At 62.8% G+C, this 111,447-nt stretch carries 115 protein-coding genes, 1 tRNA gene and 1 other RNA gene (2 of these 117 running past the window's edge); 63 read left to right on the plus strand and 54 right to left on the minus strand.

The genetic code is table 11. The annotated features are described in order from the left end of the window. Positions 1–1,883: the 5' portion of a prohead protease/major capsid protein fusion protein gene (locus AC07VS_RS06505; RefSeq protein ID WP_494750505.1), read on the minus strand. It extends 274 nt beyond the left edge of the window; only the first 1,883 of its 2,157 coding nucleotides appear in the window; its start codon is at positions 1,881–1,883; its stop codon lies beyond the left edge, outside the window. A gap of 77 nt (positions 1,884–1,960) precedes the next feature. Between AC07VS_RS06505 and AC07VS_RS06510 the strand changes: the two genes are divergently transcribed. Next, on the plus strand, positions 1,961–4,447 hold the full coding sequence (locus AC07VS_RS06510) for a hypothetical protein (RefSeq protein ID WP_494750506.1): 2,487 nt from the start codon (positions 1,961–1,963) through the stop codon (positions 4,445–4,447). A 248-nt stretch (positions 4,448–4,695) separates the two neighbouring features. Here the strand turns inward: AC07VS_RS06510 and AC07VS_RS06515 are convergent, their stop codons facing one another. The 9 genes from AC07VS_RS06515 to AC07VS_RS06555 all read right to left on the minus strand — a co-directional run bounded on the left by AC07VS_RS06515 (position 4,696) and on the right by AC07VS_RS06555 (position 12,058). After that, positions 4,696–6,165, minus strand: coding sequence for a phage portal protein (locus AC07VS_RS06515; RefSeq protein WP_494750507.1), 1,470 nt, complete (start codon positions 6,163–6,165; stop codon positions 4,696–4,698). Between the two features lie 6 nt (positions 6,166–6,171). After that, positions 6,172–6,393 carry a phage head-tail joining protein gene (locus AC07VS_RS06520; RefSeq protein ID WP_019578282.1) on the minus strand — a complete coding sequence of 74 codons (222 nt, stop codon included), beginning with the start codon at positions 6,391–6,393 and terminating at the stop codon, positions 6,172–6,174. Between the two features lie 96 nt (positions 6,394–6,489). After that, positions 6,490–6,804 carry a Mor transcription activator family protein gene (locus AC07VS_RS06525; RefSeq protein ID WP_492346471.1) on the minus strand — a complete coding sequence of 105 codons (315 nt, stop codon included), beginning with the start codon at positions 6,802–6,804 and terminating at the stop codon, positions 6,490–6,492. A gap of 55 nt (positions 6,805–6,859) precedes the next feature. Beyond that, on the minus strand, positions 6,860–7,612 hold the full coding sequence (locus AC07VS_RS06530) for a hypothetical protein (RefSeq protein WP_494750508.1): 753 nt from the start codon (positions 7,610–7,612) through the stop codon (positions 6,860–6,862). A gap of 4 nt (positions 7,613–7,616) precedes the next feature. Next, the gene (locus AC07VS_RS06535) at positions 7,617–9,686 is read right to left on the minus strand and encodes a phage terminase large subunit family protein (RefSeq protein ID WP_494750509.1); all 2,070 of its coding nucleotides are present in this window, start codon (positions 9,684–9,686) and stop codon (positions 7,617–7,619) included. After that, entirely contained in the window at positions 9,683–10,234 is a 552-nt protein-coding gene (locus AC07VS_RS06540) for a hypothetical protein (RefSeq protein WP_494750510.1), read from the minus strand. Before AC07VS_RS06540 ends, AC07VS_RS06535 begins: the two co-directional genes overlap by 4 nt. Continuing rightward, on the minus strand, positions 10,231–10,578 hold the full coding sequence (locus AC07VS_RS06545; protein WP_494750511.1) for a hypothetical protein: 348 nt from the start codon (positions 10,576–10,578) through the stop codon (positions 10,231–10,233). The genes AC07VS_RS06540 and AC07VS_RS06545 overlap by 4 nt, the downstream gene beginning before the upstream one ends. Continuing rightward, positions 10,575–11,576 carry a helix-turn-helix domain-containing protein gene (locus tag AC07VS_RS06550; RefSeq protein ID WP_494750512.1) on the minus strand — a complete coding sequence of 334 codons (1,002 nt, stop codon included), beginning with the start codon at positions 11,574–11,576 and terminating at the stop codon, positions 10,575–10,577. The genes AC07VS_RS06545 and AC07VS_RS06550 overlap by 4 nt, the downstream gene beginning before the upstream one ends. Positions 11,577–11,581: 5 nt before the next feature. After that, complete coding sequence (locus AC07VS_RS06555; RefSeq protein ID WP_494750513.1) at positions 11,582–12,058, minus strand: phage regulatory CII family protein; 477 nt, start codon at positions 12,056–12,058, stop codon at positions 11,582–11,584. Between the two features lie 62 nt (positions 12,059–12,120). Between AC07VS_RS06555 and AC07VS_RS06560 the strand changes: the two genes are divergently transcribed. The 10 genes from AC07VS_RS06560 to AC07VS_RS06605 all read left to right on the plus strand — a co-directional run bounded on the left by AC07VS_RS06560 (position 12,121) and on the right by AC07VS_RS06605 (position 16,819). Beyond that, complete coding sequence (locus tag AC07VS_RS06560; RefSeq protein ID WP_494750514.1) at positions 12,121–12,501, plus strand: hypothetical protein; 381 nt, start codon at positions 12,121–12,123, stop codon at positions 12,499–12,501. 368 nt (positions 12,502–12,869) lie between these two features. Continuing rightward, complete coding sequence (locus AC07VS_RS06565; protein ID WP_494750515.1) at positions 12,870–13,334, plus strand: hypothetical protein; 465 nt, start codon at positions 12,870–12,872, stop codon at positions 13,332–13,334. Between the two features lie 482 nt (positions 13,335–13,816). Beyond that, positions 13,817–14,020 (plus strand): hypothetical protein, encoded by a 204-nt coding sequence (locus tag AC07VS_RS06570; RefSeq protein WP_494750516.1) that lies wholly within the window; start codon positions 13,817–13,819, stop codon positions 14,018–14,020. Further along, the gene (locus AC07VS_RS06575; RefSeq protein WP_494750517.1) at positions 14,017–14,301 is read left to right on the plus strand and encodes a hypothetical protein; all 285 of its coding nucleotides are present in this window, start codon (positions 14,017–14,019) and stop codon (positions 14,299–14,301) included. Before AC07VS_RS06570 ends, AC07VS_RS06575 begins: the two co-directional genes overlap by 4 nt. Continuing rightward, entirely contained in the window at positions 14,298–14,522 is a 225-nt protein-coding gene (locus tag AC07VS_RS06580) for a hypothetical protein (RefSeq protein WP_494750518.1), read from the plus strand. The genes AC07VS_RS06575 and AC07VS_RS06580 overlap by 4 nt, the downstream gene beginning before the upstream one ends. A gap of 16 nt (positions 14,523–14,538) precedes the next feature. Continuing rightward, positions 14,539–14,919, plus strand: a complete 381-nt coding sequence (locus AC07VS_RS06585) for a hypothetical protein (protein WP_494750519.1) — start codon at positions 14,539–14,541, stop codon at positions 14,917–14,919. A gap of 103 nt (positions 14,920–15,022) precedes the next feature. Continuing rightward, the gene (locus AC07VS_RS06590; protein ID WP_494750520.1) at positions 15,023–15,328 is read left to right on the plus strand and encodes a DUF6378 domain-containing protein; all 306 of its coding nucleotides are present in this window, start codon (positions 15,023–15,025) and stop codon (positions 15,326–15,328) included. 3 nt (positions 15,329–15,331) lie between these two features. Beyond that, on the plus strand, positions 15,332–15,931 hold the full coding sequence (locus AC07VS_RS06595) for a hypothetical protein (RefSeq protein ID WP_494750521.1): 600 nt from the start codon (positions 15,332–15,334) through the stop codon (positions 15,929–15,931). Between the two features lie 2 nt (positions 15,932–15,933). Next, positions 15,934–16,401: a hypothetical protein gene (locus tag AC07VS_RS06600; RefSeq protein ID WP_494750522.1), complete on the plus strand. Its 468-nt coding sequence runs from the start codon at positions 15,934–15,936 to the stop codon at positions 16,399–16,401. A gap of 121 nt (positions 16,402–16,522) precedes the next feature. Continuing rightward, on the plus strand, positions 16,523–16,819 hold the full coding sequence (locus tag AC07VS_RS06605) for a pyocin activator PrtN family protein (RefSeq protein WP_494750523.1): 297 nt from the start codon (positions 16,523–16,525) through the stop codon (positions 16,817–16,819). A 180-nt stretch (positions 16,820–16,999) separates the two neighbouring features. On the opposite strand, the gene AC07VS_RS06610 is transcribed toward AC07VS_RS06605, so the two are convergent. The 4 genes from AC07VS_RS06610 to AC07VS_RS06625 all read right to left on the minus strand — a co-directional run bounded on the left by AC07VS_RS06610 (position 17,000) and on the right by AC07VS_RS06625 (position 20,297). Continuing rightward, positions 17,000–17,542 carry a hypothetical protein gene (locus tag AC07VS_RS06610; RefSeq protein ID WP_494750524.1) on the minus strand — a complete coding sequence of 181 codons (543 nt, stop codon included), beginning with the start codon at positions 17,540–17,542 and terminating at the stop codon, positions 17,000–17,002. Between the two features lie 122 nt (positions 17,543–17,664). After that, the gene (locus tag AC07VS_RS06615; protein ID WP_494750525.1) at positions 17,665–18,306 is read right to left on the minus strand and encodes a hypothetical protein; all 642 of its coding nucleotides are present in this window, start codon (positions 18,304–18,306) and stop codon (positions 17,665–17,667) included. Positions 18,307–18,380: 74 nt separating this feature from the next. Continuing rightward, positions 18,381–19,055: a DUF4145 domain-containing protein gene (locus AC07VS_RS06620; RefSeq protein WP_494750526.1), complete on the minus strand. Its 675-nt coding sequence runs from the start codon at positions 19,053–19,055 to the stop codon at positions 18,381–18,383. 449 nt (positions 19,056–19,504) lie between these two features. Further along, positions 19,505–20,297, minus strand: a protein-coding gene (locus AC07VS_RS06625) for an IS5 family transposase (protein ID WP_494750527.1) whose coding sequence is annotated in 2 segments (ribosomal slippage) — positions 19,505–20,039 and positions 20,038–20,297 — 795 coding nt in all. Because the reading frame shifts where the segments join, the coding sequence is not laid out codon by codon here. Between the two features lie 734 nt (positions 20,298–21,031). On the opposite strand from AC07VS_RS06625, the gene AC07VS_RS06630 reads away from it, so the two are divergent. Together AC07VS_RS06630 and AC07VS_RS06635 are read left to right on the plus strand one after the other, a co-directional pair. After that, positions 21,032–22,012, plus strand: coding sequence for a reverse transcriptase domain-containing protein (locus AC07VS_RS06630; protein WP_494750528.1), 981 nt, complete (start codon positions 21,032–21,034; stop codon positions 22,010–22,012). Continuing rightward, a complete protein-coding gene (locus tag AC07VS_RS06635; RefSeq protein WP_494750529.1) occupies positions 22,009–23,598 on the plus strand; it encodes an AAA family ATPase in 1,590 nt (529 codons plus the stop codon). Before AC07VS_RS06630 ends, AC07VS_RS06635 begins: the two co-directional genes overlap by 4 nt. A gap of 474 nt (positions 23,599–24,072) precedes the next feature. Here the strand turns inward: AC07VS_RS06635 and AC07VS_RS06640 are convergent, their stop codons facing one another. The 3 genes from AC07VS_RS06640 to AC07VS_RS06650 all read right to left on the minus strand — a co-directional run bounded on the left by AC07VS_RS06640 (position 24,073) and on the right by AC07VS_RS06650 (position 25,562). Then, positions 24,073–24,378 (minus strand): addiction module antidote protein, encoded by a 306-nt coding sequence (locus tag AC07VS_RS06640; RefSeq protein ID WP_494750530.1) that lies wholly within the window; start codon positions 24,376–24,378, stop codon positions 24,073–24,075. Between the two features lie 6 nt (positions 24,379–24,384). Continuing rightward, on the minus strand, positions 24,385–24,708 hold the full coding sequence (locus AC07VS_RS06645) for a type II toxin-antitoxin system RelE/ParE family toxin (protein WP_494750624.1): 324 nt from the start codon (positions 24,706–24,708) through the stop codon (positions 24,385–24,387). A gap of 86 nt (positions 24,709–24,794) precedes the next feature. Then, positions 24,795–25,562, minus strand: coding sequence for an IclR family transcriptional regulator domain-containing protein (locus AC07VS_RS06650; RefSeq protein WP_494750531.1), 768 nt, complete (start codon positions 25,560–25,562; stop codon positions 24,795–24,797). Positions 25,563–25,740: 178 nt separating this feature from the next. Here AC07VS_RS06650 and pobA point away from each other — a divergent pair, with 178 nt between their 5' ends. The 3 genes from pobA (at position 25,741) to AC07VS_RS06665 (ending at position 29,075) form a co-directional block, all read left to right on the plus strand. Further along, on the plus strand, positions 25,741–26,925 hold the full coding sequence (gene pobA, locus AC07VS_RS06655) for a 4-hydroxybenzoate 3-monooxygenase (RefSeq protein ID WP_494750532.1): 1,185 nt from the start codon (positions 25,741–25,743) through the stop codon (positions 26,923–26,925). A gap of 80 nt (positions 26,926–27,005) precedes the next feature. Next, on the plus strand, positions 27,006–28,160 hold the full coding sequence (locus AC07VS_RS06660; protein ID WP_494657382.1) for an ABC transporter substrate-binding protein: 1,155 nt from the start codon (positions 27,006–27,008) through the stop codon (positions 28,158–28,160). Positions 28,161–28,187: 27 nt separating this feature from the next. Continuing rightward, on the plus strand, positions 28,188–29,075 hold the full coding sequence (locus AC07VS_RS06665; protein ID WP_494750533.1) for a CoA transferase: 888 nt from the start codon (positions 28,188–28,190) through the stop codon (positions 29,073–29,075). A 14-nt stretch (positions 29,076–29,089) separates the two neighbouring features. Here AC07VS_RS06665 and AC07VS_RS06670 read toward each other — a convergent pair whose 3' ends face one another. From AC07VS_RS06670 to AC07VS_RS06695, 6 genes are all read right to left on the minus strand, one after another. Then, positions 29,090–30,358: a class I SAM-dependent methyltransferase gene (locus AC07VS_RS06670; RefSeq protein WP_494657380.1), complete on the minus strand. Its 1,269-nt coding sequence runs from the start codon at positions 30,356–30,358 to the stop codon at positions 29,090–29,092. 240 nt (positions 30,359–30,598) lie between these two features. After that, a complete protein-coding gene (locus AC07VS_RS06675; protein ID WP_494750534.1) occupies positions 30,599–31,633 on the minus strand; it encodes a TraB/GumN family protein in 1,035 nt (344 codons plus the stop codon). A 74-nt stretch (positions 31,634–31,707) separates the two neighbouring features. Beyond that, the gene (locus AC07VS_RS06680; RefSeq protein ID WP_494657378.1) at positions 31,708–32,967 is read right to left on the minus strand and encodes an MFS transporter; all 1,260 of its coding nucleotides are present in this window, start codon (positions 32,965–32,967) and stop codon (positions 31,708–31,710) included. Between the two features lie 199 nt (positions 32,968–33,166). Next, complete coding sequence (locus tag AC07VS_RS06685; protein WP_494750535.1) at positions 33,167–35,596, minus strand: YgiQ family radical SAM protein; 2,430 nt, start codon at positions 35,594–35,596, stop codon at positions 33,167–33,169. Positions 35,597–35,673: 77 nt separating this feature from the next. After that, positions 35,674–36,117, minus strand: a complete 444-nt coding sequence (locus AC07VS_RS06690) for a nuclear transport factor 2 family protein (RefSeq protein WP_494750536.1) — start codon at positions 36,115–36,117, stop codon at positions 35,674–35,676. A gap of 161 nt (positions 36,118–36,278) precedes the next feature. Beyond that, positions 36,279–38,201 carry a B12-binding domain-containing radical SAM protein gene (locus AC07VS_RS06695; protein WP_494750537.1) on the minus strand — a complete coding sequence of 641 codons (1,923 nt, stop codon included), beginning with the start codon at positions 38,199–38,201 and terminating at the stop codon, positions 36,279–36,281. Between the two features lie 206 nt (positions 38,202–38,407). On the opposite strand from AC07VS_RS06695, the gene AC07VS_RS06700 reads away from it, so the two are divergent. Then, positions 38,408–39,079 carry an ABC transporter ATP-binding protein gene (locus tag AC07VS_RS06700; protein ID WP_492346434.1) on the plus strand — a complete coding sequence of 224 codons (672 nt, stop codon included), beginning with the start codon at positions 38,408–38,410 and terminating at the stop codon, positions 39,077–39,079. Here AC07VS_RS06700 and AC07VS_RS06705 read toward each other — a convergent pair. The 4 genes from AC07VS_RS06705 to AC07VS_RS06720 form a co-directional block, all read right to left on the minus strand. Further along, positions 39,066–39,191 (minus strand): DUF3149 domain-containing protein, encoded by a 126-nt coding sequence (locus tag AC07VS_RS06705; RefSeq protein ID WP_492346433.1) that lies wholly within the window; start codon positions 39,189–39,191, stop codon positions 39,066–39,068. The genes AC07VS_RS06700 and AC07VS_RS06705 overlap by 14 nt on opposite strands. Before the next feature lie 69 nt (positions 39,192–39,260). After that, positions 39,261–39,638, minus strand: coding sequence for an XRE family transcriptional regulator (locus AC07VS_RS06710; protein WP_492346432.1), 378 nt, complete (start codon positions 39,636–39,638; stop codon positions 39,261–39,263). Then, complete coding sequence (locus AC07VS_RS06715) at positions 39,619–40,002, minus strand: type II toxin-antitoxin system RelE/ParE family toxin (RefSeq protein WP_494750538.1); 384 nt, start codon at positions 40,000–40,002, stop codon at positions 39,619–39,621. Before AC07VS_RS06715 ends, AC07VS_RS06710 begins: the two co-directional genes overlap by 20 nt. Before the next feature lie 157 nt (positions 40,003–40,159). Next, positions 40,160–41,323 (minus strand): acyl-CoA dehydrogenase family protein, encoded by a 1,164-nt coding sequence (locus tag AC07VS_RS06720; RefSeq protein WP_494657368.1) that lies wholly within the window; start codon positions 41,321–41,323, stop codon positions 40,160–40,162. Between the two features lie 175 nt (positions 41,324–41,498). Here AC07VS_RS06720 and AC07VS_RS06725 point away from each other — a divergent pair, with 175 nt between their 5' ends. From AC07VS_RS06725 to AC07VS_RS06745, 5 genes are all read left to right on the plus strand, one after another. Continuing rightward, the gene (locus AC07VS_RS06725; protein WP_492346429.1) at positions 41,499–41,732 is read left to right on the plus strand and encodes a hypothetical protein; all 234 of its coding nucleotides are present in this window, start codon (positions 41,499–41,501) and stop codon (positions 41,730–41,732) included. 173 nt (positions 41,733–41,905) lie between these two features. Beyond that, positions 41,906–43,111 (plus strand): acetyl-CoA C-acetyltransferase, encoded by a 1,206-nt coding sequence (locus tag AC07VS_RS06730; protein ID WP_492346428.1) that lies wholly within the window; start codon positions 41,906–41,908, stop codon positions 43,109–43,111. A 55-nt stretch (positions 43,112–43,166) separates the two neighbouring features. After that, positions 43,167–45,308 (plus strand): 3-hydroxyacyl-CoA dehydrogenase NAD-binding domain-containing protein, encoded by a 2,142-nt coding sequence (locus AC07VS_RS06735; protein ID WP_494750539.1) that lies wholly within the window; start codon positions 43,167–43,169, stop codon positions 45,306–45,308. Between the two features lie 65 nt (positions 45,309–45,373). Beyond that, positions 45,374–45,970 carry a chromate transporter gene (locus AC07VS_RS06740; RefSeq protein WP_494657364.1) on the plus strand — a complete coding sequence of 199 codons (597 nt, stop codon included), beginning with the start codon at positions 45,374–45,376 and terminating at the stop codon, positions 45,968–45,970. Next, entirely contained in the window at positions 45,967–46,563 is a 597-nt protein-coding gene (locus AC07VS_RS06745) for a chromate transporter (protein ID WP_494750540.1), read from the plus strand. The genes AC07VS_RS06740 and AC07VS_RS06745 overlap by 4 nt, the downstream gene beginning before the upstream one ends. A gap of 70 nt (positions 46,564–46,633) precedes the next feature. Here the strand turns inward: AC07VS_RS06745 and AC07VS_RS06750 are convergent, their stop codons facing one another. After that, positions 46,634–47,410, minus strand: a complete 777-nt coding sequence (locus AC07VS_RS06750) for a LuxR C-terminal-related transcriptional regulator (protein WP_492346424.1) — start codon at positions 47,408–47,410, stop codon at positions 46,634–46,636. Between the two features lie 74 nt (positions 47,411–47,484). On the opposite strand from AC07VS_RS06750, the gene AC07VS_RS06755 reads away from it, so the two are divergent. Continuing rightward, positions 47,485–47,952, plus strand: a complete 468-nt coding sequence (locus AC07VS_RS06755; protein WP_492346423.1) for a DUF3237 domain-containing protein — start codon at positions 47,485–47,487, stop codon at positions 47,950–47,952. 57 nt (positions 47,953–48,009) lie between these two features. Next, on the plus strand, positions 48,010–49,026 hold the full coding sequence (locus AC07VS_RS06760) for a Bug family tripartite tricarboxylate transporter substrate binding protein (protein WP_492346422.1): 1,017 nt from the start codon (positions 48,010–48,012) through the stop codon (positions 49,024–49,026). Between the two features lie 59 nt (positions 49,027–49,085). Here the strand turns inward: AC07VS_RS06760 and AC07VS_RS06765 are convergent, their stop codons facing one another. Continuing rightward, positions 49,086–49,337 carry a DUF2442 domain-containing protein gene (locus AC07VS_RS06765; RefSeq protein ID WP_494750541.1) on the minus strand — a complete coding sequence of 84 codons (252 nt, stop codon included), beginning with the start codon at positions 49,335–49,337 and terminating at the stop codon, positions 49,086–49,088. Further along, positions 49,309–49,473, minus strand: a complete 165-nt coding sequence (locus tag AC07VS_RS06770; protein ID WP_494750542.1) for a DUF4160 domain-containing protein — start codon at positions 49,471–49,473, stop codon at positions 49,309–49,311. The genes AC07VS_RS06765 and AC07VS_RS06770 overlap by 29 nt, the downstream gene beginning before the upstream one ends. 239 nt (positions 49,474–49,712) lie before the next feature. Between AC07VS_RS06770 and AC07VS_RS06775 the strand changes: the two genes are divergently transcribed. Together AC07VS_RS06775 and AC07VS_RS06780 are read left to right on the plus strand one after the other, a co-directional pair. Continuing rightward, entirely contained in the window at positions 49,713–50,711 is a 999-nt protein-coding gene (locus tag AC07VS_RS06775) for a Bug family tripartite tricarboxylate transporter substrate binding protein (protein WP_494750543.1), read from the plus strand. Positions 50,712–50,729: 18 nt separating this feature from the next. Then, positions 50,730–51,527, plus strand: a complete 798-nt coding sequence (locus AC07VS_RS06780) for a substrate-binding domain-containing protein (protein ID WP_494750544.1) — start codon at positions 50,730–50,732, stop codon at positions 51,525–51,527. A gap of 40 nt (positions 51,528–51,567) precedes the next feature. Here the strand turns inward: AC07VS_RS06780 and AC07VS_RS06785 are convergent, their stop codons facing one another. From AC07VS_RS06785 to AC07VS_RS06795, 3 genes are read right to left on the minus strand one after another with little or no spacing between them, the layout of a single operon-like run. Then, entirely contained in the window at positions 51,568–52,359 is a 792-nt protein-coding gene (locus AC07VS_RS06785; protein WP_494750545.1) for an SIR2 family NAD-dependent protein deacylase, read from the minus strand. Next, a complete protein-coding gene (gene rlmB / locus AC07VS_RS06790) occupies positions 52,359–53,093 on the minus strand; it encodes a 23S rRNA (guanosine(2251)-2'-O)-methyltransferase RlmB (RefSeq protein ID WP_494657359.1) in 735 nt (244 codons plus the stop codon). The genes AC07VS_RS06785 and rlmB overlap by 1 nt, the downstream gene beginning before the upstream one ends. Positions 53,094–53,122: 29 nt before the next feature. Continuing rightward, a complete protein-coding gene (locus AC07VS_RS06795; protein WP_494750546.1) occupies positions 53,123–53,815 on the minus strand; it encodes an ABC transporter ATP-binding protein in 693 nt (230 codons plus the stop codon). A 123-nt stretch (positions 53,816–53,938) separates the two neighbouring features. On the opposite strand from AC07VS_RS06795, the gene AC07VS_RS06800 reads away from it, so the two are divergent. Further along, the gene (locus tag AC07VS_RS06800) at positions 53,939–54,517 is read left to right on the plus strand and encodes an arylesterase (protein WP_494750547.1); all 579 of its coding nucleotides are present in this window, start codon (positions 53,939–53,941) and stop codon (positions 54,515–54,517) included. Between the two features lie 19 nt (positions 54,518–54,536). On the opposite strand, the gene AC07VS_RS06805 is transcribed toward AC07VS_RS06800, so the two are convergent. The 3 genes from AC07VS_RS06805 to AC07VS_RS06815 form a co-directional block, all read right to left on the minus strand. Then, complete coding sequence (locus AC07VS_RS06805) at positions 54,537–54,725, minus strand: hypothetical protein (RefSeq protein ID WP_492346413.1); 189 nt, start codon at positions 54,723–54,725, stop codon at positions 54,537–54,539. Positions 54,726–54,778: 53 nt separating this feature from the next. Continuing rightward, positions 54,779–55,651, minus strand: coding sequence for a DUF2189 domain-containing protein (locus AC07VS_RS06810; protein ID WP_494750548.1), 873 nt, complete (start codon positions 55,649–55,651; stop codon positions 54,779–54,781). 107 nt (positions 55,652–55,758) lie between these two features. Then, positions 55,759–56,988, minus strand: coding sequence for a PLP-dependent transferase (locus AC07VS_RS06815; protein WP_494750549.1), 1,230 nt, complete (start codon positions 56,986–56,988; stop codon positions 55,759–55,761). A gap of 87 nt (positions 56,989–57,075) precedes the next feature. On the opposite strand from AC07VS_RS06815, the gene AC07VS_RS06820 reads away from it, so the two are divergent. The 3 genes from AC07VS_RS06820 to AC07VS_RS06830 are packed head-to-tail and all read left to right on the plus strand — an operon-like array spanning position 57,076 to position 60,446. Beyond that, positions 57,076–58,773, plus strand: coding sequence for a SulP family inorganic anion transporter (locus AC07VS_RS06820; RefSeq protein ID WP_494750550.1), 1,698 nt, complete (start codon positions 57,076–57,078; stop codon positions 58,771–58,773). After that, a complete protein-coding gene (locus AC07VS_RS06825; protein ID WP_494657354.1) occupies positions 58,766–59,632 on the plus strand; it encodes a GGDEF domain-containing protein in 867 nt (288 codons plus the stop codon). Before AC07VS_RS06820 ends, AC07VS_RS06825 begins: the two co-directional genes overlap by 8 nt. Before the next feature lie 4 nt (positions 59,633–59,636). Continuing rightward, positions 59,637–60,446, plus strand: coding sequence for a MinD/ParA family protein (locus AC07VS_RS06830; protein ID WP_492346408.1), 810 nt, complete (start codon positions 59,637–59,639; stop codon positions 60,444–60,446). Positions 60,447–60,525: 79 nt separating this feature from the next. Here the strand turns inward: AC07VS_RS06830 and icd are convergent, their stop codons facing one another. Beyond that, positions 60,526–61,791, minus strand: coding sequence for an NADP-dependent isocitrate dehydrogenase (gene icd, locus AC07VS_RS06835; RefSeq protein ID WP_494750551.1), 1,266 nt, complete (start codon positions 61,789–61,791; stop codon positions 60,526–60,528). Between the two features lie 283 nt (positions 61,792–62,074). Between icd and AC07VS_RS06840 the strand changes: the two genes are divergently transcribed. Then, positions 62,075–62,542, plus strand: coding sequence for a DUF192 domain-containing protein (locus AC07VS_RS06840; protein ID WP_494657353.1), 468 nt, complete (start codon positions 62,075–62,077; stop codon positions 62,540–62,542). Between the two features lie 114 nt (positions 62,543–62,656). Here the strand turns inward: AC07VS_RS06840 and AC07VS_RS06845 are convergent, their stop codons facing one another. Then, the gene (locus AC07VS_RS06845; RefSeq protein ID WP_492346405.1) at positions 62,657–63,238 is read right to left on the minus strand and encodes a Fe-Mn family superoxide dismutase; all 582 of its coding nucleotides are present in this window, start codon (positions 63,236–63,238) and stop codon (positions 62,657–62,659) included. Between the two features lie 623 nt (positions 63,239–63,861). Between AC07VS_RS06845 and AC07VS_RS06850 the strand changes: the two genes are divergently transcribed. The 6 genes from AC07VS_RS06850 (at position 63,862) to adk (ending at position 67,774) form a co-directional block, all read left to right on the plus strand. Continuing rightward, positions 63,862–64,497: a MotA/TolQ/ExbB proton channel family protein gene (locus tag AC07VS_RS06850; protein WP_492346404.1), complete on the plus strand. Its 636-nt coding sequence runs from the start codon at positions 63,862–63,864 to the stop codon at positions 64,495–64,497. Positions 64,498–64,503: 6 nt separating this feature from the next. After that, a complete protein-coding gene (locus AC07VS_RS06855) occupies positions 64,504–64,926 on the plus strand; it encodes an ExbD/TolR family protein (protein ID WP_492346403.1) in 423 nt (140 codons plus the stop codon). Positions 64,927–64,948: 22 nt separating this feature from the next. After that, positions 64,949–66,007 (plus strand): tetraacyldisaccharide 4'-kinase, encoded by a 1,059-nt coding sequence (gene lpxK / locus AC07VS_RS06860; protein ID WP_494750552.1) that lies wholly within the window; start codon positions 64,949–64,951, stop codon positions 66,005–66,007. Further along, positions 65,988–66,170: a Trm112 family protein gene (locus AC07VS_RS06865; protein ID WP_492346401.1), complete on the plus strand. Its 183-nt coding sequence runs from the start codon at positions 65,988–65,990 to the stop codon at positions 66,168–66,170. Before lpxK ends, AC07VS_RS06865 begins: the two co-directional genes overlap by 20 nt. Beyond that, positions 66,167–66,940 (plus strand): 3-deoxy-manno-octulosonate cytidylyltransferase, encoded by a 774-nt coding sequence (gene kdsB, locus AC07VS_RS06870; RefSeq protein ID WP_494750553.1) that lies wholly within the window; start codon positions 66,167–66,169, stop codon positions 66,938–66,940. The genes AC07VS_RS06865 and kdsB overlap by 4 nt, the downstream gene beginning before the upstream one ends. A 177-nt stretch (positions 66,941–67,117) precedes the next feature. Further along, positions 67,118–67,774 carry an adenylate kinase gene (gene adk / locus AC07VS_RS06875; RefSeq protein ID WP_492346399.1) on the plus strand — a complete coding sequence of 219 codons (657 nt, stop codon included), beginning with the start codon at positions 67,118–67,120 and terminating at the stop codon, positions 67,772–67,774. Positions 67,775–67,863: 89 nt separating this feature from the next. Here the strand turns inward: adk and AC07VS_RS06880 are convergent, their stop codons facing one another. Beyond that, complete coding sequence (locus AC07VS_RS06880) at positions 67,864–68,829, minus strand: asparaginase (RefSeq protein ID WP_494750554.1); 966 nt, start codon at positions 68,827–68,829, stop codon at positions 67,864–67,866. A gap of 64 nt (positions 68,830–68,893) precedes the next feature. Here AC07VS_RS06880 and lexA point away from each other — a divergent pair, with 64 nt between their 5' ends. From lexA to AC07VS_RS06895, 3 genes are all read left to right on the plus strand, one after another. Then, a complete protein-coding gene (gene lexA, locus AC07VS_RS06885) occupies positions 68,894–69,565 on the plus strand; it encodes a transcriptional repressor LexA (RefSeq protein ID WP_494750555.1) in 672 nt (223 codons plus the stop codon). Between the two features lie 119 nt (positions 69,566–69,684). Continuing rightward, positions 69,685–70,125, plus strand: coding sequence for a hypothetical protein (locus AC07VS_RS06890; protein ID WP_494750556.1), 441 nt, complete (start codon positions 69,685–69,687; stop codon positions 70,123–70,125). A 222-nt stretch (positions 70,126–70,347) separates the two neighbouring features. Further along, positions 70,348–71,355, plus strand: a complete 1,008-nt coding sequence (locus AC07VS_RS06895) for a D-2-hydroxyacid dehydrogenase family protein (protein WP_492346395.1) — start codon at positions 70,348–70,350, stop codon at positions 71,353–71,355. Between the two features lie 86 nt (positions 71,356–71,441). Here AC07VS_RS06895 and AC07VS_RS06900 read toward each other — a convergent pair whose 3' ends face one another. After that, on the minus strand, positions 71,442–73,763 hold the full coding sequence (locus tag AC07VS_RS06900; RefSeq protein WP_494750557.1) for a type IV pilus assembly protein FimV: 2,322 nt from the start codon (positions 73,761–73,763) through the stop codon (positions 71,442–71,444). 70 nt (positions 73,764–73,833) lie between these two features. Here AC07VS_RS06900 and AC07VS_RS06905 point away from each other — a divergent pair, with 70 nt between their 5' ends. The 5 genes from AC07VS_RS06905 (at position 73,834) to AC07VS_RS06925 (ending at position 79,767) form a co-directional block, all read left to right on the plus strand. Then, on the plus strand, positions 73,834–75,354 hold the full coding sequence (locus AC07VS_RS06905; RefSeq protein ID WP_494750558.1) for a 3-hydroxyacyl-CoA dehydrogenase: 1,521 nt from the start codon (positions 73,834–73,836) through the stop codon (positions 75,352–75,354). A gap of 29 nt (positions 75,355–75,383) precedes the next feature. Continuing rightward, positions 75,384–76,160: an oxepin-CoA hydrolase, alternative type gene (locus AC07VS_RS06910; protein ID WP_494750559.1), complete on the plus strand. Its 777-nt coding sequence runs from the start codon at positions 75,384–75,386 to the stop codon at positions 76,158–76,160. Positions 76,161–76,540: 380 nt separating this feature from the next. Next, on the plus strand, positions 76,541–77,260 hold the full coding sequence (locus AC07VS_RS06915) for a Crp/Fnr family transcriptional regulator (protein WP_027478639.1): 720 nt from the start codon (positions 76,541–76,543) through the stop codon (positions 77,258–77,260). Positions 77,261–77,305: 45 nt separating this feature from the next. Next, complete coding sequence (locus tag AC07VS_RS06920) at positions 77,306–78,397, plus strand: phosphotransferase family protein (protein ID WP_494657281.1); 1,092 nt, start codon at positions 77,306–77,308, stop codon at positions 78,395–78,397. A gap of 95 nt (positions 78,398–78,492) precedes the next feature. Next, entirely contained in the window at positions 78,493–79,767 is a 1,275-nt protein-coding gene (locus AC07VS_RS06925) for an acyl-CoA dehydrogenase family protein (protein WP_492346390.1), read from the plus strand. Here AC07VS_RS06925 and AC07VS_RS06930 read toward each other — a convergent pair. After that, complete coding sequence (locus AC07VS_RS06930) at positions 79,751–80,413, minus strand: hypothetical protein (RefSeq protein WP_494750560.1); 663 nt, start codon at positions 80,411–80,413, stop codon at positions 79,751–79,753. The two genes, AC07VS_RS06925 and AC07VS_RS06930, sit on opposite strands and share 17 nt — an antisense overlap. Positions 80,414–80,788: 375 nt before the next feature. On the opposite strand from AC07VS_RS06930, the gene AC07VS_RS06935 reads away from it, so the two are divergent. The 7 genes from AC07VS_RS06935 (at position 80,789) to mobA (ending at position 87,580) form a co-directional block, all read left to right on the plus strand. Then, complete coding sequence (locus AC07VS_RS06935) at positions 80,789–81,931, plus strand: GGDEF domain-containing protein (RefSeq protein WP_494750561.1); 1,143 nt, start codon at positions 80,789–80,791, stop codon at positions 81,929–81,931. Between the two features lie 471 nt (positions 81,932–82,402). Continuing rightward, positions 82,403–82,479 (plus strand) — tRNA-Arg (locus tag AC07VS_RS06940). 149 nt (positions 82,480–82,628) lie between these two features. Further along, positions 82,629–82,820, plus strand: coding sequence for a hypothetical protein (locus AC07VS_RS06945; protein ID WP_494657453.1), 192 nt, complete (start codon positions 82,629–82,631; stop codon positions 82,818–82,820). A gap of 464 nt (positions 82,821–83,284) precedes the next feature. After that, complete coding sequence (locus AC07VS_RS06950; protein ID WP_494750562.1) at positions 83,285–84,718, plus strand: aldehyde dehydrogenase family protein; 1,434 nt, start codon at positions 83,285–83,287, stop codon at positions 84,716–84,718. Between the two features lie 101 nt (positions 84,719–84,819). After that, complete coding sequence (locus AC07VS_RS06955) at positions 84,820–85,581, plus strand: SDR family oxidoreductase (protein WP_494750563.1); 762 nt, start codon at positions 84,820–84,822, stop codon at positions 85,579–85,581. Between the two features lie 130 nt (positions 85,582–85,711). Continuing rightward, on the plus strand, positions 85,712–86,890 hold the full coding sequence (moaA, locus tag AC07VS_RS06960) for a GTP 3',8-cyclase MoaA (protein WP_494750564.1): 1,179 nt from the start codon (positions 85,712–85,714) through the stop codon (positions 86,888–86,890). A 12-nt stretch (positions 86,891–86,902) separates the two neighbouring features. Further along, a complete protein-coding gene (gene mobA / locus AC07VS_RS06965) occupies positions 86,903–87,580 on the plus strand; it encodes a molybdenum cofactor guanylyltransferase MobA (RefSeq protein WP_494750565.1) in 678 nt (225 codons plus the stop codon). Between the two features lie 17 nt (positions 87,581–87,597). Here mobA and AC07VS_RS06970 read toward each other — a convergent pair whose 3' ends face one another. The 3 genes from AC07VS_RS06970 to AC07VS_RS06980 form a co-directional block, all read right to left on the minus strand. Beyond that, positions 87,598–88,701, minus strand: coding sequence for a serine hydrolase domain-containing protein (locus tag AC07VS_RS06970; protein ID WP_492346382.1), 1,104 nt, complete (start codon positions 88,699–88,701; stop codon positions 87,598–87,600). 137 nt (positions 88,702–88,838) lie between these two features. Beyond that, positions 88,839–89,288: a ribonuclease HI gene (gene rnhA, locus AC07VS_RS06975; protein ID WP_027478648.1), complete on the minus strand. Its 450-nt coding sequence runs from the start codon at positions 89,286–89,288 to the stop codon at positions 88,839–88,841. 3 nt (positions 89,289–89,291) lie between these two features. Beyond that, positions 89,292–90,104 carry a class I SAM-dependent methyltransferase gene (locus tag AC07VS_RS06980; protein WP_494750566.1) on the minus strand — a complete coding sequence of 271 codons (813 nt, stop codon included), beginning with the start codon at positions 90,102–90,104 and terminating at the stop codon, positions 89,292–89,294. Positions 90,105–90,250: 146 nt separating this feature from the next. On the opposite strand from AC07VS_RS06980, the gene gloB reads away from it, so the two are divergent. Both gloB and AC07VS_RS06990 read left to right on the plus strand, forming a co-directional pair. After that, entirely contained in the window at positions 90,251–91,045 is a 795-nt protein-coding gene (gene gloB, locus AC07VS_RS06985; RefSeq protein WP_494750567.1) for a hydroxyacylglutathione hydrolase, read from the plus strand. Beyond that, on the plus strand, positions 91,042–92,643 hold the full coding sequence (locus tag AC07VS_RS06990; RefSeq protein WP_494657458.1) for a transglycosylase SLT domain-containing protein: 1,602 nt from the start codon (positions 91,042–91,044) through the stop codon (positions 92,641–92,643). The genes gloB and AC07VS_RS06990 overlap by 4 nt, the downstream gene beginning before the upstream one ends. A gap of 72 nt (positions 92,644–92,715) precedes the next feature. Here the strand turns inward: AC07VS_RS06990 and AC07VS_RS06995 are convergent, their stop codons facing one another. From AC07VS_RS06995 to dnaX, 5 genes are all read right to left on the minus strand, one after another. Further along, a complete protein-coding gene (locus AC07VS_RS06995; RefSeq protein WP_494657459.1) occupies positions 92,716–93,765 on the minus strand; it encodes an ABC transporter substrate-binding protein in 1,050 nt (349 codons plus the stop codon). A gap of 161 nt (positions 93,766–93,926) precedes the next feature. Then, positions 93,927–94,349: an MAPEG family protein gene (locus AC07VS_RS07000; protein WP_019573283.1), complete on the minus strand. Its 423-nt coding sequence runs from the start codon at positions 94,347–94,349 to the stop codon at positions 93,927–93,929. Between the two features lie 152 nt (positions 94,350–94,501). Further along, positions 94,502–95,095, minus strand: a complete 594-nt coding sequence (gene recR / locus AC07VS_RS07005; RefSeq protein ID WP_492346376.1) for a recombination mediator RecR — start codon at positions 95,093–95,095, stop codon at positions 94,502–94,504. A 46-nt stretch (positions 95,096–95,141) separates the two neighbouring features. After that, complete coding sequence (locus tag AC07VS_RS07010) at positions 95,142–95,474, minus strand: YbaB/EbfC family nucleoid-associated protein (RefSeq protein ID WP_027478655.1); 333 nt, start codon at positions 95,472–95,474, stop codon at positions 95,142–95,144. A 76-nt stretch (positions 95,475–95,550) separates the two neighbouring features. Further along, the gene (gene dnaX / locus AC07VS_RS07015) at positions 95,551–97,770 is read right to left on the minus strand and encodes a DNA polymerase III subunit gamma/tau (RefSeq protein ID WP_494750568.1); all 2,220 of its coding nucleotides are present in this window, start codon (positions 97,768–97,770) and stop codon (positions 95,551–95,553) included. A 140-nt stretch (positions 97,771–97,910) separates the two neighbouring features. Between dnaX and AC07VS_RS07020 the strand changes: the two genes are divergently transcribed. Continuing rightward, positions 97,911–98,441: a cytochrome b gene (locus tag AC07VS_RS07020; protein WP_492346374.1), complete on the plus strand. Its 531-nt coding sequence runs from the start codon at positions 97,911–97,913 to the stop codon at positions 98,439–98,441. A 58-nt stretch (positions 98,442–98,499) separates the two neighbouring features. Further along, an RNA gene (gene ffs / locus AC07VS_RS07025) (signal recognition particle sRNA small type) lies at positions 98,500–98,596 on the plus strand. 236 nt (positions 98,597–98,832) lie between these two features. Here the strand turns inward: ffs and AC07VS_RS07030 are convergent. The 4 genes from AC07VS_RS07030 to AC07VS_RS07045 all read right to left on the minus strand — a co-directional run bounded on the left by AC07VS_RS07030 (position 98,833) and on the right by AC07VS_RS07045 (position 103,389). Next, a complete protein-coding gene (locus AC07VS_RS07030; protein ID WP_494657462.1) occupies positions 98,833–100,095 on the minus strand; it encodes a choice-of-anchor U domain-containing protein in 1,263 nt (420 codons plus the stop codon). 24 nt (positions 100,096–100,119) lie between these two features. Then, the gene (locus AC07VS_RS07035; protein ID WP_494657463.1) at positions 100,120–100,959 is read right to left on the minus strand and encodes a hypothetical protein; all 840 of its coding nucleotides are present in this window, start codon (positions 100,957–100,959) and stop codon (positions 100,120–100,122) included. 244 nt (positions 100,960–101,203) lie between these two features. Next, the gene (locus AC07VS_RS07040) at positions 101,204–102,349 is read right to left on the minus strand and encodes an ATP-grasp domain-containing protein (RefSeq protein ID WP_494657464.1); all 1,146 of its coding nucleotides are present in this window, start codon (positions 102,347–102,349) and stop codon (positions 101,204–101,206) included. Between the two features lie 50 nt (positions 102,350–102,399). Then, complete coding sequence (locus tag AC07VS_RS07045; RefSeq protein ID WP_494657465.1) at positions 102,400–103,389, minus strand: potassium channel family protein; 990 nt, start codon at positions 103,387–103,389, stop codon at positions 102,400–102,402. A gap of 199 nt (positions 103,390–103,588) precedes the next feature. On the opposite strand from AC07VS_RS07045, the gene AC07VS_RS07050 reads away from it, so the two are divergent. Together AC07VS_RS07050 and AC07VS_RS07055 are read left to right on the plus strand one after the other, a co-directional pair. After that, on the plus strand, positions 103,589–104,770 hold the full coding sequence (locus AC07VS_RS07050) for a GGDEF domain-containing protein (protein ID WP_494750569.1): 1,182 nt from the start codon (positions 103,589–103,591) through the stop codon (positions 104,768–104,770). A 73-nt stretch (positions 104,771–104,843) separates the two neighbouring features. After that, positions 104,844–105,104, plus strand: a complete 261-nt coding sequence (locus AC07VS_RS07055; RefSeq protein WP_492346368.1) for a hypothetical protein — start codon at positions 104,844–104,846, stop codon at positions 105,102–105,104. Between the two features lie 33 nt (positions 105,105–105,137). Here AC07VS_RS07055 and AC07VS_RS07060 read toward each other — a convergent pair whose 3' ends face one another. Further along, on the minus strand, positions 105,138–106,517 hold the full coding sequence (locus AC07VS_RS07060; protein ID WP_494750570.1) for a TIGR03862 family flavoprotein: 1,380 nt from the start codon (positions 106,515–106,517) through the stop codon (positions 105,138–105,140). Between the two features lie 245 nt (positions 106,518–106,762). Here AC07VS_RS07060 and trxA point away from each other — a divergent pair, with 245 nt between their 5' ends. The 5 genes from trxA to AC07VS_RS07085 all read left to right on the plus strand — a co-directional run. Further along, the gene (gene trxA, locus AC07VS_RS07065) at positions 106,763–107,095 is read left to right on the plus strand and encodes a thioredoxin TrxA (RefSeq protein WP_492346366.1); all 333 of its coding nucleotides are present in this window, start codon (positions 106,763–106,765) and stop codon (positions 107,093–107,095) included. Positions 107,096–107,332: 237 nt separating this feature from the next. Continuing rightward, entirely contained in the window at positions 107,333–108,595 is a 1,263-nt protein-coding gene (gene rho, locus AC07VS_RS07070) for a transcription termination factor Rho (protein WP_019573269.1), read from the plus strand. A gap of 273 nt (positions 108,596–108,868) precedes the next feature. Beyond that, positions 108,869–109,654 carry a class II aldolase/adducin family protein gene (locus tag AC07VS_RS07075; RefSeq protein ID WP_494750571.1) on the plus strand — a complete coding sequence of 262 codons (786 nt, stop codon included), beginning with the start codon at positions 108,869–108,871 and terminating at the stop codon, positions 109,652–109,654. A 60-nt stretch (positions 109,655–109,714) separates the two neighbouring features. Further along, positions 109,715–111,280 (plus strand): ABC transporter substrate-binding protein, encoded by a 1,566-nt coding sequence (locus tag AC07VS_RS07080; RefSeq protein ID WP_494750572.1) that lies wholly within the window; start codon positions 109,715–109,717, stop codon positions 111,278–111,280. Between the two features lie 50 nt (positions 111,281–111,330). Continuing rightward, on the plus strand, positions 111,331–111,447 hold the 5' end (the start) of the coding sequence (locus AC07VS_RS07085) for an ABC transporter permease (protein ID WP_492346363.1). The gene runs 858 nt beyond the window's last position; the window shows 117 of its 975 coding nt (coding positions 1–117); its start codon is at positions 111,331–111,333; its stop codon lies off the right edge, out of view.

Below are 111,447 nucleotides of genomic sequence, written 5' to 3' on the forward strand. Positions count from 1 at the left end.
TGGCGGGCTGGCACGTAGTTGCTGCTGGTGAGCTGGTAAGCGGTCTGCTCCAGGCTGGCGGGCACGATGAGGTAGCTCGGGGCGATACCCAGTTCTTCACCGGCCAGGCCCTTTTGCAGGCGCATCGCGGTGCGGCCGGCCGACAGGGCCGTGAACTGGAGAGCTGAACCCGCACCGGTGCCCAGGTTGCCGTGGTCTGCGTGGAAGAGCGTGGTGCCGTCAGACAGCGCTGCGTTCGCCGTGAGCTGGGCGTAGACCAGGCGGTTTTCCAGACGTCGGGCAGCAAAGCCGAAGGCGCTCACCAGGCGGTCAAAGGCCCGCAGGTCGTCGTTGATGATGGCCTGGCGCGACAAGGACACGATGCGGCCATAGGTCAGCACCTGGTAGGACTCGGCACCGTCCTTCATCGAGCCGTACTTGAATTCGCCGTGCTCATTGGTGCGCAGCAGATCGGGAGCGGCCGACAGCGCCGTGATCGTGATGTTCTTGAAGTCCGGGGCGTTGGGTGCGCGGCGGGCCCACAAGGCATAGGTGCCCGGGTTCTCGTCATAGGCGCTGCGCAGGCGCTTGTTGGCCACATTGGCAAACAGCGAGGGAAAGTCGCTGGTGGTGTTCATGCCACCAGCTCGGAAGTGCAGCATGCGGGTGGCGAGCGTCAGACGGTCCATGCCGCGGGTGCTGACGCCGTGGCCCTCCAGAAAGTCGCGGCCCAGTTCCAGGAGGCTCATGCCCCGGTACTGGCGGCCGTTGTCGTCCAACTGGGTTTGCGCGGCGACCCGGTGCAGGACGGCCTGCTCGATGCCGGCCATGCGGGTTTGCATCTCATCGCGCACGGTCTGGATCTGGCCGCCTTGGGTGTTGCGGTGGCCACCGCTGGCCGCATCGCGGCGGGCCAGCTCATCGAGCACCGAGCTGCGGGCCTGCTCCACCGAGTTGCCCGAGCGGATCAGGCCGGCGGCCAGGTGGGCCACGCCGTGGCGGGCGCAGAGGTCGGTGATGTCAGCAGCGGCAGAAGCTGCGGCAATGGCTGCTTGAGCGGCGGCATCAGCCTGGCTGCGCTGGGCCGAAGTGCCAGCTTCGGGGGCTGCTGACGACGACGAAGAAGAAGCGGGGGCCGTGGCGGTGCTGCCGCCGGCTTCAGTGCTCTGAGGCATGGAGGAATCCTTTCGGGTTTGGGTTTCGGCGGAGAGGCCCACCGTGGGCAGGGAATGGGCGCGGGTCTCGATGAACTCGCAGGGGAAGGTGCGAAGCTGGAAGGCCTGGTCAGCGGGGGCAGCGCCGTCTGCACCAGGGGCAGAAGCGGTGCCCGCGCCGGAGCGGATCTGGCTGTCCATGTCGGCGGGGATGGGCACCAGGGAGACCTCGTAGGGTTCCCAATCGACCACGCGGTAACGCCACAGTTCGCCCTCGTTGGCTGGGGCCACCATCTCGATGCGGTGGCGCACATAGCCCACCGAGACATTGCGGATGATTCCGTCGGCCACGTCTTGCACGTAACCGGCAACCGACTCGCGGCGCGAGAAGGTGGCGCTGCAGGTGCCTTGGCCGTTTTGAATCAGGGGGTTCTCGACCACGCCGAGCTGGGCCTCGAGGCTCCACTGGCTGTGGGTGTTCAGAAGCGGCGCACCGCGGCGCAGGCGATCCAGGCGGATGGCGCCCTCTTCCACCACCAGTTCTTCGACATAGGCCCGGTCGCGGTACCAGTCAAAGCACTTCACGCCCGCACCGGTGGTGAAGACGATCTGCGCGGTGGCGAGGGGGGAAGATTCAGAGGCGGAGCTGTCCGCCTGGGAGCGCTGGAAGCCGCGCAGTTCCATCTGGCGGCCAGCAAGTGGCAAGGCCTCGCGGCGGGTCTGGATCTCAGGGGTTGGGGTCTCGGACATGCACTGATCGTGCTGTCCGAGTTGTTCCATTTCCAGGAAAAGTGGGACGACTTTTCAAATGCGTTCGACCATCGTCAATGAGTCAGATCAAGGCGTATCACCATCGAATGGCTATCGCTGTTAAAAAAAACAACAAGTACATCAGGTTAAACTTTGTAAATGGGAGGCAGGACGGACCGCTCAAAAGAGCTGCTTGCCTACAGCCGAAAACGCCCGGCGATGTGGCGGAGATTCTTTCTTTTATGAAAAAAGCGCTTTGGGTTGTAGCGATTGCTGCAACGCTCCTATCCGTAGCTTGTGGTGGCGGTGGCAGCGGCAGTAGTACAGGCACAGGTTCAGGTTCAGGTACGGGTACGGGCAATGGCGGAAGTCCCCCCACTCAATATTTTTCAATCAGTGGAACAGCGAGTGGGATACCTGTAGGGTCACAGGTAATACTAACAAACAACCTAACTGACACCTTAAAAATAACGACAAACGGAACCTTCTCTTTCGCATCTACCCTAGCTTCTGGAACAAGATATTCCGTCAATATCAGCAACAGCGTTAGTGGCTATCTTTGCGCTATTGAAAGCGGCAATGGAGTAGCCAGTGCGAATGTGAACAACATCACACTAAAATGCAATACCACCGGGAGTGTGGCCACACTAGCAGGCAGTGGATTCTTGGATGGAGCCAGTAACGATGCAACGTTTAATTTTCCAACAGCATTAACTCAAGATGGAGTCGGCAATTTATACATTGCCGACACTCAATTCAATCGAATCCGCAAAATCAATACGCAAGGCGTTGTTAGTACCATTGCTGGATCAGGTAGCGCCTCATATATCGATGGCCAGGGAAGCGCAGCTTCATTCAATAAGCCATCCGGCATAGCCATCGATTCAAATGGCAACCTTTACGTCACAGATTTCAACAACTCAGTTATCAGAAAGATTACCCCTACCGGGACAGTAAGCACATTTGCCGGCTCAGGTACAAATGCGTATGCCGACGGATCGGGTCGTTCTGCCTCCTTTTCAGGACCAGTAGGCATAGCCATTGATACAGGTGGTAATCTATATGTCACCGACTCCTACAACGATCGAATAAGAAAAATTACATCGTCTGGAGTCGTCACGACATTAGCGGGATCAGGATCATTTGGAAACACAGATGGGCAAGGCACCTCTGCGAGATTCAACAATTTATCCGGCATTGCCGTAGATCAATCCGGAAACGTCTATGTTAGTGACACGAACAACAACTCGATTAGAAAGATATCAAGTACTGGCCTAGTAACCACGCTGGCGGGCTTTGGTGCTCCCGGATACACAGACGGGCAAGGCACGCAGGCATTCTTTAGTAGCCCCAACGGTATCAGTGTCGATGGTGCAGGCAATGTATATGTCGCTGACACCTATAACAACAGAATACGAGAAATTAGCCCATCTGGTTATGTTAGCACCATCATCGGTAATGGAACATATGGCGCAACAGATGGCCAAGGGGTCACATCTTCGCTCAATGCACCTTTTGGGGTTTCCTCCGACTACTTTGGCAATTTGTTCATAGCAGACTCAGCCAATCATTCAATAAGAAAAGCAACTGCTGGCCGGTCGGTGACAAAATATGCAGGTACCTGGCTACCCCAGGACTACAATGATCAAGGATTGGCAGCGACTTTCCTCAACCCGGTTGGTCTTTCCGTAGATCAATCGGGAAACTGCTACGTTGTGGAAAACACTAATCGTATTCGGATAATTTCAACCGATGGAATTGTTAAAACTTATGCTGGAACTGGCACCTCTGGAAAGTTAGATGGACCGGCATCAACAGCCACCTTTTCAATACCCTACGGATCAGCCATTGACAACCAAGGTAGTCTGTATATCGCAGACACTGGCAACCATTTAATTAGAAAAATCAGTAGCAGTGGAAATGTGACCACCATTGCCGGAAACGGCACTGCGGGCTATTCTGACGGCCAAGGAACAGCAGCATCATTTAGCTACCCAACTGCTGTATCCATTGATACCAATAATAATCTCTATGTCACAGATATGGGAAACAACCGAATCCGGAAAATATCTAACTCCGGCTTGGTGAGTACATTCGCAGGATCTGGAAATGCATTTTTCGCTGACGGCCAAGGAACTGCTGCAGCCTTTAATAGCCCATTTTCCATCGCAATAGATAGCTCGGGATTTCTCTATGTTGCGGACATGCTCAATCAAAAAATCAGAAAAATATCTCCATCCGGCTTGACGACAACCCTTGCTGGTTCGGGGGTAAGGGCATTCACAGATGGACAGGGCAAATCAGCGGCCTTCGACTCCCCGCAATCCATAACAGTTGATACCGCTGGCAACATATACGTCGCAGACACTGGCAACAGTGCCATTCGCTTCATTACACCCGACGGAAATGTAACCACCCTTGCAGGCTCGGGAACGCAAGGATATGCAGACGATGTTGGCAGAAAGTCTGCATTCTTCTATCCACAAGGGATTATCGCAAGCCCATCCGGGAAAATATATGTCTCCGACTCGCTGAATAACGTAATCAGAACAATCTCCCCATAAGCAAGAAAATAAAAGAATATTAATTAATATTGACTTTAGCTTCGCAAATACAAAATATAACCAAAACAGGATCCGGCAATTCAATCAACGCGCAAGCTATTGAATAGCCGGATCTTCACAAATCAACCCTCAACCATTTCAAATTCGGAAAAATTCATGATCGCAAGACATTGATAATATAAATTCATGCACACCCAACATTCATTAAAATTCGCAACTCATTTTCGTCAGACAGTCAAGTCTCTGGACTATTCGTGAGATTTCGCTTGCAGCGGCCCTAACGTCCTCCCTTTCTGCAACATCATCAGAAAGTCCAGCGTCCCATCCCGCTGCAGCCTCTCAAAGTCGGCCTTGTACTCAGTGAAGAACAGCTCCGGCTCCATACCCCTGCGGCGCAAGCTTTCGCTGATGGTGCACAGCCCGCCCGCAATGGCATCGAGCTCGGCCGCCACGTCCTGCACCGGGTTGACGTAGTCCCACTTCGGGGTCGCCCAGTCGCAGGCGTAGTCCGGACTCTTCAGGATGCTGGCCAGCACCGCCGCATCAATGAAGGCTCGCCAGATGGGTTCGCACAGGCCCGGGATCAGGGTGAGCCATTGGAGTTGCTCAGCGTTGCGCCGGTATTCCAAGATGGCCACCCGGGCGCTGCTGAAGTTCACCTCGCGCACGTCCCCGGTGAGCATTTCGTAGGTGATGCCCATGCCGGCCGCGATCAGGTGCAACTGCAGCTTCACGTAGTCCACATAGCCCGGCACCGCATTGGGCTGGACGGTCGTGATGTTCAGGCCCGAGGGCACCTGGATGATGGAGCCGCTGCTCAAGGTGCCCAGGTCGCCTGATTCCGATCTCTGGTCTGGGGTGCGCTGGTCTTCTGGGCCCAGGGGCCCCATGGAGTTCACATCGCCGCTGGCGATCACCGACAAGCGCGATTCCAGGTTCTTGCGTTGGGCTTCGGCGTCTTCGTAGAGCTGCAGGTCGCGCACCCGGCTGATGACGGGTGCCAGGCGCGTGAAGCCTCGGCCCTGCCCCGGCCGCTCGGGGTTGAAGAGGTGGATGATGCGTTCGGCCGGCACCGGGCTGCTGCTGGTCCTGGCCATGCGCGGGCCCAGGACTTCACCCGGGTGCTGGTCAAACAGCCAATACGCCACCCGCTTGCCCAAGGGGTCGTACTCGATGCCGTTGATGATGGTGTTGGCACCATGGCTGCCGACCTTGGCGCTGTCGAGCCAGTCGATCTCCAAGAGCTGGAGCTGCAGGGGCACCGGCAAGCCATCGCTGGGCCGGCGGGCCCGCAGGCGCACCAGGACTTCGCCGTCCTGCTCCATGGCCCGGTAGGCTGCCGCCTGCAGGCCGCCCAGGTTGCGCACGCCATCGGCGTCGGCGACCTTGGACCATTCCTGCCAGAGGGCGGTGATGCGCTTGGCGTCCTTGCCCAGGCTGCGCGGGTTGATGCCGGTGCCAATCACGTTGGCGACCATCGAGCCCAGGCCCCGCGCGACGTAGGGCGTGTTCTTGACCAAGGACCGAGCACGCACGCGCAGGGTGGCAGCATCCGCCCGGTGGTCGGTATCAGCACTGGCACCGGCCCGGCGGGGTCGCCAGCCGTCGCGGGTGCTGGCCCCTTCGTAGGCCCGCTGCAGCAGCTCACGGGCCTGGTGGCGGCGCAGGCCGGCCTGGGGGTTGAAGGCGCCGATCAGGCGGTCAAGGATGTTGGCCATGGTTCATCACTCCCGCGAGGTGGAGAAGCCGACACGCCAGGCTCCGGGGTTGCGGGGCGAGCTGGCCCGGGTCAGGAGGCTGGCGATGTGCTCGCGGGCAGACTTGAGCTCGCCGATGCTGCGGTAGCGCACCTTGCGCAGGCCGTTGGGGCCGTGGATCTCCACTTCCAGCTCGCCGGTGGCGATGGCGGTGTCGATGTTGTCCAGGTCGGTTTGGGTGTAAGCCATAGGGGGATAGTGGTCGGGGTTCAGGGAGTTGCCCGGCCAACTTATCCAAGCTGCTGTTCCATTTCCAGGAAAGATGGAACAACATTTGACGGACGACTATCTGTTGCCTGGCTGCTTGAGAATTCGGTAGACCGTCGTTCGCCCAATGTTGAGTTGCCGGGCCACTTCACTGGCATTGCGCCCGTTGAACAGCCGCAGCACGTCCTGGGCACGCTTGTCGCGCTCAACACGGGGCAGCGCCGGGATGTAGCACTCGATGCCTGCAAACTCCGACCGGACTTCGGCTTTGAGGCGGTCGATGTTGCACATGGCCCGGGAGGCTTCGGGCAATTCAGATTCGAGGTAGGCAAAGATCCGGTCCACCAGGTCAAGTTCGGTGATGGGCTCGGGCGTGGTCTTGGGTGGGGTCATTGCTGAAGTGATTCGGCAGGAGATGAGGCGAAAGAAGAGAGGAAGGCGGTTCGGCTTACCTCGCCGTGGCCAAGGCCTGCGCATACGCCTGGCGGTAGTTGTTCAACAGATGCGCATCCGCAATCCGCTGCCCCACCGTTTCAAACGCCAGCCGCTTGCGGTAATTGGCCGCCGTCACGTAGATCAGCACCGGCGTGACCTGCCGCCCCATGAACTCGCGCTGGTACACACCCGGGCGCAGCCCCTTGGCCCCGGGCATCACCACAAAGAAGCGGCCGCCGGCCCGGCGCTGGGCGGCGATCTTGCTGCGGGCGTCGGTGGACATGTTGCGCGTGAAGCCTGCGGTGAGCGTGACCCGCAACTGGCTCAGGATCTGGATGATCTGGCCCGAGCTCATGTTGCCGAAGGCGTCCAGCCTTGCCCCAGCGCCGGGCACCGCGTACCAGCCCTTGGGCATCTGGCCGGTGATCTGCAGGGCCCGTTCAAAGCGTTTGAGGGTGCGTTGCCCACCCACGATGTGGGGCAGCATGTAGCGAGTGGCCGGGGTGCCGGCATTGGATGTGGCCCGCTCGTCCTTGAGCCAGACCGTGGCCTCCAGGTTCTGAGTTGTGGCCGCCCGGATGAAGAGGCTGTTCAAGGTGTAGGGCGTGGGCCGGTCGATGGTGCGCTGGATCTCGGAGCGCAGACCATCGCGCACCTGGGTGGCCGTGGTGTTGAGGGCTGTCTTCAGGGCAAAGCGGGTTTGCTTGGCCAGCTCGCCCACCAGCCGGGCGGGGTCGGGGAAGTTGATTTGGGTTGTGATTTTCATGAAGTCACCAGGCACGGGTGAAGGCGGGGGCCGAGGATCGGCGGCGGGCGTAGCCGCGGTCTTGGGTTTCTTCGCTGCGGGCCGAGTTGGGCTCCGGGGTTACCGAGACGGCCGGGGCAGGAGCCTTGGCCACGTTCTGTGGCAACGGCGCACTGAACAGATCCGCATTCACCGGCTGCACCGCCGCCTCGATCTGCTGCCACTTGCGGTCGCTGTGGTGGTGCAGGCCGATGCTCATGGCCGAGTGCAGGGCGTAGTTGCGGCAGTCCAGCACCTCGTTGCGCGGGCGGCGCTTGACCCAGCGGTAGGTGTCGCGCCCGTTGAGCTTGGCCAGGATGCGCTGCTCGGACGTGAGCTGCTCGAACCATTCGCGCGGCAGGTCCTGGCTGAAGTGCACATAGCCCGGGCCCGGGGTGGGGATGGCGAGCTGGCCCAGCAGCAGGTCTTTGGCGGTGTCCACGCCCACGTTCCACAGCTTCACGCCCTGGGGCCATTTCTGGCCATTCCAGTTGATGTCCTGGATGCTGGCCGGGCCCAGCACCGGCACGCCCTCTTCCCCTCGGCCTTTGACGGCCCTCAAGCAAGGGAGCTGGTGCTGGTTCTTGCGCACCCAGTTGTAAACGGCCTGGGTCTGGTCGCTGGAGTCAATCGAGATGCCCGACAGGCCCAGGCTGCCCGCGTGGTAGGCCTGGGGGTAGCGGCGCTGCAGGTAGGTGGTGACCTGTTGCCAGTCCTCTTCGCTGGCGGGGTTGCCCTCGATGATGTGGTGATCCACGGGCCAGGACTCCAAGCCCCGGGCCCAGGCCCAGATGGCAATCTCCCAGCGGTTGCGCTGCACGTCCACACCTGCAGTGAGCACCAGGCCGCCCACGGGCACCTGGCACAGGGGGAAGGCTTCGGCCCGGGCCTGCAGGGCGTGTTCATCGCTGCGCTCGCCCTTGACCTCCCAGGTTTCACCGAGGGTTTCGTTGACGAAGAGCTGCATGGGGCCGGGGTCGCCCTTTTCCAGGGCTGACACGGCTTCTTCAAACTCTTTGACGATGCTGGCCCAGCTTCGCTGCGGGCTGTAGGCGGCCCAGACCTGCACGCCCAGGGTTTTGGGGGGCCGGGTGGGCAGGCCCTGGCTGTCGCGCCAGATGCGGTCCGGGCCGTAGCGCTTGGCGGTCTTGCTGCAGACCCAAGTGCCGGCCATGGGCTGGCCACCGGGCAGGTAGTCGGCCTGGGTGATGGGCTCGCGGCAGTGCGGGCAGATGTGACGCACGGTGTCAGGCTGGCCGCGCTGCCACTTGAAGCCGTGGGGCCGGTCCTTGCCGCCCCACATCAGGGGGTGCTCGGCGTCGCAATGCGGGCACGCAATGTGGAAGCGCACATAGCCTTCGGAGTTGTCGCATGCGCGTTCAACGTGGCACAGGCCCTTCACCCCCGGGGTGGAGCCGCCGACGAACTTGGGGTAGGCCGCGCCTTCGAGCCTCCCCTTGGCCAGGCCGCCCGGGTCGCCGGACTTCTCGATCAACTGGTCGAAGGCGCTCCACTCGTCCAGGATGGCCACGGCCACCGTGATGCGGCGGTAGGCCCGCTTGGCTTTGCCACCCAAGAGGTGCAGCACGCTGTCGCGGAAGGGTTTGAACTTGATGGTGTCTTCGTTGGCCTTGCCCTGCTTGCGGGCCTTGCGCACGGCCTCCACCGCATCGAGCACGGGGTCGATCTCGCTTTTGACGTAAGAGTCGCGGTCATCGTCGGTGGGCTGCCACAGAGCCTGCTTGCGCCTGCGGTGGGCGATGTTGTAGGCGACGAAGGCCGTGATCATCTTGGTGTAGCCCACCCGCTTGGATTTCATCACCGCCAGGTCTTCGATGCGGTCATCGCTCATGAAGTCCAGGATGCCGGTCTGGAAGGACCAGCCGACCCAGCCACCCTTTTGGTGGGAGCTTTCGCCGGCGAGCTTGAAGTGCTCGGAGGCCCATTCGCTCAGGCGCTGGGGCACTTCGGCTCGGAGGCTGTCCAGGCCCAGGCGGACCGAGCGCACGATGGCCTGGGCGGTTTCGGTGTGCAGGGTGACGGTGGCCGTGTTCAAAACGGGAGTCCTTCGGTGTCGGTGTTGAAGTCATCGTCAGCATCGGCCTGGGCCATGGCTTCGACCTGCTCGGTGACCAGGCGGGCGGTAGACCGAATCCACTCGTTGCGGGCCGAGGCCAGGACCTGCATCACGGCTGCCTTGGCTTCTTCGGGCAGGTCGGGGCAGGCCTTTTGCAGGGTGCCTTCGAGCTGGTCGAAGCGATCGACCACGGCGCTGCTGGCCATGCCGAGCACATCGGCCAGCAGGCCCACGGGGGCGTACTCGCCGCGGGCGACGGCGTTCTTCAAAGCCTGGGCGATGCGCTGCTCGCGGGCGAGGGCCGCGCGTTCTTGCACCAGGTCGAGGCCGCCGGTCTCCGAGGAGGCGCGGCCGGCGGCCATGTCGCGCAGGCGTTCGCAGTAGGCGATGAGCCAGGCGTGGGCCGTGTCGCCGCGCACCATCACGCTGTCGGCCATGAGCTGGCTCACGCGGGCTTCGCTCAGGCCCACCATCTCGGCGAACTCGGCTTGCGAGATGGGCTGATCCAGGAGGGGAATGAGCTTCACTTAACCCCCTTAGGACACTCACGCAACAGCCCGAGCGGGCGGTGCGAATTACCCGCGTTGACCCCTCGCCGGGAGGACCCGCAGGCCCGGGGGGTGGGGGCCCTGCCCTGCTCCACCGGGTCGACCTGATCGACCTGACCACCAGCCTGGCCATCGAGCCTGCCGGCCGTGGCGACGTAGCGCACGCCGCTGCGGTGGCGCAGTTCCTGGACAGCGTTGGAGTCCAAGGTGTTGCGCAGTGCCCCGCCGGCAGCGCTCGCGGGCCAGCCGGTGATAGCGACGATCTCGCGCAGGGTCAGCGGGCCCAGGCGCAGAAGTTGGATGAGGATGTAGGTGCGGGTCATGCGGACTGCCTTTGCGACCAAGGGCCTGCGCCTGCTGCGGCAAACACCCGTTCGCGGTAGCGGCGGTTGTGCTCGAGCAGCTCGTCGTCGGTGTAGGCATTGCCGAGCTCGGCCATGGAGTACGGCAGGCCCAGGCGCTGCCCCATGGCCCGCACGCCGTCTTTGCTCTCCCACCACTGGTCCTGCAGCCCCAGTTGGGCTTGGGGCGAGGGCTCGTCCCGCCAGCGCCGGCCAGCCAGCCACTTGGACGGCATGGGGATGAAGCGACCGCCCTCGCGCATCCAGGCCGGGCCACCCTGCTGGGCACGGATGGCGGCCAGCATGCAGGCCTGCAGCTCAGCATCAGGGGCCAGGCGGTTCCACTCCCGGCGGGCTGCGTCTTCGTTGGCCCGCTTGGGGTAGGCCTGCCAGAAGGCTTCGAAGCCGGGAGCGTTGGGGATTGCGGACTGTGGACCGCGGGTTTGGCTTTGGGATGAATGCAACGACCCGCACGCGCCCCCCGCTGCGGCGGGGGTATCGGGGGTGTCATGGATGTTGGGGGTTAGGGGGTTATTTGATTCATGACGGTTCTTGACGGTTAGTGTCCGCGTGGCGGACCGGTTGAGTCCGCCACGCGGACTGGTTGGGTCCGCCTGGCGTACCGGTTTGCGTGGCGGACCGGTACGCGTGGCGTACTGGTTGAGCACCCGTTTGGGGGGGGGTGCAACTGGCTGGGCGACCTCGGAATCAGCGCCCTCTTCCACGTACAAGTCGGGCTCGACCCAGTACACGGTCTTGCGCCCGTTGGAGCGGTCCGCTCGCAGGATGCAGCGCTCCTCGAGCCAAGAGATGGCCTCGATCACAGCGGTGCGGCCAAAGCAGGTGCGCTCGCACAGGCGCTCGATCGACGGCCAGCAGTAGCCCTCATCGTTGGCCATGTCGGCCAGCGAGATGAGCACGGCCTTGGCCGGGGGGCGCATCCTGATGGGCCAGCAAAGCGCCATGATCACGGTACTCATGGTGCTCAGTCCCCCAGGCGTGGCGCCCGCATGCTCTCGGGCTTGCCGTGGTCGTAGGCGGCCCGCAGATAGGTCACGATCTCCTGCCCGATGGCCACGTGGGCCAGCCAGCGCTTCTCGAGCTCCTGCAGGTCGTTGTAGTTGGGCCGGGCCTTGGAGGCGGCGGCCGCCTCGATCTCCAGCACCCGGGCAAAGCTGGCCCCGAGCTGGCTGAGCAGGTACATCGGGTCAGCGCCGCTGAGCTGATGGTTCATGGCGATGACCGTGCAGCCCAGCGCCTCCGCGAAGGCGTTCAGGATGGCCTTGCTGCCGGTGACCTGGGAGATCTTCACGGCATCGCGAAGGCCCAACTTGGCCGCACCCGCCTCCAGGATCTCGCTGGCCAGGCTGGAGGGGTTCTTCTCCATCAGCAGGGCCACCACCTTGGTGCTGCCCGGGTAACCGCGCACGGCCGCCTCCGCCGCTGCGACGACATCAGTCATTTTGAAAATCCCCTTTGAAATTTGAAATACGGCCAGCGCGGCTGGACCAGAAACTGGAGGGCATGAACACAGACCCAACCCAAAGCCAGAAAGGCACACCGATGGACATGAACCCAAGCGACTTGGAAGCCGCCATGCATGACGCACTGGTCAAGGTGGCCGGGCCCATGCTGGAAGAACAGACCGAGATGCGGGCGCAACTGAGGGCGCAGCGGCTTTTGTTGACGCTGCTGTACGCGGATCGGTTTCGCGATGACCGTGCCGGCTTTGACCAACTGATGTGCACCCTGCTGCGCCTAGTGCCCAAAGCCCTGAGCGACCTGCCAGGCGCGTCGGAGACCCCCGAAGCAGCAAGAGCCCAGGGCCGTGTTACAGAAATATTTGAGGCATTTCGACTCGCAGTAAACGGTCGAATTGCGACGATTCGTCCCGAATCCATATGACGCAATCGCCGTCAGCCCGATGGATCTGGCACACCGCAGACAACCTGCCCCTCAGCGACAACGTCGGCAGCCAAGTCGGGCCATATATCGACCCAATCACTGCGGAGGTCTTGTCGTCGCACCAACCCGCCCGTGGCCACCTCAATGGCGAGACAGTTGCGTGGTGACGGGCGCCGCCTTTTGTACCCATGCCGCCATTGGCGAATTTGGGCATTGGACTTCGCTCCGATACGTTCGCGTAAGTCTGAAACGGACAACGCATCAGGCCTAAGGAAATATTCGTGGAGATTCATACCCCCGGATTAGATAGCATTTGCTACTCACAATCAAGTAGCCAATGCTTTCGTAGCGATTGCTATCGTTCTCCCATGAACTTGGAAGCAGAAGCCAACTACCGCAAAGAGCGCCTACGGGCGCTTTCTGTGCGCCTGGGTGGCCTTGCCTCTCTCGGCAGATTCCTGGGCTACAAGGACGGCGCCTACATTGGCCAGATGCTCCGTGGCGATCGCCCCATCACCGAAAAGCTCATTGCTGAAATCGAAGCCAAGCCTGGCCTAAAAGGCTGGTTCACAGCCGCAAAAGGTGCAGACCTCGAGCCCGCCCAAAACGTGGCGAAGCTGGCAGATTCAAGCGCCCAGCAAGCCCGGGAGCCTTCGGAGAGCGTTGCTGAACACGTTGTGCAAATTGGGAATGCGCTGCTCCAAGTCGACGAGGTCCGTCGGAACGCAATAGCGGAGCTTCTAGCCGGGGTCGCCAGACAGCCAAATCAAGCCAGAAGCATCGCCAGCCACATCACTGCACTACTGCACTCGTCGGGAAAAATTGCCGCTTAGCAGCAGGCAGCGCCCGCATCTACCTTTTCCCACGCAAGCACAACCACCGCTCGCGCTGAACAGGCGAACGGAATTCAAACCCGGGCGATCACGCCTCGGGAATTCGCGGGAGCTCCTGTATGCACACGGGAGAGATTGAAATTGATGCACAAGCGCATTGCTGGTGCGTCGACGACAAGCTTTAACTCAAATTTGCACCTGGCCTTCAGGGTTGCTGGCTTGTGCTCGTCATCCTGCGGATGACATTTCTGACCTCTCGCTACCGAGAGTGATGAAACCGCCGATTCGGCGAAAACATGGCGAGTTCGACTGATTGTCAACGCTCTGCAAAGTTCAATCTGATTGAAGAACTTGCGCTTGAGGGCCGAAGGAACAGCCCGGCAGCTATGGTCTGATCGGAAAGAATTCCTCAAAAAATAGCATTTGCTATTGCATTGATGGGTAGCGTTTGCTACATTTCGCTCAAGAAATGGAGCTAGCAAATGCACATCACTCTTCTGCGCAGCTACCGCGCAACCCTGATCCCCAAGGACCTGGACCGTTCCGAGGTTCATGGCCATGCCGCCGATGGCAAGCTGCCGACCATCCAGCTCAAGGCCGCCAGCGCTGACCGCGCCCAGGCAGCAGCCCACCACACCACGGGCTTGGCAGTGCTGTGCGTGGACCGGGTCGGGGGTGGCGAATGAACACCGCCGCTCTGCCCTCTCGCGAGCCGGTGGCGGGGGCCATCGTCTTGCGCCCTGGTTTGACGTTCCGGTGGGGTACTTACAACGCTGGATCTGAGCTCGGCCACACCGCCCAGGGCTACTGGTATCGGATGCGCGAGCAGCACTCTTCTGGCTGGCCGCTGGCGGCCTTGCGCCATTTCCTGAAGCTGTCGATGTGGGATGAGCACGGCCGGCTTTGGCAATGCGTGACGGCCGCCGTGATCGATGACTTCGGCGACCTGGTGGAGGTGACGCCATGAGCCGCACCACGTTGATCAATGGCTTGTGCATTCTGGTGATGGCTCTGGTGCTGGGCACCGCCCATCTGTGGGGCCCCAGCGATCTGGAAGCCATGGAGGCCGTGGCCGATGAGCGCCGTGCTGCCCCCGTCGAGGTGGCCGAGCTCAAGCGGGCCGAGGCGGTATCCCGTGCCGCCATGGGGAGCATGCCTTCCCGCCTGCCTCCCCGTTTTTCTCACTGACCGAGCGAGGCCCGCCATGCCCACCCTCGTCACTTCGACCATGTTTGTTGCCAAGCAGCGACCTGTGATCGCCCCTGCTGCGGACGGCACGTTTCAGCTCACGCTGCGGCTGCTGGATCGCCTGGGTTCTGAGTCGCGCCAGGTGGAAAGCTGGCTGGTGCGCTGGTCTGGGCGCGAGGCTGCTGCCTGGTGGCACCGGCATGGCGCCTTGGTGGTGGCCGGCCAACCTGTGGACGTGGTGCTGTCGCGGCCCCGGGTCTTCTACACCGGCCGGGGCGACTTTCGCACGGCCGAGCTGCACGCCACCGCCAAGCGGCTGGCCCTGGCACCACGCCGCAAGGCGCTGCCCTCTTCCACCACCCATTCCCAACCCCCTGCAGCCCTGATCGCTGCGTAAACCCTTCGGAGGTTTTCCCATGTCTGTTTCAACACAGAAGAGACTCGCTCGCCCTTTGAAAGCCGTTTTGCCTGTTTCGCAGGCAGTTTTGCTGCAAAAGTCGATGGCGCTGGCCTCGGCTGACAGCTTTTTGCGCACCGCTGCGGCCACGATCCAGGACCGTGGTGTGCAGCGCGATACCAGCGCGGAAGGCGCCCAGCAGGAGCGCAGCATGGCCGCCACCGTGGCGGCCTTCAATGCCCTGGAGGGCGCTGCCCTGACCGAGCGCCAGGGCTGGGCCTTCATGCAGGTGCTGAAGCTGGCCCGCTCTGCTGCTTCGGCCCGCAATGGCCAGTTCAACCCGGACGACTTCGTGGATGGCGCGGCCTATGCTGCCCTGGCCGGTGAATCGGCTATGCCGAAGGATTGAGCCATGGCAGCCGATACCTGGATGATCACGGCCCGCGGGGCCGAGCACCACCTGGCCGGTGTGGGCATGGCGGTGAACCGGTTTGAGATTCAGACCATTGCTCACGCACTGGCGCAGATCAATCGCTTCACGGGCCATGCAGTGCGCCCCTACAGCGTGGCCGAGCACAGCCTGCTGTGCTGCGCACTGGCCGCCCGTGAGGGCCTGAGCCCCAGCGTGCAACTGGCTTGCCTGATGCACGACGCCCATGAAGCATTCACAGGGGACGTGGCCAGCCCTGTGAAGTGGAGCCTGCAGGGGGCTTGGGATGGCTTCGAGCATGTCCACGCAGTGCAGGTGCGCCGCTGGTACGGGCTGCAGTCGACCTTTGCCGCGCACCGGGCAACGATCCGGCATTTCGACCTGGTGGCCCTGGCCACGGAGCGGCGGGATCTGACGCTTTGGAATGCGGACGAACATGAGCCCTGGGCGATCTTGGACACCCCGGGTGCCGAGGTTCGCCCTGCCGCAGACAACCTGCTCGAGGGTTGGCGCGATTGCTCCTGGTCCACCTGGCGGGACCGGTTTGTTCAAACCTTTCATGCGCTTCGCGCGGAGGCCTGAGCATGATGGGCCCGACCTACCAACCCAGCACCATCGCCCTCCTGAAGCACCTGCAACAGCACGGGCCACTGACGGTCGACGAGTTCGGCAAGCTGAAGCACATCGGCACCACCGCGCCCGGCGTGCGCGTGGCCAGCATGGTCAAGCGCGGCACAGTGGCCCGCGTCGATATGAGCCGGCCTGCCCGTTACGCCATTACCAAGAGGGGCCTCGAGGCGGTCACTGCCGTGGCCAATGGCCAGGGCAACTTGGTGCCGCGCACGCTGGTGGCGGTAGTGCCGAAGCCGGCTGCTCCCCAAACCGCGCATCTGCAACCGGCACCGGCTTGCCGGGCGTCAGTTGAGTCCTACAGGGCGCCCGAGCTGCGGCCCTTTGATGGGCGGCCTGGGGCGATGGATGCCTTTGCGCTTCCCAGTCGGATGGGCCCTGTGCTGGTGTTCCGAGATGGGCATTCGGAGAGGGTGGCGTGATGTGGCTCTCCATTCCATCGAACTTTGTGCCGGCGTCGGCATGCTCGGAGAAGGCGTCCGCGCCGCATTCGCTCATCTTGGCGTCGAGCGATAAACCGTTTACAAAGTAGCGCGAGAAACTATGAATACCGCCTTCTTGCTCATGGCGCAATACAACGCTCAGGCTGTAATACCTGTGGCGTCAGTGGTGAAGGACTACTTCCCTCACCTGACCACCGAGAATTTTCTGCGTAAGGTTTCGGCCGGAGACATCAAGATTCCACTGGTACGAATTGAGCCGGGTTCACAAAAGGCGGCACGCGGCGTACACCTCACAGACTTGGCCGAATACCTTGATGATCGACGCGCTGCCGCAGTTAAAGAAGCGCGGCAGCTTGCTGGCCAGACAGTTCACTGGTCCCACAAAAGGGCTACATAGCCGAAGCCGCTGCCCCGTGAGCGCGAGCTGCCACGACGCCCGAATTAGACCATGAGCTGGATCTGAGATGATCGATCAGTAGACATTCAACGAAAAAGCGCAACCGAAGGCAAAAAGCGTAGCTTTTTGCCTTCGGCTGGAACGTAATGCTGGGCCAAACTCGACTCACCGCCTGAAGGGCTATTCCTTTGCAGTAGGCTTTGCGTCGGGTGCCAGACTCCCAGGGTTGCGGATGTTTGGAGCGACCTTCTTCAACTCCTGGAGCAGCTTGGATTCGTCCACACGCCATATTGAGCCGTCGCTTAAACGGACACGCCGTACGTAGGCAATACCAGTAAATACATCCTCGTCTCGGAACCCTATCGAACCGTCTGAACTACTCTGACCAGGCTGCAGCGGTGACCAATTTGCGCTGTTAGTGCCTTGCACAACAAAACGGCTTCCAAGAAGCCGTTCATCGAAAGCATCATACTTCAGCATTACAATTTCCAGTGCAACGATTGATTGCTGAGAGGTATTTTTCCAAGAATAATTTGTTATGAATCGCGCATCGGACGATAAGCCTCTTCCTCTATCACGATCCTCATTTGCAAATGAAAAGCTTGTTATCTCCACATAAGGACTAAGATTGACAGTATAAGCCTTGCGATCAGTATAATTCTGAGCAGCCCCCGACACCCCCACTAATGCAGCAAGAATTATTGTAAAAAACAATTTTTTCATTACTCCCCCTTTAATTTAAAATACCACAATTCCCCAAAAAATCGTAGCAATTACAAATCCTCAAATGACCAGGCATATAAAATCGTAGCTTATTTATGGCCGGTTGTTCAAAGGGTTAGCTTTCACTTTTTATCGGTAAGCGCATTGATGCCTTTGATTGCAAATTTTCTCGAATACAACGGTGACTTGAAGTACGCTGCCGACACCTTGGTAGCCGACGCGATTAGATTGCGCACCGCTTCCTCTAGCCCCTTCTCCGCGTACGCAGTGGACTCATCATTTGAGTACGGCAAATCTGGATCTCGGGTGATGCATGGAACGGACGGGTGTTTGATTTCGTCGAGGTATTCGAAGAATGCTCCCTTGGCAATGACCGTACCAAACATGCGCCATGCGTACTTCTTGCCCCAGTAGTACCCATCCGTGGCTGAATGACTCACACGCTGGTCGTTCTTAGCTTTCTCGATTCCGCAGTTCCCGTGCGCGATATGTTGCGCAGCCAGGAAGCTAAGCATCGGGTTAACTTGTGACGTTGGAGAAAGCGCCGACAAGTCGACGATGTTTCTGCCAGAATCGTCGACTGTGTAGCCAATGTTGTATCTCTCACCCTCAATGACTACTGGCGTAGCGTTAGCTTCGAACTCGTAGATGGTTGCGGTAGTTGCGGGAGTGAACTGGTGCCTGTACTTGCCAGAGGCCAATTTGGTGATGGTGTAGTTGCTGGCGATCAAATCATGAATGGTGAACAATTCTCTGGACTTCAAGGTACGCTCCCTGGGTTACGAAATCTAACGTTAAACATAAACAGCGCCAGTACGACATCCGTTTTATGGATTAGTTAATCTTTATTATCTCGCTTATCGACAGCCTTTATTGACCTCGACGGCAACCGCTCATAGAAAGCCTCAATTTCTTTGGGCTCCGTGATCATTTTATCCGCAACAAAGTTAATCAAATCAAACAACTTAACCACTCGCTCAGGCTCTTCAGCAATATTAATCTCCCCGGGATGCACGGCATTATTTCCGGTTATTCTTAATGCATCCAGAGATTTTTGAACAAGTGGATTCAAGCCCTTAGCCACAAGATTTTTTATATCTTCGTTAATGTTTTCGCCCTTCTCACCCAACTGTTTGCATAGCTTCTGCAAAGCAAGCCTTAGCAAAGCCGCTGCTGCTCTAGGCGAATCAGAAAAAACATTTGCCGCCTCCCGATAATCAATCTTTACATCTTCAGAAAGATCGATATTGTGGGGTGGAGCGATGGCCTTTTTGGGGAAAAGTAAATTACCATCATTCCAGAATGCCACTTCACCACATCGTTGACACTTTGTAACAATCCATTTTTTATTAATCGCCTCGTTAAATTTTGATAACTGGTCTACAACGCTAGTTCCATTGTAGTTAACGAGGCAATGAAGGTGGGCATAGAACTGCGTTGCATACACGTTGCAATATGGGCAATGGTATTCACCCTTGCCAAGCATTGGAGGAAAATATTCAGATTTTTGCACAAATATCCACTTGGAGGCCAACGCAATTTAGAACGCACCAAGCCGCAGGCCATAACTGGCACGGTGGGCTAAACTGGCGCTAAAAAACTCAGAAAAGGGCATGTAACCAAGCATCTCGGCAAGTTTCCTGTGAAAAATTACAGTACTGATTTAGCCATGAAACCCGCCACCCCTGAGCTATGGAGCCACAGGTTGCTGAATCAGGTCCGTGAACAAATTCGTTACAAATACTATAACCTGTTCAGCGAGCAAAGCCTATAGACGACGGATGTGTATGTTCATGAAATAGCAGGATTTACATGCATCCGCGAGACGTAGCTCAGCAGGTAATCGAAGGTTTTCTGGTCGTTTTTTCCGCTTCCGCCGCACCTGCCACGTCGCGACATGCCTCACGAGCCAGCGAACACGAACGGCGGCTGTCGACCTTAGATTTGCGTATAAGAGCCTGTTCAAAATCTTTTGAGAAGCAGAGCCAAGAATGCCAGATGGATTAACTGCAAGCTGGTGTTGAGCAACCTCTCGCAGTTCTTCCACAGCCGCCTGTTCTTCTCCAACAAGGCAAAGCTGCGCTCCACCACCCAGCGCTGGGGCATCACCTTGAACGTATGCAGCTCACTGCGCTTGGCAATCTGCACGCTGACATGTCCACCCATAATGTCTTGCACCCCCTGCGCGAACGGCTTGCCCACGTAGCCGCTGTCACACAACAGCGCCTGCACCCGGCTCAACGCAGGTTTGCAGCGCTGAAGTGCCTGCAAGGCCCCTTTGCGGTCCGTCACCTCTGCAGTGGTCACCGCAATAGCGTGCGGTAGCCCTTGGGTGTCCACCGCAATATGGCGCTTGATGCCCGAGACCTTCTTGCCCGCGTCATAGCCCTTCAAAGCCGCCGTGTCCGTGTTCTTCACGCTCTGCGCGTCCACGATCAAGAACGCGCTTGAGGCGTTGCGCCCCAGTTTCTCTCGGGCCACGCCAACCTGATTTTTTTAAAGCCCGCTCCAGCAGGCTGCCACCCTCACGCGGCTCACTCCAAATCGCAAAGTACGCATGCACAGTGCGCCACTTGGGAAAGTCGCTGGGCAACACCCGCCACTGGCAACCGGTACGCAGCAAATAGAGCACTGCGCAAAACACCTCATACAGATCAACACTGCGCGGGCGAGTGCTCTTGCGGGCACTCTCCAGCAAGGCGCGGATGAGTTCAAATTTCTCGGGACTGATATCGCTGGGGTACTTCGCTCTCATAGAGCATGCAGCTTAGCTTCAGACACAGTGACCCTCAGCCTGCTATCAGCAGATCATCGAGAAAAGATTTTGAACAGGCTCTAAGAGAACACGTGGCTGAGAAAGCTGGACTGCCCGCCGTACGTCAAGGTGGAGAGACACATAGGTGGAAAGGGGTGTACCGCTGCTGAGCAAAGACCGTTCAGGCGTCGGTACCGACGACCATCATCGGCAAAGCCCCCCCCCGATGGACAGGCTACTGACGGATCTGCTCATGGCCAAATTCATAAACTAGCCCAATCGATATACTCCCGCCGGCATCGCTGGTCGCCATCTGGATCAGAGCCATGAACAGTTGATCAACGGATAGCAAATCCCTCTGTATGAGTTCACAGGACGGGTATGCAACGCAGCGAGAACGAGGAGCCGCCCTGTCAACTTGACAGCCAAGTTTCAATCCTGTTGTATAGAACCAACGAGAGCAGCACAAACAGATAGTGGGGACGTGGGGGGGGCGCGGGGCCGGGGGACCCGCCGTGGGAGATGCTCTTTGCTCACCTAAGTCTACGATTTGTGTGGTCGCGCACTGCGCGACCACACAAATTCCGATCGGAGTAGATCTGACGGCCTAGAGGTCAGCAAGATGACTGGAGATGCTCCTAGTCACTGACATGACGTTAGGATAACGCAACTGCCACCGCCTTGCAACCCCTAGAGACGAAAAGTCGCCTAGTTGGCCCCTTTGAAAACTGCATATGACAAGAACTTCGCTCTCCGAGCTTTTTGACTCGATGTATCACGGGAAGCAACAGTTTTCCGAATTTACCTCCGAACCTATAGATAACTTATACCGTCGGAGGGTCATTGGCCCACCAAGAAACCAGCGCGAAGTACTGATCCCAGAGAAAAAGCTGAGGGTGTACCACTCATTTCTAAATCTTTTCTTAATCGAATTCTTGCCGATAAACAAAGAAGTCGTCTTCTCGTACAGGAAAGGATACAGTGCATATGATGCTGTTGCAAAGCACGCTAATTCAAAGCACTTCTTCCAGACGGATATATCTTCGTTCTTCTCAAGCATCAAAACCAGCCTGGTAAGTAAAGTTATTATTAATGGCGAGAATTTTTGCCCAGCCGGAGACATACTTGATAATCTACCAAGAATCATCAACCTAATATGTATTGATGACTCGCTACCAATGGGATTTCCATGCTCAGCACCGATGAGCAATGCTGCGCTTCTGAACTTCGACAATGCGCTTGAGCAGCATTGCATTGCGCACAACTTAATATACACCCGCTATTCTGATGACATCATCATTTCCACAGAGAACAAGGAGAACCTCGCAGACATTAAGACTGTCGTGCAGAAATTATTGACGCAGCATGGAGCCGAAGAGCTCAAACTAAACGAGAAGAAGAGCAAATACTTCCGGGTCGGCGGAAGAATATTAATACTTGGTCTGATGATTTTACCTAATGGCAAAGTCACTATTGACTCGAAAGTCAAAAGAAACGTTGAAGCTCTTCTGCATAGGCATTCGCAGGGGAGAGCAGCATTTCTTGCAGCAATTGAAAAAGATGAGGATCGTGCTAAAGCGGAAATCACTGGATACTTAAATTACATCAATTCAGTGGATCAAGAGTATTTGAACAAACTGAGAAGAAATTTCGGTGCCACGGTCATCGACACATTTCTTCATCGCCCGCTACCCAAAGACAAAGTGCAAAAATGAAATTGAACATAAAAATAACCAACATTCAGCAAATAGCCGATTTAAAGTTCAATATCAATTTTGACCAAGGCCCTATTGTGTGCATCACCGGGAAAAATGGCGCCGGCAAGACCACCCTAATTAAAGCAATTCGAAATCTAACCAACTCCGACACCTTCGCCAAAACCTCATCCGAAGACGTTTTCAAGGAGAACAGTTCGATTCAATATGAAATTAACGGCCTTACGCTGATCTACTCTTACGAAAAGCCAATCAAGACAATCAACTGCCGAACTCCTATTCCGATGGAATATAGGAAAAAAATACATGTCGAACTTCCGATTCCCCACGGCGAGCGATTCACGTTTTTTCAGAGGATAAGTAACTTAGATGCTGACATACGCACAGCAGTCGTGCTTCGAAAATTCACGAGACCAGATGCACTTATAAAATTTCTCCATCGAATTTATGAAAATGATAATTTTGACAACTTGGTAGCAATGGAGATTAAGGGCTCGACTTACTATTGCCGGCTGACGGCCGGGGCCCGCTACTTACGCGAAGACTACTTCAGCTCCGGGGAATACTTTTTAGTAAATCTTTATCGAAGAGTGTCCCAAGGCTATCGTCTTATTGTTATTGACGAGATAGATATTTCTTTGGATGCAGCAGCACAAGTTCGACTAATTGAAAGTCTCAGAGAATTCGGCACCGCCAACGACGTCAAATTTCTGCTAACCACGCACTCGCTTGCAATGATGCAAACTCTCAAACCTTACGAGATCTTTCATTTGGAATTTGAGCAGTCGACTGGCGAAGCAAAGATTGATAACGTGCCTTACAACTATATCAAAAGTATTCTATTCGGATTCAAGGGCTGGGATAAGTACATCCTCACCGAAGATGCCGTTTTGAATGAGTTTCTAGAATATACAATCAAGACATATTGTAAGAATATTTATTTTTCTTACAAAATAATTTATATTGGCGGCGGCTCAAGCACAACGAATTTAATGAAGCGGAATCGCACAGAAGAATTTTTCTCTTGCGCCGACAATGTCATCTGCGTCCTCGATGGAGATCAAAGAAAGCTTAAGCATGCTAGAGATGCATCAGTATTGTGCATTCCTTTCGAAAGTTTAGAAAAAGAGTTATTAGCGCATTGCCTAGAAGGAGGATTTAAAGGGCGCGTCGATTTTCAGGCACTTTTAAAGGACGACATTGATCGTCTACGCCGTTATTTGCCAATCCTAAGAAAATCACCCAGCCCTGCTGAATCAGCGAAGTCGAAACCCTCATTAAAAGACCGACTCTGGATTCTTCTTCGGCCTCTACTACCTATTTTTCAAAAAAATAAGAGAAAGAAATCTGATATTCCATCTGAAAATGAATTCAGTGAGGCTGGCAAAAGACTGCTAAAAGAATTGGTACGGCAAAGAATAATGACTCAGCACGAGGTAATTCAGCATCTATGCAAAGAGAACGAAGTTACAGTAAACGCATTCTCAAGGGAGTTGCAGCGCTTTCTGACGATTCAACCTGGTCCGGTAGCTTCGGGGACAGCCATTTCGTCAGGAGCACCGGCTGCGGCAAAAGTTCAAAGCTAATTCTGACGGCCACCACGACTGTTGGCCTCATGGTAGGAGTGGCGCAGCACACAAAGGTGGCTGTTGGCGGCACGTCAGCATGTTGCCAATCCTCAGTCACCGAATGGCACATAGACGCTAGCAAAGTCCTACCACACGTCCTGACCCATGCCCCCCCTATAGACGCTGCCGCTTAAGCAGCACGATAGTCCGCACTCCAATCCGAAGACCTCAGTCCCACAAAAGTGCTACTCAGACCATCATAATAAATCCAACCCATTGATTTGATTGTATTTTTTATCTCACTCAGCCCAATCCATCATCGGGGCCACGCTGAGCCGGTGCATGCTGTGGGAGGGCTGTTCTCCTCTGAAATCGTTGCCTAGCGCGGCTGTCGCGTTCACGTTCATCGAGCTTGTATTAGGGTTGAGATAAGGCCTGGATGAGCCCCCCTGATGTTACAAGGCTGGGGCCACTACGCAGCTTGCTGCCTCATCAGACATTGGCCGGGATTGCCACCAGCTTCACCCCCAAGGCCGCACACACCCGTGCAATGGTCTCAAAACGGGGCTGTGCATCGGGACGCAGTGCCTTGTACAAGGCCTCGCGACCCATGCCACTGGCCTTGGCGACTTCTGTCATGCCCCGAGCCCGTGCCAGGGTGCCCAAGGCATGTGCCAGCGCAGCCGGATCGTTCTCCTCCAGCACCAAGGTCAGATACGCAGCCACTGAATCTCCGTCTTTCAGGTACTCAGCCATGTCGAATTCAGGCAGATCGGAGACTTTGATTTTGAGGTTCATCAGGCTTCACTCCTCGACAGTGGCGGCCAAGGCCTTGGCTCGCGCGATATCGGTCTGTTGAGTGGACTTGTCGCCACCACCCAACATCACGATCAACACATCGCCCCGAGCGACGTAGTACATGCGCCATCCAGGGCCGAAAAATTCACGCATCTCCCACACACCTTCGCCCACGGGCTTGATGTCGCCTAGATGGCCCTGTTGGGCCTTTTCAAGGCGCCGGGCCAAGCGCAGCCGTGCCATGGGGTCTCTGAGTCCTGTCAGCCAAATGTCGAAAGCTGGGAGAGTCTTGACCAAGTACATTTGAAAATCGTACTCGATCGAATACATTTTAGGCACCCAACCGATGATCGGCAAGCCTGAATGTCAGTTTCAGCCCTCCAGCCATTTCGCACAACACGCCTGATCGCGCCTCATCACAACAACGCCCTCACCTCCCGAGCCGCCTCCTGCAACAACGGCAGCAAAGTCTGATGCAGGGTCTCGGGCGGATGCGCCTGGGGTGAGGCCACCACGTTCAGGGCGGCCACGGTGCGCCCTTGCATGTTGCGCAAGGGCACGGCCAGGGCCAGCACGCCCAGTTCGTGCTCTTCGGTGGCGAGGCAGAAATCGTCTTCGCGCACCTGGCGCAACAGCTTGCGCAAGGCCGTGGGCTGCACCGTGGTCTGGGGGGTCAGGCGCGCCAGGGTGCGGTCTTTGAGCCAGGCACTCAGCTCGGCCGGCGCCAGCGCCGCCAGCAGCACCCGGCCAGTGGAGGTGGCATGGGCCGGCAGGCGCGCGCCCAGGTGCAGGCCATAGGCCAGCAGACGGGTTGGCGAGCCATACACCCCGCTGCGCGCCACGATGACCACCTCGTCGCCCTCCAGCACCACGGCCGAGAACGATTGCTGGGTCTGGGCGGCCAGGCGGTTCAGCGTGGGCTGCATCACGCGAGGCAGCCGGGCCGAGGCCAGGTAGCTGCCCGAAAAGCGCAGCACCTTGGGGGCCAGCCAGAAATAGCTGCCATCGCTTTCCAGATAGCCCAGGTGCTCCAGGGTCAGCAGGTGGCGGCGCGCCGCGGCGCGGGTGATGCCGGCGCGCTGGGCAGCCAAGGTGGCGTTCAGGCGCTGGCGCTCGGTGTCGAAGCTCTCCAGCACGGCCATGCCTTTGGCCATGCCTTCGATGAAATCTGCCTTGGCAATCATGGGGGGACGGCGGCCACACGGAGGCCGCAGGTTGATTCAGATCAATGTTGCGCGATCATCGCACAAACTGCTCATTGATCGCACAAAGCCATGCCGCCAGCCCTACCCGGGGCAGACACAGACTTTTACGCTTGCGGACAACCCATCACCCACCACCGAGATCCCCAAGGAGACCCTCATGCGTACCCAAGTCGCCATCATCGGCGCCGGCCCCTCCGGCCTGCTGCTCGGTCAACTGCTGCACAAGGCCGGCATTGACAACATCATCGTTGAGCGCCAAAGCGGCGACTACGTGCTCAGCCGCATCCGTGCCGGTGTGCTGGAGCAGATCACCATGGACCTGCTGGAGCAGGCCGGCGTGGCCCAGCGTGCCCATGCCGAGGGCTTGCCCCACCACGGCATCGAGTTGCTGTTCAAGGGCGAGCGCCACCGCATCGACATGCACAAGCTCACCGGCGGCAAGCAGGTGATGGTCTATGGCCAGACCGAGGTCACCCGCGACCTGATGGAAGCCCGCGCTGCTGCCGGCCTGAGCACCGTGTACGAAGCCAGCCAGGTCAGCCTGCAGGATTTCGATGGCACCCAGCCGCACGTGCGCTATGTGAAGGACGGCGTGACGCACGAGATCGAGTGCGATTTCATTGCCGGCTGCGACGGTTACCACGGCGTGTCGCGGGCCAGCGTGCCGGCCGGCGCGATCCATGAGTACGAGAAGGTCTACCCCTTCGGCTGGCTGGGTGTGCTGGCCGATGTGCCCCCGGTGTCCGACGAGCTGATCTACGCCAACACACCGCGCGGCTTTGCCCTGTGCAGCATGCGCAGCCACACCCGCAGCCGCTACTACCTGCAGGTGCCCTCCGAAGACAAGGTGGAGAACTGGACCGATGCCCTGTTCTGGGAAGAGTTGGCCCGCCGCCTGGACCCGGCCGCCCGCGAACGCCTGGTGACGGGCCCGTCCCTGGAAATGAGCATCGCCCCGCTGCGCAGCTTTGTGGCCGAGCCGATGCGCTTTGGCCGCCTGTTCCTGGCGGGCGACGCCGCGCACATCGTGCCCCCCACCGGCGCCAAGGGCCTGAACCTCGCCGCCTCCGACGTGGGTTACCTGTCGGGCGCGCTGATCGAGCACTACCGCGAGCACAGCGCCGCCGGCATCGACCATTACTCGGCCCGCTGTCTGAGCCGCATCTGGAAGGCCGAGCGCTTCTCTTGGTGGTTCACCTCGCTGATGCACCGTTTCCCCGAGACCGGCGAGTTTGGCCAGAAGATCCAGGAAGCCGAGCTCGACTACCTGATCCACTCCGAGGCCGCCTCGACCTCGCTGGCCGAAAACTACGTGGGGCTGCCCATGGTTCATTCGAACTGAAGCGGGCTCAAAGCGACCGGCGCCTGGATCTGACAGTCAGCCGGTATAGTTCACTCCGATAGCAATTCGGAGACAACAACATGCGCCTTGACCTGCCCACCGCAGGCCGGGTTGCGCGCCGCTGGCTGCCTGTGGCAGCCTGGCTGGCGTGCAGCCTGTTCACCACCGCCCAGGCCGCCGACGACATCGTGGTGGCCCAGATCGGCCCCTTCACCGGCCTGCCCTCGCCCGATGCGCCCGACATCAACACGGGCGCCAAGGCCTACTTCGAGCAGATCAACCGCGGCGGCGGCATCAACGGCCGCAAGATCACGCTGTTCACCCTGGACGACCGATTTACCGCCGACGGCTTCAAAGCGGCCCTGCCCCAGGCGCTGGAGCGCAAGCCCGTGGCCTTGCTGTCGCCCATCGGATCGGCGGCCCTGAGCGCGGTGGTGCGTGAGAACCTGCTGGACAACGCCAATGTCATCGTGGTCAACGCCGTGCCCGGGGCCGACGTGCTGCGCAAGCCCGGCCATGCCCGGCTGTTCCATGTGCGGGCCAGCGACCGCGACCAGTACGCCCGCATGCTGGAGCATGGGCGCACCCTGGGCGTGAGCACGGTGCACGTGCTGCATCAAGACCTGCCCATTGGCGTGCAAGGCCTGGCGGCGATCAAAGAGCTGGCCCCAGGCTTTGGCTACAAGACCATCGAAGGCAGCCAGGCCCAACACAACGACGACAGCCTGAAAATCGCCGCCCAAGCCACCCAGGCCGCCGCGCCTCAGTCCGTGATCGTGATCGGTTCGCCAAAATTCATGGCCGATGCCGTCAAGCAGCTGCGCGAGGCCGGCTACGGGCGATCCATCATGGCCTTGTCTTACCTGTCGGCCCCTTTGCTGGTCAAGGTGGCGGGCGAGGCGGCTTCCCGCGGTGTGGGCATCGCGCAAACCTTTCCCAATCCCAATGGCCGCGGCCTGCCCCTGCAGGCCGAGTTCCAGGCCACGATGGCCCGCTATGCGCCTGAGGCCAAGCCCTACACCGCCTTCCAGCTGGAGGGCTACCTGAGCGCACGCGTGCTGGTCGAAGCCTTGCGGCGCGCCAAGGGCAACCACCCCGAAGCCCTGGCCGACGCCCTGCACGCCGCGGGCGAGCTGGACTTCGGCGGCTTCAGGGTGAACTTCAGCAAAGGCAATACCGGCAGCCAATGGGTCGAAATGAGCGTGGTGGATGCCACCGGCAAGCTGCGGTATTGATGGCCGACATTTGAGAGACACACATCCATGAGCCAGACAAACACCAACACCTTGCAAGGCACGCGCATTCTCAGCCTGGCCTTGAACCTGCCCGGCCCAGCCGCGCTGATGCGTTGCCGCGACATGGGGGCCAGCTGCACCAAACTCGAGCCCCCGCCTCGCCACGGCGTGCCCGCCGATCCCATGGGGGCCTACAACCTCGAGGCCTACCAGACCATGCACGCGGGCCTGCGCACCCTGCATGCCGACCTCAAAACCCCCGAAGGGCAGGCCACGCTGCATGCCGAGCTGGCCAGCACCGATGTGTTGATCACCTCGTTTCGCCCCTCGGCCCTGCGCAAGCTGGGCCTGGCTTGGCCCGAGTTGCAGGCGCGCTACCCTCGACTGTCGCTGGTCGAGATCGTGGGGGCGCCCGGTGAGCGAGCCGAAGAGCCCGGCCACGACCTGACCTACCTGGCCGAGGCCGGTCTGGTGCCCAGCCTCGAGCTACCCCCCACCCTGTTTGCCGACATGGCCGGCGCCTTGCAGGCCAGCGAGGCCGTGCTGCAATGCCTGCTCCAGCGGATGCACAGCGGCATCGGCAGTCGGCGTGAAGTGGCCTTGAGCCAGGCCGCCGCCTGGCTGGCCCTGCCCCGTCATTGGGGCCTGACCCGCCCTGAGGGGGCCGTGGGGGGAGCCCACGCCGGCTACCGGGTCTACCGCTGTCTTGATGGTCGGGTGGCGCTGGCGGCGCTCGAGCCCCACTTTGCCCAATCGCTGTGCCGCGCGGCCGGCATCGACGCCGCTGACTTGAAAGCCATGTTGACCCCCGAGGTGCACCGCGCTGTCGCTGCCTTCGTCGGCAGCCAGACCCGCGACCAACTGGAACGCCTGGCGGTAGAACAGGACGTGCCGCTGTACACACTGGCCGACTGAGCGCGCCTGAGTTCTCAGGCCTCGTACATGTAGGCACGGTTGAACGGGTAGCTCGAACGGGCCCCAACCAGGGGCTCGTCGGCCAAGCCCGGCGCGGGCCGGATGGCCAGCACCTGGTGCAGGGCGATCCAGCCCTGTTCGAAAGCCAGCGCCGAGCCCGCCAGGTAAAGCCGGTAGGCGCGCAAGGTGCGCTCGACCTGCTCACCCGCGAGTGAGCCGCCCAGCACCTCGCGCGCCTCGTCCAGCCGTGCCTCCAGGCCATCAGACCAGGCCCACAGGGTTTTGGCGTAATGGGGGCGCAGGTTCTCGGTGTCCACCATCTCAAGCCCAGCGCGGGCTGCATCTCGCAAAACCGTGCTGACGTGCACCAGTTCACCCCCTGGAAAGATGTACTTTTCGATGAACTCGCCCATGCCGGCCCCCAGTTGCAGGTTGTCGGTCCCCCCGGCCGTGATGCCGTGGTTCAGGACCAGGCCGCCCGGGCGCACCCGTCGGGCCACTTGGACAAAGTAGTCCGGCAATTGGGCTCGTCCCACATGCTCGAACATGCCCACAGAAGCCACTTTGTCAAAGGTTTCCTCTGCCGGCAGTTCGCGGTAGTCGCACAGCAGCACCCGCACACGCGAGCCCAGCCCCAGGGCGTCGATGCGGGCCTGCACATGGGCTTGCTGGTGGCGCGAGAGCGTGATGCCGGTGGCCAGCACGCCGTGCTGCTGGGCCGCCCACAACAGCAAGCCGCCCCAGCCACAACCGATGTCCAGGAAACGCTCGCCCGGCCGCAGTTGCAGCTTGCGACAGATCAGCGCCAGCTTGGCTTCCTGCGCCTCGGCCAGACTCAGGTCGGCACGGCGGTAGTAGGCGCAGGAGTAGACGCGCCGCGGGTCCAGCCACAGCGCAAAAAATGCATCCGACAGGTCATAGTGGAACTGGATCTGGGCCCGATCCCGACTCAACGTGTGGGCTGCTGCCGACTGCCAATGCTGCATCAGGCGACGAGACAGGCCCGCCGAGGCGACGTCCGACGGGTTATGGCGCAGCAGGTCGGCTGCCACACGCATCACCTCGCGCATGCTGCCCTGCACACGGATGCGGCCCTCCACAATCGCCTGGCCCACCATGCCGATGCGGCCCAGCGCCAGGTCGATCAAGCTGCGTGAATCTTCCAAGCACAGGGCCACTGGCGCATCGGCAGGCCCCAGGCACTCCCCGGAGGGCAATTGCAGCATCAGGGGCGTCGACAACGCACTCAGGCGATCCTGGATCAGGCGCAGCCACTTGTTCATAACAGGCCTCCGTCAAACACGGCTGCCTCCAGGGCCGGGCGCAGCCCGCCGCCCTGCCACCAGGTGGCGGACTCACCCCGGGCCCGGCGACAGGCGCATGGTGATACCTGACATGGATTCTAGGCCGGGCTTAAAAATTTTGCCCAGGACCAGTGATTACTGACCACTCGTCAACAGGACAATCCCTGATCAGATGCCCCATGCCATCACGGACGCCAACCAGGGTTGGGGCCGGCAGCCTCAGCGCAGGCGCTCCACTTGGTAGCCGCGCTGCTCCAGCAGCTTGGGCAGGCCGGTCGGGCCCACCATGTGCAGGGAACCCACGGCGGCAAACACCTTCTTGCCGTCGCTGTGCAGGCCGTCCACGCGGTCGGCCAGGGCCGGGTTGCGGTCATCCATCAGCTTCTTCATCTGGCTGCGGTCCTGCGGCGTCTTGAGGCAGTCGCACCAGTCGGCGTAGTGCTCCAGTGCATCCAGGTCGCCCTGCTCCCAGATCTGGGCCACACGCGCCAGCAGGCGCCGGGTCTGCCCACGTTCGATCTCGGTCAGGGTGCGGTTGACCAGGTTGGCCGCCTCGGCATCGTTGCTGCCCAGCAGCACCGCCAACTGGCCGGAGGCCGACTCCAGCGACACCACTGGACGGTCGGTGCTGCGCGCCAGCACGGCCAGCATGATCTCGGTGCCAAAGCTGGGCTGCAGGCCATCGCGACGGCCCGCCAAAAAGGTCAGACTGAGGGCCTGGATCTCGGGCGGGGCCGAGCCCAGGGCGGCCTCGGGCAGGCATTCCGCCAGCCAGCGGGTCTTGAGGCGAGCCTGCAACTCGGCCGGCAGGTTGCGCTTCACGCCTTGGATGACGGTGGCCATTTCACGCTGGATGGCCGGGTCCAGTGGGTTGATCTCGATGCCCGTCACCTCGGTATCGCTCAGCGCCTGCTGGATCTTGGGGCCCGGGGCCATCCAATCGGCCTTGCCGGCATGGAAGGTACCGTACAGATAGGAGCTGTGGTCACCCTTGGTGATCTTCCAGAGAAAACCACGGTCGGCAGCATGTTCAGCGGCCTGGCTGAACAGTTCCGGAGAGAAAGGTGCCGGCAGCGGCGGGCAACTGGCTGGCGCCTTGGCCGCCTTGGCCTCAGCCGGCTTGGGGGCAGCGTGGGGATGGGCGGGCTTGGTCGCCGCCCAGGCCACACCGCTCAACAGGCACAGGCCCACCAGGGCCCAGCGACGGCAGGCCAGACCCGCAGCGGTCGACGACCGAGGCGAAAGAGAAGACATGAAAATGTTCATGCCCGGAATGTTGCCACGACTTGAGGTGGCCGCCTGTGCGTCACCCCAACTTTGCCGCGCGCTCACGACAAGGCCAGGCGGCGCGCGATGCGTTGCGACAGCAGCAAACCCACCAGGCAGCAGCCCCCCGTGACAGCCCAGGTCCATTGCCAGCCTCCGGCCAGGCCGGCCACCCAGCCCACCAACGGTGGGCCGGCAAATTGCCCCAAGGCAGAGCATTGGGTCATCCAGCCAACGGTGGTCGAGATGGCGTTCTCACGCGGAGCCAGGCGCACGGCCAAAGAAAAAAGGCTGCCTGGGATCAACCCCCCCATCATCGAAAAGCCCAGCAAGGCCGCATAGCGCAGTGCGGCAGGCAAGGGCCAGAAGGCCTCGAAGGTAAGCCAGGCACCCACGGCCATGCTGGCAAAGCCCCAGGTCAGCACCCTGGCGGCAGGCACGCCACGCTGCAACAGGGCCCCGGCGGCCAGATTGCCCACAATGTTGGCCGCCGCAGCCAAGGCCGTGAGCATGGCCGTCAAGCCCACCCCCAGATCAGAAGACGCATAGATCGAGGGCAAAAACCCCATGACGGCCTGCCACTGCGAGGCATAGAAGGCAAAGGTCAGCGCGACCAGCCACGGCCCCGCACTGGACAAGGTCATCCGCAGCACGCCCAAACCCTGCATCAACCCGGGCCGGCTTGCTTTTGGCGGGGTGGCACCCAATCCAGCGGCCGGCCCTGCCCAACGCGCCCGGGTGGCGTCCGAGGGCACCCAGACCAGGGCGGCCACAGCCATCGCCGCCGACACCGCGGCCATCAGCCACCACCAGTGCGGCCACCCCATCAGGGGCAGCAGCAGCGGCCCCCCCAACAAAGCCAAGGCGGTGGCCAGCGGCATGCAGATACCGAACACACCCAGCATGAAAGGCAGATCGTGGGCACTGACCAACTGGCGGATCAAGCCCGCACAGGGCATGAAGACGAGCAGGAACCCAACGCCCTCCAGCGCTCGAAGGAACAGCATGAAGCCGGCTTCATGCACGGCGGGGCCCAAGGTGCTGGAAGCCACCAGCAGCCCCAGGCCGATCAAAAGGCAACGGCGCAAGCCCCATTGGTCGGCAAACAGGCCCAACAAGGCGCCCAGCAACATAGAAGCCATTTGCACCGCCGACAGCAAAAAGCCCGCCTGCAACAGCGACAAGCCCAATTCGGCACGCAACAAGGGAATGGCGGGCGCCAGCTTGGCCACATGCAGGGCCGCCGAGACGCCTGCAGCCACCACCAGCAAAGCCGCTCGTCGGCCATCAGAACGTTTGCCCTGGTCATTTTTGGAAGTCATCACCGACGTCAAAGCTCACCTCGCTCGCGCCGGCAGGGCTCGGCCGAGAGGGCCGACAAACTCGGTCGCAAAGCTGACGTCCAGGGAGCGTCTGCGCCGCAACCCCGGGACTACCGGCAACAGGCAGGCGCCAGCGTAGCGGCGCAGGCGGCCGCCCTGGTTTCAAATTCCGGCGGACTGATACAAGGCCGCAAGCGCCTCAGCGTGGCCCCTTGCGGCCGGCTTTGGGTTTGCCGACACCTGTGCCGGCGCGGGGCGGCAGGCCGGTGTGCTGGGTCAGGATGCGGCCTTTGACGGGTGCCACCGGTGCAGCGGGTGCTGCGCCCTGCCCCAGCGCTGGCCCGCGGGCGCCACGGGGTGCGCCGACGGCAGGCACGGCCTTGCCAGTGGGCCGAGCCGGGGCCTGCGTCGAGTTCTTGCGGCGGGCACTCTGGTAGCTGCCGTCTGTCAGCGGCTGGAAGGTCGGGATCAGGTGTTGCTTGCCGTTACCAATGAGGTCGGCCCGGCCCATGGCCTTGAGTGCCTCACGCAACAGCGGCCAATTGTTGGGATCGTGGTAGCGCAAAAAGGCCTTGTGCAGGCGACGGCGCTTTTCACCGCGCACGATGTCGACCGACTCGCTGTCGGGCGTGATCTTGCGCAGCGGGTTGCGGCCGCTGTGGTACATGGCCGTGGCACTGGCCATGGGGCTGGGGTAGAAGGTCTGCACCTGGTCAGCACGAAAGCCGTTGCGCTTGAGCCATAGCGCCAAGTTCATCATGTCCTCGTCGCTGGTGCCCGGGTGGGCGGCGATGAAGTAAGGGATCAGGAACTGCTTCTTGCCCACTTCTTCAGAGAACTTGTCGAACATCTGCTTGAAGCGGTCATAGCTGCCAATGCCCGGCTTCATCATCTTGGTCAGCGGGCCCTGCTCGGTGTGCTCGGGGGCGATCTTGAGGTAGCCCCCCACATGGTGCTGCACCAGCTCGCGCACGTACTCGGGGCTCTTCACCGCCAGGTCGTAGCGCAGGCCCGAGCCGATCAGGATCTTCTTGATGCCTTTCAGAGCCCGCGCGCGGCGGTAGATCTTGATCAGCGGATCGTGGCTGGTGTTGAGGTTCTGACAGATGTCCGGAAACACACAGCTGGGCTTGCGGCAGGCGGCCTCGATCTCGGGCGTCTTGCAGCCAATGCGGTACATGTTGGCGGTGGGACCGCCCAGATCGGAGATCACGCCGGTGAAGCCCTTGACCTTGTCGCGGATCTCCTCCACCTCGCGAATGATCGAGTCCTCGGAGCGGCTCTGGATGATCCGGCCCTCGTGCTCGGTGATTGAGCAGAAAGTGCAGCCACCAAAACAGCCGCGCATGATGTTCACGCTGAAGCGGATCATCTCCCAGGCCGGGATCTTGGTGGTGCCGTCATGGCTGCCGTTTTCATCGGCATAGGCCGGGTGCGGGCTGCGTGCATAGGGCAGGTCGAACACCAGGTCCATCTCGGCCGTGGTCAGTGGGATGGGGGGCGGGTTGATCCACACATCACGCGCGGTCACGCCCTCGCCATGGGCTTGCACCAGGGCGCGGGCGTTGCCTGGGTTGGTCTCAAGGTGCAGCACCCGGTTGGCGTGGGCGTACAGCACCGGGTCGCTCTTGACCTGCTCGTACGAGGGCAGGCGGATCACACTGCGCTCGCGCGGCGGCACCTTGACGCGGCCCTGCAGGGCCGGGTTGGGCACGAAGGTCAGCGGCTTGGTGGTGGCCACGGGGCTCCCGGCCCGGGCTTCAGCGTCGCTGGCCACGGCCTGGGCCTCGTCTTCACGGGCGCAGGTGGCGCCCTGTTCGCGCGCCTGGTCCGAGATCATCAGATAAGGGTTGACGTGGGCTTCGACACGGCCCGGCGTGTCGATGCGGGTGGAGTCGATCTCGAACCACCCCTCAGACGACTCGTCGCCACTGCGCCGGATGAAGGCGGTGCCCCGCACGTCGGTGATCTTTTCGATTGGCTCGCGGGCAGCCAGTCGGTGCGCCACCTCGACGATGGCCCGCTCGGCGTTGCCGTACAGCAGCAGGTCGCACTTGGCATCGACCACGATGGAACGGCGCACCTTGTCGCTCCAGTAATCGTAGTGGGCGATGCGGCGCAGCGAGCCCTCGATGCCCCCGAGCACGATGGGCACATCCTTGTAGGCCTCTCGGCAGCGCTGGCTGTACACGATGGCGGCGCGGTCGGGGCGCTTTCCGCCCACGTCGCCGGGGGTGTAGGCGTCGTCGGAACGGATTTTTCGATCGGCCGTGTAGCGGTTGATCATCGAATCCATGTTGCCCGCGGTCACCCCGAAGAACAGATTGGGCTTGCCCAGCACCCGGAAGGGGTCGGCACTTTGCCAGTCAGGCTGGGCAATGATGCCCACGCGAAAGCCCTGAGCCTCCAGCATGCGACCGATCACCGACATGCCAAAGCTCGGGTGATCCACATAGGCATCGCCGGTGACGACGATGATGTCGCAGCTGTCCCAGCCCAGCTTGTCCATTTCCGCACGGCTCATCGGCAGGAACGGCGCCGTGCCGAAGCGGGCCGCCCAGAACTTGCGGTAGCTGTTCAGCGGTTTGGCGGCGCGCGCGAAAAAGGAAACGTCGACGGGGGCGTTCATGGGGGGCTTCTTGGGGATAACCCTCCATTTTACGGGTGTGCACCCCATGAACGGTTTTGTCAGTACCCCCAGAAGGGCTAATGGACCGAACGCCCCAGGATGCGCCGCGGCACGGCGGCCAGCTCAGGCACGGGGTAAGTGCTTTCGTACACCTTGATCTGGGTGATCTGCCCGGCCAGTACCGTGAAGTGAAAAGCAAAGTCGACCCGCATCAACTCGTTGTTGGCATTGAGCCGGGTCTCCAGCTCGCCGGTGGCGATGGCGTGGCAGCCCTCGGCCAGCACCTGCTTCACGGTGAAACGCTGTGGCGTGGCGCGTCGACGGTGCTGGGTGATGAAGTCGGCCACCTGCTCGCGCCGCTGTGCGGGCCCACTCCAGGGGATGACCAGCGAATTGTGCGGGATGTCCCAGACCATTTCAGGCGCCAGCAGGGCCGCAAAGCCCTCGGCGGCCTCACCGGCCTTCACCTGCTCGAAATAAAGCTGCACCACGGTACGGGTCTGCTCGGTGAGCGTTCCCATCGACAAGACGGTCGGACAATTCTGGAGGATCGACATGGCAACAAACACCCCGCGCAAGGACAGGCAAACTTGCCTGCTGAAATGATTTGAAAATCATTGTCGCAGAATAAATCAAATTTAATTTGATAAATTAGCTTGCTTACCGATGCAAATTCGGCCCCTCAGTCCCAATGGGTCTGGGCCAGGGCCTTGGCAATGGTCTGCCGCTTGACTGTCGGTTTGGGTACATGGAAGTCAAACCAATTGCGCACATCCTGGTCCAGCCCAATGCCATGCATGTAGTTGTAAATGGCCTTGCGCAAACCCTCGCCGAGGGCGTCGTGGTCCACCCCGGTCGGGTCGCGGAACGCGATGTCGTTGCGGGCAAACTGGCCCGGTGGCAGCGGTACCAGGCTGATGCCGTAGTCCTGCGGGTTCTGGCCCACGGGCGAATGCACCGTGCACACAAAGCGGTGCCAGAAGCCCGACTGGATGCAGCCGTTCTCGAACAGCTGACGCACGTACTCCAGCGCATCCACGGTGTCCTGCACCGTCTGGGTCGGAAAGCCATACATCAGGTAGGCGTGCACCAGGATGCCTGCGTCGGTCAGGCTGCGCGTCACCCGGGCCACCTGCTCCACCGACACGCCTTTTTTCATCAGCTTGAGCAGACGGTCAGAGGCCACCTCCAGGCCGCCGGAAATGGCAATGCAGCCGCTGTCAGCCAGCTGCTGGCACAGCTCGGGGGTGAAGGACTTTTCGAAACGGATGTTGCCCCACCACGAGATCGAGGTGCCGCGGCGCTGCAACTCTTGCGCGAGTGCCTTGAGCGACTTGGGCGGCGCCGCCTCGTCAACAAAATGAAAACCAGTCTGGCCGGTCTCGGCAACGATGGCCTCGATTCGGTCCACCAGGGTGGCTGCGCTGGCCGTCTCATAGCGCGAGATGTAGTCCAGGCTGACATCGCAGAAACTGCACTTCTTCCAATAGCAGCCATGGGCCACAGTCAACTTGTTCCAGCGGCCATCGCTCCACAGCCGATGCATGGGGTTGAGCATGTCCAGCAGCGACAGGTAGCGGTGGATCGGCAGGCCGTCCCAGGTGGGTGTGCCCACGTTTTCAAACGGCACCTCAGGCTGCTCCAGGTGCTGCCATTGCACCTGTCCTGTGGCCGCATCGCGCACAAAAGTGCGCACCAGGCGCTGACGCGAACGGCGCCCCTGCAGATGCTCCAGCAAAGCCAGCAAGGGGCTCTCGCCAGCGTCCAGAGTGACGTAATCAAAGTAGTCGAACACCCGGGGCTCGGCCAGCTCGCGCAGCTCGGTGTTGACGAACCCGCCGCCCAACACCGTGACCAGACCCGGGTGGCGCGCCTTGATGGCCTGCGCCACCCGGAAAGCCCCGTAAACCGCCCCCGGGAAAGGCACTGACACCAGCACCACCGTGGGTTCGTGGCGCGCCACGGCTTGCAGGGCCAGCTCGCACAAGGTCTCGTCCACCAGGTTGCGCGGCGCCGCCAGAGCCTCGGCCAGCGGGTCAAACGTGGGTTGCGCGGCAGCCAGTGACTCGGCATAGCGCACAAATTCGAAGCGCGGGTCCACCGCATCGCGCAGAACGTCGGCCAAATCGTTCAGGTACAGCGTGGCCAGATGGCGGGCGCGGTCTTGCTGCCCCAGCGCGCCAAATGCCCAGGCCAGCGGGTCTTCGCCCTCCTCGGCCAGGTACACCTCCAGGGATTCAAAACGCGGGCCCTCGGGCAAGAACTGCCGCCCGGCAATGCGGTGCGCCAGACTCAGATCACGCCCTTGCAGAAAGCCGATGGTGGGCTCCAGCGTGGCCAGGTAACGGTCGAATTGATCCAGAAACAAATTGACCCGAGCGCTGCGTTGCGCCTCTGGGCCGGCCTCGATCACGGCCCGGACCTCGCGCAGCCCCGCAGCCGAGAACAGCTTGAGCACCAGCGCCAGCGCCAGATCCTCCTGTCGCGCATCCAGCCCCTGGGCGCGCAAAAAGCCAGTGAGGTAGGCCGTGGAAGGGTAAGGCGTGTTGAGCTGCGTCATCGGCGGGATGACGGACAGGATGCGGACAGCGGCGGCAGACGACATGGAGACAGGCAAGGCAGAAAGGCAGGCAGGTAGGGCGGGCCGGTGTGGCGATAGCCCTGGAACGCCCCGAAAATGACCCGGCGGCCGCCCAGAACGGACGCCGGTTGATGCGATGATCATAGGCGCAGGCGCCGGGTGGATGGATCGATGAGGTCGATCCCCCTACAGGCCCGGCCCTTGTGCCCTCATTACATCCCCGCCCCACCATGGCCCTCACACCCTCGCCCGTGCTGCAGATCGAGCAGCTCTGCTTTGACTACCCGGCCCACAAGGGCCAGCCTGCCGTTCCGGTGCTGCGAGGTTTCTGCGCCAGCCTGCCCGCCGGGGTGACCTGGGTGAGTGGCGACGAGAGCTGTGGCAAGACCACCTTGCTGCATCTGCTGGCTGGCGAATTGCGCCCGCAGTCAGGCGAACTGAGCTTGCGCTGTGGGTCAACCCCCCTGACACCCGCCGCTGCAGCCTGGTCAGCCGAGGTGGCCTGGTGCGATCTGCGGGGTGCAGCAGACGATCCGCTCTACCCAGCCGACTGCTTTGCCCGACTGAAAAAACGCCACCCACATTTCGATGCCGCACTGCTGAGCGCAATGATCGAGGGCCTGGATCTGCACCCCCACCTCGACAAGGCCTTGTACATGCTGTCCACCGGCACCCGCCGCAAGGTGGCGCTGGCCGGTGTGTTGGCCAGCGGAGCCACGCTCATGCTGCTGGACGATCCCTTTGCCGCACTGGACAAGGGATCGATCGACTTCCTGCTCAGCCACCTAGCACACCAGGCCCAGTCGGCCGCCGGGCGGGCCTGGGTGCTGGCCGCCTACGTGGCGCCGCGCGGCGTGCCGCTGGCCACCCACCTTGATCTGGACGCGCTCAAGAGCCCTTGATCTTGTTCAGGAACAGGCGCAGAAAAAACACCCCCATGCACAGCATGAACACGATGCCGCCCAGGCTCATGAGGCCGTAGTCGGTCGAAATCAGGTCTTGAAAAGCCTTCATGGGAACACCCTTTCTTGGATTGGATGCCTCCACTGTCGGCGTCGGCAGGCCCCCTGCCCTTGCGAATTCTCAAGGCTGGCCGGGGGGCTTGAGCGAGGGCTGATGAAGATCAAGGAAACCGGGGTCTGCCGCGCATCCTGGTTCGGACAACATCGGGTTCAGAGTCACATCGCCGTCAGGAAATGAGGCCACCAGCTTCAACTCACCTCCCAAAGCCCGGATGTACTCACGCAGCGTGCTGACATGCATGTCATTGCGACGTTCTAGCTTGGAGATGGCGGCCTGTTCAATGCCCATCGCCGTACCCACATCCGACTGGGTCATTTGACGTGCCTGCCTCACGGCCTGCAGTTGCATGTCCACCCACATGGCCTCGGCCCGCGCCGCGGCGCGGGCCTGAGCCTCCGGGGACATCCTGGAGCGCAATTCACTGAATTTTCCGGCCATGGTTCAGCCCTTCCTTCCGCAATGCTTCGAGGTGCGCCTGATACAGCCGATCTGCCACAGGAACTTGCTCGCGGTACCAACGATCGTCACCCGTTTTGTCACCCCCCAACAGCAGGATGGCGCTGCGTCGCGGGTCGAACGCATAGAGAATTCGCAACGGGCGCCCCTGATGCTGCACACGCAGTTCCCGGAGATGAGGAAATCTGGAGCCCGCCACCCCAGAACTGTGTGGAAAGCCCAATTGAGGCCCCAGTTGCTCCAGCAAGCGCACCGACGCGTCAATGGATTCCTGGGCAGCCTCTGTCAGCAAACCCCACCACTGCCCGAACTCGTCGGTGTATTCCACGTCCCAGCGCTGAGTCATTATTCCTCCAGAGGACTTTTTTCTCAAGCTCAACCTGGAGGCATCAGAACAATCGCTCCGGGGCTTGCATGCAGGGCCTCAGCATGCGATCGCCCAGCCCTCACGACGTTTCAAATGGAAATTCGGGTGTCAAGAACGCATGGAATCGACCCGCTGCTCAGCGCCCACCAATCCCCATCGCCCGGGTGATCACCTCTTTCATGATCTCGTTGGTGCCGCCGTAGATGCGCTGCACGCGGGCGTCGGCGTAGGCGCGGGTGATGGGGTATTCCCACATGTAGCCATAGCCGCCGTGCAGCTGCACACATTCGTCCATCACCTTGCATTGCAGATCCGAGCACCAGTACTTGGCCATGCTGGCGGTGGCGGTGTCGAGCTGGCCCGCCTGCAGCAGTTCGATGCACTTGTCGACAAAGACTCGGGCCACCTGCACCTCGGTCTGCAGTTCGGCCAGGGTGTAGCGGGTGTTCTGGTAGCTGGCCACGGGCTGACCGAAGACCTTGCGCTCTTTCACATAGGCCAGGGTCCAGTCGATGGCGGCCTGGCCTGCGGCCACAGCACCGATGGCGATCTGCAGGCGCTCCCAGGGCAGTTGCTCCATGAGGCAGATGAAGCCACGGTTGAGCTGATCGGCACCGCCCAGCACGTTGTCGGCGGGCACACGCACGTTGTCAAAGAAGAGCTCGGAGGTGTCCTGTGCCTTCATGCCCAGCTTTTTCAGGCGCTTGCCCTTCTCAAAGCCTGGCATGCCACGCTCGACCAGCAACAGGCTGGTGCCCTTGGCACCGGCAGCCGGGTCGGTCTTGGCCACCACGATCACCAGATCGGCATGCCAGCCGTTGGTGATGAAGGTCTTGCTGCCATTGAGCAGGTAGCTGCCATCGGGCTGCAACAAGGCCGTGGTCTTCACGCCTTGCAGGTCGCTGCCGGCACCGGGCTCACTCATGGCGATGGCCCCTACCAGCTCGCCGGTGGCCATGCGCGGCAGGTAGTGCTGCTTCTGGGCTTCGGTGCCGTAATGCAGGATGTAGGGGGCCACGATCTCGTTGTGCAGGCCGAAGCCGATGCCGCTGAAGCCGCCGCCCGACAGCTCTTCCATCTGCGCCACCGAGTACAAGCGGTCAGCCCCGGCCCCGCCGTATTCCTCAGGCAAGGTCATGCAGAGAAAGCCGTTCTCGCCGGCCTTGCGCCAGACCTCCCGGTCCACATAGCCTTGTTCCTCCCAGTCAGCGTGAAAGGGCTCGATCTCCTGTTTGCAGAAGCGGCGAAAGCTGTCACGGAAGGTTTCGTGATCGGGGCTGAACAAGGTACGCGCAATCATGGTGGTGTCTCCTGGTGGGCAGGTCGCCCATTTATGAAAAGCAAATGCTTTGCAAAATTATGCCGTGAAGCGCTGCCGGAATCCATGCGCCGGCTTTACAAGGTTCACGCTTCAGTTACCTGCGCGGCTGCCGAAAACCCGGTAAGCCGCCTCACAACCCTGCCAGGAGCCCTGCTTGAACGTCACCAACAGCGTCGCATTGAACGTTGCCGTCAACGTCTTGGAGAAACCGATCTCCCAGATTGCGCATGCCCTGGGGGTGCCCAACAGTGTCGATGTGCCGGCATTGGTGAAGGGGGCCGCCACAGTGGCCATGCTCTACAACATGCCCACCGCCGCTGCGGCAGGCCTGCTGACGGTGGGCAGCGCCACGGGCCTGTTGGGCAGCCAGCTCGACGTGTTTGCCTGAACGGCGGCAGGGCACCCCTGCGCCGCCATCCTTGCCGCCCGATCCGGGCTTTTTGGCTTTGTCTCCATTTTTACAGAGCAATTGCTTTGTAAAAAATATACTGCAGGGTCCAATCACCCCATTTGCTGCGGCCGGCTTTCGCCTGCCGGCAGCCCAGCCTCTGGAGACAAGCCATGACCGAAGCCTATGTGTTCGACGCCATCCGCACGCCGCGGGGCAAAGGCAAGAAAGACGGCAGCCTGCACGAAGTCAAACCCGTGAACCTGCTGGCCGGCCTGCTCAACGACCTGCAGTCGCGCAATGGTTTTGACACCGCCCTGGTCGACGACGTGGTGATGGGCATCGTGTCACCGATCGGCGAGCAGGGCTCGGTGCTGCCCAAGGTGGCCGCACTCAAGGCGGGCTGGGATTTCCGGTGTGCCGGGGTTCAGGTGAACCGCTTTTGTGCCTCGGGCCTGGAGGCCGTCAACCTGGCGGCCCAGAAGGTGCGCTCGGGCTGGGAGGACCTGGTGGTGGCCGGCGGCGTGGAAAGCATGAGCCGGGTACCCATTGGTTCGGACGGCGGCGCCTGGGCCCAGGACCCCGAAACCAACTCGGCCACCCTGTTTGTGCCCCAGGGCATCGGGGCCGACCTGATCGCCACGCTCGACGGCTTCAGCCGCGCCGATGTCGACGCCTTTGCCCTTGAATCGCAGCGCCGCGCCACCGCGGCACGGGCCGCCGGCTACTTCTCGCGCTCGGTGGTGCCCGTGCGCGACTTTCTCGATCAGGTGATCCTGGAAGAAGACGAGTTCATCAAGCCCCAGACCACGCTTGAGGGCCTGGCCGCGCTGAAGCCCTCGTTCGAGCAACTGGGCGCCCTGGGCTTTGACGCCGTGGCGCTGCAACGCTACCCCCAGGTCGAACGAATCAACCATGTGCACCATGCCGGCAATGCTTCGGGCATTGTCGACGGGGCCGCGGCGGTGCTGATCGGCTCCGAGCAGGCAGCCCGTCAGCACGGTCTGGCACCGCGCGCCCGCATCGTGGCCACAGCCCTCAGCGGCGCCGACCCCACCATCATGTTGACCGGGCCCGTGCCGGCCACCCTCAAGGCGCTGGCCCGCGCGGGTCTGAACATCGGGCAGATCGACCTGTTCGAGGTGAACGAGGCCTTCGCAGCCGTGCCCATGCGCTTCATGAAAGAGCTGGGCGTGCCCCACGAGAAGGTCAATGTGAACGGCGGCGCCATCGCCTTGGGCCACCCGCTGGGGGCCACGGGCGCCATGATTCTGGGCACCCTGATCGACGAGCTGCACCGGCGCCAACTGCGCTACGGCCTGGCCACGCTGTGCGTGGGGGGCGGCATGGGCATTGCCACCATCGTCGAGCGGCTGTGAGTCACAGCCCCGCTCGCTCCATCCCCAACCCGAACACCCCGACGGAGACACGGCCTTGAAAACCATCCGCTACGAACTTGCCGACGGCATCGCCACCCTCACCTTTGACGAGACCGGCTCGGCCGTCAACACCATGTGCCAGGCCTGGCAACAAGACCTCAGCACGGTCACCCAGCGCGTGCTGGCCGACCGGGCCCAGCTCAAGGGCCTGGTGCTGGCCTCAGCCAAGACCACCTTCTTTGCCGGCGCCGACCTGAAGGCCACGATGCGCCTGCAGCCCGACGATGCCAGTCGCGTCTTTGCCGACATCGAACAGACCAAAAAGAACTTTCGCACCCTCGAGACCCTGGGCATTCCGGTGGTCAGTTGCCTCAATGGCACCGCCTTGGGCGGTGGATGGGAAGTGGCCCTGATCGGCCACCACCGCGTGGCCGTGGACAACCCCAAGATTCAGTTCGGTCTGCCCGAAGTCACCCTGGGCCTGATCCCCGGCGCCAGCGGCATCACCAAGATGACCCGCCTGCTGGGCCTCATGGGTGCCCAGCCCTACATCCTTGAAGCCCGCCTGTTCAACCCCCGTGAGGCCCTGGAGCTGGGCCTGGTGCACGAACTGGTCGGCGACGCAGAACACCTGCGGCCCGCTGCCCTGGCCTGGATTGCCGCTCACCCCGAGTCACGCCAGCCCTGGGATGACAAGAACTACAAGATGCCTGGCGGCACCCCCGCCAACCCCAAGATCGCCAGCGCGCTGACCGTGGCCCCGGCCATGCTCAAAAAAACCACCCGCGGCCTGTACCCGGCGCCTGAAGCCGCCCTGGCTGCCATGGTCGAAGGGGCCCAGGTCGACTTCGACACCGCCTTGCGCATCGAAAGCCGTTATCTGGCGCGCTTGATCACCAGCCCCGTGGCCAAGAACATGATCAACACGTTCTTCCACAACATGAACGCGATCAAGAGCGGCCAGTCGCGTCCAGGCAGCGCGGCGCGCTTCAAGCCGCACAAGGTAGGCATCCTGGGCGCCGGCATGATGGGCGCGGGCATCGCCTACGCGCAGGCCAGCCGGGGCATTGCCACCGTGCTCAAAGACGTCAGTGTCGAGCAGGCCGAGGCGGGCAAGGCCTACAGCCAGCGCATCACCCAGCCCCGGGTCGACAAGGGCCGACTGAGCCCGGCCGATCAGCAGGCCCTGCTGGCGCGCATCCACACCACCGATCAGGCGGCCGACCTGCAGGGCTGCGACCTGATCATCGAGGCGGTGTTCGAGAACCGCGAACTCAAGGCCCGCGTCACCCGCGAAGCCGAGCCCCAACTGGCCGCCGGTGGCTTTTTTGCCAGCAACACGTCTACCCTGCCCATCAGCGGCCTGGCCCAGGCCAGCGCCCATGCCGAGCGCTTTGTGGGCATCCACTTCTTCAGCCCGGTCGACAAGATGAAGCTGGTCGAGATCATCCGGGGCCACCAGACCAGCGACGACACCGTGGCCCGCGCCTTTGACTACGTGCAGGCGCTGGGCAAACTGCCCATCGTGGTCAACGATTCGCGCGGCTTCTACACCAGCCGAACCTTCGGTACCTATGTGATGGAGGGCGCTGCGATGCTGGGCGAAGGCATTCCGGCCCCGGTGATCGAAAACGCTGCCGTGCAGGCAGGCATGCCGGTGGGCCCGTTGGCGGTGCTCGATGAAACCGCCCTGACGCTCAGCGTGCACGTGCTCGACCAGACGCGTGCCGACCTGGCCGCCGCCGGGCAAACTTACCACCCAGGGGCGGGTGAACTGCTGGTCGAGCGCATGGTCAAAGAGCTGAACCGCCCGGGCCGGGCCGGCGGCGGCGGTTTCTACGACTATCCGGCCAGCCAGAAAAAGCGCCTCTGGCCCGAGCTGCGCCCCCTGTTTGAAAAGCCCGGCCACGCCTGGGACTTGCAGGAGGTCAAAGACCGCCTGCTGTACCGACAAGCCATCGAGACGGCACGCTGCCTGGCCGAAGGGGTGTTGACCAGCGTGCACGACGCCAACATCGGATCCATCTTCGGCATCGGTTTTCCGGGCTGGACCGGGGGCGCACTGCAGTTCATCTACGGCATGGGGGTGGCGGCCTTCCTGCAGCGCGCGGACGAACTGGCCCGTCGCCATGGAGCGGGCTTCGCGATCGATGCTGCAACCCGCACAGCCATCGAGAAGCACCACCCGGTGTATTGAAGCGGCGGGGTCGGGCATTGCGATGGCAATGCCTTGCCTTGGGTCAAGCTGGCGATAATCCCGGGATGCCCATGCCCCCCGCCCCCTCTGCAGATGCGGCCGCCGAAACCCGGCCGCGCCCCCGTTCCCCCAGCGATCTGTTCTTTTCGTTCAGCATCCTGGCCCTGCAGGGCTTTGGGGGGGTGCTGGCGGTGGTGCAGCGCGAGCTGGTCGAAAAAAAGAAGTGGATGACGAACGAAGAGTTCGTCGAGGAATGGGCCGTGGCGCAGATCATGCCCGGCCCCAATGTGGTCAACCTTTCGGTGATGCTGGGCGATCGCTACTTTGGCTGGCGCGGTGCCATGGCCGCCCTGTCGGGCATGCTGGCATTCCCCACCCTGATCGTGCTGGCCCTGGCTACGCTTTACGTGCAGTACGCCCAACATCCACAGGTGGCAGGTGCCTTGCGCGGGATGGCCGCGGTGGCCGCCGGGTTGATCGCGGCCACGGCCTTCAAGCTGGCGGCCCCTCTCAAGAAGCACCCGCTGGGCCGGGCCGTGTGCGCCTTGCTGGCCGCGGCCTGTTTCGTGCTGGTGGGCTGGCTGCACCTGCCCCTGGGCTGGGTGGTGCCCGGCCTGGGCCTGCTGGCCTGCGGCCTGACCTGGCGAAAGATCGCCCCATGAGCCTGCACTTCGAAGCCCTCCAATGGCTGCAGTTGCTGCTGCATTACGCCTCACTGTCGCTGCTGGCTGTGGGTGGTGCGATCAGCCTGGTGCCCGACATGCACCGCTACCTGGTGCTGGAACAGCATTGGCTGACCGAGGCCCAGTTCAATGCCTCGATCGCGATTGCGCAAGCGGCCCCGGGGCCCAACGTGCTATTTGTCGGCCTGATGGGCTGGAACGTGGGCTTGAACGCCGCCGGTGGCAGCGGCCTCAGCGCCCATGCCGCCACGTTGGGCGTGCTGGGCATGGCCTGCACCATGCTGGGCATGCTGGTGCCCAGCACCGTGCTGACCTGGGTGGCCACCCGCTGGGCCGCCCGCTACCAACAGCACCGGGCCATCCGGGCCTTCAAGCAAGGCATGGCCCCCTTGGTGATCGGCTTGCTGCTGGCCACGGCCTGGACACTGGGCAGTGTCAGCGGCGACCCGCGCCAGGATGGCGCCCTGTGGGCCCTGAGCGCTGTGGCCGCCTTGCTGGTCTGGCGCACCCGCATCCACCTGCTGTGGCTGCTGGCGGCCGGGGCCTTGCTGGGGGCCCTGGGCTGGGTCTGAGAACGCGTTGACGATCTCGCATGGGTCGATGGGAAATCGTCAAAGCCGTCTACAAGCCCCTGCCTGACACTCACATCAGCCGGGCGAACAATTCGTTGCGGAAGTGGATGCCGAGCCGCGCAAAGGCCCGGTTGCGATAGGTCTTGACCGTGGCCAGGCTCAAACCCAGATCGGCGGCCACGCCGTCCTGGGTGTAGCCGCGCAGCAATCGCTCGCAGACATCGAGCTCACGCTCCGTCAGGCCTTGCTGCAAGGCCTGCAGGCGCTCACGCCAGGCTGCTTGCGTCGACCCCTGGGCCGGCGGACTCACCTGCAGATGCTTGCGCACCAGGGCCAGCAGCGCCGGTGACCAGGCCTCGAAGTCGCCCAGTTGGGCGTCGCTGAAGGGCCGCTGGTGCTGGTGGCGGTAGAAGTTCACGGCAAAGATGCACTCCGGCCCCTCGGCCTCGACAATGGACACCCGCTCGGCCACGCCATGGGCCTCGTACACGCAGGCGCGGTGGTCCTGGGGGACCTCGCGCGCAGTGATGTGGCACAGCTGCAGCGGCACCGAAGGGCCCGCCGACTCGCTGTGCAGGCTGCGATCACGCGCGTAGGGGCCAGCCAGATAGGCATGCCAGCAAGCCTGGGTGGTGTCAGGCACACCATGGCTGGCGGACATGAACAGGGCGGGCTGACACGCCAGCCCGGTGCGGTACACCGACCACGAGGCCGCCGGCAGCAAGGGGCTCAACGCAGGCAGCAAATCAGCGGCAAAGCCCTCTTCACCCAGACGGCAGATGGCCTGGGCCATCACGCCCCCGGCCAGGGCCGGTGAGTTGCTTTTGCCAGGGGTCCATTTCCTCATGGCTGTCATCTTCTGGGATGACAGGCGGTCAGCGCCACCGGATTTACGCTAAGGCACGCCCAAACGGAGTGCCCATGTCCCTGTTCGTATCGCCCAGTTTTCGCCCCTTCGCCGACCTGCAGGTGCAGGTCGGCATCCCCCAGGATGTGGGGCCAGGCCCGCACGGCCACCGGCGCGTGGTGCCCATCCTGGGCGGTCAGGTCCAGGGGGTGGGCTGGAAAGCCCGGGTGCTGCCGGGTGGTGCCGACTTCCAGCTGCTGCTCAGCGACACCCTGGCCGAGCTCGACGCCCGCTACGTGCTGGAAACCGAAGCCGGCGAGCTGATCTACGTGCACAACCATGCCCTGCGCCGCGCCGAGCCAGAAACCATGGCCCGCCTGGTGCGCGGCGAGCCGGTGGACCCGGCACAGGTGTATTTCCGCTGTGCGCCCCGCTTCGAAACCAGCGCTCCCACGCTGCGCTGGATCACCGAGCGCCTGTTCATCGGCAGCGGGGTGCGCGAGCCCAGCGCCGTGCTGATGCGCTTCCACGAACTGCTTTGACCCACCCGCTTTCGCGACACACAACACACAACATCGATCGGCCCTGAAGGAGACACCATGCACAACAAGAACCCCCGCCGCCTCGCCTGCCGCTGGCTGGGCACCGCCCTGACGGCCGCCACCCTGGGCACCCTGGCCACCTCGATGGCCTGGGCCCAAAGCCCGGCGGCCAGCTACCCCAACCGCCCGGTGCGCCTGATCGTGGGCTTTCCGGCCGGCACCGGGCCAGACATCGTGGCACGACTGCTGGCGCAGAAGATGTCGGAGGCCTGGGGCAACACCGCCGTCGTGGTGGACAACAAGCCCGGCGCCGGCGGCCTGATCGCCGCCAGCGAAGCGGCCCGCGCCCCAGCCGACGGCTACACCCTGATGCTGGGCGAGACCGGCCAGTTGAGCATTGCCCCCAGCAGCTATAACCGCCTGCCCTACGACCCCGCCAAAGACTTTGCTGCCGTCAGCCAGGTGGTGACCTCGAACTTCGTGCTGCTGGTCAACCCGCAGAAGGTGCCGGCCCGCAGCACCAAGGAGTTCGTCGACTGGACGCGCAGCCAAAAGGGCCTGTTCATGGCCACTTTCGGCGCGGGCACCCCGGGCCACTTCGGGGCCTACATGTTCGGTGACGCCATCGGCATCAAGCCCGAAGCCGTGCACTACAAGAGCACAGGCGATGCCCTGGGCGGCCTGTTCAGCGGCGACGTGCAGGCCGTGTTTGCCAGCGTGGGCCTGGCGGTGCCGAATGTGAAGGCCGGCAAGCTGCTGGCCCTGGGCAGCAGCGGCGCCACCCGCAGCGCCAGCCTGCCCGATGTGCCCACCCTGAAAGAACAGGGCTACGCGGGACTGGAATTCAACTCCTGGTTCGGCGTGGTGGCGCCCGCGCGCACGCCGCCCGACATCCTGGCCAAGCTGAACGCCGACATCGTGAAGGCCGTGCGTTCGCCCGAAGGCCGGCAGAAGATGGAAGACGCCGGCTTTGCCGTCACCGGCACGTCGCGCGAAGAGTTTGGCCGCATCATCGCGGCCGACACCGTGACCTGGGGCAAGGCCGTGGCGGCCACGGGGTTCAAGGCGGATTGAGGGCCAGGGGCCCACCGCGGGCCCCAACCGATCAGAGCAGCCTTGTCAGACCAGCCTCATCAGGCCCGCGACACCAGTGGAAAGCGCTCGGGCTCGCGAATGGATTCCAAGGACAGGTCGATGTCCAACTGGGGCCAATAGAGGTGATCCGAGGAAGGCCATTGGACGTCGACCAACTGGATGGCCGTGGCCCGCTGAAACCAAGGGAAATCGCTGAAGCTGAGTGTCAGATGCTCCTCACCGACGCGCAACGAAAGGCTTTGTGTCGAGACATGGGTGACTTCACACCCCGAAGTGATGGCGCCATGCATGGTGGATCTCCTGCAAATTGACCTCAATCATCGATTTGGCCAGATTCAACTGGGTGGAAGATAGGCCTCTATTTTCCGCCAAATGCACCGCTGGCGTGATCCAGAACTTGGCCTCACCGCCGGTGATGTTGCACATGAACATGGGTCCTGATCACTTCGCGATCGAGTCGCTCGATGCGAGCGCCCCAGGATGAGTGGCGAGAGGTACAGTGATCAGTCGCAAGCACGGATGCCCAGCCCTACATTGATTCGTTTCATGCACCAATACCTGCAAGTATTGCAATTTACGAAACTTGCAACTGGGCTGACAATCGCCGGCCATGCCAAACCAGCCCGCCCCGCGCCACGGTGGCCAGGGGGCCCACAAGGAGACCTATGTTGTTGACCGATTCCGTTGCCACGCCTCACCCGATCTCTCGCCGCCGCATCGCCGGCTGGCTGGGTGCCACCGCCCTGGCCCTGGGCAGCCTGAGCGCCCAGGCCGACACCTGGCCCAGCAAACCCATTCGTTTTGTGGTGCCCTTCGGGCCGGGCGGTGCCAACGACCTGGTGGCCCGAGCCGTGGCCGAAGCCACGGCACGCCAGCTGGGCCAGGCCATCATCATCGACAACAAGCCGGGCGCAGGCTCGGTGCTGGGCGCCGAGATCGTGGCCAAGTCGGCCCCGGACGGCTACACCTTCCTGGCCCCTGCGGCCGGTGTGGTGACCAACGCGATGATCAAGGCCAAGATGCCCTACAAGGAAGACGATCTGGTGCCGGTAGCCATGATGGCCGTCAGCCCCTCGGTGATCGTGGTGCCGGCGGACTCGCCGATCAAGGACCTGAAGGGCCTGCTGGCGGCCTCCAAGACAGGCCCGGGCCTGAACTTCTCGACTGCCGGCACTGGCAGCACCCCCCATTTTGTGGCGGAGATGCTCAAAAAGAGCGGTGCCAAACTGCAGGTGGTGCCCTACAAGAGCGGCTCTGAAGGCGTGGTCGCCGTGGTGGGCAAGCAGGTGGATGCCACCTCCGAAGCCAGCGTAGTCGTGCTGCCACAGATCAAGGGGGGCAAGCTGAAGGCCGTGGCCTCGACCTGGAACCGCCGCATCGCCGCCATGCCCGACATCCCCACCGCTGAGGAGCAAGGCTTCCCGAACATCTTCATCGGGCATTGGTCGGGTGTTTTCGCCCCCAAAGGCACACCGGAGGACATCCTGGACCGCATGAACCGGGCCATCGACGCGGCGGTCAAATCGCCTGAGCTGCGGGCCCGACTGATCCCCCAGGGCATTGACCCTGCCGGTGGCACCCGCGCCGATTTCGTGAAGTTCATCAACGCGGAAAAGGCCCGCCTGGCACCGATTGCCAAGGCCTCGAACATGCGTGAAGACTGAGCCCGGACGGTCACAGCCATGAATCACAAGAAACTCTGGAGACAAGCCGGCCACTGGATCACCGCCCTGAGCCTGGGCGCCGCCCTGTGCGGCCAGGCGCTGGCGGCCGAACTGCATGTGCTGAGCTCGGGTGGCTTCACCGCCGCCTACAAGCAACTGGTGCCGGGCTACGAAAAGGCCTCGGGCGATCAAGTGGTCTCGGGCTATGGCGCCTCGCTGGGCGGCGCGCCCGACTCCATCCCCAGCCGGCTGGCCCGCCACGAGCCGGCCGACGTGGTGATCCTGTCAGTCCCGGCCCTGGAAGCCCTGGTGGCCGCCGGCCAGGTGCGGCCTGGCAGCCGGGTGGACCTCGGTCGCTCGCTGATCGGACTGTCGGTGCGCAAGGGCACGCCCAAACCCGACATCAGCAGCGTGGAAGCCTTGAAAAACACCTTGCTGCAAGCCCACTCCATCGCCTATTCGGCCAGTGCCAGCGGCACCTACCTGTCCACAGTGCTGTTCAAGCAATTGGGGGTGGCTGATCAGATCAAGGACAAGGCCCGGCGCATCGTGAGTGAACGCGTGGGCAGTGTGGTGGCACGGGGCGATGCTGAACTCGGCTTCCAGCAGGTCAGTGAACTGCTGCCCATCGAGGGCTTGGACTTTGTCGGCACCCTGCCCGATGAGGTGCAGGAAGTGACGATCTTCGCCGCCGGCATCACCACCGAAGCACGCGAGCCCGAAGCAGCCAAGGCGCTGCTGCGCTACCTGTCCTCTGCCGAGGCGGCACCGGCGATCCGTCAGACCGGCCTGGATCCGATTCCGGCCAAGCCCTGAGCACAATCGCCCTGCCAATCGCCCTGCCAATCGCCCTGGCTCAGAGCCCGTCCAGCAAGGCGGGCAGGCCCTGAGCCGCGGTGCAGCGCAGCAGCACATCAGCCAGGGCATCGAGTTCGGTGGGCTGCGGGTTGAGCACCACCACCCGGGCTCCGGCCTCACGGGCCGTGAACACCAAGCCGGCCGCCGGGTAGACCGCACCGGCCGTGCCTGCCACCAGCATCACATCACACGCCGTGGCAGCCTGCTCGGCCGCACGCAACGGGGCCTCAGGCAGCGACTCGCCAAACCAGACCACACCGGGCCGAACCAGGCGCCCACAGACCGTGCAATGGGGCGGGTGACCGGGCGCCAGCGCTGACGGCTCACAAGGCACCCCCATGGGGTGAGCCTGCGAGCAGGCTGGGCTGGGGCCGCCCAGCCAGTGATCTTCAAAAATCTGCCCATGCAAGGACAGCACATCGGGGCTGCCGGCACGTTGATGCAGGCCATCGACGTTTTGCGTGATCAGGGTCAGGCGGCCTGGATGGGTGAGGGCAAAGGCCGCGAGGGCTCGGTGCCCGGCATTGGGCGCCACCTTGGCAATGGCCTCGCGGCGAAAGCGGTACCAGTCCCAGACCGTGGCCGGGTCGGCGCGAAAGCCGATTTCCGTCGCCAGTTGCTGCGGATCGAACTGCGCCCACAGGCCTTGTTGAGCATCACGGAAGGTCGGAACACCCGACTCCGCGCTGACCCCAGCCCCCGTGAGCACCGCCACCCTCGGCGCGTCGGCCAGCCAGCCGCGCACCTGAGCCAGCCCCCTTGCCAGGGCCGCGGCCGGATCGGACGCCATCACAGGCGTTGGCGCAGCGCCTCGTACAGGCACACGCCGCTGGCCACCGACACATTGAGGCTTTCCACCGCGCCGTGCATGGGGATGTTGACCAGCTCATCGCAGGTCTTGCGGGTGAGTTGACGCATGCCATCCCCCTCGGCGCCCAGCACCAGGGCGGTCGGGCCCTTCAGATCCACCTGGTAGAGGGTCTTGGGCGCGTCACCACTGGTGCCGATGCACCAGATGCTGCGCTCCTTGAGCTCACCCAGCGTGCGCGCCAGGTTGGTCACCATGAAGTACGGCACGGTCTCGGCCGCGCCACTGGCCACCTTGGCCACGGTGGCGTTGATGCCGGCGGCGTGGTCCTTGGGCGCAATCACGGCATGCGCACCGGCCCCGTCGGCCACCCGCAGGCAGGCCCCCAGGTTGTGCGGATCGGTGATGCCATCAAGCACCAGCAGCAAGGGAGGTTCCTTGATCTGGTCGAGCAGGTCGTCCAGCGACTTGACCTGGGCCACGGCCTCGACCCGGGCGGCCACGCCCTGGTGGCCGTGGCTGCCGGCCAGTTTGGCCAGGCGCAGCCCGTCGGCCTCGATCAGGCGCACACCGGCTTCGCGCACGCGCTCCAGGAACTGGCGCATGCGCGCATCACGGCGCGTGGGCTCGAAGTAGATTTCGATGATGGTCTGGGGCGCGGTCTTGAGCCGCACGCCCACGGCGTGAAAGCCGAACAGCACTTTGGGGGATGACATGGGGCCCGATTATCCCCGCAGTGCGCCGTTCAAACGCCAGTGGGCTGAATCCGACCGGCTTCGATCGTGATGCGGCGCTCACAGCGCGCTGCAATCGCCTGGTCATGGGTGACCAACACCAGGGTGGTCCCGAACTCGCGGTTGAGTTCGAACATCAGCTTCATGACGGTGTCGCCCGTGGCAAAGTCCAGGCTGCCGGTGGGCTCATCGGCCAGCAGGACCGCAGGCTCGACCACGAAGGCGCGTGCCAACGCCACGCGCTGCTGCTCGCCGCCCGACATGACGCGGGGGTAATGCCCGAGGCGCTGGCCCAGGCCCACATGGCGCAGCATTTCGGCCGCCGCGGATCGGGCATCGCGCCGGCCGGCCAGCTCCAGGGGCAGCATCACGTTTTCCAGCGCCGTGAGGTTGCCCATGAGCTGAAAGCTCTGGAACACAAAACCCACCCGCCGGGCCCGCAACGCGGCCCGGGCGTCCTCATCCAGCGCGAACAGATCGTGACCGTCCAGGCGCACCGTGCCCTGCGAGGGGGTGTCCAGGCCCGCCATGATCGACAGCAAGGTGCTTTTGCCCGAGCCTGAGGCCCCCACAATGGCGGCAGTCTCCCGGGCCGCCAGTCGGAAATCGATGTCACGCAGAATGTCCAGCGTGCCCGTGGAATCGGTGACCGACTTGAAGATGTGTTCGACCGAGACGATCGCTGGCGAGAGGGCTTCAGACATGAAAGGTGGGGCGTGTTGAATGCAATGAAGATGCAACTGGCAATGCCAGCCAGGGGGGGTGCTCGGCGCCACTTTATCCTGAGCGGCGCCAGTCTGATGTTGGCGGGGTCATGTGGCGCCCTGATGAAGGCCCAAGCCGCCACGGTACCGACGGTGCTGGTGCTTGGCGACTCGCTGAGTGCCGAGTACGGATTGCGCCGCGGCAGTGGATGGGTGGCCTTGCTGGCCGAGAAAGCCCAGGCTGAAAAGCAGCGCTTCCAGGTGATCAACGCCAGCATCAGTGGCGACACCACCTCGGGCGGTCGAGCTCGACTGGGGGCATTGCTGGCCCAGCACAAGCCGCAAGTGGTCGTGATCGAACTGGGGGGCAACGACGCCTTGCGGGGCCTGCCCATCAAGATGACCGAGGACAATCTGACCCAGATGGTGCGCGCGTGCCAGAAAGCCGGCGCCCGGGTCTTGCTGGTGGGCATGCAGGTGCCCCCAAACTATGGGGCCGCCTACACCGAGGATTTTTCGCGCACCTTTGCCCGGGTGGCCGCGGCCGAGAAGGCCGCCCTGGTGCCGTTTCTGCTGAAGGGCATCGCCGATGGGCCAGATGCTGAACGCCTGTTCCAGGCCGATCGCATCCACCCCCGCGAGGAGGCGCACCCCCGCATGCTGACCAATGTGTGGCCCGAACTGCGCCGACTGCTGAAGTAAGGACTGCAGCCTGACCGGCTCAAGCCTGGGGCGCTGCGCCCGGCGCAGGGGCCTCGGCACTGGCTTCGTCAGCGTCGTCAGGCTCGTCGGCCTCTGGCGGCAGCCCCAGGGCCTTGCGATCCGCTTTGGCCTTGAGTTTTTCTTCTTTCTTGCGCTTTTTCGCCAGTTCTTTTTGACGCTTTTCGTAGCCGTAATTCGGTGTTGCCAAGTCGGGTTCTCCTTATCGAGTTGAAGTCCACTGTAACACCCGCCGGACGCCACTCAACCCGCAGTGGGCGCAGTGCCGCTGGCCGACTCGGCCGGCCAGTGCACCGCACCGCGGTAGGCATGCCAGCTGGCATGCCCCAGCCAGGGCCCCACCAGGACGATACCGCCCCCCCAGGGCCACAGAGCAGCCACCACCAGCGCGGTGATCAGCGCCCCCCATAACAGCATGACACCGGTGTGGGTGAACACCACCCGCAGGCTGGTGATGGCCGCCGTGATGGCGTCGGTGTCGCGGTCGAGGATCATGGGGATGGACACCACCGCCATCGAATAGACCAGGCTGGCGAACACGCCACCGACAACCGCGTAGACGGCCACGAACTCCCAGTTGTCAGGGTTGAAGATCGCGTCGATGACCCCGGTGGTGGACGGCATTCCGGTATTGAAGAACACCGCGAACACCACCAGCGAGGCGCGCCCCCACAGCAACTCGAGCACGATCATGACCAACACCAGCATGGCCATGCTGCCCAGATGTCGGTCCCAGCAGGTGATGGACAGGCCCAACTCAGGCCGCTGACCGCTTTCGCGGCGGCGGCTCACGTCGTATAGGCCCATGGCCATGAAGGGTCCCACGAGCAGGCAGCCCGAGGCGATCGACATGGTGTATTCGGGGCTGCTGCGGAACACCCAGCCCAGCAACAAGGCCATGCCCCAGAAACAAAGCCCATAAAACAAAGCAATGCCCGGCGCGGCGGCCACATCGAGCGCGCCACGCTGCAACCAGCGCAGGGGATCGGTCCATCGCAGCGCGGCCAGGATCAGGCGGTCGGCTTCTGCGCTGTCGGGGTGGTGATCCGGGCCGTCCACCGGTGCAGGGGTGGCGGCGGGCCCTTGAAGGTCAGGGTGCGGCAGGGGTGCGGCCATGGCGGAGGTTTCCTTTCGATGGCCCGGGATGCCCGGGCCAATGCGCAGGCTAGCCCGGCAGGGCCTGCCGCGGTACTCAGGAAACTACCAACCCGGCCGCAAATCGCTCAACGGCCCGACAAGTGCGAGGCCAGCGCCTGCGCCAAGTCGGCCTGAAGATCCTGCACCGCCTCCAGGCCAATCGAAAAGCGCACCACGGTGCCGGGGCGAAGGTGGGCCTGTGGCCGGCTGCGCATGCTGGGCAGGTGGTAGGGCACCACCAGACTGATGGGACCGCCCCAGCTGTAACCCAGCTTGAACAGGCGCAGCGCGTCGCAGAAGCCGTCGACCTGCGCTGCGCTGTAGCGCTCGTCCATCACCACGCTGAACAGGCCCGCCGCCAGGGCGGGTTGTCCCTGGGCGCCGCACAGCGCCTGCCAATGACCATGCCCCGGCGCGCCCTCCAGGGCCGGATGCAGCACCTGCGCCACCGCCGGCTGGGATTGCAGCCACCCGGCCAGGGTGCGGGCCGCCTGGTCATGCGCCTGATACCGCAGGGCGATGCTCGGCAGTGAGCGCAACACCGACTCGACGTCGTTGGCCCCCACGCCCAGGCCCAGTCGCATGTGGGTGCCCTTGAGGCGCAGATGCAGGGCCTCGTCGCGGGTGATGACGCTGCCCATCAGCACGTCGCCACCGCCACTGGGGTACTTGGTCAGGGCCTGCGCGCTGATGTCCACACCCCAACCGGGCCCCAGATCGAAAGGCTTGAACGCCAAGCCGGCGCCCCAGGTGTTGTCGAGCGCGCTGATCACACCGCGCTCACGGCAGATCGCAGTGAGGGCAGGCAGGTCCGGGAACTCCATCGTGACGGAGCCAGGCGCCTCCAGCCAGACCAGTCGGGTGCGTGGGCCGATGCGGGCGGCCAGATCGGCCGGGCTCAAAGGGTCGTACCACTGGTGGGCAATCCCCCAGCGGGCCAACTCCCCCTCGGCCAGGGCCTTGTTGGGGCCATAGGCGTTGTCCGGAATCAAAATCTCGTCGCCCTGGCTGAGCAGCGCCAGGGCGACGTTCGCCAGGGCGGCCAGGCCACTGGGCACCAGCAGGCATTGCAGACCGCCTTCCAACTGGCACAGTCGCTCTTCCAGCGTGAAAGTGGTGGGCGTGCCGTGCAGGCCGTAGGTGTAGCCTGTGCGGCTGCGCCAGTCGCGGTTTCGCATGGCCGCGGTGTCGGCAAAAATCACCGTCGAGGCTTTGTGCACAGCCGGCTGAGGCGCCTGAAAGCCTGCTGGCGGCTGGTAGGGGTGGTGGATCAGTTGGGTGATCGGATCGCGGGAGTCGGGGCTTGAATCGGTCATGGTCCGATGTTATCGCCGCATGCCGCCCCCTGCTGCTCGCCGTCGCTTGTGGTAGCTTCAACGCCAAACACCCCCGCACTGCCCGCCATGAGGCAGTCACCGAGCCCGGAAGCCGCTGTGAAAAACGACCGCCTGCATCGCCTGTTCCCATTCCTCAATTGGCCACGGCCATCCCGTGAAACCCTGCTGGGCGAATTTGCCGCGGGCATGACGGTGGGGCTGATGCTGCTGCCGCAGGGCGTGGCCTATGCCGCTTTGGCTGGCATGCCCCTGATCACAGGGATTTATGCCTCGATCGTGCCGGCGGTGGTGGCCGTGTTATGGAGTTCATCGACCCGCCTGGGCGTGGGCCCGACGGCCCTGAGCAGCCTGTTGATCGGGGCGTCGCTGTCCGGCCTGGCCGAACCGGCCAGCGACACCTGGGTGGCGCTGGCAGTCTGGCTGGCCCTGATGTCGGGGGGCTTGCAACTGCTGTTGGGTCTGGGGCGCTTCGGCTGGCTGCTGAACCTGGTGAGCTCACCGGTGCTCTCCGGCTTCACACAAGCAGCCGCCTGGCTGATCCTGGGCTCGCAGATGCGCGCCCTGACTGGGTTGCAGCCCGACAGCCATGACTGGCTGGCGCTGGGCCAGCATGACCTGATCGCGCTGGGCTTCGGCGCCGGCTCTCTGGCGGCCCTGCTGCTGGCCAAACGTTGGCTACCGCGCTGGCCGGCGGCCATGCTCATCGTGGTGGTGGCCAGCGTCCTCAGCGCCAGCCTTGGCTTTGCCCAGTCGGGCGGCGCCGTGGTGGGTGCCCTGCCCTCCGGCCTGCCCCACTTGTATTGGCCAGGCGGCCTGTCGATGAACGCTTTTTCACAATTGGTGATGCCAGCCCTGGTGATCACACTGATCAGCTTTCTGGAGACCGCCTCCAGTGCGAAGGTCGAAAACCAGCGCGGGGGCACGCAATGGAATGAAAACCAGGATCTGATTGGCCAGGGCCTGGCCAAGATCGCCTCGGGCTTGAGCGGCTCGTTTCCCATCAGTGCTTCGTTCTCGCGCTCGGCCATCAACCTGTATGCAGGCGCCAAAACCGGATGGGCCACCCTGTTCTCAGTCATGCTGGTGGTGGTGGTGCTGTTGTTCCTGACCCCCTACATGTACCACGTACCGCAAGCCGTGCTGGCGGCCATCGTGGTGGCGGCGGTCTTGAATCTGGTACGTCCGATGCAGCTGATCGGCCTTTGGAAGATCTCCAAGGTCGAGGCCTTGACCGCCGGCGCCACCTTTGTGCTGACACTGGTGACCGCACCTCAGCTTTACTGGGGGGTGTTGGCTGGCCTGGTGGCCAGCCTGACCCATTTCCTGTATCAGCGCCTGCACCCCCGCATCATCGAGGTCGGCCTGCACGCCGACGGCAGCCTTCGTGACCGCCATCTGTGGCACCTGCCCCCGCTGGCGCCCCACCTGTATGCCCTGCGCATGGACGCCGAACTTGACTTTGCCTCGGCCAGCACACTGGAGCGCAACATCGTCGACCACCTGGCGCGCCACCCGGACACGCAGTGCGTGTGCCTGTATGCCCAGCCGATCAACCGCATTGACGTGACCGGCGTGGAAGCCTTTCAGCAGATCATGCTGATGCTGCATGAGCGCGACATCACGCTGGTCATCAGCGGACTGAAATTACCAGTTGATACTGTTTTACGACGTGCCGGATGCCTCAAAGAAGGACCGCTGCTGAAAACCTATCGAACCGATCTGGAAACACTGACAGCACTGCATCACTTGTCGTCAAATGGGTAAAGTGGGCAATAAGCACCACAATTTGTCACTTAGCGCCGAAGGGCGTACTGTTAAACTTCGCAAAACTCTTGTCCGTCCTCCACTCGTGTCCCCCTCCCAGGCTCCTGCACCGATTGACCTCAGCAGTCTTCGTCTCGACACCGCCCTGGCGTTGCTGGCACAAGATGAGGATTTGCACCACCCTGCATCAGAGAGCCCCACAGGCTATCTGCAGCATCTGATTGATGGCCTTTGTGAGCTGTCACTCAAAGACCCGCTGACCGGACTGGCCAATCGACGTCAATTTCGTGCCGTACTGGAACGCGAGGTCGACCGAGTGACCCGAACGGGTGAATCAGCGCTGCTGTTGATGCTGGACATCGATCGCTTCAAACTGGTCAACGACGGGTTCGGCCACCCTGCGGGCGACATCGTCCTGCAATCGGTGGCCAACACCTTGGCGAATTGTGTGCGCCCCATGGACACCCTGGCCCGCTATGGGGGCGAAGAGTTCGCCGTGGTGCTGCCGGGCTGCCAGGCGGCGTTCGGGCGAGCCGTTGCCGAGCGCATCCGATCTATCGTGGAATCCACGCCCATCACCATCGCCCCGGGCGTGGCCATCAACGTGACCGTCAGCATTGGAGGGTCGTTCACCCTGCCCTGGGTCCGATCGCCGATTTCCCTTTGGATCGAGCGGGCTGACCACCAGTTGTATCGGGCGAAATCGGAGGGTCGCAACCGTGTCTGCCTGGATTTCCCTCCAGACAGCACGGTGAGTGCAGAAGAAAAGGGATTGCTGTTCTATGACGTCCACAATCAGGACGGCATTGGAACTTCAACCGATCAAAGTGACCCGGCCGACAGCGCCAACCGAAAGTGAACAGATGAGCGAAGCGCTGAAACCCACCCCTGCGGAAGCTGTGTCGGCCAAGGTCCTGGCCATCACCAGCGGCAAAGGCGGCGTCGGCAAGACCTTTGTCGCGGCCAATCTGGCAGCCGCCCTGACCCGTCGTGGCCAGCGTGTGCTGGTGCTGGATGCTGACCTGGGCCTGGCCAATCTTGACGTGGTGCTGAACCTGCATCCCAAGGTCACGCTGCACGACGTGTTCACAGGCAAGGCCACCGTGGACGAGGCCATTGTCAAGGCCCCTGGCGGCTTCAGCGTGTTGCTGGCTGGCTCGGGCATGGTCGAATATTCACGCCTGACACCCGAAGTGCGCGATGAGTTCGTGCGTGTTCTGCGCAGCCTGCTGCCGCGCTTCGACGTGGTGCTGCTGGATACCGGCGCCGGCATTTCCGATGTGGTGCTGTTTGCGGTCTCGCTGGCCGGAGAAGTCTTGCTGGTGGCCACGCCAGAACCCACCTCATTGACCGATGCCTACGCCGCCATCAAGGTGCTGTCGATGCAGCAAAAGCGCCGTCAGGTGCGCATGATCATCAACCAGACCGTGCGTCCTGGTGATGGTCGCGCCATCACCGGACAATTGCAGCAGGTGCTGGACCGTTTCGTGAGCACCGACACCGGCCGGCCGGTGCGGCTGATCCACCTGGGTGACATTCCAGCCGACCCCTCGGTGCGTGATGCCGTGATGCGCCGCCAGTTGCTGTCCATCAACAACCCCAACAGCCCCGCCGCGCTGGCCATTGCTCAACTGGCCAACAAGATCGACGAAACCGTGCTCATCAAGGCCTGATGTCGGGGCCGCTCATCCAGGCCCATCAGCGCTAAAACATATCCAAGACGCCGGGCGCACTGGCGCCCGGCAGGCGTCGTCACTCCTGCATCTTGTCGATGATGACCTGACCAAAACCCGAGCAACTGACCTGCACTGCGCCCTCCATCAGGCGGGCAAAGTCGTAGGTGACCTTTTTGCTCAGGATGGCCTTCTCCAGCGAGCGGATGATGAGGTCTGCGGCTTCTTTCCAGCCCATGTGGCGCAGCATCATCTCGGCCGAGAGGATCTCTGAACCTGGATTCACGTAGTCCTTGCCGGCATAGCGTGGCGCCGTGCCGTGCGTGGCTTCAAACATTGCCACGGTGTCCGACAGATTGGCCCCGGGCGCAATGCCGATGCCCCCCACCTGAGCCGCCACGGCATCCGAGATGTAGTCCCCATTGAGATTGAGTGTGGCCACCACGCTGTACTCGACTGGGCGCAGCAGGATCTGCTGCAGGAACGCATCGGTGATGCTGTCCTTGATCACGATCTGGCCACCCGTCTTGGGGTTGGGCACACGCATCCAAGGGCCCCCATCAATCAACTCGCCACCGAACTCCTTGGCCGCCAGCTCATAGGCCCATTCGCGGAAGCTGCCTTCGGTGAACTTCATGATGTTGCCTTTGTGCACGATGGTCACATTGGGCTTGTTGTTGTCGATGGCGTACTGGATGGCCTTGCGCACCAGGCGCTCGGTGCCCTCTTGCGAGACCGGCTTGATGCCCAGGCCGGAGGTTTCAGGAAAACGGATCTTGGTGATACCGAACTCGTCGTGCAGGAACTTGATCAGGCGCTTGGCCTTGTCGCTGCCGGCCTCGAACTCGATGCCGGCATAGATGTCCTCCGAGTTCTCGCGGAAGATCACCATATTGGTCTTTTCAGGCTCCTTGAGCGGCGAAGGCACACCCTTGAAATACTGGATGGGGCGCAGGCAGACGTAAAGATCCAGCTCCTGGCGCAAGGCCACGTTGAGCGAACGGATCCCACCCCCTACAGGGGTGGTCAACGGCCCTTTGATGGACACCAGGTAGTCGCGCACGACCTCCACGGTTTCCTCAGGCAACCAGACATCCGGGCCATACAGGTGGGTGGCTTTTTCGCCGGCAAACACCTCCATCCAATGGATTTTGCGCTGCCCACCGTAAGCATGAGCCACCGCGGCATCCACCACTTTCAGCATCACTGGCGTGATGTCATGCCCCACGCCGTCGCCTTCAATGAAAGGAATGATCGGGTGATCGGGCACCTTGAGGGTCTGGTCCGCATTGACGGCGATCTTTTCGCCCTGCTCGGGAACCTGGATATGCTGATAACGGGTCATGGACTGACGTCTCCGGTGAGGCTGAACAACTTAGCAAATGAAGTAAAACGCCTGATCTTAGCGCCTGTGCTTGCCACCCATGAGCGCCCCGCTCAAGGCCTTGCACCCAGAGACCGGCATCACCTGGCGACACCGGCTTGGAGCGGCTGCTTCACAACCCCCGGCCAAGGCAAGAGGGCTGTGCAAAGTTGCCCTGCTGCACCGGTCAGCGCTGTCTTTTTAGGCCAAAATGGAACGCTGATGCTGACCGCATTTCTGGGTCGCACCACTGGATCAATCCACCATGAAACTGCCCCGCCGCCACCTGTCCCAGGCTTTGCTGTGTGCACTGCTTTCTTTCTCCGGCCTCACGGCTCATGCACAGGAAGGGCCTCAGCTCAACCTGCCCCGTGTGCAGCTGTCTGCAGGCATGTACCAGATCGATGCCCAGGTCGCCTCGGCACCTGTCGAGCGCCAGATCGGACTGATGAACCGCCCCAACATGCCTCAGCAGGAAGGCATGTTGTTCGTGTTCGAGGTGCCTGCAACACAGTGTTTTTGGATGAAGAACACGCTGCTGCCACTCACCGCCGCCTTTGTGGCCGACGACGGCACAGTGGTGAATCTGGCCGACATGAAGCCCCAGACCACCGAATCCCACTGCAGCAGCAAACCCGTTCGTTTCGTTCTGGAAATGAACCAAGGCTGGTTCCAGAAGCGAGGCTTCAAGGCTGGGCTCAAGCTCAGCGGCCCGCCCTTCGACAAACGTTGATCCGCCAGCCGCAGGCCGGCTCAAGTTGACACCAGCCCAAGAAAAATGCCACCCGAAGGTGGCATTTCAATGAGGGCGCGCGGTAAGCCACGCCCCTGCAGAGGCCGGATGAACTCAGGCGAAATTGGCTTCCGCGAAACCCCAGTTGGCCAGCTTGTCGAGGAAGGTCTCGACAAACTTCGGGCGCAGGTTGCGGTAATCGATGTAGTAGGCGTGCTCCCACACGTCGACCGTCAGCAAAGCCTTGTCAGCGGTGGTCAGGGGCGTGCCTGCGGCACCGGTGTTGACAATGTCAACGCTGCCATCGGCCTTCTTGACCAGCCAGGTCCAGCCCGACCCAAAGTTGCCGACAGCCGACTTGACGAAGGCTTCCTTGAAGGCGGCATAGCTGCCCCACTTGGCATTGATGGCCGTGGCCAGGGCGCCGGTGGGCTCACCGCCACCGTTGGGCTTCATGCAGTTCCAGAAGAAGGTGTGGTTCCAGATCTGGGCTGCATTGTTGTAGATACCGCCGCTGGAGGTCTTGATGATCTCTTCCAGGGTCTTGGTTTCGAATTCGGTCCCCTTTTGCAGGTTGTTCAGGTTCACGACGTAAGCGTTGTGATGCTTGCCGTGGTGAAACTCCAGGGTTTCCTGGGAGTAGTGCGGCGCCAATGCATCGATGGCGTAAGGCAGTGCGGGCAGGGTATGTTCCATGGTTTCCTCGTGTGGTTTATCGTGAAAAAACAGCTTTGCTGGCGCATTGTAGGAACTAATTCGGGTGACCATGCGACAGCCCCCGATCAACCCGCCCATTGGCCCAGGATCAGTCCCCACGGGTGCACAACCCGCGAAGTCCACGGCCCACGGACGACGCGCGAACCGCCCCGGATCAGACCTTGGGCATCACTCAAGCCGTCAAGGCAGCATTGATGCGGTCTGGCGATAGAAAACACCCGATACAGCCCGCAAACACTGGGGTTTCAGCCCCCATTGGCGCCCCTCGGGCCTTTGCAGGCGCCTTGGCATGGGCAAGTACTCCACAAGCGAGGGCGACCGCTGATCGCATACTGCACCCCGCCCAAAGCATCTCCAAAGCCAGCAAACACGTCATAACTCATTGATTTAATTCATTTTTTTATATGCTTATTTTTTAATCAAAGTAGAGAAATGACCGTTTGGCGCCATCTGGAAGGGATTGCGACCGAGTTCCCCACAAAGTTATCCACAGATTTTGTGAGTGACTGAGCCGTCCTCCGAGGCGCATGCCGTTCGTCACTGCAGCCCCCCAAAGCTCCGCCATAATCCGGTGCGGAACCACACCCTCTGGGAGAGACCCTTTGCTTTCGATCATTCAAGCCGCTGGCTGGCCCATCTGGCCCTTGCTGGTCTGCTCCGTGCTGGCGCTGGCGCTCGTTCTGGAGCGTCTGATCAGCTTGCGGCCCTCCCGGATCGCACCGGACAGCCTGCTGGACGAAGCCCTCACCGTCTCGGCCCATGGCCTGCCCTCCAGCGAGGTCGTGCAACAGCTCGAACAGAACTCGGCACTGGGTGAAGTGCTGGCCAGTGGCTTCAAGACCTTGTTGCAGCACCCCCACTGCACCGAAGCCGAGCTGCGCACCGAATTGGAGGGCAGCGGCCGACGTGTGGCGGCCAAACTGGACAAAAACCTCAGTGCCTTGGCCACCATTGCGTCGGCAGCCCCCTTGTTGGGCCTGCTGGGCACCGTGATCGGCATGATCGACATCTTCGGCTCGCAGTCTGCTGGCCCGGGGGCGCTGAGCGGTGGCACCAACCCGGCCCAACTGGCCCACGGGATCTCGGTAGCCCTGTACAACACCGCCTTCGGCCTGATCGTGGCAATCCCCAGCCTGATTTTCTGGCGCTACTTCCGCAGCCGTGCCGACGCCTACCTGCTGACCATGGAACTGGCCGCCGAGCGCCTGCTGCGCCACCTCAACACCCTGCGCAAGTAAGGCCCCATGAACTTTCGCCCACGCCGCCAGGATGAGCCTGAAATCAACCTGATCCCCTTCATCGACGTGTTGCTGGTGGTGCTGATCTTTCTGATGCTTTCCACCACCTACAGCAAGTTCACGGAGTTGCAACTGCGCTTGCCGCAGGCCGATGCCGATGCGCAACGCGACTATCCCCGCGAGCTGATCGTCAGTGTCAGCGCTGACGGCCGCTTTGCCGTCAACAAGGTGCCGGTGCCGGGCAACCCCGACAGCCTGGCCATGGCCATGGCTGAAGCGGCCAAAGGCGGCCGCGACACCGTCGTGGTGATCAGCGCGGATGCCAGCGCCACCCACCAGTCGGTGATCAGTGTGATGGAAGCCGCACGGCGCAGCGGGCTGTCCCAGGTCACCTTTGCCACCCAGTCTCCCCGGGCCGGCAATCGCTGAGCCCTGCTGACAAGCTCGATCCATGACCCGATCCAAGACGGGGCTTTCAACACGCCTGCTGCAGGCCTGGCAGCACCGAGGGCTGGTGGCCTGGGCCTTGTGGCCCCTCTCGCAGGTGCTGGGGGCTTTGGTGGCCCTTCGGCGCATCGCCTACCGGCGCGGCTGGCTGGCCAGTTACCGGGTGCCGGCCGTGGTGATCGTGGTTGGCAACGTGGTGGCCGGCGGTGCAGGCAAGACACCCACCGTGCTGGCCTTGGTGCATGGGTTACGCCAACGCGGACTGGCGGTCGGGGTGGTGTCACGTGGGCACGGTCGTCAAACCGACGATTGCCGCGAGGTCACGGCCACCAGCGAGGCCCATGAAGTGGGGGACGAGCCCCTGTTGATTCAGCGCCGCAGCGGTGCACCGGTCTTTGTGGCACGCCAGCGGGCCCAGGCCGCCCAGGCCTTGTTGCACCGCCACCCCGCGACTCAGGTGATCGTCTGCGACGATGGGCTGCAGCACCTGGCCCTGCAACGGGACATTGAGCTGTGCGTGTTCGATGACCGTGGGGTTGGCAACGGGTTTCTGCAGCCCGCCGGTCCGCTGCGCGAGCCCTGGCCTCGGCCCGTGGACCTGGTCTTGCACACAGGGGATCACCCCGCCTTTGCGGGCTACCGGGCCCATCGACAATTGGCCCCGGTGGCATTCAACGGACACGGCCTGAGCTGCTCGGTCGACAGCTTGCGACAGCGCAACTGGCACGCCGTCGCAGGCATTGCCCATCCGGCACGGTTTTTCAGCATGTTGCAAGACCTGGGACTCCGTGTGCAACAGACCACGGCACTGCCTGATCACCATGACTTCCGCGACGGAATTCCCCACAGCCCGGCCGGACTGGACCTCATCTGCACCGAAAAAGATGCCTACAAGCTGTGGGCCATCCAACCCGACGCCTGGGCCTTGGCACTGCAATTCGAACCCGAGCCGGCATTCTGGGACGACCTGCAGCAGCGACTGGATGCGGCGCTATCATCCAAGCCTTCCCTTCGCACCACCTCTGAACAAACACCCTCTCCGCATGGACAGCAAACTTCTTGAACTGCTGGTCTGCCCCGTGACCAAGGGCCCGCTGACCTACGACAAACAACGCGAGGAACTGGTGTCCCACAGCGCCCGCCTGGCCTACCCGGTTCGCGATGGCATCCCCATTCTTCTGGAAAACGAGGCGCGCGCCCTCAGTGACGAGGAACTGGGCCTGTGAGCTACACGGTTCTGATTCCGGCTCGGCTGGCATCGTCGCGCCTGCCGGACAAACCGCTGGCCGACATCGCAGGCCTGCCGATGGTGGTGCGTGTGGCGCGCAAGGCCCAGCTGAGCCAGGCCGCCACCGTGGTGGTGGCCGCAGACGATGCGCGCATCGTGGCCGCCTGCCAACAGCACGGTGTTCAGGCCATCCTGACCCGGGTCGACCACCCTTCGGGCAGTGATCGCCTGGCCGAAGCCTGTGGCGTGCTGGGCCTGGCTGACGACGAGCTGGTGGTGAATGTCCAGGGCGACGAACCGCTGATCGACCCCGGCCTGATCGACGCCGTGGCCGCGCTGCTGCGCCGGCACCCTGGTGCCAGCATGAGCACGGCTGCGCATGCCATCGAATCATTGGAAGAGTTCACCAACCCGAATGTGGTCAAGGTGGTGCTGGAGGCCTCGGGCCTGGCACTGACCTTCAGCCGGGCACCAATCCCCTGGTCACGAGACATGGCCGGGCAGGCTTGGTGGCGCAGCCCGGTTGCGGCCGGGCTCAAGCCCTTGCGCCACATCGGCATTTACGGCTATCGCGTCGGCTTTCTGCGCGCTTTCCCCAAGCTGCCTCAAGCGCCCATCGAAGTGGTGGAATCGCTCGAACAAATGCGGGCCGTGTGGCACGGACACCGCATTGCGGTTCACCTGAGCGAGCAGGCCCCAGGGCCCGGCGTCGACACCCCTGAAGACTTGGCACGTGTGCGAGCGCATTTCAGCGGGCTCTCGGCCTGAATCTGCGCGCACCCCGGGCAATCGGGGACCCTGCGCTTTGTCACAAGCGTAAGGATGGCGCAGGCCTGCCCATGCTATCCTCTGGACCAAATGAGCACTGCATCTGCCTTGGCCCACCGGGGTCAACTTGTGCGCAGCCAGTGGTGCCGGCCGATTTGACACTATCCGAGGACTTCCATGAGACTGATTCTGCTGGGCGCGCCAGGCGCGGGTAAAGGCACGCAAGCCACCTTCATTTGCCAAAAGTACGGCATCCCCCAGATTTCAACAGGCGACATGCTGCGTGCAGCGGTCAAGGCCGGCACACCCCTGGGCCTGCAAGCCAAGAGCGTGATGGAGTCTGGCGGCCTGGTGAGCGATGAGTTGATCATCAACCTCGTCAAGGAACGCATTGCCCAGGCCGACTGCGCCAATGGTTTCCTGTTCGACGGCTTTCCCCGCACCATCCCTCAAGCCGATGCCATGAAGGCAGCCGGCGTCAAGCTTGACTACGTGCTCGAAATCGATGTGCCCTTTGAAGCCATCATCGAGCGCATGAGCGGCCGTCGTTCACACCCGGCTTCGGGTCGCACCTACCACGTCAAGTTCAACCCGCCCAAGACCGAAGGCCTGGACGACCTCACCGGTGAACCGCTGATCCAGCGCGACGACGACAAGGAAGAAACGGTCAAGAAGCGCCTGGAGGTCTACAGCGCACAGACCCGCCCCCTGGTGGACTACTACGGAAACTGGGCCAAGGACGATGCCGCAGCAGCCCCCAAGTACCGCGCCATCAGCGGCATGGGTTCGGTCGACGAGATCACGACTCGCGCACTGCAAGCCCTGGCCAGCTGAGCCCGGCTCAGACGGCCGGCCAGAAGCCACCTGCGGGTGGCTTTTTTGCGCCCGGAAAGAGCGCCGTCACCCTTCGCCAAACCAGTAACTCAAGCCAGCAACTGCAACAGCAAGGCCACTCGGGCCTTGACCGGGTTCAGCCCAGGCACCACGGGCCAGCCACCGGCCTCCGTGACCAACACCGGGCCAAAGGCGCAGCGAGAGCTGCGAACGACAGCCACACCGGTTGCTGCCGCCCGCTGCAGGGCTTGATCCAGGCCCTGATTCAGGGTGCCATTGCCGGTTGCAGCAATCACCAAGCCCCGCACACCCTGGGCCACCAAGGCATCGACCTCTCGGCCTTGCGCTCCGGCATGGCTGTAAAGCACCGAAACCCAAGGCCAATCGGCCGCAGGCAGCGCCAAACAGGCCGCTGCCAACGCGGCAGACCGGGCACCCGCCCCGCCCGAAGGAGCCGTTCGCAACCAGTTCACCTGGCCCTCATACAGGCGAGCACAAGGACCGACGTCACCCGAACTGAATGCATCCGGCTGATAGGTGTGAACTTTCTGCACCACACTGGCTTCGTGGACCAGGCCTGCACACACCACCAGAACCCCCGCTGCCCGCGGGTCGCGAGCCACCGCCACGGCATCCACCAGATTCTGCGGACCATCCGGCGCCAACGCAGTCGCCGGCCGCATGGAACAGGTCAGCACAACGGGCTTGGCACAGTGGCCCAGGGTGGCGCCGAGGAAATAGGCGGTCTCTTCGAGCGTATCGGTGCCATGGGTGATGACCACGCCTTGCACAGCGGGATCGGCCAGCCAATGCAGGACACGCTCCAGCAGCACCTGCCACGTCGGGTGGTCCATGTCCTTGCTGTCGAGCTGAGCCACCTGCTCGCATTGCACGGTGACGCCCTGCGCCAAAGGCAGCCCCGCCAGCAGATCCGCCACCCCGCGTTGCGCAGCACGGTAGCCGATGTTGTCATCGGGCCTTCCCGCTTCGCCCGCGATTGTGCCTCCGGTCCCCAATACAACAAGGTGCGAAGAAGTCGTGATGTTGGCTTGCATTTCAGAAAAAACTGGTCAAAAATACAGTTACTGGATATTAAAACAGCCCTCAGGAGCCGCCACCATGGACATGCCCAAGCTCACCGCACGACAGCAACAGATTCTGGAACTGATCCAGAGCGCCATCGGCCTCACCGGTGCTCCGCCAACCCGGGCTGAAATCGCATCCGAGTTGGGCTTCAAATCTGCCAATGCGGCTGAAGAACACCTGCAAGCGCTGGCACGCAAAGGGGTCATTGAACTGGTCAGCGGTACTTCTCGCGGCATCCGGCTGCGTGGCGAAACCTTGCGCCAACTGAATCAAAGCCGCGACCCTCAATTCTCCTTGCCCCTGCCCGGCCTGAGCCAATTGGCACTGCCCCTGATCGGACGAGTCGCCGCAGGCTCACCGATTCTCGCCCAAGAGCACGTGGATCAAACCTATTACGTGGAAAACAGCCTGTTCCAGCACAAGCCCGACTACCTTCTGAAGGTGCGCGGCATGTCGATGCGTGACGCGGGCATCATGGATGGCGACCTGCTGGCAGTGCAATCCACCCGTGAAGCCAAGAACGGTCAGATCATCGTGGCCCGCCTCGGTGAAGAGGTCACGGTCAAGCGCCTGCGCAAGACACCGCAGCACATCGAACTGATCGCCGAAAACCCGGACTACGCCCCCATCATCGTCCAGCCGGGTGACCCTTTCGAGATCGAAGGGCTGGCTGTTGGCTTGATCCGAAACACGATGCTGATGTAAAGCGGCTGGCCTGCGCAGGTGGCGGGCGTTTGAGGCAAGGTGTCCTTGTCGAAACCCTGCGCTGGCTCCATCTTTCAATCCTGCCTGTGTTCAACCCCTGAATCGAACTGGAGTTTCACATGGGAAAGGCATTCACCACTGCCGTGCGTTGGCTCGCGCCTCTGAGCGCCATCTTGGCCCCTCGACGCACCCACAATGCAGGCTTGAATGACGCCAATCTGGGCGCGCAAGCCTCCAAGCGGATGACATCGGGTTGCGAAGCACCTCCCCCCATCCCACAGGCATCCCAGGATCTGGTCGGCATCGCCCTCGAACAGGCGGTGGCCACGGTGCCGGTGGATGCACGAGCCGACCGCATGGACCGTGGGCCCGCTGCGACAGCCCCCCAGGTGCACTCGGGCCCCTCGTCCTCCAGCCTGCGCCCCCTTCGTGTGTTGCGGATCCGGGAAAGCTGCCCCAACCCCCGACAGGCTGGTCGACTGGTGATTTCCGGACGCATGGCCGATGTGTGTGCCGAGCTGGAGCGCTTGGCTGCCGCCCATCCCGGATTGGTGCATTGACAACGATCGGCTCTCCCCCGGGCTGAATCCGGCATACCCCAGTCGGCCCGCCTTGGGGCCCAAAGAAGCGCGCATCTTGCCCCAAGACTTCGGGCCTCGCGATTCATCATCTATCGCAATGTCCTACGCTGAAGCGGGCAAATGCCTGCATTCACCCAAACCGGTTCCATGATCCATCCCCTCCAGGCCCGATGCCCACCCCAGGCAGGGCACAATCAGGGGATGAACATTGTGATTCTGGACGACTACCAAGACGCAGTGCGCAAACTCAATTGCGCAGCACGCCTGGACCCCTTTTCCGCCAAGGTTTACACCAACACGGTGAAAGGCCTTGGGCAGCTGTCCGTGCGGCTCAAGGATGCGGAAGTCATTGTGCTGATTCGGGAGCGGACCCACATCACCCGTCAACTGATCGAAAAACTCCCCAAACTCAGGCTGATTTCACAGACGGGACGGGTGGGCAGTCACATCGATGTTGGCGCCTGCACCGAAAAAGGCATTGCGGTGGCCGAAGGCGTTGGCTCGCCTGTTGCCCCTGCTGAATTGACCTGGGCCCTGATCATGACCAGCATGAGGCGGCTGCCTCAATACATCGCCAACCTCAAGCATGGCGCATGGCAACAATCGGGTCTGAAATCTGCCTCCATGCCGCCCAACTTCGGGTTGGGCAACGTGCTGCGGGGCAAGACCCTGGGCATCTGGGGGTACGGCAAGGTGGGTCAGCTGGTCGCCAGCTATGGCGCTGCATTCGGCATGAATGTGCGCGTCTGGGGGCGCGAGGCATCTCGGGCCCAGGCTTTGTCCGATGGCTACCAGGCGGCCAACAGCCGCGAGGAGTTTTTCGAGCAGTGCGATGTGTTGAGCCTGCACCTGCGCCTGAACGATGACACCCGTGGCATTGTGACCCTCGAAGACTTGTCACGCATGAAATCCAGTTCGCTGATCGTCAATACATCACGAGCCGAGTTGCTGGAGCCCGACGCCCTGATCGCCGCGCTGAACCGGGGCCGTCCCGGCATGGCTGCGGTGGATGTGTTTGAAAGCGAGCCCATTTTGCAGGGACATGCCCTGCTTCGCTTGGAAAACTGCGTTTGTACACCCCACATCGGTTATGTGGAACTCGACAGTTATGAGCTGTACTTTGGTGCGGCATTCGACAATCTGGTCAACTACATCCGCGGTACGCCCACCAACATCGTCAATCCTGGGGCGCTGCAGGTGCGGCGCTGATCGGACAGCCAGCGGTTCGACGGGGGGCTCTTGGATGCACCCCGGCTGGGCCACAGGGTCTTGCCTGGAGCGGCCACTGCGCCGCTTCAAAGTTTGTTGGATTTCGAAATCGACTTGGCAAGATCGGCCTCGAACAAGTCGAAATCAATCAGATTGCTGTCTTCGATGACTGTTGATTCCACTGGCATGGTCGCGGGCAGGCGATCCAGTTCGGCAAGCGCAGTCCCGTCAAGCGTGAAGTCCAAGGGAGAGTCCAACGGCGAGTCAAGCGGCGAATCAAAAGGAGAATCCAGCGGCGAGCTCAACTCTGCCGTTCGAGCGACTGCGCTGCCCGCTTTGCCAAGCTCTTCGACGCGCACCTCAGTCGGCGCCCTGGGCGGCGCCAGAGCCGCCTCCATGTCGCTGAGGTCCAGGTCGAGGTTCATCAAGCTGTCAGGGCCTGAAGACTGGGTGGAAGGGCCAAAACCCGAGATGGGATCTACAGGCATGAATTCCGCCGGAATCTGCCCAGGCGCCGCACCGAATTGAGAGTCGCGCACGGTCTGGAACGCTGTCGACAAGTCGCCAGACTGCAGGCGCGGACTGCTGACACCCGAGGCCCCATCACTTCGCGCTTCCTGATCCAGTTGACGAGCCACGGACTGCAGCACGAGCAGGTCTTTGAAAGCATCCAGGTCAAAGAACTCGCCGATCGAGACGGCGTGCGCATGAAAGACGGCGTCCTCCACCGCCACCAAAGCCCCGGGGCTGCCCCACACCTTTTCCAGATAGGAAAGGGTGCGAGGGTAGGCCTCCAGGCCCTTGCCCGCCTTGGAGAAAGCACTGAAGGGCGGCACTTCGGCACTGAAGATCTGATTGAAACGCTCACGCAACCGGGCGTACTCCCCGGTGTGACTGAGTGTGTGGTGAATCTTGAGCAGATCGAGGTAAGCCAGTGGGGTGCTTTCTGGATACTGATCAATATAGGTTTGCAGAACGCCGATGGCTTCGTCGTATTGGCCGAGCGAAACGAAAAATTCAGCGTGCTGTTGCACATCAAACAGATCCAACGGCAGCTTGGAGCCCCCACCGGGCACTGGCACACCCACCAAATCTGTGGAGCCAGCGGGACGCAACTCCGATTTCAAGAAATCTGTGGGTGACGCCGCCGTCGCCTTGCCCATGCTCTCCAACCGTTGGAAGGCCGACTCACTCAAGTCCAGGTCGACATGAACGCCGGACATCGATGGCAGGAATGGCGGCTTGGCCACATCTGCCATGACTGGTCTGGCAGCCCCAGCCACCGGGGCTGGAGACGCCACGGCAGGCACCGGCTCCGGCAGCACCGACGCACCCGCCTCGGCCCCTTGATTCGACTTGAGCCCCGTCTGCCACCAGGGCGCCTTACCCTTTCGAGAGGCTTTGGCAACCACCCCACTCGCTCGTGGCACGCCACCGCCTCGCTTCAGACGCAGGCCGGCATAAGCCCCAGCGCCGATCAGCAAAAGCACCAACCCACCCAGCCCGTACACCACGGGATTGGCGTAGCGCTCATCTTCCGCCTCTGCCAGACGACTCTTCAACTCGTTCAGTTGGGCCTGAGCCTGCCTGTCCACCGACTTGAGACGCTTGTTCTCGGCCTCCAATCGCGCGCGATCATCCGTGTCTGAAAGAATCTGCTCCAGCGATCGATTCAGCGAGGCCCATGCAGCCAGGGCCTGCGCACGCTGCGGCGAAGCCCCCTCTTGCGGCACCATGCTGAGCATGGGCGAAGGCTTCAAGCCGACGACGCGCTCGACCGAATCCGCAGGAGAATCCAATTTGAGGCGAGCCTTGGCCACCGGAGGCGCCGCGGCCACCTTCCCAGCAGACGGCTTGGCAGGCTCGTGGCGCGCTGCCCGCACGACACGCTCCCCGGTCTTGCCCGCTGCTGTATCGCGGACGCCACGGGCCTCGCTTGGCACCAATTGGGCGGGTATCGCGATAGCGTCGGAGGCTTTGGGCTGCGGCACGGGCGAGGCCGTGGCTGGGGACGCACCCACCGAAGCCGCCGCACGAGGATCCTGCGGCAGCTCGGTCAACAACACATAGCGGCGGGTGACCTGTTGATCACAGTTCGCCGTCAAAGTCACAGTGACCACGGGCTCGTCAACAGGGACATTGGATCGAAGGCGCACCACACGCTCGCCGGCACTGCCAGAAATCGCCAGCGTCACACGGGAGCCATCAATGCGGGTATCACCTTGGGCCAGTTGGGCACGCAGGCAACCAGCATCGACATCCTCGCCGGATTCGAGTTTCAATTCAAAGGCCAGCGAAAGCGCCTGCCCCAGCACAGCGTTGCCGCGCACGCCCCCCAGACTGAGAGCAAAACTGCTACCAGCCAGCGCCAACAAAGGCACCCCGACGAAAATATTACGTATTTTCACAATTTCGTGTTTGCTTTATCGCAGATTCTGGCACAAGGCTTCTAGTCCCCAAGCAAGGGATAATTCATTCATGAAAATAATTTACCAAAGCGTTGCAATCGTGGGCAGTGGCGCCATGGGACGAGGCATTGCACAGATTGCAGCCCAGGCTGGCAGTCAAGTGTATTTGTTCGATGCCAAACAAGGTGCGGCCAGTTCTGCCCGTCAAGAAATCAACAGCCAATGGGAAAAGCTGTCGGCCAAGGGCCGTATCAGCCCGGACCAACTGCAGCAATATCAGGGCCAGTTGCACGTGGCTGAAAGCCTGTCGGCATTGGCTGGCTGTCAGTTGGTCGTCGAAGCCATCGTCGAAAACCTCGAAGCCAAACGCGCCCTGTTTCGAGACCTGGAGTCCGTGGTGAGCGCCGAGTGCGTGCTCGCCAGCAACACATCCTCTCTCTCGATCACGGCAATTGCAGCCGCCTGCGCCCGGCCTGAGCGGGTGGCTGGCTACCACTTCTTCAACCCTGTTCCGCTGATGAAAGTGGTTGAAGTGATTGCAGGGCTGGCCACGGCGCAGCCCACCTGCACGGCACTCAGCGACTACGCGCGCCAGATGGGGCACACCCCAGTGACCGCTCAAGACACCCCTGGCTTCATCGTCAACCATGCCGGCCGCGGCTACGGCACCGAGGCCCTGCGCATCGTGTCGGAAGGTGTGGCTGATTTCGCCACCATTGACCGCATTCTGAAAGACCAGGTCGGGTTCAAGTTGGGCCCATTTGAATTGCTGGACCTCACGGCCCTCGACGTCTCGCATCCGGTGATGGAGTCGATCTACCGCCAATATTACGAAGAGGCACGCTACCGCCCCAGCGTCATCACCGCACAGCGGCTCGCGGGCGGCATGCTGGGTCGCAAGACTGGCCAGGGGTTTTACCGCTACGAAGGCCAACAGGCGCAGTGGCCGCCAGAGCCCCCCGTGCCCCAGGTTCCAGAGATGCCCCCCGTGTGGGTTTCGAGTCGCGCCGCGCGCCGGGCCGAGTTGTACCAACTGCTCAAGGACCTGGGTGCTGCGATCGAAACCGGCACGTCACCCTCTCCCCAGGCACTCACCCTGGTGGCCCCGCTGGGCTTCGACGTGACCACGGTGGCCGTGGTGGAGCGCCTGGACCCAAGCCGCACCGTGGGCATCGACATGCTGGTGGACGATGCCAGCACCAAGCGCCGGGTATTGGCCACCAACCCGGCCACTCGAGCCGATATGCGCGATGCAGCGCATGCGCTGTTCGCTCGTGACGGCAAGGCGGTGAGCGTGATTCGCGACAGTGGCGGTTTTGTCACCCAACGGGTGGTCGCCACCATCATCAACATCGCCACGGACATCTGCCAGCAAGGCATCTGCAGCCCACGCGACCTGGAACTGGCCGTCACACTGGGTCTGGGTTACCCCATGGGCCCGCTCGCCATGGGGGACCGCTATGGCCCCACCAATGTGCTGGAGGTGCTTTTCAACATGCAGACCGTGTACGGCGATCAGCGCTACCGGCCCAGCCCCTGGCTGCGACGCCGCGGCGCCATCGGCCTGAGCTTGAGCCACGTCGAACACTGAGCCCTCGAACGCCACAACACCACTGAACCATGCCCGCCGAACTGCAAAGCACCAGCCAGGGTCAGACCCTGATCCTGACCCTGCACAACCCCGAGTTCCGCAACGCACTGGGGCCAGAGATGTATGCGGCCGGTGTCGAAGCCCTCAATGTGGCCGAGCGCAGCTCGGACGTGCGCTCAGTGGTCATCACGGGGTCTGGGCCCTGGTTCTGTGCCGGGGGCAATCTGCAGCGCCTGCAGGCCAACCGCCTACAGGCACCGGCCGTGCAGGCCGATAGCATCGAAGGCTTGCACACCTGGATAGAGGCCATCCGACTCTTCCCAAAGCCGATCCTCGCGGCCGTCGAAGGAGCCGCAGCAGGCGCCGGTTTTTCATTGGCCCTGGCCTGTGATTTCGTGCTGGCGGCGCGCGACGCCCAGTTTGTGATGGCCTACAGCACGATTGGCCTTTCGCCCGACGGCGGCGGCAGCTGGAGCCTCGCCCGGGCCTTGCCGCGGCAACTTGTCACGGAGTTGCTGATGTTCGGCAACCGCATCTCAGCCAGCGCACTTCACCAACATGGCCTGGTGAACCATGTCAGCGAACCAGGCCAGGCGCTGCAGGATGCGCTTCAATGGGCCGAGCGCCTCAACGCACGTGCCCCCAATGCACTGGCCAGCATCAAAGACCTGATCAACGAGGCCGGTCAAGACACATTGACCCACCATCTCGACCTCGAACGCGACCACTTTGTCCGCAACCTGCACCACGTCAATGCGGGCATTGGCATTGAGGCCTTTCTGAACAAGACCACGCCGCGTTACTGATTGCAAGGTTACTGATCGCAAGATTACTGATCGCCACGCGGCCTGGCACGACGTGACTGATCAGCCTTGACTGATGGCGCCGCCAACGGCCTTGCGCCTGAGCCTGCGCCTGGGCCTGCACTCGCCACGCGTGATCACCCCTGGGCCTGGCGAGCCAACGCAGTCCACCGCCCACACCGTCCACACTGACCGCCCCGCCGGCGCAGCCAGACGGTGGTTCACGCCCGCACGAAAGCCGGGATTCGCGAACCGGATCGGATGAGGCAAGCAAGCCGTCCTGAATGCCCCGTCCGCTCAGACACGCAGGTGACAACCCTGTGGGATCACGCCGGTCCCAGACGCGACAATGAACCTGTTTTCAGTCACGCAAAAGACAGGCCATGGACGACCCGATTCTTAATATCGAAGAACGTGAAGCGATCAACTCCGGTCGCTGGTTCTCATCCCTTTCACCCTCACTCCGGCACGACATACTCCGATGCGCATACGTGAAGCGATACCGCGACGGCGAGCTGATTGCAGCACGGGGCGACCCACCGGAAGAGTGGATTGCCTGTGCCAAGGGCGCGGTGCGAGTGAGCTCCACCTCGATCTCGGGCAAGCAGATCACGCTGACCTATGTCGAGCCCGGGATCTGGTTTGGCGACGTGGCCATCTTCGACGGCGATCGGCGCACCCACGATGCCTACGCGCATGGAGACACCACCATCCTGTGTGTGGCCAAGGCCGACTTCAAGAAGATCCTGGCCATGCACGTCGAGCTCTACGAAGCCATGCTGAGACTGCATGCGCGGCGCATTCGGCAATTGTTCGGCCTAGTGGAAGACCTCAACACCCTGCCCTTGCGTGCGCGTCTGGCCAAGCAACTGGTGCACCTGGTTCGCAGCTACGGTGTGCCCAGCCTGTCGGACGGTCGCGAAATGCGCATCAGCCTGCATCTGGCCCAGGAAGAGTTGGCCCAGTTGCTGGGGGCCTCGCGTCAGCGCGTCAACCAGGAACTGAAAGCCATGGAGCGCGAAGACGCGATCCGCATCGAACCAGGAGGCTTGATCGTGCGTGACCGCGATGCGTTGATGCGCATCGCCGACAGCGACCTCTGATTCAGCCACCCTGCCCCTGAAACCCAAAGAGACAAACACCAGCCCATGAGCAACTACGAACACTTTGTCGGCACGCGCCCCGTGACAGAACAGCATGCCATCGACACTGCGGCCCTGTCGCAATGGTTGAGCCAGCACCTGCCCGGTTTTGAAGGCCCGCTGAGCGTCGAGATGTTCAAGGGCGGGCAGTCCAACCCCACCTACAAACTGGTCACGCCCAAGCGCTCCTATGTGATGCGCGCCAAGCCGGGCCCGGTGGCCAAGTTGCTGCCCTCGGCGCATGCCATCGAACGCGAATTCGCCGTGATGACGGGCTTGGCCGGCACCGACGTGCCGGTGGCGCAGATGCACTGCCTCTGCGAAGACGAATCCATCATCGGCCGCGCCTTCTACGTCATGGAATTTGTCGATGGCCGCGTGATGTGGGACCAGTCTCTGCCCGGCATGACGCCTGCGCAGCGCCGCGACATCTACCTGGAAATGAACCGCGTGATCGCGGCCTTGCACACGGTCAAGTTTGCCGACCGCGGCCTGGCCGGCTATGGCAAGCCAGGCAACTATTTCGAGCGCCAGATCGGCCGCTGGAGCAAACAATACGTCGCCTCCATCACCCAACCCATCCCCGAGATGGACCAGTTGATGGCCTGGCTGCCCGCCAACATCCCGGCCGCGGCCCGGGATGAGCGCATGGTGTCCATCGTGCATGGCGACTACCGGCTCGACAACTTGATGTTCCACCCCACCGAGCCACGCGTTCTGGCCGTGCTTGACTGGGAGCTCTCCACCCTGGGCCATCCCTTGGCCGACTTCAGCTACCACTGCATGGCCTGGCACATCCCGCCCGGCTCGTTCCGCGGCATTGGAGGGCTGGACGTTCAAAGCCTGGGTATTCCGACCGAAGACGAATACATCCGCCTCTACTGCGAGCGCACCGGCATCACCACCCCCGAAGCACTCAAGGCCGACTGGAACTTCTACCTGGCCTACAACCTGTTCCGCATCGCAGCCATCCTGCAGGGCATCGCCAAGCGCGTGGAGACCGGCACCGCCTCCAGCGCCCAGGCCGTCAGTTCGGCAGCCGGGGCCCGCCCCCTGGCCCAGATGGCATGGCAATTTGCGCAACGTGCAGGCGGCTGAAGCCTCTCGCCCCCGCAGACACGGCCACCCCATTTTTTCGTTCTTTCCACAAGAAGCCCCCGGCACAGCGCCAATCAATCCAACAGGAGAAGCACATGGACTTTGACTATTCACCGAAAACCAAGGAACTCCAGGCACGGCTGAAGCAGTTCATGGCCGAGTACATTTACCCGTCCGAGGGCGCTTACCACGCCGAACTGGAAGCCAACACGGCCGCGGGCAAGCGCTGGTCAGCGCTGAAGACCATCGAAGACCTCAAGCCCAAAGCCCAGGCGGCTGGTCTGTGGAACCTGTTCCTGCCCGTCGACACGGCGGACGCCTCGGGCTACAAGGGCGCCGGCCTCACCAACCAGGAATACGCACCGCTGGCCGAAATCATGGGTGCGGTGCCCTGGGCCAGCGAAGTGTTCAACTGCTCTGCCCCCGACACAGGCAACATGGAAACCATTGCCCGTTACGGCTCGTCAGAGATCCGCGAGCGCTGGCTCAAGCCGCTGCTCGAAGGCAAGATCCGCTCTGCCTTTGCCATGACAGAACCCGATGTCGCCTCCAGTGACGCGACCAACATCGAAACCCGCATTGAACGCCAGGGCGACGAGTACGTCATCAATGGCCGCAAATGGTGGATTTCAGGGGCTGCCGATCCGCGCTGCGCCGTCTTCATCACCATGGGCAAAACCGATCCGGAAGCTCCCCGCCACTCTCAGCAGAGCATGGTGGTCGTGCCAGCCGACGCGCCCGGCATCAAGATCCTGCGTCCGCTCAATGTGTTCGGCTACGACGATGCCCCGCACGGCCACGTCGAGATGACGTTTGAGAACGTGCGTGTACCAGTGGGCAACATCCTGCTGGGTGAAGGCCGCGGCTTCGAGATCGCCCAGGGCCGCCTTGGCCCCGGACGCATCCACCACTGCATGCGCCTGATCGGCCTGGCCGAGCGCGCACTTGAGCTGATGTGCCGCCGTGCCTCGGCCCGCACCGCCTTCGGCAAGACCGTGGCGCAACAGACCGTGACCCAGGAGCGCATCGCCGAAGCCCGCTGCAAGATCGACATGGCGCGCCTGCTCACGCTGAAGGCAGCCTGGATGATGGACGTGGCCGGCAACAAGGTGGCCAAGACCGAAATTGCCATGATCAAGGTCGTGGCCCCCAGCATGGCCTGCCAGGTCATCGACTGGGCCATGCAGGTGCATGGCGGCGGCGGCATGTGCGACGACTTCCCGCTCGCCTACGCTTACGCAGGGGCACGTACCCTGCGCTTCGCAGACGGTCCGGACGAGGTGCACCGCAACGCCATCGCCAAGCTTGAACTGGGCAAGTACGCCGCCCGCCCTGTCGAAGTTGAAATGCCGATCACACGAGGCTGCTGAGCCCGAAACCGGCAAAGACCTGCGCCCGGTTGGCAGCCAACTGGGCCAGTTCCAATGTGCGTGACAACTGCTGCACATGGGGGCGATCATGCTCGGTGCGCAGGTACAGACAACCGCGCGTCAGCATCATGACCAAAGGGACAGAGCGCTCATCCGTCCCCTCCCAGGCCAGCAAGCCCGCCGTGAGGGGCCCCTCCAGCCAGCACTGGGCCTCCTCCCGACGATCGCCGAGCACGGCGTAGCGTGCCCAGAGCTCTGGCGCCATGGTGGTCCACCCGAGCTCGCCAAACAGTGCCAGCCATCGGCTTTCTTCGTGCAACTTCAGCTTTCCTGTCGTTCGCACCTTGTCGGTGTAACCCTCGTAAGCCTGCTGCTCAAGACGGGTTTTCAACCATCGGCTCATCACCATCAAAGACAAGCTGTCCGGCAGATCCAGATTCATGCGCAGACGCAATTCATGGCCACGCAGATAGTCACGCCTGGGCGGCATGCTCTCCATGCGCAAGGCCATTCCGCTGAGACGCCCGGTCCAGATCAGGCGGTCCTCGCTGCGGAGGGCCTCGAAAGCCAGGCCTTCACGCTTGGCCCAAGCCCCCAGGGCAGCGGAATGATCGGGCTTCAAGAACTTTGACAGGCGCTCCAGCATGGCAACTCAAATTCACTGAAAGATGAATTATTTGCCAGAAGTTGATCTGCCTGAAGCATCCAGCGAACCGCTGCCGCAACAAAGACACGGAACTCGGCACTGAATCGCGCCCGGGTTACCCCCCCTCAGGAGTTGGACACGTGCGGGTGGAAATGGAGACCGGCGCCCGGCTCTCCAATCACGCTGCCAACCTCGGCGAGAGCGACGTAGAACTGGACGCCGCACGATGGACCCTGGGCCCAAAGCGTTGACAACCAGGCCAAGGCCCCCCTTTATTGCAGCCACAAAGTCACACCTGTTCAATAACATGGTGCAGACATCGCAGCCACGCGTCTCCAACTGCCCACTACTTGAGCTTTTGCCGGCCAATTGCCAATGCTTCATCTCTCCGTTGACTTGCCAACCGTGCTGCTGTTGCAGGTGTCGTCGTTACTGGCAGGCGCCATGGGCCTATTCAATTTGCGCAGCCGCAGCCAACGCCACCCTGGACTCGGTTTTCTTGCATCCTGCTTTCTGTTGCTGGGCGCCGGCGGTGTTATCGCGGCCATGGGCGAACTCAATGTCTTGCCTCACGCGCTATGGACTCACCTCTCCCTGGCAATCGGTTGCGGGGGATACGCACTGATGTGGCTGGGGGCATCTGAATTGAGCGGCGGCCCCTGGCGTCGTTATCAACGGCTGGTGGCGTCAACTCCGGTGGGATGGATCCTTATCGGCCTGATCACCCAGTTTCCGCTGACCAACACACCGCGCGCGGCGGCATTTCATTTCAATGCCAGCTTCTTCCTGATCGGGTCAGCCGTCATCATCTGGCGAGACCGTCATACCGATCCGCTGCGTTCCAGATGGCTGCTGAGCTTGACCATGCTGAGCAGTGGCGTTGTCTATGGCGTGATGGCCGTGGGCATGCTTAGCCACGGGGCCGAAGAGCTGCCGATCGCAGAGGCATTTTTTCTGCAGATCATTTTCAATTTTTGCATCGTCTTGTGGATCATGTCCCTTGTGAACGAGCGCACTGAGTCCAAGCTCCGCCACGCCACAGAAACCGACGAACTCACTGGTGTAGGCAATCGGCGTTTCCTGACAAGTCGTCTGCCTGAATTGGCACATGTGGGATGGGCCCTCGCGGTGCTTGATTTGGACCATTTCAAGCGGATCAATGACGCTCATGGTCACGACGTCGGGGATCGTGTTCTGGCGTCCTCGGCAGCCGTGCTCAAAGCTGAGCTGCGTGACTGCGACACGCTGGTTCGCCTTGGTGGTGAAGAATTCGCGGTTGTCCTGCCTGAAGTCAGCAAGGACAACGCCCTCGCTGTCGCCGAACGCCTTCGCCGCGCAGTCGCGGCACAAACAATCGAGACAGGTGCAGCGGGCCATTGCACGGTGACTGCCAGCATCGGGTTGGTCTGGGTCGACACACACGGCCAGCCTTGGAGCCATTGGCTCAATCTAGCCGACCTCGCCTGCTACGAAGCGAAGCATCGTCAACGCAACTGCGTCGTTTTGCATGCAGCATGAGCTTGCCCCCCCTGGGGGCCGGCGCGTGCAACTCGATCTTCATTTTTGCTGCGCCACCCACCGGCGATTCCCGTACCGCAGGGGCTCATCTCGCCCAATGTCGCATCGAGCCGGGAAGGGCTCTGGAGCCCTGTTCAGTCCAGAATCACCTGCCGTCCTTGTTCTCTGGTCGCGAAGCTTGATTTCCATGCAAAGCGAACCCATCGCCGATGGCGACCCTCTCCACTCGCCAAGGGAGGGCCGAGGCCAAGACGCAGGCGCCAGGGGGAGCAGAGTGCGGCCGACCTCTTGGGGCACGCCAGCGTGTTCACGACGAGGCGACACCACCTGCGTCGAGGCAAGATCGTGGGCCCGACCAAGTAGCAAATCGTGCCAGTTTCAAGGGCATAATCCGGTGCGCGCCGGAACTCTTTCCGATGCGCGTCGGAATGCGCTACAACAAACATAGCGCGAAACGCAGCATTCATGCGACTGCCCGTAGCTCAGTTGGATAGAGCAACAGCCTTCTAAGCTGTGGGTCACAGGTTCGATTCCTGTCGGGCAGGCCAATCATCCAAAGACCAGGCCAACGGGTTCAGGCTTTGAGCCTCGACGCGGCGTGTGCACCAGGCCAGTGCGAAGTCTCGCAGCGGCGGCCGCCTTACATTTCTTATCAAAGAGACACTTGAAGTTGGCGCCTGGCGGACCAGAATGACGCATGGACTCATCAGATGCTCAGTTGCGCCAATTGCGTCTGGCCGTGCACGATGCGCTCGCCGGGCTGGACGAATTGATCTTGCTGCTCAAGATTGCCCAACGCACGCCCGAAGCCCAGGAGGCCGAAGCCCTTACCCGCCAGGCACTCGCCTTGACTCTGTCTGACGGCCGTCAAAAAAATAATAAAACATAATCAATTCAGTATTGAATTAACAGCCTGTCCCTCTGCAACGGGCGGTCTTTACTGAACTTTCGCCTGCCTCAAAAATTTCTCAAAAAAACTGTCAACCAAGTCTGCGGGCCTTTCGTTGTAGCTCCATCCACGGAGATTTCAAATGAATTCCAGCTTCGCCAAACAACCTGTCAACGCCTGGCCCCACGACGATCGCGATCGCAAGCGCAGCCCTCAGCGTTGACCCCTGGCCAGGGGAGCCCTCTTCCCCCAATGGCCCAATCCCCACGACACCTCCCAAAAGCGCCTTGATAGGCGCTTTTTGTCGTTGATTCATTGACCTTGCTGCACTGCAACAGCGTCTTCCCGCAACCATCGCTCACCGGCATTCGCGATGGCTGCCGCCCCCAAGCGCGAGGGCTGGGGTGTCCCCGCTCCGTCACGCCCCTGATGTAGGAATTGCTACATTGACGCAAAATGCCGGGATGCAACTCAACTTCATCGCCAACGCATCGGTGCCCAGTTCTTCGGGCAAAACCCTGCCAGTGATCGATCCCTCGGACGGGCAGGTCTTTGATCATCTTCAGCGCAGCAACGCCCAGGACATCGACGACGCCGTCCGGGCCGCACGCCAGTGTTACGACACGGTCTGGGGCAAGCTGAGTGCCGCTGAACGTGGCCGCCTGCTGATGCGCCTGTCGGTCAAGGTGGGAGAACATGCCGATGAACTGGCAGCCCTGGAACAACGCGATTGCGGCAAGCCTACCAAGCAGGCACGGGCCGATGCCCTGGCCCTGGTGCGCTATTTCGAGTTCTACGCCGGCGCAGCCGACAAGTTTCACGGCGAAACCATTCCCTACCAAGATGGTTACAGCGTGCTCACCTGGCGTGAGCCACACGGCGTGACCGGCCACGTGATTCCCTGGAACTACCCGATGCAGATCTTTGGCCGCAGCGTGGGCGGTGCTCTGGCGGCGGGCAATGTGTGCGTGGTCAAGCCGGCCGAAGACGCTTGTCTGTCGCTGATCCGGGTGGCCCAATTGGCCGCCGAGGTGGGGTTTCCGGCCGGCGCTCTGAACATCGTCACGGGCTACGGCCACGAGGTGGGTGACGCCCTGGCGCGCCACCCGGGTATCGACCACATCAGCTTCACAGGCAGTCCCAAGGTGGGCACGCTGATCCAGCAGGTGGCCGCCGAGCGCCATTGCCCGGTCACCCTGGAACTGGGCGGCAAGAGCCCTCAGATCATTTTTGAAGATGCCGACCTGGACGCCGCCGTGCCGGTGATCATCAATGCGATCATTCAGAACGCGGGTCAGACCTGCTCGGCGGGCTCGCGCGTGCTGATCCAGGACAGCATCTACGAGCCCCTGCTGGAACGCCTGGGCCACGCCTTTGAGGCCCTGCGCGTGGGTCCGGCCCACCTGGATCTGGATGTCGGTCCCTTGATTCGCCAGACCCAGCAGCAGCGGGTCTGGGATTTTCTGTCCGATGCCCAGGTGGCCGGCATCTCGATGGTGGCCCAGGGCCGGGTGGTTGAAGAAGCACCTGAAACCGGCTACTACCAGGCCCCCACCCTGTTGCGTGATGTGCCGGTGGATCACCGCCTGGCCCAGGAAGAGGTCTTCGGCCCCGTGCTGGCCGCCATGCGCTTTCGCGATGAAGACCATGCCGTGGAACTGGCCAACGCCACCCACTTCGGGCTGGTGGCCGGGGTCTGGACACGCGATGGCGGGCGCCAGTTCCGCATGGCCAAGCGCCTGCGCTGTGGCCAGGTGTTCATCAACAACTATGGTGCCGGCGGAGGTGTCGAGCTGCCCTTCGGCGGGGTCAAGTCCTCGGGTTACGGCCGTGAAAAAGGCTTCGAGGCCCTCTATGGCTTCACCACCCTGAAGACCGTCGCCATTCGCCACGGTTAAGGCCCCCTCAGTTCATTTCATCTCAGGTTTTCTTCGCCCAGCGGCGGTAGACCGGCCCATCCGGCCGATCCCGCCGCAGCAGCCCCCTCTGGAGACTTTTCATGCGTGTGAATCAAAAATCGATCATCGTGACAGGCGCCGGCAACGGCATCGGTGAAGGCATTGCCAAGCGCCTGGCCGCTGAAGGCGCCCGAGTGCTGGTCAACGACATCAACGAGGCCGGCGGCCAACGGGTGGTGGCCGAAATCACCGCTGCAGGCGGCACCGCCGCATTCTTCAAGGCGGACGTCACACGCTCGGACGAGGTCAAGGCCCTGGTGGACGAAGCAGTTCGCCTCTACGGCAAGCTGGACGCCATGGTGAACAACGCCGGCTGGACCCACCGCAATCGCCCCGCCCTGGAAGTGACTGAGGAAGAATTCGACCGCTGCTTCTCCATCAACGTGAAGAGCATCTACCTGGCCACCTTGCACGCCACGCCTGTGTTCCGCGCCCATGGGGGTGGCAGCTTCATCAACATCGCCTCGACCGCGGGTGTGCGTCCCCGCCCAGGGCTGACCTGGTACAACGGCTCCAAGGGTGCCGTCATCACCATCAGCAAGTCGCTCGCCGCGGAGTTGGGGCCGGACAACATCCGGGTGAACTGCATCAACCCCGTGTTCAACCCCGATACCGGGCTGGCCGCCGAATTCGCCGGTGGCCCGGTCGATGACGCCCGGCGCGCCAAATTTCTGGCCACCATCCCGCTGGGCCGGTTCTCGACGGCACTCGACGTCGCCAACGCCGCCCTGTACCTGGCCTCGGACGACGCTGCATTCATCTCCGGCGTCTGTATCGAAGTGGACGGCGCCCGCTGCGTCTGATCTGCCAGCCGGCCCAACCGGCCTCATGGATTTCCCCCATGAGGCCCGTCGGGGCTCTGCTTCTGGTGTACCGTTGCGCGCATGACCGGGGTGCTTGATCAAAGAGCACCCGACCGCTCCCCCTGCCCGCATGACAGAACGATCCCCCTCCCCGTCCGTCCCTCGCATCATCCCTGTGGCCGACTGGCGCCAGCCAGGACCGCGGGGCGCCGAAACCCAGCCGCTGATCCCGGCGCAGGGTCAGCTTCATGATCGCCTGCACCGCCCCTTGCGGGATTTGCGCATCAGCGTGACCGATCGGTGCAACTTCCGTTGCAGCTACTGCATGCCCAAGGAAGTGTTCGACAAAAACTACCCCTACCTGCCCCATGCCTCCCTGCTGAGCTTCGAGGAGATCACGCGCGTGGCCGAGCAATTCCTGGCCCACGGCGTGCGCAAGATCCGGCTGACCGGCGGTGAGCCCCTGCTGCGCAAGAACCTCGAACACCTGATCGAGATGCTCGCCGCGCTGCGCACCCCCGATGGGCTGCCCCCCGACCTCACCCTGACCACCAATGGCTCGCTTCTGGCGCGCAAGGCCCAGGCGCTGCACCAGGCCGGCCTGCAGCGTGTCACCGTCAGCCTCGATGGCCTGGACGACGCGGTGTTCCGCCGCATGAACGATGTGGATTTCCCGGTGGCCGATGTGCTGGCGGGCATTGAAGCCGCCCGTGATGCCGGCCTGGGTGTGCAAGGCGGATTGAAAGTGAACATGGTGGTCAAACGTGGCACCAACGAGCACGAGATCCTGCCCATGGCGCGCTACTTCCGTGGCCGAGGCGTGACCCTGCGCTTCATTGAGTACATGGACGTGGGTGCAACCAACGGCTGGTGCATGGACGAAGTGCTGCCCTCGGCCCAGGTGATCGACCTGCTGAAGACCGAGTTCCCTCTGGTGCCGCTCGAAGCAGCTGCCCCAGGCGAAACCGCCCAACGCTGGGGCCATGCCAACCCGGCGGGCGAGTGGGATCCCGCCCTGGGCGAGGTCGGCGTGATCAGCAGCGTCACCCAGGCCTTTTGCCACGACTGCAACCGAGCCCGCCTGTCCACCGAAGGCCAAATCTACCTGTGCCTGTTTGCCACCCAGGGTCACGATCTGCGGGGCCTGCTGCGCAACGGTGCCAGTGATGCCGAGCTGGCCTCAGCCATTGGCCACATCTGGCAAGGCCGCAGTGATCGCTACTCTGAACTGCGCACCAGTCTGCCTGCCGAAGCCTCGGCACCGGCCAACGTCAGTCGCCGCGTCGAGATGAGTTACATCGGCGGTTGACGCCGCCCTGTCATGGCTTTCCATTCAAGCGACATTCAGGCCCCGATCGGGCCAGAGCAAATCACTGGCCTGGTCCTGGCCGGGGGTCTGGGCCAGCGCATGGGCCAAGAAAAAGGCCTGGTGTCACTGCAAGGCCAGGCCCTGGCCTGGCATGCCCTGCAGCGCCTGCGCCCCCAGGTGGGCCCGTTGGCCCTGAACGCCAACCGCCAGTTGGCGCAATACCAGGCCCTGGGTGTTCCTGTCTGGGCCGATGCACCAGCCGATGAGCCGCAAGGCCCGCTGGCTGGCATGCTCTGCGGTCTGCGCCATTGCCAGACCGATTGGCTGCTGACAGTACCCTGCGATGTGCCCAATTTTCCGCACGATCTCGCTGATCGGCTGGTGCAGGCCCTGGGCTCACCGCCCAAAGCCTTGGCCACGGTGCGGGCCTTTACCCCTGATGAAGGCGCTGCCGGCACACCGCCAGCGACATCCCAGGGCCGCCCTGGCCCCTGGCGTCAGCCGGTGTTCTGTCTGCTGCATCGCAGTCTGGAAGGCGATCTGGCCCAGTGGTTGCATGAAGGCGGGCGCAAGGTGGGTGCCTGGCTGGGGCGACACACCCCAGGCGAGGCCGTGTTTGATCGGCCGCAAGATCAGCCGCGCGACTTCACCAACGTCAACACCCCGGCAGAGCTGGCCCGCCTGGGCTGAACCAGCCAGCCGCCCGGTCAAGCCTGAGGCGTCTGACGGGCCAGGGCGGCCACCAGCGGCTTGTCAACACGCCCCAGCAATCCCTCATCACGCAAACCCGCGCGGTTGAGCAGCAGCACGCTCACCGCCTGCAAACGCGGGTACACGCGCCACTCGCCGTAATGCCCCACACCCCCGCCTGCGTGCCCACACCAGTGCTGCCCTTCCAGCCAGCCAGTGAAACCGCCCAGGCTTCGCGCCGGCCCCACCATGGGCACCGAATCAAACAAACCTGAGGGGCAGCCGCTGCTGGCCAGCGCTTGACGCCCCAGCAGACCTTGCAAGCTGGCCGCCACACCAGCGGCATTGCCGATCAAACCGCTGCAGGCTTGGGCATCGGCCTGATGGTGCTCCAATCGCACCCAGGCGCTGCTCACCCCTGCCACAAAACGGTCCCGGTCGAGCATCCAGGCCAACACGGGGTTCAACCACCCCCAGCGAGGCAAGGTGCCCCGGGCGTGGTGGGCAGGATCGGGGCGATCAAAGCTCAGATGGCCGCTCGCCAAGGCCTCGCCGCCCAGCAAGCCCTGCGCCTGCAGATAGCCCGGCAAGGTCTGCCGGCTGACCGCGCGAAGCACCTGCCCCAACCACAGATGGCCGATCGGCGAGTAACGGTACGCACCGCCCGGCGAACGCACCGGTCGCCCGTGCTCCAACAGCAAGGCTTCGGCCACCTTGGGCGGATCAAAACTGTCGCGGCCCAGGTGAATCCAGGCCAGGGGATTGGGGTTGGCAAACCCCGCCGTGTGCAACAAGGCCTGGCGAACGGTCGCGCCGCCCAACTCAACGTGCTCGGGCAGGTAGGCTTGCAAGGGTTCGTCCAGAGCCAGCAGCCCGGTCTGCACGCCACGCAACACCGCAGCGGCTGTCCACAGCTGGGTGGCCGAATGCAAGTTGAAGCGGTGGCTCGCCTGCAAGACCTCGCCCGTGCCGGGATCGGCCAGGCCCGCCTGAAAGGACAACAAGGCCTGGGGCCCCTGCATGAACAGGTACTGCACGCCCGGGCTGTTGCCCGCCGTCAGCAGCGTCTGCAATGAATGGCGCGCGGCCTCAACCGCCGGCGCCTGCGGATCGACATCCATCTCCCTCACCCCCAAAGCATCGGGCCAGGCCCGTGGGCCACAGGATACGGCGCCTCATGGGCCGCTGGCCATACACCTCCGGGGGCGTTGCTGCCAGACGACGCCGTCAAACCACTGTCACCCGGCATGCAGGGCACTCAGCGCCGGCCCAGGGCCTTTTCGACCCCCATGTTGGCCAGTGCGTCGGCGCGCTCATTGCCCGGATCGCCGGCATGCCCTTTCACCCAACGCCACTCGATCTGGTGCCCACCGGTGGACACCAGCGCGTCCAGACGCTGCCACAACTCTGCGTTCTTCACAGGCTGCTTGGCAGCGGTCTTCCAGCCCTTGGCTTTCCAGCCGTGGATCCATTCGGTGATGCCCTTGCGCACATATTCGCTGTCCAGGAACAAGGTGACCTGGCAGGGCCGCTTGAGCGCCGTCAGCGCCTCGATCACAGCCATCATCTCCATGCGGTTGTTGGTGGTGCCCAATTCACCACCGAATAATTCTTTTTCGAAGCTGCCCGATTTCAGCAACACGCCCCAGCCACCGGGGCCAGGGTTGCCCTTGCAGGCGCCATCGGTATAGATCACAACATGGTTCAAAACTCAAAATCCTTCTGATTCAAAACGAGACACCGACGGCTGGCCAGCCGCCTGGGTGGGTTGGTGATGCTGGCGGTTCACGGCGGGCACTGACACGCCCGCCGGGCGACGTGAGGTCTTCCAGGCTGGCCCCAGCAGGCGCATGCCCCGTACGCGCTTGACGGCCACCAAGCAATAGGCCGCGCCGAAAATCGGCCACCAGCGCGGGCCGGCTCGGTCCATCCATTCAAACCGACACAGCCACTGGTCGCTGTCGACCGCAGGCCGGTAACAGCCGAAGTCGGCCTCTTCGACCTCAAAACTCAACAGCCGCAGCCAATCCCGCAGCCGAAGGTAGCCCAGAAAATCCCCCGCGCCTGGCAGGTACAACTGCCCGCAGCCAAAGCGTTGATACAGGTGCTCGCGCCGTTGCCGCGCCCCCCACAGGCTGGTCGGGTTGAAGCAGCAGATCACGACCCGCCCCTCCGGTACCAGCACCCGGGCCACCTCGCGCAAAGTGGTGTGCGGGTCGTGCGACACCTCCAGTGTGTGGGGCAATACCACCAGATCAAGACTGGCCTCCGGAAAAGGCAGCGCTGCAAAATCTGTCACCAGGGCTGCGCGCAGGCCACCCGGGGCGGCTTGTACCGCGGCGCTGTCAACGGCCAGCCACTGGTGCGGCATGCGGTTGCGCCGCAGGGCGTCCAGCTCGGGCAGACCCAGCTGCAAGCTGTGGTAGCCAAAAATATCAGCCACCGCCGCATCGATGCGCGCCTGCTCCCAGGCCATCAGGTAGCGCCCGGGCGGGGTCTGAAACCATTCGTGAAGCGACTGCATGAGCGGGCTGAAAATGCGAAACTCGGCGGCTTGGGCACGCGGGTCGGTGCCGTGAAACCCGGAACAGACGCACCGGGGACAAGCCCCAGAGCATAGCGCCTGCCATCCCCCTGCCAGCCCCTCAACTTTCTATAATCCGCCCGTCCATGACCACACATCTCATTCCCCTGCCGGCTTTTGCGGACAACTACATCTGGCTGCTGCACGACGGTCGGCGGGCACTGGTGGTCGATCCGGGCGATGCCCAGCCCGTGTTGGACGCCCTGGCTGGTCACCCCGGCCTCCAGCTGGAGGCCATTTTGCTGACCCACCACCATGCCGATCACACCGGCGGTGTGGCCGCCTTGCAGGCCCAGACCGGCGCCCGCGTGCTGGGCCCAGCAGGCGAAAAATTACCCGAGCCCGTCACCCGGCTGAACGCGGGTGACCGCCTGGAGGCCGCCGGCTATGATTTTCAGGTGATTGGCGTACCCGGCCACACGGCGGGGCACATTGCCTACTACCTGGAGCGCCCTGGCAGCGAACCGTCAGGCCCCCTGCTCTTTTGTGGCGACACCCTGTTCTCGGGCGGCTGCGGTCGCCTGTTTGAAGGCACCCCGGCCCAGATGCTGGCGTCGCTGGACCGTCTGAGCGCCTTGCCAGGCGACACCCGGGTGTGCTGCGCCCACGAGTACACCCTGTCGAACCTGCGTTTTGCGCTGGCCGTCGAACCCCACAACCAGGCCCTGGTCGATCACCAGGCCCAATGCATCGCACGGCGTGCTCGGCACGAACCCACCCTGCCGTCCACCATCGCTCTGGAGCAATCCATCAACCCCTTCCTGCGCTCGCGCCTGCCCTCGGTGATCGAGGCCGTGCAAGCTCAGGCCCCAGACACCTCCGGCGCCGACGACGCCGCCGTGTTCGCGCAACTGCGCGAATGGAAAAACGAATTCAAATGAAATTGCTCACCGCGGCCTGCCTGGCCGCCCTGTTGTGGCTGACCGGCTGTGCCAGCGCACCCAACCCCAACCCGGCCAGCCCGGAGGCAACCGCCTCCAGCACGACCAGCGCTGCCACCCGACCGTCCGCGCCCCGCTCCCCCATGACCATGACGCTGGGGGGAGCCAACCCCTTGCAACCGATTGCTGCGGCCGAAGCGTACTCGCGCCCCGTAGCCCAGCTGGCGGCACCATCCGACATCTGGGAGCGCATCCGGGCCGGCTTTGCCATGCCCGACCTCGAGACCGACCTCGTGCACGACCGGGAGCAGTGGTATACCGCACGGCCCGATTACCTCAACCGCATGACCGAGCGTTCGCGCAAGTACCTCTTCCACATCGTCGAAGAACTTGAGCGCCGTGGCATGCCCACCGAACTGGCCCTGCTGCCCTACATCGAAAGTGCCTTCAACCCGCAGGCAGTCTCATCGGCGAAGGCTGCCGGCATGTGGCAGTTCATGCCCGCCACCGGAACCACCTTCGACCTCAAGCAAAACGTTTTTCGCGATGACCGGCGCGACGTGCTGGCCTCCACCCGGGCTGCGCTCGATTACCTGCAAAAGCTCTACAACATGTTTGGCGACTGGCACCTCGCCCTGGCTGCCTACAACTGGGGCGAAGGCAGCGTGGCACGGGCCATCGCGCGCAACCAGAAGCAAGGCCTGGGCACCCGCTACGTCGACCTGAGCATGCCCAACGAAACCCGTTATTACGTGCCCAAGCTGCAGGCCGTGAAAAACATCGTGGCCAACCCGGAGCTGTTCCGCGCCGAACTGGCCCTGATCCCCAACCACCCTTATTTCGAAACGGTGGACATCCCGGGCGATATCGACGTCGCCCTGGCCGCCAAGCTGGCCGAGGTGCCGCTGGACGACTTCAAGGCGCTCAACCCTTCGGTGCACCGCCCTGTGATTCTCGCGGCTGGCACGCCGCAGATTCTGCTGCCCTGGGACAACGCCACCATCTTCAAGCGCAACCTTGAGACCTACCACGAGCGCCTGGCCACCTGGACAGCCTGGACGGCCCCCAGCACCATGTCGGTGGCTTCGGCCGCCCAACGCGTGGGCATGAGCGAGTACGACCTGCGCAACGTGAACAACATCCCGCCCCGCATGTTGATCAAGGCGGGTTCAGCGCTGATCGTGCCGCGGCTGGGCGCACTCGACAACGACGTGGGCAGCCTCGTTGCCGATGCCGGCCAACTGGCACTGGCGCCCGAAATCACCACCCGCCGCACGGTCGTCAAGGCCGGCCGCAAAGACACCGTGCTCAGCATCGCCCAGCGCTACAAGCTCACTGTCGGGCAAGTGGCCGATTGGAACGACACCAAGACCTCGGCGGCCTTCAAGGTGGGCCAGTCGGTGATCGTGTACCTGCCCTACCAGCCACGAACCACGAGCTTCGCCAGCCACAGTGGCTCGGCCAGCCATGCGAAGAGCCCGCCCTCGCGCGCCGCGGTGTCCAACACCAGCAGCCGGCCCACACGCCAGCCAGCACGCAGTGCGGCGGCACCCAGCCGGGGCACGCCAGCAGCAGCCTCATCCCGCCACAAGCGCTGAGCCACTTGCAGCCTTCAGCACGGCGCCAACGGCGCCAGCCAGCCTGTTGCTTGAATGCCTTGGCGACCGCCTTCAGGCCTTGAGCAGGTCTTTGGCCCGCCGGGCAAATTCGTTGGTGTAGAGGCGTGTGAGTTCCGTGCGTTCAGGGCGGATCGAGGGATCCACCGCCGCCAGGGCTCGCAACGCGGTGCGAGGGCCGTCGTCCGGCACCAGCCCATCGGGTGAGATGGCCTCACGCATCTTGCCAAAAGCCGCGAGATACAGCGCCCGGTCGCCCAGCAGGTAGCTCTCGGGCACCGCTTGCAACAGGTCGGACGGGCCGGCCGTCTGCAACCACTTCAACGCCCGGACCATCGCATAGGTCATGGCTTGCACCGTGCGCGGGTTCTTCTGGATGAAGGCCACAGGGGCAAACAGGCACCCGGCCGGCATGGGGCCACCAAACACCTCGGCGCTGCCACGCAGGGTGCGGGTGTCGGCCACCACCTGCACCTCGTTCTTCTGGGTCAGCATCGTCATCACGGGGTCCACGCTGCTCAGCGCGTCAATGCTGCCCGAGCGCAAGGCGGCGAGCGCGCTGCTGCCCACCCCCACCGCCACCGTGTTGATGTCGGCCATGGGCAGGCCGGCACGGGCCAACAGCAGGCGGCAGACCGTGTCGGTGGACGAGCCAGGGGTGGACACCCCGATGCGACGCCCGCGCAGATCCGCCAGGCCCTTGTAGCGCGGCAAGGTGCGGTGCGACACCCCCACCACCACCTGTGGGGCCCGCCCCTGCAGCACAAAGGCCTTGACGGGCAGGCCACGGCTTTGCAGGCGCAACGTGTGCTCGAAGGCGCCTGAGCAAATGTCGGCTCCGCCATCGACAAAGGCCTGCAGGGCCCGGGCACCGCCCTGGAAATCAAGAATCTGTACGTCCAGGCCTTCGGCCTTGAAATACCCCAGTTGCTCAGCGATGGTCAGCGGCAGGTAATAGAACGTGGCCTTGCCACCCACCGCAATCGACACCGTGCTGCGCTCCGGCGCGGCCTGGGCCCGCAACAGCGGGGTGGCCAAAGCCGTGGCCGCCAGCGTCAGAACGCCGCCGAACACACGGCGGTTCAGCCCCAGGGGCGGCCTCATCCTGAAATCTCCTCACGGGGCTGGTAACGCTTCAACATACGACGGAATGAAAAAAATACCCGCATCGGATTCACGCCGTGCGGGTTGGGACCACAGTGTGCCATCTGCCTGTGTCACGGCCATTTCAAGACCGTAGCAAGTGCGCTGTTCTGCCCGGGCATTCAGTGGTAACCGATGAAAAGAATCACCAGGTTCAACAACATCCCCACAGCCCAGGCGGCGCTGCGGGCACTGGAAAGACCACCGACATACATCGTGATGTAGAGGACGCGGGTCAGCACGTACAGAAAGGCCAGGATGTCGAGCAAGGTCTGTGCCGCGCCAAGCTGGTGCGCAATGATGACCGCCGCCATGAAAAACGGCAGGCCCTCGAAGCTGTTGGCCTGGGCTGCATTGGCCCGCGCCCGCCAGTCGGTCTGCCGGGCCATCCATTGACGAGGGTGGTCGTTGTCGTAACCGCCCTGGTTGCGAGGCTTGCCCAGCAAGCCCGACTTGGCAATGCCGGCACACACATAGGGAAGCAGCGCGGCCGCCAGCAGGCACCAGTAGGCGACCGTGAAACGGACGAAATGAAGAGTGTTCATGACAGAAATCTGATCTCGCGGGGCTGTCCCGTGGGCGCAAGGGCCTGCCATGGCCCAGGCATGGCGTGGCTCGGTAGAGCCTAGCCCCTCATTACATCACGGGTCGACAGGTGCCGAAGGCAGAAAGGACGCACTGGCGACTCCGGGGACCCTCAACGACGATCCGCCAGCGCGTGGGCAATGGTGCCCAGGTCCACGTATTCCAACTCGCTGCCCACCGGCACCCCGCGGGCCAGGCGTGTCACCCGCAGTCCGCGGGTGCGCAGGCCCTCGCCCACCACATGGGCGGTGGCCTCACCTTCCGCAGTGAAATTGGTGGCCAGGATCACCTCTTGCACCACGCCATCACAGGCCCGCTGAAACAACAGATCGATCCCGATCTCATGGGGCCCGATGCCATCCAGCGGGCTGATGCGGCCCAGCAGCACAAAGTACAGGCCCTTGTAGGCCCCGGTGCGCTCCAGCGCAGCCTGGTCTGCTGGCGACTCGACCACGCACAGGCGTGTGGCATCGCGTGCCGGATCGAGGCAAGTGGCACACACCGGCTGCTGGGTGAAGGTGTGACAGCGCTCGCAATGGCGCATGCTGGCACTGGCCTCAAGCAGGGCATGGGCCAGCATCTGAGCGCCCTCACGGTCGTTTTGCAACAGGTGATAGGCCATGCGTGAGGCCGACTTGACGCCCACCCCGGGCAAGCGTCGCAACGCCTGCACCAGCGCGTCCAGCGAGTGCGTGTCCGAACTCATGGCCTCAGTGCCGCAATGCGGCCCAGCAAAGACAAGGCGGTGGATCTCAGAACGGGAACTTCATGCCGCCTGGCAGGCCAGGCATGCCGGCCGTGAGCTTGGACATCTTCTGCTCCGAGGTTTCCTCGGCCTTGCGCACGGCCGCATTGAAAGCCGCCGCCACCAGGTCTTCAAGCATGTCCTTGTCATCGGCCAGCAGGCTGGGGTCGATGGTGACGCGCTTGACGTCGTGCTTGCAGGTCATCAGCACCTTCACCAGGCCCGCGCCCGACTCACCTTCGACTTCGATGTGGGCGAGTTCTTCCTGGGCCTTCTTGAGGTTGTCCTGCATGGCCTGGGCCTGCTTCATGAGGCCGGCGAGTTGTCCCTTGTTGAACATGATCGGAAGTCTTTCTAGGAGAAGTGATTGAAGAAAAGAACAGAAAAATTCAAGGCCTCAGCAACTGTCGGCCCCATCAGGCCGACTTGATGCTGCCGGGCACGATTTTCGCGCCAAAGTCGCGCATGACCGATTGCACAAAAGGATCACCCAGGATGATCTCCTCGGCCAGCTTATGCCGCGCCGCCGCCGCCGCCGCATTGCGCCGCGCCGGGCTGTCGATCACCACCCCCAGCTCGACCGTGATCTGACTGGCCAGGCCGGCTTGTTGCAAGGCCTGGCGCAGGCGCTCACGGCTGTTGGGCTGGTTGAGCGACTCGCGCTCGACCCGCAACATCCAGTGCTGGCCATCCCGTGCCACCAGTTGGGACTGCAGCGCCAGCTCACGCACCAGGGCGGTGATGGCCTCGGCCGCCGCCAGCTGCTGCACCGTGGCGTGCCAGAACTCGCCGTCTTCGGTCGGGGTGAAGGTGGGGGCCACCCTGGAAGCTGCATGCACGTCGTAACGGGCCTGCGTGCGCTCACCCGGCTCGGGTTGCACGCGCACCGGCACGGCCATCAGCTCGGGAGGCGGTAAACCGGCCCCTGCGCCGGACGGCGAATCGCCGGGTTCACGGACGGGCAAGGACACGCCGCGGGTCGGCACCGGGGTCACGGCCACCGAGCCATCGTCGGGCCACTCATCGGCCCACGGCGGCGGCCCGCCGGCATCGCCGTCGTCGGACGACTCGCTCCAACGGCCGTCCTGAGCCGTGGGCTCGGGGCTCGGCGCCGGCGCTGCGGCTTGCGCGGGCGGTGGCGACGGGGCCACTGGGGCCACTGGGGCTGCTGGGCCAGTCGGGCCAATCGGGGCGCCAGGGGTTACGGACCTCACAGAGACCGGCGTCATGCTCACCGGGGCCGGCCTGGGCAAAGACGGTGCCTCAGCCGCGGCGGTGCGAACGACAGGCTCGGACGATGGGGCTGGCGTGCTGGCCTGCACGGGGGCTGGCGCGACCACCCGCGGAGCCACAGCAGCGGCAGCCGGTGGTGCCGAAACAGGCGCAGCGAAAGGCGCGGAATCGGGTGAAGAAGCAGGCTTGGAAGCCACCACTGCGGGCGTCTGAACCGCCGCTGCAGCAGGCTCAGGGGCTGCTGACGCCGGTTTCAGAGTTTTTTTTTCAGCCAAGCTGGTTTCGCTGCGCGGGTGGCCCGACTTGAAGGCGAGCAAACGCAGCAACACCATGGTCAAGGCCGCGTATTCATCGGGGGCCAGCCCCAGCTCGGCGCGGCCATGCAGACACATGCTGTAAAGCAACTGGGTCTCGTCAGGGGGCAGCAGCTCGGCCAGACGCGCGATCTCGCCCGCCTCAGGGTCGGTCGGGTCCAAGGCGGCAGCCATCTGCGGCACTGCCTGAAACACCGCCATGCGTTGCAGCACAGCGCTCATCTCTTCCAGCGTGGAGGCTGCCGACAAGCCATTGAGGCGCAGGGCATCGGTGGTCTCGACCACGCTGCGGCCATCGCTGGCCGCCAGGGCTGCGATCACGCGAAACACATGGCTGCGGTCCACACTGCCCAGCATCTGCCGCACGCCGGTTTCCAGCAATTCGCCACTGCCAAAGGCGATGGCCTGGTCCGTCAAGGACAGCGCGTCACGCATCGAGCCCCGGGCGGCCCTGGCCAGCAATCGCAAGGCGCCTTCTTCGGCAGGCACCGACTCCAGGGCCAACACCCGGGTGAGGTGCTCCAGCACCGTCTCGGGCGCCATGGGCCGCAGATTGAACTGCAGGCAACGCGAAAGCACCGTGACCGGCACCTTCTGTGGATCGGTGGTGGCCAGCACGAACTTGAGGTACTCGGGCGGCTCTTCAAGCGTCTTCAACATCGCGTTGAACGCGGTGTTGGTCAGCATGTGCACCTCGTCGATCATGAAGACCTTGAAGCGCCCCTGCACAGGTTTGTAGACCGCCTGCTCCAGCAGGGACTGAACCTCATCCACCCCCCGGTTGGAGGCCGCATCAAGCTCGGTGTAATCCACAAAGCGACCGCTGTCGATGTCGGTGCAAGCCTGACACACCCCGCAAGGCGTGTTGGTGATGCCCCCCTGCCCATCGGGGCCCACACAGTTGAGCGACTTGGCCAGGATGCGCGACACCGTGGTCTTGCCCACCCCACGGGTTCCCGTGAACAAGTAGGCATGGTGCAGGCGCTGGGTCTGCAAGGCGTTGCCCAGGGCTTGCACCACGTGCTCTTGCCCCACCATTTCCGTGAAATTGCGGGGGCGGTACTTTCGGGCGAGCACAAGATAGGACATGGGGTGAGATTCTATGTGCCCCGGCCAGCCCCTTGGCACCAGCCTCTTCACATTGGCTTCAGGCCTCTGGCTCAAAATAACCCTTTTTGAAGCGAGGGAGTTCCTCCATGCGTTCCTTGACACCCAAAAACAGATACGGCATGCCCAGCTTGGCACTGCATTGGTTCATGGCCTTCCTGCTGGTCGCCCTGGTGATCTGCGTCGAGCTGCACGAGCTGTTCCCCAAGGGTGATCCGCTCAGGGCAGGCCTGGTGGCCTGGCACTTCCGCCTCGGCCTGGCCGTGTTCGTGCTTGTTTGGTTGCGCCTGGTGCTGCGCTGGGTCGACCGCACCCCCGCCATCACCCCAGCACCGCCCCGCTGGCAAACCGGCCTGAGCCACGCCGTGCAGGGCCTGCTCTACCTGCTGATGATCGCCATGCCCCTGCTGGGCTGGGCCGTGCTCAGCGCCAAGGGCCGCACCATCCCCTTCTTCTGGGGCATCGAATTGCCGCCCCTGGTGGCCCCGGACAAGGCATTGGCCCACACCTTGATGGAACTGCACGAAACCGGCGCCACCATCGGCTACCTGCTGGTCGGCCTGCACACCGCCGCTGCCCTGCTGCATCACTATGTCGTGCGCGACAACACCTTGCTGCGCATGCTGCCCTGGCAACACACGACCAAACATTGACGCCAACCTGAGCGGCCATTGCCCGGAACACCCTTCGCCATCGCATATACTCGTCGCTGACGGGCCTCCCCGCATGGTGAAGCGGCCAACCGGGTCAGGTGGGGAACCAAGCAGCCCTAACTGTGGAGCCAGTGCCGGGGGTAAGGCTCGTCAACTTCTTCTCACAAATCGTTGGTTTTCAAGCACTTGGTCCGGGCCACCGGCGCAAGATGACGATTTGCAGCACTCTCGCCTGGCATCAAACCCTGAACCTCAGGGTGGCTCATGGGACCCAGCATGCAGCAGATGCCAAGCCATTGAAACCCGCCTGAGCACCTCACGCGCTGGGCAATCTGGTTTTGGCTCTCCGGCTGGTTCAAGGTCTCATCGACAAGCCTGCGCACAGGCAGTTTCACGACTTGCGCGATCCAACACTGCCTGAGCCCTGCCGACGAACGCGAAAACCCCATGCGCCGAGCAGCGCCAGACAACAGGCTGTCCCCATCAAACCGAGGGGGGACATTGCCGGTATGGAGGTTGACGGAGGGATCACCGGAACAACCGGATCAGCGATCAGGCCTAAAGTCGGATCGCTGTCGCCAACGCCGTTGTCAGTGACGCTGAAACTGACACTTTGGCCGTTGTTGCTGAACACCACCCCGGGCACCTGGAACCAGGTCGAACTGGACGCCCCGGCCGTGGCAGGGCCATATTTGTATAAAACGGTACCCGAGGGCAGTGCCTGCGCGAAATTGAGCGTGATGGTGATGGTGGCCCCAGATCCACAGTTGTTGGTGGTGAACTGAAAACCCGCCCCAGCCACCTGAACCCCTGCCGGTGGACCACTGCCCCCCACACTGGATGGGATGACGAATTGCTGAGTATTGAAGGCGCAACCACCATTGCCACCGCTGAGCGAGGCACCTGTGCCACTGACATAGGTCGCTACATTGGAGTTCTGTTGGTTGTTTTGATTGAATGAGTTGAAGGACAGAACACCGCCCTGAGCATTGTTGGAGGCCACGCCCGCCGTGCTGTTGAAGAATATGCTGGTTTGCCCCAGATTCAGCAGGGCCGCGGCTTGGTTGGCAACGCCGACCGCGCAATTTGAAAAGGTTGAATCCGAGACATCAACCAGGGCCCCCGCTGCGCCGGCCTCCACGAGCAAGCAGTTTTGGGCGTAGCCGAACACATCGACATGTTCCAGCACCAGGTTGGTGGCTGATTTCAGTCGAATGCCATTGTTGCCTGTACCTCCATAGCCGTTGAAGCTGAGATTGCGCAGAATCACCGCGCCTGCCGCCGGGTTGCTCAGGTTGATGACCAGTGAGTCGGCCGCGGCGATGCCGCCCAGGGCAGCCACTTGACCACCACCACCATCAATGGTGACGGGCTGTGTGATGGTGACTGTGGCCGGTGTCGCGGCGCTGCCGCCGATTTGGCTCCCATCAAAAACCCCGGGGTCCAGAAAATCGACCTCACCACCGCTTGCTGTTTTCAAAAGGGCGCCCGCAAGTGTTGCGCATGGGGCAGTTCTGCTGCAGGGGTTGACATCATCGCCAACTCCCGAAACCCAGGTTCGGCTTGCCTGAGCCCACGCAGGACTGCCAAAAAACATGCAACACACGCCAAGCACAATCGCCTGGCACCACAACAACTGCCGCAGCTTGTTCATAATGCTGCCCTTCTTTATGAGCCATCAGTTGTTGGACACGGTGCCTGAGAAGCTACCGTTGCTTGTATTTCCTTGAACCTGGTTGTTCCCGAAGCTGTTGATGACACCACCGCCGCTAGGGTTGATACCCACAGGATTGCCGAAAACCACGGAGTTCGATAGTTGCACCGAGGCACCCGAGCCAGCAGCCAACACCCCATTGCCGCAAGGTGTCACAGGATTGCAAGTGGTCAGGCTCATGATGAACCTGGAGCGCTCCACAGAAACCGTGGCCGTTCCTCCAGTCACATTTACCGCCAAACCATTGCCAGAGTTACTCACGGTGGTGTCCAGAATTTCAACCAATGGCGCCCCGCTTGAGACGCTGATGGAAATCCCATTCGAGCCGAAGCGGTCGACCTGGACGTTTTGAATGCGCAGGCTGGCACCGCTCGTGAACAAAATGCCCGACAAGCCCGGTGATCCAGTCCCGGCCAGGCCGTTGAAGCGAAGGTTTCGCAGAATCACAGCGTCATTGACACCCGCAGCAACAACGATGCCGTTGGTTCCTGCCACCAGTACGCTAGCCACCTGTCCGCCACCGCCATCCAATGTGATGGCCTTGGTGATGGTCAGCGCGCCAAAGCCGGCAGGGTCGAGCGCATCAATTTCGCCACCTGCTGCCGTCTTGGAAATGGCACCAGCCCAGGTTTTGCACGGCGCCGTCCGCGAGCAGGGGTTGGCATCGTCCCCAACGCCCGAAACCCAGGTTCGAGTGGCCTGCGCATGGCCCAGCAGCGGAAACGCCAGTACCAACGCAGCCACCCAAAGGCTCCCGCGGACCAAACCTCTGAACCAAAAAACTCGAATCACAGGTGTAAACATGTCAGATCCGTTTCGTTGAAGGGGGCCACCGGCGTCAAGCCGTAGAACCGGCATCGATCAGAGTACCCTCATAACTGGGTAATCCGACGCAACCTTGATGCTCAAGCATCATGATCAATGTTGTTACGAATTTTTGCAATAAGGTTGGCTTGAATGGTTCCGCAACGTGGCCCCACCGTTCTCGCCGTCTTTGCGTCTTTGATCAACTCAAGCGACTGAAAGCACGGGTGCCCAAGCAGCGCCTTCAGCCCACATCCCGGCCCGCCGCCCTGAACAGCATCCGTTGAAACGCATCAAATGCCTTTTGCATCACCGCCGACTTGTAAGGGAAGAGGCCGGCAGGGTCGGTGTCGTGAATCCAGCTCTGGTTGTCCGCTTCGAACAGAAGCAGTTGACCGTCTTGGGTTTCAGTGCAGTCCAGCACGAGGTAGTCCAGTCCCATGCGCCGGGCGATTTCGGTCAGGGCGCCGGCGTGCCGACGCCCGAAGCCCGCCTCGAAACCTTGCATGAAATCAGCTTCTTCGACGCGAAGTGCGGCTTGTTGAGTCATCGGTGCCGAGTAGTAATGCACCATCCAATGGGACGAGATCGCCATGTGGCAGGCATAGGCCTGCCCCTCGATGAGCGCGATGCGGCATTTGCGATAGAGGCCGTCCGGGCCCGAACTGTCGATGAACTGCGACACGTAGAACTCGGCTTCGGCGTGTTGGGCGAGGTAGTGCTGCAGGTCGCTGAGATACCCGATCCGGGCCAGCCCCTGGCCGCCCTGGGTGCCCAGCGGGCGGACGGTGCAAGGCAGTTCCGTCCATCGCAGCAGATCGGCACGAGAAAGCCGCCGCGTCCGCGGCAGCAGCAGCCCAGGAATGCCGCCGAGCAGACGGCCTAGCTGGTCGCGCAAGCAGTTTCGAAGGTGCTCGGGCCGATTCAAGACCGGACGAGGCCAATGCAGAAGCAACTGCTCGATGCGGTGCAGGCTTGCGTCGTTGCGGCCCGACGAGGCCAGCGCCACAAAGGCCACATCGTGCTCAGGCAGGGCATCAGGCCATGGGGCCTCGGGCAGGACATACAGCAGGGTCAACTCGATGTCGCTGTCCTCCAGAAGGAAGTCAACTGGCGTGTTGTCCATCATGCCTCCGGGCCCCATCAGCACCAACAAACGCAAGCGCGGCTCTGCGCAGCCTTCGATGCGAAAGACCGTGCGGTTCTGCAACGCCTGTTGCTGCATTTCCATCGCCAATTCGGTGTCGCCAAGGCCCAGCATCTGATAGTGCAGGCGCATGTAGAAATTGGCCAGATCAGGCTCGGCACCGGTCTGCTGAAGCAGTTGGGGCCATTGCTGTGCTGTGCAGCGGCTCAGGCCCAACGCCCCCGGGATGGCGGGGAGGTTCATGGGCACCAAACGAGGCATGTGCATACCGTTCGTGCCTTCACCTGTTCGATTCAGGCGGGCTGGCTGAAACGCCGCTCCAGCGCCTCGCGCCCCTGGGGGCTCGTCATCAGCACCAGGGTATTGCCCGGCTGCAGCCAATGGCTTTCATCGGGATTGAAAATCCAAGCCCCGCCTTCGTGGGCGGCCAGCACCACATAGTCGCGCGAGCGAGGCACGGCCTCGCTCAGCGCGCAAGGCACAAAGCCCGCTGGCAGCACCAGTTCCTCCACCCGCATGGCCTCGTCGCTGTGCAACATCTGATCCATGAAATTGACCACATGCGGCCTCACCATGGCCGAGGCGATGCGCATGCCGCCGGTGAAATCAGGTGACACGATCTCGTCCGCGCCAGCCCGACGGGCTTTTTTCTCGTTGCGGATGTCGTGCAGCCGCACCACCACCCGCACCGCCGGGTTGATCAGCTTGACCGACAGCGACACCATCAGGTTGTGACTGTCGTCGCCCGTGACGGCAAACACCCCGGCCGCACGGCTGAGGCCGGCGCGCAGCAGGGCTTCATCGTCTGCCGCGTCCTCGTGCAGGTACAGCGCGTCGGGGTGGTGCTCCAGCCACGAATCCAGCACCTGGCGATCGGTTTCAACCACCACGTAGCGGCGCCGGGTCAGGTCCAGTTCGTCGGCCACATTGGAGCCCACCCGCCCGATGCCGCACACAATGTAATGACCGCTGAGGCGGTCCAGTTCCTTTTGCATCCGCCGTCTCCTGATGGCCGCATTGAGGTCGTAGTCCACCAGCAAGGCCACCATGGTGGAAAACAGGTAACTCATGGTGCCGATGCCCACCACCGCAATCAGCACGGTGAACAAGCGCCCCATGGGGTGAGTGGACAGGTCAACCGTCTCTCCATAGCCAATCGTGGCGATGGTGATGAAGGTCATGTAGAAGCTGTCAATCCAGGTGGCCGTGGGTCTTCCGATGTAGTGGTAGCCCAGCGTGCCGGCGATCTGAATCAGCAGCAACAGCACCAAACCTCGGGCCAAGCCTGAGAAATGTCTGCCGGGAAAGCGTTTGGACAAAGGTGCACCACCGAATTGAATCGGCCGGATTGTGCCACTCACCCGGCCAATCAAGCCGCTTGGACTGACTTCGACCCGTTCAACGGAGACGATGCAGGATCCCAAATCGGTTTAGAGTGGTTTGCCATCATCCTTGATGGTCTGCTTTTTGCTCCGCTTCAACATGTCAACCCTCCTGCTCGACAGACCGGCCCTGAAGTTCAAGCTCAGACAATGGGCGCATGAGCACGATCAAGTAGCCTCCCAGGCCGGTGAGATCAACCTGGCCCGCATGCGGATGCTGACGCCGCTGCTGGCAGGGCTGAGTGCGCTCTCAACCCTGATCTTTGCCTTTCGGCTGGTGTTGCTGGAGAGCGCCGGCACCTCGCGCGACTGGCTGTTCGGATTGCTCTGGGCCCACCTGACCATGACGCTGCTGATGCTCGCCTTCATGGGGCTGAACCACCACCTGAGACACGGAGCCCGGCGCCTCGCGGGGCAGGTGTTGCCACTGGCCTGGCTGATCACCGTGTTGGCCTATGCCACCGTGCTCACGTGCATCGATCAGTGGGTCACCCCAAACATCACCCCTTTTGTGTTGGGCAGCATGCTGGCGGGCCTGCTGCTGCACCTGAGGCCGCGCGAATCGGCCGCCTTGTTTGCCCTGGCGGCGTTGGGCTTTCTGGCGGGCCTGGGCCTGACGCAGGCCCAGCCCGAAAGCCTGCTCTCCAACCGCCTCAACGGCGTGTGCGCCTGCCTGCTGGGGCTCACGCTGTCGGTGTTGCTGTGGCGCAAATTTGCCATGATCACCTTGCAGCAGCGCGCCCTTGAAAAAGCCAACCAGGCGCTGCAGACCAAACAGCGCGAGCTGGAGCGCCTGACCCGGGTCGATGGCCTGACAGCCCTGCTCAACCGGACCACCTTCGTCGAGCTGACGCGCAACGAACTGGCCCGGGCCCGGCGTCAGGGCACGCCCACCACCTTGCTGCTGCTGGACCTGGACCACTTCAAACGGGTCAACGACACCTGGGGCCACCCTGCCGGCGACGAGGTGCTGCGCCATGTCGCCGCCTTGTGTGCCGGCACGGTGCGCAGCACCGATCTGGTCGGTCGCCTGGGGGGTGAAGAGTTCATCGTGCTGCTGCCCGCCACACGCCCCGAAGCCGGGCGCATCCTGGCCGAAAAGCTGCGCCTGCGCATCCAGAACACCCCCGCCGGGGTCCAGGGTCGTCCTCTGACCATCTGCGTCAGCATCGGCCTGGCCAGCACGGCGCCTGATGCCGATGCCAGCTTCGACACCCTCTACGCAGCGGCAGACCATGCCCTCTACCAAGCCAAGCAATGGGGTCGCAACCGGGTCGTGTAAAGCCTCGGTAACAGGGTCAACCTCGCCATTCGTTGGGCGTTATCGGTATCAGAATGCTGACAAAAGGTCTTACATGCTCAACACGCCCCCCACCCGCTCACTGATCGCCTTGGCCGCACTTGCCATCGGCGCCAGCCTCACTGGCTGTGTCGTGGCTCCCATGCCCGCACGCCCTGTGGTGGTGAACCCTGGGCCGGTCTACGTCGCGCCCGCCCCGGTGTATGTGGCGCCCACCTATGCCAGTCCGGGCGTGGGCTGGGTCTGGGTCCAGCACCCCCGCTATGGCTGGGGCTGGCATCACCCCGACCACGGCTGGCACCGCGGCTGGCGCTAAGCCACCGGCGATGGCAAGGCCCGCTTGCCCGGGTCAGGCGGTGATCTGCGTGGCCAACCAGCGCAACACGCCCTGGCCAGCCTGACGCCCGGTGGCCGCACAGGCGGTCAACAGGTAGCCACCCGTGGGGGCCTCCCAGTCGAGCATCTCACCGGCACAGAACACGCCCGGGCAGGAGCGCACCATCAGGTCGGTATCCAGGCCCTCGAAAGCCACGCCACCCGCGGTGCTGATGGCCTCGTCCAGCGGCCGGGTTGCCAACACGGTGACGGGCAGGGCCTTGATGGCCGCCGCCAGTTGGACAGGATAGTTCATCTGCTCCCGGCTCAGCAATTCGTTGAGCAAGCCCATCTTGATGCCTTCCAGCCCCAGCCGCCCTTTCAGGTGGCTGGACAGCGAACGCGAGCCGCGGGGGTGGCGCACCTCGGCCAGGACCCGTTCTGCCGAGTGGTCGGGTAGCAGATCCAGCTCGAAAGTGGCGCTGCCGTGCCGTTCAATGCCACGCCGCAAGGCCGGTGACACCGCGTAGATCAGGCTGCCCTCCACCCCGCTGGCGGTGGCCACAAACTCGCCGCGGCGCTCGAACAACTGGCCCTGCTCGTCCACATGGCGCAGAGCCACCGACTTGAAGGGCTGACCCGCAAAACGCTCGGCAAAGAAGGGGGTCCAGCCGGTCTTGGGCGTGGCTTCGTGGCCCAGCAGTTCGCCCATGAACTCGCGCCGTGATTCGCCCCGCCCATTGGCGGCGGCAGCCACTTCAAAGCCGCAATTCGAGGGCCGCAACGGTGCCACGGCCACGCCACGTGCCTGCAGCCAGGGGACCCAGGCCCCGTCCGAGCCCAGACGCGCCCAACTGGCGCCGCCCAGGGCCAGCACCACAGCCCGCGCCGCCACCGCCACCGGCCCTTGCGGGCCCTGCAGCAGCAGCGCCCCCGAGGTGTCCCAGCCCAGCCAGCGGTGGCGCATGTGGAACTGCACGCCCAGGCCGCGCAGACGATGCAGCCAGGCCCGCAGCAGCGGCGCGGCCTTCATGTCGGTCGGAAAAACCCGCCCGGAACTGCCCACAAAGGTTTCGATGCCCAAACCCGCCGCCCAGGCCCGCAACTCGGGCCCACCCCAATCCTGCATCGCAGGCTCCAGCGCAGCCCGGGCCTCGGCATAGCGGCTCATGAAGGGGTCATGCGGCTCGGAATGGGTCAGGTTCAAACCACCCTTGCCCGCCAGCAGAAACTTGCGCCCCACCGAAGGCATGGCGTCGTACAGGTGTACCGGCACCCCGGCGCTGGCCAGCACCTCGGCCGCCATCAGGCCGGCCGGGCCTCCTCCGATCACCACCACAGGGGCCGCGTCAGGATGCGCAGGAGCCAAAGCCGAAGAGGCCACGGAAGAAGTCGAAGAAGCAACAGAAGTCATGAAGGCAGGCAAATCAGAAAAAAGGCGTGGTGAACACCACTCAGCGGCGTCACCCGGGTTGCAAGTATGCGTGACACGCCCCGGGCTTTCCCCGACGACCGTCCGCACAACACCTGTCTGATGGCTTTTGCCTATGTCGCCCATAGGCGCCCGATGCCCCATCAAAGGACTTGGTTTCTGTCACAATGCCGCCAACTCCAGCGCATCTATCCTTTTCTTACGCTTCATCCCAAGGAAACGACACCATGGCCAGCGACCTGATCAAACACATCTCCGACGCCTCCTTCGAAGCCGACGTTCTGCAAGCCGACAAGCCCGTGCTGGTCGACTACTGGGCCGAATGGTGCGGCCCCTGCAAGATGATCGCCCCCATCCTGGACGAAGTGGCCACCGGCTACGAAGGCAAGCTGCAGATCGCCAAGATGAACGTGGACGAAAACCGCGACATCCCGGCCAAGTTCGGCATCCGCGGCATCCCCACCCTGATGCTGTTCAAGAACGGCCAGTTGGCCGCCACCAAGGTGGGCGCCCTGAACAAGGCTGCGCTCACGGCTTTCATCGACCAGCAACTGGCCTGATGCCCGAGCGGCCCGCCCTGTGCGGGCCGTGTTTTGCAGGCGCCCGCTGCGCTGAAACGGGCGGCCTGATTTTCCTGTCATAATCAGCGCAATTCATCGGACGGCAGACCAACCTTCCGAATCGAATGTCCGGTTTGCGAGGCCTCTCTCGCCTCCCCCCAAACCTCCCCCGAATCAGTCAGCCCGCAAGGGATTTTTTGGCGACCCCTGTCCGGGTCAGTCCACGCAGGACCCTCCATGCATTTGAACGAACTCAAGGCACTCCATGTGTCTGAAGTGTTGAAGCAAGCCGAAGAGCTTGAGATCGAAAACACGGGCCGCATGCGCAAACAGGAGCTGATGTTTGCGATCATCAAGAAGCGCGCCAAGGCCGGCGAGCAGGTGTTCGCCGACGGCGTCCTGGAAATCCTGCCGGATGGTTTCGGGTTTCTGCGCAGCCCGGACAGCAGCTACACCGCCAGCACCGACGACATCTACATCTCCCCGAGCCAGGTGCGCCGCTTCAACCTGCACACCGGCGACATGATCGAAGGTGAAGTGCGCACCCCCAAGGACGGGGAGCGTTACTTTGCTTTGACCAAGCTCGATGCCGTCAACGGCGGCCCGCCCGAGCAGAACAAGCACAAGGTGATGTTCGAAAACCTCACGCCGCTGTTCCCCAAGGAACAGATGCGGCTTGAGCGCGAAATCAAGAGCGAAGAAAACATCACCGGCCGCATCATCGACATCATCTCGCCCATCGGCCGCGGCCAGCGCGCGCTGATCGTGGCGCCGCCCAAGAGCGGCAAGACGGTGATGATGCAGCACATCGCCCACGCCATCACGGCCAACAACCCCGACGTGCACCTGATGGTGCTGCTGGTGGACGAGCGCCCTGAAGAAGTGACCGAAATGCAGCGCTCGGTGAAGGGCGAAATCATCGCCTCCACCTTCGACGAGCCAGCGGCCCGCCACGTGCACGTGGCCGAGATGGTGATCGAACGCGCCAAGCGCCTGGTCGAACTCAAGAAGGATGTGGTCATTCTGCTCGACTCCATCACCCGTCTGGCCCGTGCCTACAACAACGTGGTGCCCTCGTCGGGCAAGGTGCTGTCGGGCGGTGTCGATTCCAACGCCCTGCAGCGCCCCAAGCGCTTCTTTGGCGCGGCCCGCAAGGTCGAGGAAGGCGGCTCGCTGACCATCATCGCCACCGCGCTGGTCGACACCGGCAGCCGCATGGACGAAGTGATCTTTGAAGAATTCAAGGGCACCGGCAACTGCGAAATCCACCTGAGCCGCCGCCTGTACGAAAAGCGCGTGTTCCCGGCCATCGAGCTCAACAAGAGCGGCACCCGCCGCGAAGAATTGCTGCTGGCCCCCGAGATCCTGCAGAAGACCCGCATCCTGCGTCAGTTCATGTACAACATGGACGAGATCGAGTCGATGGAGCTCATGATCAAGAACATGAAGGCCACCAAGACCAACGTCGACTTCTTCGACATGATGCGCCGCGGCGGCTGATCCGCCCCGGCCCCGGCGCCCCGATCAGGGGCGCACCCGAATCCCGCACGCCTTGCCGCCTGCGGGATTTTTTTTGCCCGCGAGCGCCTCAAGCGGGTGCAAAACGGCACCAAAGTCACCCATGCGACAGCCCGGCACAGGGTTTTCAACCGGTTTCAACCTGGCCCGGAACCTGCTAAGTTGATAACTGTCGACAGTCTTCTGTCGAAGATCAACCCAAACAGGGGCATCTTGCGCTAATGCAAGGCCCCGGCCAACTGGAAGGAAGCGTGCATGTCGACCTTGTCCAAACCCACCGCCGCAGCGGGCCAGAGCGAGCAACAGGTTCGCGAAGACCTGGCCGCGGCTTACCGCCTGATGGCCCACTTCGGGCTGGATGACAGCATCTACACCCATATTTCGGCCCGCGTTCCAGGCACCGAGGACCAGTTCCTGATCAACCCCTTCGGCCTGCTGTTCCGCGACATCACCGCCTCATCGCTGGTGAAGATCGACCTGGAGGGGCGGGTCATCGAGCCCTCGCCCTACGACGTCAACCCAGCCGGCTTCACCATCCACAGCGCGGTGCACTCGGTCCGCCACGATGCTCAATGCGTGCTGCACACCCACACGGTGGCTGGCGTGGCGGTGTCGTCGCTGCAAGAGGGGCTGCAGCCGTGCAACCAGTGGGCGCTGCAGTTCTACAACCGGGTCGTCTACCACGAGTTCGAGGGCATCGCGCTCGATCTGGATGAGCGCGAGCGCCTGATCGCCGACCTGGGCCCCACGGCCCGCGCCATGATCCTGCGCAACCACGGCCTCATGACCCTGGGGCGCACCGTCTCCGAGGCCGTGATCCTGATGCTCAACCTGGACCGCGCCTGCCGGGTGCAACTGGCCATCCAGGGCAGCGGCCAGGCCGTCCGGCCCGTTTCCCCCGAGGTCTGCGAGCGCACGGCCCGACAGTACGAAAGCGGCGACAGCAACCGCCTGCCCGGCCAGGCCGACCCCAACCAGCGCGAATGGCTGGGCCTGCTCAAGCACCTGGAGCGCCCCGCGCCCAGCAGCTTCCGCGATTGAAACCCGACTCAACCCCACCACCCCACCCTCATCCCTCCCTACCCTCAAAGGACTCCTGCCATGAAGCGTCGTGAAGTGTTTCAAATCGCTGCCAGCGGACTCGGCCTTTCTCTTGCCGGCATCCCCCTGAGCGTGCTCGCCCAGGACCGCAAAGGCGGTGTGCTCAACGTTCTGGTGCAGCCCGAGCCGCCGGGGCTGATGCTGGGCATGGTGCAGAACGGGCCCACCCAGCTGATTGCGGGCAACATCTACGAGGGCCTGCTGCGCTACGACGAAAAGCTCAACCCGCAGCCCCTGCTGGCCACCGCCTGGACCATGAGCAAGGACGGGCTGGTCTACACCTTCAAGCTCAAGCCCGGCGTGAAGTGGCATGACGGCAAGCCCTTCAGCTCGGCCGATGTGGTGTTCTCGGTCGACGTGTTCCTGCGCAAGACCCACGCCCGCCTGCGCGGCAATCTGGAGTGCCTGGACACGGTCAAGGCCATCGACCCACTGACGGTCGAATTCAAGCTCAAGTACCCCTTCGGCCCCTTTTTGGGCCTGTTCGAGACCGGCACCATGCCCATGGTGCCCAAGCATGTCTACGAAGGCACCGACTTTGCCAACAACCCGGCCAACGCAACGCCGATGGGCACGGGCCCCTTCAAGTTCAAGGAATGGGTGAAGGGCTCTTACATCCAGCTGGTGGCCAACGAGGCCTACCATGCCCCCGGCCAGCCCCTGCTGGAAAGCCTGTACTTCCACGTGATCCCTGACGCGGCCTCGCGGGCTGCCGCCTTCGAATCCGGCAAGGTGGATGTGGTGCCTGGCGGCGCGGTCGAGTTTTTCGACGTGGTGCGCCTGTCCAAGCTGCCCGGGGTCACGCTGACCACCAAGGGCTGGGAGTTCTTCTCGCCCCATTCATGGCTGTGGCTGAACCACCGCAAGGCCCCGATGAACAACGTCAAGTTCCGCCAGGCCGTGATGTTCGCCATCGACCGAGAAGCCATGGCCAAGATCGCCTGGCAGGGCTTTGCCAAGCCCGCCACCGGCCCCTTCAACAGCCACATCAAGTACTACAGCGACGACGTGGCCAAGTACCCGCGCAACCTCGAGAAGGCCAAGCAGCTGCTGGCCGAATCGGGCTACAAGGGTGAGCCGCTGAAACTGCTGCCCCTGCCCTATGGCGAATCCTGGCAGCGCCAGGCCGAGATCGTGCGGCAAAACCTCACCCAGGCCGGCATCAAGATCGAACTCACGGGCACCGACGTGGCGGGCTGGAACCAGCGCCTCAACGAGTGGGACTACGACATCGCCTTCACCTACGTCTACCAGTACGGTGACCCTGCCCTGGGCGTGGCCCGCAACTACACCAGCAGCAACATCGCCAAGGGTTCGCCCTTCAACAACGTCGAGGGCTACAGCAACAGCCGCGTCGACGCCCTGTTCGCAGCGGGCGCCCGCGCCACCGACCCCGAATCGCGCGCCAAGGCCTACCTGGAAGTACAGAAGCTGCTGCTCGAAGAAGTGCCCGTGGCCTGGCTGCACGAAATCAACTTCCCCACGCTTTACCGCAGCAAGGTCAAGAACCCGATCAGCTCGGGCATCGGCCTGAACGACAGCCTGAGCCGCGCCTCACTGACCTGACCTCAACCCTGAGCCCCCCACCCTGAGCCCCCCACTTGCCGGATCTGCCCATGAAACGTCTGCAGTACATGCTCACCCGCATCGTGCAGGGCCTGCTGGCCCTGATGCTGATCGCCACCGTGAACTTCCTGCTCATCCGAGCCGCCCCAGGGGACCCGGTCTCGGTG

The sequence above is a fragment of the Curvibacter sp. GW821-FHT01G03 genome, from assembly GCF_059422285.1.

Coding starts and splice junctions, on each gene's coding strand:
- AC07VS_RS06510 (WP_494750506.1), top strand. CDS start 1,961: ATGAGTCAGATCAAGGCGTATCACCATCGAATGGCTATCGCTGTTAAA.
- AC07VS_RS06515 (WP_494750507.1), bottom strand. CDS start 6,165: ATGGCCAACATCCTTGACCGCCTGATCGGCGCCTTCAACCCCCAGGCC.
- AC07VS_RS06520 (WP_019578282.1), bottom strand. CDS start 6,393: ATGGCTTACACCCAAACCGACCTGGACAACATCGACACCGCCATCGCC.
- AC07VS_RS06525 (WP_492346471.1), bottom strand. CDS start 6,804: ATGACCCCACCCAAGACCACGCCCGAGCCCATCACCGAACTTGACCTG.
- AC07VS_RS06530 (WP_494750508.1), bottom strand. CDS start 7,612: ATGAAAATCACAACCCAAATCAACTTCCCCGACCCCGCCCGGCTGGTG.
- AC07VS_RS06545 (WP_494750511.1), bottom strand. CDS start 10,578: ATGACCCGCACCTACATCCTCATCCAACTTCTGCGCCTGGGCCCGCTG.
- AC07VS_RS06550 (WP_494750512.1), bottom strand. CDS start 11,576: ATGAGTACCGTGATCATGGCGCTTTGCTGGCCCATCAGGATGCGCCCC.
- AC07VS_RS06555 (WP_494750513.1), bottom strand. CDS start 12,058: ATGACTGATGTCGTCGCAGCGGCGGAGGCGGCCGTGCGCGGTTACCCG.
- AC07VS_RS06560 (WP_494750514.1), top strand. CDS start 12,121: ATGAACACAGACCCAACCCAAAGCCAGAAAGGCACACCGATGGACATG.
- AC07VS_RS06565 (WP_494750515.1), top strand. CDS start 12,870: ATGAACTTGGAAGCAGAAGCCAACTACCGCAAAGAGCGCCTACGGGCG.
- AC07VS_RS06570 (WP_494750516.1), top strand. CDS start 13,817: ATGCACATCACTCTTCTGCGCAGCTACCGCGCAACCCTGATCCCCAAG.
- AC07VS_RS06575 (WP_494750517.1), top strand. CDS start 14,017: ATGAACACCGCCGCTCTGCCCTCTCGCGAGCCGGTGGCGGGGGCCATC.
- AC07VS_RS06580 (WP_494750518.1), top strand. CDS start 14,298: ATGAGCCGCACCACGTTGATCAATGGCTTGTGCATTCTGGTGATGGCT.
- AC07VS_RS06585 (WP_494750519.1), top strand. CDS start 14,539: ATGCCCACCCTCGTCACTTCGACCATGTTTGTTGCCAAGCAGCGACCT.
- AC07VS_RS06590 (WP_494750520.1), top strand. CDS start 15,023: ATGGCGCTGGCCTCGGCTGACAGCTTTTTGCGCACCGCTGCGGCCACG.
- AC07VS_RS06595 (WP_494750521.1), top strand. CDS start 15,332: ATGGCAGCCGATACCTGGATGATCACGGCCCGCGGGGCCGAGCACCAC.
- AC07VS_RS06600 (WP_494750522.1), top strand. CDS start 15,934: ATGATGGGCCCGACCTACCAACCCAGCACCATCGCCCTCCTGAAGCAC.
- AC07VS_RS06605 (WP_494750523.1), top strand. CDS start 16,523: ATGAATACCGCCTTCTTGCTCATGGCGCAATACAACGCTCAGGCTGTA.
- AC07VS_RS06610 (WP_494750524.1), bottom strand. CDS start 17,542: ATGAAAAAATTGTTTTTTACAATAATTCTTGCTGCATTAGTGGGGGTG.
- AC07VS_RS06630 (WP_494750528.1), top strand. CDS start 21,032: ATGACAAGAACTTCGCTCTCCGAGCTTTTTGACTCGATGTATCACGGG.
- AC07VS_RS06635 (WP_494750529.1), top strand. CDS start 22,009: ATGAAATTGAACATAAAAATAACCAACATTCAGCAAATAGCCGATTTA.
- AC07VS_RS06640 (WP_494750530.1), bottom strand. CDS start 24,378: ATGAACCTCAAAATCAAAGTCTCCGATCTGCCTGAATTCGACATGGCT.
- AC07VS_RS06645 (WP_494750624.1), bottom strand. CDS start 24,708: ATGTATTCGATCGAGTACGATTTTCAAATGTACTTGGTCAAGACTCTC.
- AC07VS_RS06650 (WP_494750531.1), bottom strand. CDS start 25,562: ATGATTGCCAAGGCAGATTTCATCGAAGGCATGGCCAAAGGCATGGCC.
- pobA (WP_494750532.1), top strand. CDS start 25,741: ATGCGTACCCAAGTCGCCATCATCGGCGCCGGCCCCTCCGGCCTGCTG.
- AC07VS_RS06660 (WP_494657382.1), top strand. CDS start 27,006: ATGCGCCTTGACCTGCCCACCGCAGGCCGGGTTGCGCGCCGCTGGCTG.
- AC07VS_RS06665 (WP_494750533.1), top strand. CDS start 28,188: ATGAGCCAGACAAACACCAACACCTTGCAAGGCACGCGCATTCTCAGC.
- AC07VS_RS06670 (WP_494657380.1), bottom strand. CDS start 30,358: ATGAACAAGTGGCTGCGCCTGATCCAGGATCGCCTGAGTGCGTTGTCG.
- AC07VS_RS06675 (WP_494750534.1), bottom strand. CDS start 31,633: ATGTCTTCTCTTTCGCCTCGGTCGTCGACCGCTGCGGGTCTGGCCTGC.
- AC07VS_RS06680 (WP_494657378.1), bottom strand. CDS start 32,967: ATGACTTCCAAAAATGACCAGGGCAAACGTTCTGATGGCCGACGAGCG.
- AC07VS_RS06685 (WP_494750535.1), bottom strand. CDS start 35,596: ATGAACGCCCCCGTCGACGTTTCCTTTTTCGCGCGCGCCGCCAAACCG.
- AC07VS_RS06690 (WP_494750536.1), bottom strand. CDS start 36,117: ATGGGAACGCTCACCGAGCAGACCCGTACCGTGGTGCAGCTTTATTTC.
- AC07VS_RS06695 (WP_494750537.1), bottom strand. CDS start 38,201: ATGTCGTCTGCCGCCGCTGTCCGCATCCTGTCCGTCATCCCGCCGATG.
- AC07VS_RS06700 (WP_492346434.1), top strand. CDS start 38,408: ATGGCCCTCACACCCTCGCCCGTGCTGCAGATCGAGCAGCTCTGCTTT.
- AC07VS_RS06705 (WP_492346433.1), bottom strand. CDS start 39,191: ATGAAGGCTTTTCAAGACCTGATTTCGACCGACTACGGCCTCATGAGC.
- AC07VS_RS06710 (WP_492346432.1), bottom strand. CDS start 39,638: ATGGCCGGAAAATTCAGTGAATTGCGCTCCAGGATGTCCCCGGAGGCT.
- AC07VS_RS06715 (WP_494750538.1), bottom strand. CDS start 40,002: ATGACTCAGCGCTGGGACGTGGAATACACCGACGAGTTCGGGCAGTGG.
- AC07VS_RS06720 (WP_494657368.1), bottom strand. CDS start 41,323: ATGATTGCGCGTACCTTGTTCAGCCCCGATCACGAAACCTTCCGTGAC.
- AC07VS_RS06730 (WP_492346428.1), top strand. CDS start 41,906: ATGACCGAAGCCTATGTGTTCGACGCCATCCGCACGCCGCGGGGCAAA.
- AC07VS_RS06740 (WP_494657364.1), top strand. CDS start 45,374: ATGCCCATGCCCCCCGCCCCCTCTGCAGATGCGGCCGCCGAAACCCGG.
- AC07VS_RS06745 (WP_494750540.1), top strand. CDS start 45,967: ATGAGCCTGCACTTCGAAGCCCTCCAATGGCTGCAGTTGCTGCTGCAT.
- AC07VS_RS06750 (WP_492346424.1), bottom strand. CDS start 47,410: ATGAGGAAATGGACCCCTGGCAAAAGCAACTCACCGGCCCTGGCCGGG.
- AC07VS_RS06755 (WP_492346423.1), top strand. CDS start 47,485: ATGTCCCTGTTCGTATCGCCCAGTTTTCGCCCCTTCGCCGACCTGCAG.
- AC07VS_RS06760 (WP_492346422.1), top strand. CDS start 48,010: ATGCACAACAAGAACCCCCGCCGCCTCGCCTGCCGCTGGCTGGGCACC.
- AC07VS_RS06765 (WP_494750541.1), bottom strand. CDS start 49,337: ATGCATGGCGCCATCACTTCGGGGTGTGAAGTCACCCATGTCTCGACA.
- AC07VS_RS06770 (WP_494750542.1), bottom strand. CDS start 49,473: ATGTGCAACATCACCGGCGGTGAGGCCAAGTTCTGGATCACGCCAGCG.
- AC07VS_RS06775 (WP_494750543.1), top strand. CDS start 49,713: ATGTTGTTGACCGATTCCGTTGCCACGCCTCACCCGATCTCTCGCCGC.
- AC07VS_RS06780 (WP_494750544.1), top strand. CDS start 50,730: ATGAATCACAAGAAACTCTGGAGACAAGCCGGCCACTGGATCACCGCC.
- AC07VS_RS06785 (WP_494750545.1), bottom strand. CDS start 52,359: ATGGCGTCCGATCCGGCCGCGGCCCTGGCAAGGGGGCTGGCTCAGGTG.
- rlmB (WP_494657359.1), bottom strand. CDS start 53,093: ATGTCATCCCCCAAAGTGCTGTTCGGCTTTCACGCCGTGGGCGTGCGG.
- AC07VS_RS06795 (WP_494750546.1), bottom strand. CDS start 53,815: ATGTCTGAAGCCCTCTCGCCAGCGATCGTCTCGGTCGAACACATCTTC.
- AC07VS_RS06800 (WP_494750547.1), top strand. CDS start 53,939: ATGAAGGCCCAAGCCGCCACGGTACCGACGGTGCTGGTGCTTGGCGAC.
- AC07VS_RS06810 (WP_494750548.1), bottom strand. CDS start 55,651: ATGGCCGCACCCCTGCCGCACCCTGACCTTCAAGGGCCCGCCGCCACC.
- AC07VS_RS06815 (WP_494750549.1), bottom strand. CDS start 56,988: ATGACCGATTCAAGCCCCGACTCCCGCGATCCGATCACCCAACTGATC.
- AC07VS_RS06820 (WP_494750550.1), top strand. CDS start 57,076: ATGAGGCAGTCACCGAGCCCGGAAGCCGCTGTGAAAAACGACCGCCTG.
- AC07VS_RS06825 (WP_494657354.1), top strand. CDS start 58,766: ATGGGTAAAGTGGGCAATAAGCACCACAATTTGTCACTTAGCGCCGAA.
- AC07VS_RS06830 (WP_492346408.1), top strand. CDS start 59,637: ATGAGCGAAGCGCTGAAACCCACCCCTGCGGAAGCTGTGTCGGCCAAG.
- icd (WP_494750551.1), bottom strand. CDS start 61,791: ATGACCCGTTATCAGCATATCCAGGTTCCCGAGCAGGGCGAAAAGATC.
- AC07VS_RS06840 (WP_494657353.1), top strand. CDS start 62,075: ATGAAACTGCCCCGCCGCCACCTGTCCCAGGCTTTGCTGTGTGCACTG.
- AC07VS_RS06845 (WP_492346405.1), bottom strand. CDS start 63,238: ATGGAACATACCCTGCCCGCACTGCCTTACGCCATCGATGCATTGGCG.
- AC07VS_RS06855 (WP_492346403.1), top strand. CDS start 64,504: ATGAACTTTCGCCCACGCCGCCAGGATGAGCCTGAAATCAACCTGATC.
- lpxK (WP_494750552.1), top strand. CDS start 64,949: ATGACCCGATCCAAGACGGGGCTTTCAACACGCCTGCTGCAGGCCTGG.
- AC07VS_RS06865 (WP_492346401.1), top strand. CDS start 65,988: ATGGACAGCAAACTTCTTGAACTGCTGGTCTGCCCCGTGACCAAGGGC.
- adk (WP_492346399.1), top strand. CDS start 67,118: ATGAGACTGATTCTGCTGGGCGCGCCAGGCGCGGGTAAAGGCACGCAA.
- AC07VS_RS06880 (WP_494750554.1), bottom strand. CDS start 68,829: ATGCAAGCCAACATCACGACTTCTTCGCACCTTGTTGTATTGGGGACC.
- lexA (WP_494750555.1), top strand. CDS start 68,894: ATGGACATGCCCAAGCTCACCGCACGACAGCAACAGATTCTGGAACTG.
- AC07VS_RS06890 (WP_494750556.1), top strand. CDS start 69,685: ATGGGAAAGGCATTCACCACTGCCGTGCGTTGGCTCGCGCCTCTGAGC.
- AC07VS_RS06895 (WP_492346395.1), top strand. CDS start 70,348: ATGAACATTGTGATTCTGGACGACTACCAAGACGCAGTGCGCAAACTC.
- AC07VS_RS06905 (WP_494750558.1), top strand. CDS start 73,834: ATGAAAATAATTTACCAAAGCGTTGCAATCGTGGGCAGTGGCGCCATG.
- AC07VS_RS06910 (WP_494750559.1), top strand. CDS start 75,384: ATGCCCGCCGAACTGCAAAGCACCAGCCAGGGTCAGACCCTGATCCTG.
- AC07VS_RS06915 (WP_027478639.1), top strand. CDS start 76,541: ATGGACGACCCGATTCTTAATATCGAAGAACGTGAAGCGATCAACTCC.
- AC07VS_RS06920 (WP_494657281.1), top strand. CDS start 77,306: ATGAGCAACTACGAACACTTTGTCGGCACGCGCCCCGTGACAGAACAG.
- AC07VS_RS06925 (WP_492346390.1), top strand. CDS start 78,493: ATGGACTTTGACTATTCACCGAAAACCAAGGAACTCCAGGCACGGCTG.
- AC07VS_RS06930 (WP_494750560.1), bottom strand. CDS start 80,413: ATGCTGGAGCGCCTGTCAAAGTTCTTGAAGCCCGATCATTCCGCTGCC.
- AC07VS_RS06935 (WP_494750561.1), top strand. CDS start 80,789: ATGCTTCATCTCTCCGTTGACTTGCCAACCGTGCTGCTGTTGCAGGTG.
- AC07VS_RS06945 (WP_494657453.1), top strand. CDS start 82,629: ATGGACTCATCAGATGCTCAGTTGCGCCAATTGCGTCTGGCCGTGCAC.
- AC07VS_RS06950 (WP_494750562.1), top strand. CDS start 83,285: ATGCAACTCAACTTCATCGCCAACGCATCGGTGCCCAGTTCTTCGGGC.
- AC07VS_RS06955 (WP_494750563.1), top strand. CDS start 84,820: ATGCGTGTGAATCAAAAATCGATCATCGTGACAGGCGCCGGCAACGGC.
- moaA (WP_494750564.1), top strand. CDS start 85,712: ATGACAGAACGATCCCCCTCCCCGTCCGTCCCTCGCATCATCCCTGTG.
- mobA (WP_494750565.1), top strand. CDS start 86,903: ATGGCTTTCCATTCAAGCGACATTCAGGCCCCGATCGGGCCAGAGCAA.
- AC07VS_RS06970 (WP_492346382.1), bottom strand. CDS start 88,701: ATGGATGTCGATCCGCAGGCGCCGGCGGTTGAGGCCGCGCGCCATTCA.
- AC07VS_RS06980 (WP_494750566.1), bottom strand. CDS start 90,104: ATGCAGTCGCTTCACGAATGGTTTCAGACCCCGCCCGGGCGCTACCTG.
- gloB (WP_494750567.1), top strand. CDS start 90,251: ATGACCACACATCTCATTCCCCTGCCGGCTTTTGCGGACAACTACATC.
- AC07VS_RS06990 (WP_494657458.1), top strand. CDS start 91,042: ATGAAATTGCTCACCGCGGCCTGCCTGGCCGCCCTGTTGTGGCTGACC.
- AC07VS_RS06995 (WP_494657459.1), bottom strand. CDS start 93,765: ATGAGGCCGCCCCTGGGGCTGAACCGCCGTGTGTTCGGCGGCGTTCTG.
- AC07VS_RS07000 (WP_019573283.1), bottom strand. CDS start 94,349: ATGAACACTCTTCATTTCGTCCGTTTCACGGTCGCCTACTGGTGCCTG.
- recR (WP_492346376.1), bottom strand. CDS start 95,095: ATGAGTTCGGACACGCACTCGCTGGACGCGCTGGTGCAGGCGTTGCGA.
- AC07VS_RS07010 (WP_027478655.1), bottom strand. CDS start 95,474: ATGTTCAACAAGGGACAACTCGCCGGCCTCATGAAGCAGGCCCAGGCC.
- dnaX (WP_494750568.1), bottom strand. CDS start 97,770: ATGTCCTATCTTGTGCTCGCCCGAAAGTACCGCCCCCGCAATTTCACG.
- AC07VS_RS07020 (WP_492346374.1), top strand. CDS start 97,911: ATGCCCAGCTTGGCACTGCATTGGTTCATGGCCTTCCTGCTGGTCGCC.
- AC07VS_RS07030 (WP_494657462.1), bottom strand. CDS start 100,095: ATGAACAAGCTGCGGCAGTTGTTGTGGTGCCAGGCGATTGTGCTTGGC.
- AC07VS_RS07035 (WP_494657463.1), bottom strand. CDS start 100,959: ATGTTTACACCTGTGATTCGAGTTTTTTGGTTCAGAGGTTTGGTCCGC.
- AC07VS_RS07040 (WP_494657464.1), bottom strand. CDS start 102,349: ATGAACCTCCCCGCCATCCCGGGGGCGTTGGGCCTGAGCCGCTGCACA.
- AC07VS_RS07050 (WP_494750569.1), top strand. CDS start 103,589: ATGTCAACCCTCCTGCTCGACAGACCGGCCCTGAAGTTCAAGCTCAGA.
- AC07VS_RS07055 (WP_492346368.1), top strand. CDS start 104,844: ATGCTCAACACGCCCCCCACCCGCTCACTGATCGCCTTGGCCGCACTT.
- AC07VS_RS07060 (WP_494750570.1), bottom strand. CDS start 106,517: ATGACTTCTGTTGCTTCTTCGACTTCTTCCGTGGCCTCTTCGGCTTTG.
- trxA (WP_492346366.1), top strand. CDS start 106,763: ATGGCCAGCGACCTGATCAAACACATCTCCGACGCCTCCTTCGAAGCC.
- rho (WP_019573269.1), top strand. CDS start 107,333: ATGCATTTGAACGAACTCAAGGCACTCCATGTGTCTGAAGTGTTGAAG.
- AC07VS_RS07075 (WP_494750571.1), top strand. CDS start 108,869: ATGTCGACCTTGTCCAAACCCACCGCCGCAGCGGGCCAGAGCGAGCAA.
- AC07VS_RS07080 (WP_494750572.1), top strand. CDS start 109,715: ATGAAGCGTCGTGAAGTGTTTCAAATCGCTGCCAGCGGACTCGGCCTT.